This window comes from Streptomyces sp. NBC_00207 (assembly GCF_045160965.1).
GTDB lineage: Bacteria > Actinomycetota > Actinomycetes > Streptomycetales > Streptomycetaceae > Streptomyces.
Genome location: NZ_CP130715.1, coordinates 1,342,727 through 1,458,069 on the forward strand (window position 1 = coordinate 1,342,727; position 115,343 = coordinate 1,458,069).

The 115,343-nt window shown below is 74.3% G+C and carries 92 protein-coding genes (2 of these 92 running past the window's edge); 61 read left to right on the forward strand and 31 right to left on the reverse strand.

The features are described from left to right. The 3 genes from OG472_RS06780 to OG472_RS06790 form a co-directional block, all read right to left on the reverse strand. Positions 1-107: the beginning of a DM13 domain-containing protein gene (locus tag OG472_RS06780; RefSeq protein ID WP_401603649.1), read on the reverse strand. 439 nt of this gene lie to the left of the window's left edge; 107 of the gene's 546 nt are visible here — the first part of the coding sequence; its start codon is at positions 105-107; the stop codon falls past the left edge of the window. Positions 108-223: 116 nt separating this feature from the next. Next, complete coding sequence (locus OG472_RS06785; protein ID WP_401603652.1) at positions 224-817, reverse strand: GNAT family N-acetyltransferase; 594 nt, start codon at positions 815-817, stop codon at positions 224-226. Between the two features lie 109 nt (positions 818-926). After that, positions 927-1,760 carry a class I SAM-dependent methyltransferase gene (locus tag OG472_RS06790; RefSeq protein ID WP_405828477.1) on the reverse strand — a complete coding sequence of 278 codons (834 nt, stop codon included), beginning with the start codon at positions 1,758-1,760 and terminating at the stop codon, positions 927-929. Between the two features lie 137 nt (positions 1,761-1,897). Here OG472_RS06790 and OG472_RS06795 point away from each other — a divergent pair, with 137 nt between their 5' ends. From OG472_RS06795 to OG472_RS06810, 4 genes are all read left to right on the forward strand, one after another. After that, positions 1,898-2,638, forward strand: a complete 741-nt coding sequence (locus tag OG472_RS06795) for an ArsR/SmtB family transcription factor (RefSeq protein WP_401603654.1) — start codon at positions 1,898-1,900, stop codon at positions 2,636-2,638. 85 nt (positions 2,639-2,723) lie between these two features. Then, complete coding sequence (locus OG472_RS06800; RefSeq protein ID WP_401603656.1) at positions 2,724-3,698, forward strand: DMT family transporter; 975 nt, start codon at positions 2,724-2,726, stop codon at positions 3,696-3,698. Beyond that, on the forward strand, positions 3,695-4,624 hold the full coding sequence (locus OG472_RS06805) for a 2-dehydropantoate 2-reductase (RefSeq protein ID WP_405828480.1): 930 nt from the start codon (positions 3,695-3,697) through the stop codon (positions 4,622-4,624). The genes OG472_RS06800 and OG472_RS06805 overlap by 4 nt, the downstream gene beginning before the upstream one ends. Positions 4,625-4,737: 113 nt before the next feature. After that, positions 4,738-5,964, forward strand: a complete 1,227-nt coding sequence (locus tag OG472_RS06810; RefSeq protein WP_405941130.1) for a cytochrome P450 — start codon at positions 4,738-4,740, stop codon at positions 5,962-5,964. A gap of 37 nt (positions 5,965-6,001) precedes the next feature. Here OG472_RS06810 and OG472_RS06815 read toward each other — a convergent pair whose 3' ends face one another. Further along, a complete protein-coding gene (locus OG472_RS06815) occupies positions 6,002-6,925 on the reverse strand; it encodes a SigB/SigF/SigG family RNA polymerase sigma factor (protein ID WP_401603663.1) in 924 nt (307 codons plus the stop codon). A 173-nt stretch (positions 6,926-7,098) separates the two neighbouring features. Here OG472_RS06815 and OG472_RS06820 point away from each other — a divergent pair, with 173 nt between their 5' ends. Continuing rightward, on the forward strand, positions 7,099-7,452 hold the full coding sequence (locus tag OG472_RS06820) for a helix-turn-helix transcriptional regulator (RefSeq protein ID WP_401603665.1): 354 nt from the start codon (positions 7,099-7,101) through the stop codon (positions 7,450-7,452). Positions 7,453-7,508: 56 nt separating this feature from the next. Next, positions 7,509-7,775, forward strand: a complete 267-nt coding sequence (locus tag OG472_RS06825; RefSeq protein ID WP_383564186.1) for a DUF6296 family protein — start codon at positions 7,509-7,511, stop codon at positions 7,773-7,775. A 26-nt stretch (positions 7,776-7,801) separates the two neighbouring features. Here the strand turns inward: OG472_RS06825 and OG472_RS06830 are convergent, their stop codons facing one another. The 3 genes from OG472_RS06830 to OG472_RS06840 form a co-directional block, all read right to left on the reverse strand. Continuing rightward, positions 7,802-10,225, reverse strand: a complete 2,424-nt coding sequence (locus OG472_RS06830) for a SpoIIE family protein phosphatase (RefSeq protein WP_405941131.1) — start codon at positions 10,223-10,225, stop codon at positions 7,802-7,804. Beyond that, positions 10,222-14,241 (reverse strand): HAMP domain-containing protein, encoded by a 4,020-nt coding sequence (locus OG472_RS06835; protein ID WP_405828483.1) that lies wholly within the window; start codon positions 14,239-14,241, stop codon positions 10,222-10,224. The genes OG472_RS06830 and OG472_RS06835 overlap by 4 nt, the downstream gene beginning before the upstream one ends. 243 nt (positions 14,242-14,484) lie before the next feature. After that, positions 14,485-14,829: an STAS domain-containing protein gene (locus OG472_RS06840; RefSeq protein ID WP_401603671.1), complete on the reverse strand. Its 345-nt coding sequence runs from the start codon at positions 14,827-14,829 to the stop codon at positions 14,485-14,487. Between the two features lie 212 nt (positions 14,830-15,041). Here OG472_RS06840 and OG472_RS06845 point away from each other — a divergent pair, with 212 nt between their 5' ends. The 8 genes from OG472_RS06845 to OG472_RS06880 all read left to right on the forward strand — a co-directional run bounded on the left by OG472_RS06845 (position 15,042) and on the right by OG472_RS06880 (position 20,160). After that, the gene (locus tag OG472_RS06845) at positions 15,042-15,968 is read left to right on the forward strand and encodes a SigB/SigF/SigG family RNA polymerase sigma factor (protein WP_401603674.1); all 927 of its coding nucleotides are present in this window, start codon (positions 15,042-15,044) and stop codon (positions 15,966-15,968) included. 9 nt (positions 15,969-15,977) lie between these two features. Next, complete coding sequence (locus OG472_RS06850) at positions 15,978-16,337, forward strand: STAS domain-containing protein (RefSeq protein WP_401603676.1); 360 nt, start codon at positions 15,978-15,980, stop codon at positions 16,335-16,337. After that, a complete protein-coding gene (locus tag OG472_RS06855) occupies positions 16,334-17,290 on the forward strand; it encodes an anti-sigma factor RsbA family regulatory protein (RefSeq protein WP_405828485.1) in 957 nt (318 codons plus the stop codon). The genes OG472_RS06850 and OG472_RS06855 overlap by 4 nt, the downstream gene beginning before the upstream one ends. Positions 17,291-17,399: 109 nt before the next feature. Further along, complete coding sequence (locus OG472_RS06860) at positions 17,400-17,831, forward strand: ATP-binding protein (protein ID WP_405828487.1); 432 nt, start codon at positions 17,400-17,402, stop codon at positions 17,829-17,831. 80 nt (positions 17,832-17,911) lie between these two features. After that, on the forward strand, positions 17,912-18,034 hold the full coding sequence (locus tag OG472_RS06865) for a hypothetical protein (RefSeq protein WP_383564173.1): 123 nt from the start codon (positions 17,912-17,914) through the stop codon (positions 18,032-18,034). Positions 18,035-18,118: 84 nt separating this feature from the next. Beyond that, on the forward strand, positions 18,119-18,781 hold the full coding sequence (locus tag OG472_RS06870; protein WP_405828489.1) for a DUF4230 domain-containing protein: 663 nt from the start codon (positions 18,119-18,121) through the stop codon (positions 18,779-18,781). 116 nt (positions 18,782-18,897) lie between these two features. Further along, complete coding sequence (locus OG472_RS06875; RefSeq protein WP_401603686.1) at positions 18,898-19,347, forward strand: SRPBCC family protein; 450 nt, start codon at positions 18,898-18,900, stop codon at positions 19,345-19,347. 204 nt (positions 19,348-19,551) lie between these two features. Next, positions 19,552-20,160, forward strand: coding sequence for a response regulator transcription factor (locus OG472_RS06880; RefSeq protein WP_405828491.1), 609 nt, complete (start codon positions 19,552-19,554; stop codon positions 20,158-20,160). A gap of 55 nt (positions 20,161-20,215) precedes the next feature. Here OG472_RS06880 and OG472_RS06885 read toward each other — a convergent pair whose 3' ends face one another. The 9 genes from OG472_RS06885 to OG472_RS06925 all read right to left on the reverse strand — a co-directional run bounded on the left by OG472_RS06885 (position 20,216) and on the right by OG472_RS06925 (position 29,073). After that, positions 20,216-21,982: an ATP-binding cassette domain-containing protein gene (locus tag OG472_RS06885; protein WP_405828493.1), complete on the reverse strand. Its 1,767-nt coding sequence runs from the start codon at positions 21,980-21,982 to the stop codon at positions 20,216-20,218. Then, complete coding sequence (locus OG472_RS06890; RefSeq protein ID WP_405828495.1) at positions 21,979-23,781, reverse strand: ABC transporter ATP-binding protein; 1,803 nt, start codon at positions 23,779-23,781, stop codon at positions 21,979-21,981. The genes OG472_RS06885 and OG472_RS06890 overlap by 4 nt, the downstream gene beginning before the upstream one ends. A 68-nt stretch (positions 23,782-23,849) precedes the next feature. Continuing rightward, entirely contained in the window at positions 23,850-23,993 is a 144-nt protein-coding gene (locus tag OG472_RS06895; RefSeq protein ID WP_376609725.1) for a SapB/AmfS family lanthipeptide, read from the reverse strand. 1 nt (position 23,994) lies between these two features. After that, positions 23,995-26,625: a class III lanthionine synthetase LanKC gene (lanKC, locus tag OG472_RS06900; RefSeq protein WP_405834789.1), complete on the reverse strand. Its 2,631-nt coding sequence runs from the start codon at positions 26,623-26,625 to the stop codon at positions 23,995-23,997. A 211-nt stretch (positions 26,626-26,836) separates the two neighbouring features. Then, the gene (locus OG472_RS06905) at positions 26,837-27,322 is read right to left on the reverse strand and encodes a VanZ family protein (protein WP_401603698.1); all 486 of its coding nucleotides are present in this window, start codon (positions 27,320-27,322) and stop codon (positions 26,837-26,839) included. 91 nt (positions 27,323-27,413) lie between these two features. Further along, entirely contained in the window at positions 27,414-27,944 is a 531-nt protein-coding gene (locus OG472_RS06910; RefSeq protein WP_401603701.1) for an ATP-binding protein, read from the reverse strand. 117 nt (positions 27,945-28,061) lie between these two features. Then, positions 28,062-28,217, reverse strand: coding sequence for a DUF6131 family protein (locus OG472_RS06915; RefSeq protein ID WP_362855089.1), 156 nt, complete (start codon positions 28,215-28,217; stop codon positions 28,062-28,064). 153 nt (positions 28,218-28,370) lie between these two features. Beyond that, a complete protein-coding gene (locus OG472_RS06920; RefSeq protein WP_401603704.1) occupies positions 28,371-28,742 on the reverse strand; it encodes a PRC-barrel domain-containing protein in 372 nt (123 codons plus the stop codon). Positions 28,743-28,896: 154 nt separating this feature from the next. Further along, entirely contained in the window at positions 28,897-29,073 is a 177-nt protein-coding gene (locus OG472_RS06925; protein WP_383564156.1) for a CsbD family protein, read from the reverse strand. Between the two features lie 235 nt (positions 29,074-29,308). Here OG472_RS06925 and OG472_RS06930 point away from each other — a divergent pair, with 235 nt between their 5' ends. The 3 genes from OG472_RS06930 to OG472_RS06940 all read left to right on the forward strand — a co-directional run bounded on the left by OG472_RS06930 (position 29,309) and on the right by OG472_RS06940 (position 32,811). Then, positions 29,309-31,744, forward strand: coding sequence for a SpoIIE family protein phosphatase (locus OG472_RS06930; RefSeq protein WP_405828499.1), 2,436 nt, complete (start codon positions 29,309-29,311; stop codon positions 31,742-31,744). Positions 31,745-31,922: 178 nt separating this feature from the next. Continuing rightward, complete coding sequence (locus tag OG472_RS06935; RefSeq protein ID WP_401603708.1) at positions 31,923-32,285, forward strand: STAS domain-containing protein; 363 nt, start codon at positions 31,923-31,925, stop codon at positions 32,283-32,285. A gap of 13 nt (positions 32,286-32,298) precedes the next feature. Beyond that, positions 32,299-32,811, forward strand: coding sequence for an ATP-binding protein (locus OG472_RS06940; RefSeq protein ID WP_405828501.1), 513 nt, complete (start codon positions 32,299-32,301; stop codon positions 32,809-32,811). Here the strand turns inward: OG472_RS06940 and OG472_RS06945 are convergent. Beyond that, positions 32,738-34,105, reverse strand: coding sequence for a mycothione reductase (locus OG472_RS06945; protein ID WP_405828503.1), 1,368 nt, complete (start codon positions 34,103-34,105; stop codon positions 32,738-32,740). The two genes, OG472_RS06940 and OG472_RS06945, sit on opposite strands and share 74 nt — an antisense overlap. A gap of 103 nt (positions 34,106-34,208) precedes the next feature. After that, positions 34,209-35,141: a hypothetical protein gene (locus tag OG472_RS06950; RefSeq protein ID WP_401603713.1), complete on the reverse strand. Its 933-nt coding sequence runs from the start codon at positions 35,139-35,141 to the stop codon at positions 34,209-34,211. Positions 35,142-35,323: 182 nt separating this feature from the next. Between OG472_RS06950 and OG472_RS06955 the strand changes: the two genes are divergently transcribed. From OG472_RS06955 to OG472_RS06995, 9 genes are all read left to right on the forward strand, one after another. Continuing rightward, positions 35,324-37,084 carry a hypothetical protein gene (locus OG472_RS06955; protein WP_405828505.1) on the forward strand — a complete coding sequence of 587 codons (1,761 nt, stop codon included), beginning with the start codon at positions 35,324-35,326 and terminating at the stop codon, positions 37,082-37,084. A 91-nt stretch (positions 37,085-37,175) separates the two neighbouring features. Then, positions 37,176-38,261, forward strand: a complete 1,086-nt coding sequence (locus tag OG472_RS06960) for a hypothetical protein (RefSeq protein WP_405828506.1) — start codon at positions 37,176-37,178, stop codon at positions 38,259-38,261. Then, entirely contained in the window at positions 38,258-39,547 is a 1,290-nt protein-coding gene (locus OG472_RS06965; RefSeq protein ID WP_405941132.1) for a hypothetical protein, read from the forward strand. Before OG472_RS06960 ends, OG472_RS06965 begins: the two co-directional genes overlap by 4 nt. Next, positions 39,544-43,284 carry a hypothetical protein gene (locus OG472_RS06970; protein WP_405941133.1) on the forward strand — a complete coding sequence of 1,247 codons (3,741 nt, stop codon included), beginning with the start codon at positions 39,544-39,546 and terminating at the stop codon, positions 43,282-43,284. The genes OG472_RS06965 and OG472_RS06970 overlap by 4 nt, the downstream gene beginning before the upstream one ends. Before the next feature lie 547 nt (positions 43,285-43,831). Then, positions 43,832-44,245: a hypothetical protein gene (locus tag OG472_RS06975; RefSeq protein WP_405941134.1), complete on the forward strand. Its 414-nt coding sequence runs from the start codon at positions 43,832-43,834 to the stop codon at positions 44,243-44,245. A gap of 756 nt (positions 44,246-45,001) precedes the next feature. After that, positions 45,002-46,138: a PLP-dependent cysteine synthase family protein gene (locus OG472_RS06980; RefSeq protein WP_405941135.1), complete on the forward strand. Its 1,137-nt coding sequence runs from the start codon at positions 45,002-45,004 to the stop codon at positions 46,136-46,138. Then, positions 46,135-47,436, forward strand: coding sequence for an MDR family MFS transporter (locus tag OG472_RS06985; protein ID WP_405941136.1), 1,302 nt, complete (start codon positions 46,135-46,137; stop codon positions 47,434-47,436). The genes OG472_RS06980 and OG472_RS06985 overlap by 4 nt, the downstream gene beginning before the upstream one ends. A 436-nt stretch (positions 47,437-47,872) precedes the next feature. After that, positions 47,873-48,313: a DUF6153 family protein gene (locus OG472_RS06990; protein WP_405941137.1), complete on the forward strand. Its 441-nt coding sequence runs from the start codon at positions 47,873-47,875 to the stop codon at positions 48,311-48,313. Positions 48,314-48,424: 111 nt separating this feature from the next. Continuing rightward, complete coding sequence (locus OG472_RS06995; RefSeq protein WP_405941138.1) at positions 48,425-49,051, forward strand: DUF305 domain-containing protein; 627 nt, start codon at positions 48,425-48,427, stop codon at positions 49,049-49,051. Positions 49,052-49,404: 353 nt separating this feature from the next. Here the strand turns inward: OG472_RS06995 and OG472_RS07000 are convergent, their stop codons facing one another. Further along, positions 49,405-50,013, reverse strand: a complete 609-nt coding sequence (locus tag OG472_RS07000) for a TetR family transcriptional regulator (RefSeq protein WP_401603730.1) — start codon at positions 50,011-50,013, stop codon at positions 49,405-49,407. Positions 50,014-50,129: 116 nt separating this feature from the next. Between OG472_RS07000 and OG472_RS07005 the strand changes: the two genes are divergently transcribed. Both OG472_RS07005 and OG472_RS07010 read left to right on the forward strand, forming a co-directional pair. Beyond that, complete coding sequence (locus OG472_RS07005) at positions 50,130-50,987, forward strand: class I SAM-dependent methyltransferase (RefSeq protein WP_405941139.1); 858 nt, start codon at positions 50,130-50,132, stop codon at positions 50,985-50,987. Positions 50,988-51,235: 248 nt separating this feature from the next. Further along, complete coding sequence (locus OG472_RS07010; protein WP_405941140.1) at positions 51,236-51,892, forward strand: immunity 53 family protein; 657 nt, start codon at positions 51,236-51,238, stop codon at positions 51,890-51,892. Here OG472_RS07010 and OG472_RS07015 read toward each other — a convergent pair. Further along, positions 51,876-55,226 (reverse strand): BTAD domain-containing putative transcriptional regulator, encoded by a 3,351-nt coding sequence (locus OG472_RS07015; protein WP_405941141.1) that lies wholly within the window; start codon positions 55,224-55,226, stop codon positions 51,876-51,878. The two genes, OG472_RS07010 and OG472_RS07015, sit on opposite strands and share 17 nt — an antisense overlap. Positions 55,227-55,416: 190 nt before the next feature. Further along, positions 55,417-56,394 (reverse strand): LuxR C-terminal-related transcriptional regulator, encoded by a 978-nt coding sequence (locus tag OG472_RS07020; protein ID WP_405941142.1) that lies wholly within the window; start codon positions 56,392-56,394, stop codon positions 55,417-55,419. Between the two features lie 263 nt (positions 56,395-56,657). On the opposite strand from OG472_RS07020, the gene OG472_RS07025 reads away from it, so the two are divergent. From OG472_RS07025 to OG472_RS07110, 18 genes are all read left to right on the forward strand, one after another. Beyond that, positions 56,658-56,849 (forward strand): hypothetical protein, encoded by a 192-nt coding sequence (locus OG472_RS07025; RefSeq protein ID WP_405941143.1) that lies wholly within the window; start codon positions 56,658-56,660, stop codon positions 56,847-56,849. A 9-nt stretch (positions 56,850-56,858) separates the two neighbouring features. Next, the gene (locus OG472_RS07030) at positions 56,859-57,173 is read left to right on the forward strand and encodes a hypothetical protein (RefSeq protein WP_401603746.1); all 315 of its coding nucleotides are present in this window, start codon (positions 56,859-56,861) and stop codon (positions 57,171-57,173) included. A gap of 11 nt (positions 57,174-57,184) precedes the next feature. Beyond that, positions 57,185-57,397: an MbtH family protein gene (locus tag OG472_RS07035; RefSeq protein ID WP_401603748.1), complete on the forward strand. Its 213-nt coding sequence runs from the start codon at positions 57,185-57,187 to the stop codon at positions 57,395-57,397. A 4-nt stretch (positions 57,398-57,401) separates the two neighbouring features. Further along, on the forward strand, positions 57,402-58,250 hold the full coding sequence (gene ddaH / locus OG472_RS07040; RefSeq protein WP_401603751.1) for a dimethylargininase: 849 nt from the start codon (positions 57,402-57,404) through the stop codon (positions 58,248-58,250). Continuing rightward, entirely contained in the window at positions 58,247-59,365 is a 1,119-nt protein-coding gene (locus tag OG472_RS07045; protein ID WP_405941144.1) for a TauD/TfdA family dioxygenase, read from the forward strand. Before ddaH ends, OG472_RS07045 begins: the two co-directional genes overlap by 4 nt. After that, positions 59,358-61,133 carry a non-ribosomal peptide synthetase gene (locus OG472_RS07050; RefSeq protein WP_405941145.1) on the forward strand — a complete coding sequence of 592 codons (1,776 nt, stop codon included), beginning with the start codon at positions 59,358-59,360 and terminating at the stop codon, positions 61,131-61,133. The genes OG472_RS07045 and OG472_RS07050 overlap by 8 nt, the downstream gene beginning before the upstream one ends. Next, the gene (locus OG472_RS07055; RefSeq protein WP_405941146.1) at positions 61,130-61,948 is read left to right on the forward strand and encodes a thioesterase II family protein; all 819 of its coding nucleotides are present in this window, start codon (positions 61,130-61,132) and stop codon (positions 61,946-61,948) included. Before OG472_RS07050 ends, OG472_RS07055 begins: the two co-directional genes overlap by 4 nt. Then, complete coding sequence (hppD, locus tag OG472_RS07060; RefSeq protein WP_405941147.1) at positions 61,945-63,027, forward strand: 4-hydroxyphenylpyruvate dioxygenase; 1,083 nt, start codon at positions 61,945-61,947, stop codon at positions 63,025-63,027. The genes OG472_RS07055 and hppD overlap by 4 nt, the downstream gene beginning before the upstream one ends. Continuing rightward, positions 63,024-64,130, forward strand: coding sequence for an alpha-hydroxy acid oxidase (locus OG472_RS07065; RefSeq protein WP_405941148.1), 1,107 nt, complete (start codon positions 63,024-63,026; stop codon positions 64,128-64,130). Before hppD ends, OG472_RS07065 begins: the two co-directional genes overlap by 4 nt. Next, a complete protein-coding gene (locus OG472_RS07070) occupies positions 64,127-65,437 on the forward strand; it encodes a PLP-dependent aminotransferase family protein (RefSeq protein ID WP_405828539.1) in 1,311 nt (436 codons plus the stop codon). The genes OG472_RS07065 and OG472_RS07070 overlap by 4 nt, the downstream gene beginning before the upstream one ends. A 61-nt stretch (positions 65,438-65,498) precedes the next feature. Continuing rightward, positions 65,499-67,025: an AMP-binding protein gene (locus tag OG472_RS07075; RefSeq protein WP_405941149.1), complete on the forward strand. Its 1,527-nt coding sequence runs from the start codon at positions 65,499-65,501 to the stop codon at positions 67,023-67,025. A gap of 51 nt (positions 67,026-67,076) precedes the next feature. Then, the gene (locus OG472_RS07080; protein ID WP_405941150.1) at positions 67,077-68,804 is read left to right on the forward strand and encodes a condensation domain-containing protein; all 1,728 of its coding nucleotides are present in this window, start codon (positions 67,077-67,079) and stop codon (positions 68,802-68,804) included. A 67-nt stretch (positions 68,805-68,871) separates the two neighbouring features. Next, positions 68,872-76,740 carry an amino acid adenylation domain-containing protein gene (locus tag OG472_RS07085; RefSeq protein WP_405941151.1) on the forward strand — a complete coding sequence of 2,623 codons (7,869 nt, stop codon included), beginning with the start codon at positions 68,872-68,874 and terminating at the stop codon, positions 76,738-76,740. 46 nt (positions 76,741-76,786) lie between these two features. Continuing rightward, on the forward strand, positions 76,787-83,953 hold the full coding sequence (locus OG472_RS07090; RefSeq protein ID WP_405941152.1) for an amino acid adenylation domain-containing protein: 7,167 nt from the start codon (positions 76,787-76,789) through the stop codon (positions 83,951-83,953). After that, on the forward strand, positions 83,950-85,230 hold the full coding sequence (locus OG472_RS07095) for an MFS transporter (protein WP_405941153.1): 1,281 nt from the start codon (positions 83,950-83,952) through the stop codon (positions 85,228-85,230). The genes OG472_RS07090 and OG472_RS07095 overlap by 4 nt, the downstream gene beginning before the upstream one ends. Positions 85,231-85,417: 187 nt before the next feature. Beyond that, positions 85,418-86,422 carry a dihydroxyacetone kinase subunit DhaK gene (gene dhaK / locus OG472_RS07100; protein ID WP_405828550.1) on the forward strand — a complete coding sequence of 335 codons (1,005 nt, stop codon included), beginning with the start codon at positions 85,418-85,420 and terminating at the stop codon, positions 86,420-86,422. 51 nt (positions 86,423-86,473) lie between these two features. Then, positions 86,474-87,088 carry a dihydroxyacetone kinase subunit DhaL gene (gene dhaL / locus OG472_RS07105; RefSeq protein ID WP_401603778.1) on the forward strand — a complete coding sequence of 205 codons (615 nt, stop codon included), beginning with the start codon at positions 86,474-86,476 and terminating at the stop codon, positions 87,086-87,088. Next, the gene (locus OG472_RS07110) at positions 87,085-87,504 is read left to right on the forward strand and encodes a PTS-dependent dihydroxyacetone kinase phosphotransferase subunit DhaM (RefSeq protein WP_401603781.1); all 420 of its coding nucleotides are present in this window, start codon (positions 87,085-87,087) and stop codon (positions 87,502-87,504) included. Before dhaL ends, OG472_RS07110 begins: the two co-directional genes overlap by 4 nt. Positions 87,505-87,574: 70 nt before the next feature. Here the strand turns inward: OG472_RS07110 and OG472_RS07115 are convergent, their stop codons facing one another. Then, complete coding sequence (locus tag OG472_RS07115) at positions 87,575-87,967, reverse strand: RNA-binding S4 domain-containing protein (protein WP_401603782.1); 393 nt, start codon at positions 87,965-87,967, stop codon at positions 87,575-87,577. A gap of 134 nt (positions 87,968-88,101) precedes the next feature. Between OG472_RS07115 and OG472_RS07120 the strand changes: the two genes are divergently transcribed. The 3 genes from OG472_RS07120 to OG472_RS07130 all read left to right on the forward strand — a co-directional run bounded on the left by OG472_RS07120 (position 88,102) and on the right by OG472_RS07130 (position 91,731). Further along, a complete protein-coding gene (locus OG472_RS07120) occupies positions 88,102-88,497 on the forward strand; it encodes a helix-turn-helix transcriptional regulator (protein WP_326593088.1) in 396 nt (131 codons plus the stop codon). Between the two features lie 200 nt (positions 88,498-88,697). Next, complete coding sequence (modA, locus tag OG472_RS07125; protein ID WP_405941154.1) at positions 88,698-89,498, forward strand: molybdate ABC transporter substrate-binding protein; 801 nt, start codon at positions 88,698-88,700, stop codon at positions 89,496-89,498. Positions 89,499-89,763: 265 nt separating this feature from the next. After that, positions 89,764-91,731, forward strand: a complete 1,968-nt coding sequence (locus tag OG472_RS07130) for an ABC transporter permease (protein ID WP_405941155.1) — start codon at positions 89,764-89,766, stop codon at positions 91,729-91,731. Positions 91,732-91,851: 120 nt separating this feature from the next. Here OG472_RS07130 and OG472_RS07135 read toward each other — a convergent pair whose 3' ends face one another. Then, positions 91,852-92,805, reverse strand: a complete 954-nt coding sequence (locus OG472_RS07135) for a LysR family transcriptional regulator (RefSeq protein WP_405941156.1) — start codon at positions 92,803-92,805, stop codon at positions 91,852-91,854. Positions 92,806-92,909: 104 nt separating this feature from the next. Between OG472_RS07135 and OG472_RS07140 the strand changes: the two genes are divergently transcribed. Next, entirely contained in the window at positions 92,910-93,800 is an 891-nt protein-coding gene (locus OG472_RS07140; RefSeq protein WP_405941157.1) for an NAD(P)H-binding protein, read from the forward strand. 103 nt (positions 93,801-93,903) lie between these two features. Here OG472_RS07140 and OG472_RS07145 read toward each other — a convergent pair whose 3' ends face one another. Next, the gene (locus OG472_RS07145; protein ID WP_401603795.1) at positions 93,904-95,973 is read right to left on the reverse strand and encodes a SpoIIE family protein phosphatase; all 2,070 of its coding nucleotides are present in this window, start codon (positions 95,971-95,973) and stop codon (positions 93,904-93,906) included. Positions 95,974-96,188: 215 nt separating this feature from the next. Between OG472_RS07145 and OG472_RS07150 the strand changes: the two genes are divergently transcribed. After that, the gene (locus OG472_RS07150; RefSeq protein ID WP_401603797.1) at positions 96,189-97,109 is read left to right on the forward strand and encodes a S41 family peptidase; all 921 of its coding nucleotides are present in this window, start codon (positions 96,189-96,191) and stop codon (positions 97,107-97,109) included. 12 nt (positions 97,110-97,121) lie between these two features. On the opposite strand, the gene OG472_RS07155 is transcribed toward OG472_RS07150, so the two are convergent. Both OG472_RS07155 and OG472_RS07160 read right to left on the reverse strand, forming a co-directional pair. Next, complete coding sequence (locus OG472_RS07155) at positions 97,122-97,787, reverse strand: response regulator (protein ID WP_405828560.1); 666 nt, start codon at positions 97,785-97,787, stop codon at positions 97,122-97,124. Positions 97,788-97,821: 34 nt separating this feature from the next. Continuing rightward, positions 97,822-98,997 (reverse strand): sensor histidine kinase, encoded by a 1,176-nt coding sequence (locus OG472_RS07160; RefSeq protein ID WP_405941158.1) that lies wholly within the window; start codon positions 98,995-98,997, stop codon positions 97,822-97,824. Between the two features lie 126 nt (positions 98,998-99,123). On the opposite strand from OG472_RS07160, the gene OG472_RS07165 reads away from it, so the two are divergent. Continuing rightward, complete coding sequence (locus tag OG472_RS07165) at positions 99,124-99,363, forward strand: hypothetical protein (RefSeq protein WP_401603804.1); 240 nt, start codon at positions 99,124-99,126, stop codon at positions 99,361-99,363. A gap of 171 nt (positions 99,364-99,534) precedes the next feature. Here OG472_RS07165 and OG472_RS07170 read toward each other — a convergent pair whose 3' ends face one another. Then, on the reverse strand, positions 99,535-101,058 hold the full coding sequence (locus tag OG472_RS07170; protein ID WP_405941159.1) for a DUF6777 domain-containing protein: 1,524 nt from the start codon (positions 101,056-101,058) through the stop codon (positions 99,535-99,537). Positions 101,059-101,322: 264 nt separating this feature from the next. Here OG472_RS07170 and OG472_RS07175 point away from each other — a divergent pair, with 264 nt between their 5' ends. Further along, the gene (locus OG472_RS07175; RefSeq protein WP_405828567.1) at positions 101,323-102,618 is read left to right on the forward strand and encodes a streptophobe family protein; all 1,296 of its coding nucleotides are present in this window, start codon (positions 101,323-101,325) and stop codon (positions 102,616-102,618) included. 42 nt (positions 102,619-102,660) lie between these two features. On the opposite strand, the gene OG472_RS07180 is transcribed toward OG472_RS07175, so the two are convergent. Next, positions 102,661-103,359, reverse strand: coding sequence for a hypothetical protein (locus tag OG472_RS07180; RefSeq protein WP_401603812.1), 699 nt, complete (start codon positions 103,357-103,359; stop codon positions 102,661-102,663). A 6-nt stretch (positions 103,360-103,365) separates the two neighbouring features. Then, complete coding sequence (locus OG472_RS07185; protein ID WP_405941160.1) at positions 103,366-105,774, reverse strand: FHA domain-containing protein; 2,409 nt, start codon at positions 105,772-105,774, stop codon at positions 103,366-103,368. A gap of 179 nt (positions 105,775-105,953) precedes the next feature. Here OG472_RS07185 and OG472_RS07190 point away from each other — a divergent pair, with 179 nt between their 5' ends. The 5 genes from OG472_RS07190 (at position 105,954) to OG472_RS07210 (ending at position 111,212) form a co-directional block, all read left to right on the forward strand. Beyond that, positions 105,954-106,991, forward strand: a complete 1,038-nt coding sequence (locus tag OG472_RS07190) for a cation diffusion facilitator family transporter (RefSeq protein ID WP_405941161.1) — start codon at positions 105,954-105,956, stop codon at positions 106,989-106,991. A 71-nt stretch (positions 106,992-107,062) separates the two neighbouring features. Next, the gene (locus OG472_RS07195; RefSeq protein ID WP_383564055.1) at positions 107,063-107,560 is read left to right on the forward strand and encodes an NUDIX domain-containing protein; all 498 of its coding nucleotides are present in this window, start codon (positions 107,063-107,065) and stop codon (positions 107,558-107,560) included. 48 nt (positions 107,561-107,608) lie between these two features. Continuing rightward, on the forward strand, positions 107,609-108,862 hold the full coding sequence (locus tag OG472_RS07200) for a Tm-1-like ATP-binding domain-containing protein (RefSeq protein ID WP_401603818.1): 1,254 nt from the start codon (positions 107,609-107,611) through the stop codon (positions 108,860-108,862). 140 nt (positions 108,863-109,002) lie between these two features. Continuing rightward, on the forward strand, positions 109,003-110,613 hold the full coding sequence (locus tag OG472_RS07205) for a serine/threonine-protein kinase (protein WP_405941162.1): 1,611 nt from the start codon (positions 109,003-109,005) through the stop codon (positions 110,611-110,613). After that, a complete protein-coding gene (locus OG472_RS07210; protein WP_405941163.1) occupies positions 110,610-111,212 on the forward strand; it encodes a hypothetical protein in 603 nt (200 codons plus the stop codon). Before OG472_RS07205 ends, OG472_RS07210 begins: the two co-directional genes overlap by 4 nt. Here the strand turns inward: OG472_RS07210 and OG472_RS07215 are convergent. Then, a complete protein-coding gene (locus tag OG472_RS07215; RefSeq protein WP_361758589.1) occupies positions 111,190-111,516 on the reverse strand; it encodes a DUF6191 domain-containing protein in 327 nt (108 codons plus the stop codon). The genes OG472_RS07210 and OG472_RS07215 overlap by 23 nt on opposite strands. Before the next feature lie 179 nt (positions 111,517-111,695). Continuing rightward, positions 111,696-112,985 carry a bifunctional GNAT family N-acetyltransferase/ATP-binding protein gene (locus OG472_RS07220; protein ID WP_351286772.1) on the reverse strand — a complete coding sequence of 430 codons (1,290 nt, stop codon included), beginning with the start codon at positions 112,983-112,985 and terminating at the stop codon, positions 111,696-111,698. Positions 112,986-113,145: 160 nt separating this feature from the next. Between OG472_RS07220 and OG472_RS07225 the strand changes: the two genes are divergently transcribed. The 3 genes from OG472_RS07225 to OG472_RS07235 all read left to right on the forward strand — a co-directional run. Continuing rightward, positions 113,146-114,600 carry a hypothetical protein gene (locus tag OG472_RS07225; RefSeq protein ID WP_405943147.1) on the forward strand — a complete coding sequence of 485 codons (1,455 nt, stop codon included), beginning with the start codon at positions 113,146-113,148 and terminating at the stop codon, positions 114,598-114,600. A gap of 122 nt (positions 114,601-114,722) precedes the next feature. Further along, entirely contained in the window at positions 114,723-115,307 is a 585-nt protein-coding gene (locus OG472_RS07230) for a hypothetical protein (protein WP_401603826.1), read from the forward strand. 23 nt (positions 115,308-115,330) lie between these two features. Further along, positions 115,331-115,343: the 5' portion of a DUF5995 family protein gene (locus tag OG472_RS07235; protein WP_405941164.1), read on the forward strand. Its footprint extends 818 nt past the window's final position; only the first 13 of its 831 coding nucleotides appear in the window; the start codon lies at positions 115,331-115,333; its stop codon lies beyond the right edge, outside the window.

Below are 115,343 nucleotides of genomic sequence, written 5' to 3' on the forward strand. Positions count from 1 at the left end.
AGCTTCCAGGGCTCGAACCAGTACAGGCCGACGGCCAGCCCGGCCGCCGCCACCACCGCGCCGCCGATCAACAGGGGCCTGCGCCGCCGCCCACGCTCAAGTACCACGCCCGGTCCTCCGTCATGCCGCTGTGCAGCGCCGCCCGTTGTGGTGACGGCGCGCCGGGGGACGCTCCCGCCCGGTCCGGTCATCAAACCATGCCCCGCCGGGCGGGCGGCGGGCGTCAGAGGTCCCAGGACCTCGGGCGTGCCTGCGCCTCCCACTCCGCACGGAGCAGGGAGAGGACGGCGACGTCGAGGCGGCGCCCCCGGTGCAGACAGGCCGAGCGCCGCACTCCCTCCTGCACGAACCCCGCCTTGGCGAGGACGCTGAGCGCGGCCGTGTTGCCGGTGTGGGTGACGGCCTGGACGCGCTGCATGGGCAGTTCACCGAAGGCGAGATCGGTCAGTGCCTGCAGGGCGTCGGAGCCGTGGCTCCGGCCCCGGTGCCGCGGATCCATCATCAGGTGGACCTCCGCGGTGCCGTCGACCATGTCCTGGTCGACGAGGGCGATGTGGCCGATCGGCGTGCCGTCCGGGAGCAGCACGAGGAAGTCGTCCCGGTCGTGGTCGTCCCGGTCCCGCTCCAGGCGCTCACGGAGCGAGGTGAGGGAACGCGGCCAGAAGCCGATCTCGTAGGCGGCCACGGGGTCGGACCGCCACGCGTGCATCAGCTCGGCGTCCTCGGCGTCGAGCGGCGCGAGGGCGACCGTCCTGCCGCGCCAGCACGGCACTCGTTCGGTCGCCGCGGGCGCTTCGTCCGGCTCGTTCTCGGTCACGGGCGGATGCTACGGGCGGCCGGACGGGGACGACGAACGATTTACGCCGCCCCCGCCCCGTCTCACCGTCCGGCGCCCCAGGGCACGCACACGCTGCCCCGGGCAGCGCCTAGGGGCGGGTGGCCGTCACCAGGTAGTAGTCCAGGATCTGCTGCTCCCAGGCGGCCAGGAAGTTCCGCGGCCAGGTGCCCGGCTTCCAGAGGCGGGCGAGCCAGCGGTCCCAGCCGGGCCAGACCTGCGGGCCGATCGAGGCGACCCGGACGTCGGTGAAACCGGCCTCGTCGAGGGCGTCGGCGAGCCGGGAGACGGGCCGGGCGATGTCCAGGCCGCTGGCGAACGAGTCGAGGAGGCCCGCGAGCCGCTCCGCGTGCGAGGGCGCGCCGTCGACCGTGAAGAAGCTGGCGACCGCCACCCGCCCGCCGGGGCGCAGGACCCGCGCCGCCTCCCGGGCGAACGCGGACAGGTCCGGGAAGTGCTGCGCCGCCTCGACGCTGAACAGGCAGTCGTACTCCGCGGCGCCGAGCGGCAGGCTCTCCGCCGCCCCGAGGACGAAGCGCAGCCGGTGCGGCTGCGCTTCGAGGTGCGCGGAGTTCGCCTCGCGGGCCCGCTGGAGCTGCTGGGGATGGATGTCCACCCCGGTCATCGCCGAGGGCCCGTACTCCTCGAGGGCGAGGGCGCACCCGAGGCCGAGGCCGCAGCCGATCTCCACGGCCCGGCGGCCCTCGGGGGCGGCCGCGTCGAGTACGTGCCGGTAGAGGTCCTGCTCGCTCCGGATCCGGTCGCCGTGCGAGAGCGGCCCTTCGAGGTCGACGGCCTGCCAGAAGCCGAAGTTGATGAAGCCGCCGGCGAACACCGGCACGGCGCTGAGATCGGCCGGCCCGTACGTCTCCCACACCGCGGGGCGCACGACCGGAGCGGGCTGCTCCGCAGACTCACCCGACAACTCCCCACCACCCTCCTCGTGTCGGGGCTTCCTGCCCCGAGGTCATCAGTGTGGCCCGGGAACCTCTGTCACGACAGAGGACCCGAGCACGGGTGGATCGTTCGCTGTTTGCCGAAATCATGGGGCATTCTGGATGCATGAACACCTCGCATGCCGGGACGCCGGCGCCGGCGGACCAGCCGGCGCCCGCCGCCCGCCTCGCCGCCTTCGCCGCGGCCCTGGCCGACGAAACCCGGGCCGCCATCTGCATGACGCTGCTGGAGGGGCGCGCCTGGACCGCGGGCGAGCTGGCCCGGATCACCGCGGTGGCGCCGTCCACCGTGAGCGGCCACCTGTCCCGGCTGCTCGACGCGGGCATCTGCGTGACCGAACGACAGGGCCGCCACAGCTACGTGCGCATCGCGGACGCCGCGACCGCCCGCCTCGTCGACGAGCTCGCCTCGTACGCCATTCCCGACCGGGACGCCGCGCACGCGGTCCCCGTGGTCGCCGCGCCGGACCCGCTGGCGCGCGCCCGGACCTGCTACGACCACTTCGCCGGACGGTTGGGCATGGCGGTGACCGACGCGATGGAGCGGCGCGGACTGCTGCGCACGGAGGGCGTCTTCGAGCTGACGGACGACGGCCGGGACTGGTGCGCCGGGGCCGGCATCGACCTCGCCCACGAGGGGCGCAGGCCGCTGGCGAGTTCCTGCCTGGACTGGACCGAGCGGCGCCGCCACCTGGGCGGCGTCACCGGGTCGCGGCTGTGCGCGCACGCATTGCGCGAGGAATGGGTGGTGCGGCCGCCGGGCGGCGGGCGGGCCCTGGACGTGACCCGGGCCGGGGAACAGGCCCTCGGCGACCTGCTGGGCATCACGCCGCAGGCATGGATCTGAGCCCCGACGACCGCCGCGCACCCCCACCGAGATCCGCATCAATATTTCGGTCGACAGCGAAATGTTGCGGTCGTAGGGTGGATGCATGACGTTCCGCACGGGTCGCATCCCTCCCCACGTGCTCACGATCGGCGCCGTCTCCTTCACGGTGTTCGCCTGGGCCTCCGCCTTCGTCTCCATCCGCAGTGCGGGCGCCGCCTACTCCCCCGGGGCCCTCGCCCTCGGCAGGCTGCTCGCCGCCTCGCTCGTGCTCGGCATCCTGCTCCTGGTCCGCCGCCAGGGGCTGCCGCCCCGCGAGGCCTGGCGCGGGATCCTGCTGTCCGGTCTGGTGTGGTTCGGCGGCTACACCGTCGCGCTGAACTGGGGTGAGCGTCTGGTCGACGCGGGGACGGCGTCCCTGCTCGTGAACACCGGGCCCATCCTCATGGCCCTCCTCGCGGCCCGCCTCCTCGGTGAGGCCCTGCCGCCCCGGCTGCTGGCGGGCATGGGCGTCTCCTTCGCCGGAGCGGTGGTCGTGGGTCTGTCCATGTCGTCCGGCGAGGGCGGCTCCACCTCGGTGCTCGGCGTCGTGCTCTGCCTGCTCGCGGCGGTGGCCTACGCGACCGGAGTCGTCGCGCAGAAGCCCGCGCTCTCCTACGGAACACCCCTGCAGATCACCGCGTTCAGCTGCCTGACGGGAACCGTGGCCTGCCTGCCCTTCGCGGGGCAGCTGGCCGCGGAACTGCCGAACGCACCGGTGTCGGCGACCCTGAACATGCTCTACCTGGGCGTGGTGCCCACCGCCCTGGCCTTCACCACCTGGACCTACGCCCTGGCGCGCATGCCCGCCGGCAAGCTCGGCGCGACGACCTACGCCGTCCCGGCCATCGTCGTCCTGCTGAGCTGGGCCCTCCTGGGCGAGGTACCCGCATGGCTGACCCTGCTCGGCGGCCTGCTCTGCCTCGCCGGGGTCGCGGTGTCCCGGTACGGACCCCGCACCCCGCGAACTCCCGGCCAGGACGGCCGGCTTCCCGCCGGCAGCCCGGACCTGACCGGATCCCGCGAAAGGAACTCCGCATGAGGATCCTCACGGTCGGCGCGGGCGCCGTCGGCGGCTTCTTCGGCGCCCGGCTCGCCGCGGCGGGCCAGGACGTCTCCTTCCTGGTCCGGCCGGCCCGCGCGAAGGCCCTCGCGGCGCGCGGTCTGCGCGTCGAAGGCCAGGGGGAGAAGCTCCGCCTGACGCCGAAGCTGGTGACGGCCGGCGCCCCGGGCGGCCCGTACGACGTGGTCCTGCTCTCCGTAAAGGCGACCGCCCTCCACGCCGCCCTGGCGGACGTCGCGCCCGCCGTCGGCCCGGACACCGCCGTCGTCCCCCTCCTCAACGGGGTCGCCCACCTCGACGCGCTCGTCGCGCGCCTCGGGGCCGCAGCCGTGCTCGGCGGGGTCGCGAAGGTGGTCACCACGCTGAGCGGGGAGGGCGACATCCTCCGCATGGCTCCGCCCGCGGTCGTCCTGACCGGTGAGCTCGACGCCCGCCCCTCGGCCCGCGTGGACACGATCCGGACCGTCCTGGCCGAGGCCGGCATCGACTCACCGGAGACCGCGGACATCGTCGCGGCCATGTGGCACAAGTGGGTCTTCATCTCCACCCTGGTGGCCCTGACCTGCCTGATGCGCGGCACGGTCGGGGAGGTCAACGCCGTCCCCGGCGGGTCGGCCCTGGGACGGTCCCTGCTCGCCGAAGCCGCGGCGGTGGCCGGGGCCGCCGGCCACCCGGTGCCGGAGGCCGAACTCGCCTTCACCACCGCGACCGTCACGGCCGCCGGGTCCCCCCTGACCCCGTCCCTCTACCGCGACCTCGTGGCCGGAGCTCCCACGGAGGCCGACCACGTCCTGACCGACCTCACCGGACGCGCCCGCGCGTTGGGGGTGGCCACTCCGCTGCTGGACCTCGCCACCCTCCAGCTGCGCGTGCACGAGCACCGCCTCGCCGCGGGACGCGCCTGAGGGGGGAAGGGCGCCCTACCGGCCGGGGCGGGGTTCGGGCAGGATGACCCGGCGCACCGGAGGCCGCCCGCCGCGGTGGCCTCCCCGGCCCCGACCGTGATCCGGAGGTCCCCGTGACGTCGTACGACGACCAGGCGCGGCGCGACGAGCTGTACCGCGACCCGTACCCGCTCTACGACCGCGCGCGCCGGGCCGAAGGGCTCACGTACGTGCCCGAGTTCGACGCGTGGCTGGTGGCGCGCGACCGGGACGTACGGGAGGTGCTGCTGCGCACGGAGGACTTCTCCTCGGCCAACTCCCTGCTGCCGGACGTCACGCTGTCGGAGGCGGCGCTCGCCGTCCTGCCCCGCGGGTTCGGCCCCCGGCCGACGGTCGTGTCCTCGGACGGGGCGGCCCACCGGCGGCACCGCGCCCCGCTGAACCGGGGGCTGTCCACCGGCCGGGTGGCGGCGCTGGTGCCGTACGCGCGCTCCTGTGCGCAGGAGCTGGTGGACGGCTTCGCGGCGGACGGGTCGGCGGAGCTGGTGGAGGCGTACGCGCGGCGGCTGCCCGGGATGGTGGTCGGGCGGCTGATCGGCCTGGACCCGGCCGACGTACCCGCAGCCGTGCACGGCGGCTACCGGGCCGAGGAGCTGCTGTTCCGGCCGCTGCCGCCGGAGGAGCAGGTGGCTGCCGCCGAGGACGTGGTGGCGCTCCAGCACCTGCTGGACGGGTACGTCCGCGACCGGCGCGCGCGGCCCCGGGACGACATGTGCTCGGCCATGGTGGCCGCCCTCGCCCCCGGTGACGCCGAGCTCACCCTCGAACAGCGCCACGAACTGGTGACGAGCCTGCAGAACCTGCTGATCGCCGGATTCCTCACCACCAGCGCCCTCATCGGCACCACTCTGCTGCACCTGCTCCGTGACCGGCGGCAGTGGCGGATGCTCCGCGACGATCCGTCGCTCGTCCCGGCGGCGGTGGAGGAGGCCGCCCGCCACGACACCGCCATCCAGGCCTTCCGGCGGACCACCACGGGGCCGGTGACCCTCGCCGGGACGAAGCTGCCGGCGAGGGCCACCGTGCTGGTGGCGTTCGGTGCGGCCAACCGCGACGAGGAACGCTACGAGCGGGCCGACGAGTTCGACATCACCCGGCCCGGGAACCGGCACCACCTGGCCTTCGGGCACGGGCCGCACGGCTGCCCCGGTTCCCGGCTGGCGCGCGAGCAACTGCGCCTCACGCTCGAACTGTTCACGCGCCGCCTGCCGGAGCTGCGGCTCGACGAGGACCGTCCGAGTCCGCGGATGCGGCCCACGCTGATCCACCGCTCGCCGCAGGACCTGTACGTCACCTGGTGACAGGGCGCCATGGCGTCGCCGGGGCGCGCTGCCGGACTCAGTCGTGCAGCAGCTCCGCGCGCAGGGTGCCCAGCGTGCGGGAGAGCAGCCGGGAGACCTGCATCTGGGAGAGGCCGAGCTCCGCGCCGATCTCCGCCTGTGTCAGCTCCTCGCCGAAGCGCAGCTGCAGGATGCGGGTGGAGCGTTCGTCCAGGTCGGCGAGCAGGGGCGCCAGGGCGTGCCGGTCCTCGACCGCCTCCAGGGCGGGGTCGGTGTCGCCCAGGGTCTCGGCGAGGCTGCGCGCGGCCGGTCCCGCCGCGGGCGCCTGCGCGCTGCCGGTGGTCTGCTGGGGTGCGTCGAGGGACTGGGTGGAGTAGCCGTTGGCCGCGACCAGGCCCTGGCGGACCTCGTCCTCGGTCAGGCCCAGGTGTGCGGCGAGCTCCGCCGGGGTGGGTGCGTGCTCCGACGAGGACGTCAGCGCCTCCGTGGCCTTCGCCAGCTCCACGCGCAGCTCCTGCAGCCGGCGCGGCACCCGCACGGACCACGTGGTGTCACGGAAGTGGCGCTTGATCTCGCCGGTGATGTACGGCATGGCGAGCGTGGCGAACTGCGTGTTGCGGTCGGGGTCGTAGCGGTCGATGGCCTTGATCAGGCCGATGATGCCGACCTGCACGACGTCCTCGTTCTCGGGGCCGCCGGGGCGGTCCCGGAAGGGGCGGGCGGCGAAGTGCACCAGTGAGATGTTCATCTCGATCAGCGTGTTGCGCACGTACTGGTGGGCACGGGTCCCCTCTTCGAGGCTCCGCAGCCGTTCGAAGAACACCCGGGTCAGCTGCCGGGCGTCGCCGGTCGGCACTTCCCGCGGGCTGGGCACGTACGGCAGCCCGCTGAGGCCGGGGACGGGTCCGGCCCCGCCGGTGGGGGCAGGGGTCGTCGGGGGCGTGGCCGGGGTCGTGGCCCCGGCTGTGGCCGTGGGGGTCATCGTCGTCGCTCCTTGGGCACGGGTGCTTGCGGCGCGTTGCGCGACTGCTCGGGTCATGCGGAATTTCGGTTCCGCTCACCTGCACCCTGCCGGGGCCACGGACACACGTCAAGTTATACCGGAAAATCATTTCTGGATTTGATTTTCGCGAGTCACCATTCCAAGATGTCCGCGTGGAGAACGAGCACACCGGGTCCCGGCGGAACCACTGGACCTTCCTGACGAACCACGCCCGGGTTCTGATCGCCATCGCGCGCGACCCGGGGGTCCGGCTGCGCGACCTCGCGGCGATCTGCGACCTCACCGAGCGCACCGTGCAGACGATCGTCACGGACCTGGAGGCGGACGGGTACCTCACCCGGACGCGGGACGGCCGGCGCAATCGCTACGCCATCGCCCCGGGCGCGCGCTTCCGCCACCCGGCGGAGGCCGGCCGGGAGATCGCCGGCCTGCTGTCCTACCTCGCCGCCCCGCTGACCGCGCCGACGGCGCCTCCCGGCCAGGACAGAGCAGCGGGTGGGGCCTAGCGTGGCTGGTGGGGGGCAGTCGCCCCGGGTGCACGCCCACTGCAGGAGGGTCCGCCATGAGCACAGGCCACGAAACCGAAACCCCGCACGAGGACCGGCAGGCGGAAGCCTACGAGGTGGTCTTCGCGACCACTGACCAGCCCGGGGAGGACGTGGTCCGGATGACCCGCACCGACGCGGCGGGTCCCGGCGGCCACCCCGTCTACGAGGACGCCACCGGCATCCTCCGGGCGGAGATCAGCAGCGGGGGCGAGGTCCGCGTGCTGGCGACCGGAGGCGGTCAGGAGCCGGCCCGCGTGCTGCGGGCCCGGGCGGTGGCCTGACACCCGCACCGTGACGGACGGGGGCCTCAGCCGACCTGGATGCCGATCACGCACGTGTCGTCGTCGGTGTCGGACCGGCTCTCGGCGAGCAGGCGATCCAGCCGCCCGTCCAGGTCCCCGGCTCCGGCGGCCGCCGCGGTCACGAGGTGGCCGAGCGAGTCCTGGACCGAGGAGTCCCGCCGTTCCACCAGCCCGTCCGTGAACATCAGCAGGGTGTCGTCCGGTTCGAGCCGCACCTCCCGCTCGACGTACGTGACGTCGGGCAGCGCGCCCAGGAGCAGGCCCTCGATGAGCGGGAAGGCCTCGGCCTCACCCGCGCGGACGAGTACGGGCGGCAGGTGTCCCGCGCGCGCCCAGCGCATCACCCTGGTGCTCGGGTCGAAGAGGCCGCAGACGGCGGTGGCCGTCACGTGCTTGGCCAGGTGGTGGGTGACCGTGTTGAGCCAGGACAGCAGCTGGGCGGGGCCCGCGCCCGTGACGGCGAGGCCGCGCAGGGCGTTGCGCAGCACGACCATGCCGGTGGCGGCCTCGATGCCGTGACCGGCGACGTCACCCACGGACAGCATGATCAGCCCGGAGGGCAGGACCACGGTGTCGTACCAGTCGCCGCCGACGAGTGACTCGGTCTCCGCCGGCCGGTAGCGGACGGCGACCCGCAGGCCCGGGGCCTCGATGGCGGGCGGCGTGGGGGGCATGATGGCGTGCTGGAGCTGGAGGGCCAACCGGTTGCGTTCGGCGGACTCGGCCTCGGTGTGGGCGAGCTGGTCCCTGGTCGCGGCCAGTGCGACCTCGGTCCAGTGCTGCGCGGAGATGTCCTGGTAGGCGCCGCGCACGGCGTGCAGCCGCTGGTCCGCGTCGAGTACGGGCTCGGCGACGACCCGGATGTGGCGGGTGATCCCGTCGGACCTCTGAAGGCGGAAGTCGACGGAGGCGGGCCGGCGGTGGCGGAGCACCGCCCGCAGGAAGCGGTCCAGGGCTGCCGAGTCGTCCGGATGGGCGTGGCCGGGCAGTTCCCGCAGCCGTACCGGGGGCGCGCCGGCCGGGAGTCCGTGCAGGGCGTAGAGCTGCGCGTTCCAGGTGGTCTCGCCGGTGGCGAGGTTCTCCTCGAAACCGCCGATGCGGCCCAGGCGCTGGGCGTGCTGGAGGAGGTTGGCCAGCCGGGCCCTCTCGTCCTCGATCCGCCAGATCAGCAGGACGGCGGAGCCGTGACGGCTGACGCTGATGTCCGCGACCGTGGTCAGCGGGATCTGGTCGACGAGCGCGGTCAGGCTCATCCGTTCGGCCCTGAACGGCTCGCCCGTCGCGTGCACGCGCTCGATGATGTCGAACAGCCCGCTGTCGCCGGCGGCCATCGGATAGGCCTCCAGCAGCAGCGCACCGTTGACATCGCCGCGCGGGCGGCCCACCGGGTCGACGAACCGGCTGCCGGCGTGCCGGATCCGGAAGTCGCCGAGCCGGCCCTCGGCGTCGAGGACCGGCGTGAGCACCACGGCGGGGTCCTGCAGTCCCTCGGCGAGGTCGATGAGCTCAGCGACGTCCGGGAGCACTCCCTCGGTGGTCGTGGCGTCGCGCGGGGGCGAGGCGTCCATGGTGCGGGCGCACAGCTCGGCGAGGGCCTCGACCTGGCGCTCGATCGGTGGCGGCTGCGGCGCCAGGGCCTGCGGCCAGCAGATTTCGAGGACGCCGTGGATCCGTCCGCCCGTCCCGGTCGGTACGGCCATCCGGCCCCCGTCGGGCCATTCGAGGTGCCCGATCGAGGGCAGCCCTTCGCGTTTGAGGCGGGGGAGGGTGACCAGCCGGCGCTCGCGCAGTGCGAGGCGGGCGACCGTGGAGACGCCCGGGGGTACGTGGCGCCAGCGGGCGGCCTCCCTGGGCGGGAAGCCGGCGTGGCCGGCGAGGGCCAGCGAACCGTCGGGCACGGCGGTCCACACGGCGACGGCGACCGCTCCGAGGGGGCCCAGGGCGTTCGTCAGGAGGGACTCGGCCACCGCCTGGGTGTCAGCGTCGGCGGCCAGCATGCCGCTCTCGGCGGTGCGCAGCCGCACGGAGACCGTGGAGTGCCGCCCGGCCGGGCCGTCGGCCGTGCCGGCGGCCTCGACGAACGCGGCGGCGATCTCGCTGACGTGGTCGCGGGAGGCCTGGTTGACGATGTCGGCGGCGAGTTCGAGCGGGGACGTCCCGCTCTCGCGGCACAGCACGTCGAGCTGGCGTGCGGCCGCGGCCGGCGTGCACTGCAACTGCCCGATCAGGATGCCCTTGGCCAGTTCGACCAGGGCCCGGCCGTCCGCGGCCGCCTGTGCCTCGAGAACCTCGCGGCGCAGCCGTTCGACGGTGGCGACGAGGCGTCCCATCGTGGTCGGCGCCTGGTGCGGGACGGCGCTCGCGGCCCGGTCGCCGACCGGCGCCGGCTGCGGGCGCGCGTCCTCGTACCGCTGTGTGTCCCCGGTCATCGCGTGAGCCAGTACCGGACGCGGCCGATGAGGTCGTCGGCGTCCACCGGTTTGGTCACGTAGTCGCTGGCGCCCGCGGCGAGGCTCTTCTCCCGGTCCCCGGGCATCGCCTTGGCGGTGACCGCGATGATGGGCAGGCCCGCGTACGCCGGCATCCGGCGGATCTCGGCGGTGGCGGCGTAGCCGTCCAGTTCGGGCATCATCACGTCCATCAGGATGAGGTCGACACCCGCGTGGTGGGTGAGGGCGTCGATGCCCTTGCGGCCGTCCTCGGCGTGGAGCACCCGCATGCCGTGCAGTTCCAGGACCCCGCTGAGGGCGAACAGGTTGCGGGCGTCGTCGTCGACGACGAGGACCGTGCGTCCGGCCAGGTCGCCGTCGAGCACGTGGGCGGACTGCCGGCGCTGCGCGTCGCCCTGTACGAGGGGGAGCACGTCCCCCGGCTGCTCGGCGGACAGGTGGAGCGCGATGCGTTCGCGCAACTCGTCCAGACTGGACAGCAGTTCCACGTGGCGTGCCGCGGGCCGCTCCCGCACGGCCTCCTCCAGCCCGGTCCTGACCCGGGGGTTGTTGTGGGCGAGGACCGGGAGCGAGGAGAGGGCCGGGTCTCCGTCGAGCGCGTCGAGGAAGCGCAGCGCCTCGCCGTCGGGCAGGTCCAGTTCCAGGACGACGCAGTGGAAGGAGTCGGTCGCCAGGGCGGCGGCGGCCTCGCGCGAGCTGGTGGCGTTGACCACGTGGAAGCCGCCGTGCTCACCCGGCGCCTGCGGGCCGGGGGTGAAGTCCCGGCCGGCGCTCTCGGCGACGAGGGAGAGCAGGCCGCCCGGCCGTTCCTCGATCACGAGCAGGCGTCGGGCCCGCCGCTGCACCGGGAGCACGGGCGCGCCGGGACGGCCGGGACCGGCCTGCCCGGACGCCTGCGCGGACGACGGCTCGGCGGGGGCGTCGGGCCCGGGTGCGTCCTCGTAGTCGGCGCGGCTGACCGGCAGGTACAGGGTGAAGGTGCTGCCCTGGCCGGGTGTGCTTTCCGCGGTGACGGCCCCGCCGAGGAGCTGGGCGATCTCCCGGCTGATGGAGAGCCCGAGGCCGGTTCCCCCGTACTTGCGGCTGGTGGTGCCGTCGGCCTGCTGGAAGGCCCCGAAGACGGACTCCAGCTGCTGCGCGGGGATGCCGATGCCCGTGTCCCGTACCCGGAAGGCCAGCATGGGCCCGCGCCGGGGAAGCCCGGCGGGGACCTCGGAGGCCGTCGCCGGTTCGATCCGGAGCTCGACGCCGCCGCGCTCGGTGAACTTGACGGCGTTGGACAGCAGGTTGCGCAGGATCTGGCGCAGCCGCGAGTCGTCCGTGAGCAGGTCGTCGGGGGCGCCCGGGGCGGTGGTGACGGTGAAGTCGAGGCTCTTCTGCGTGGTCATCGGCCGGAAGGTGGCGTCGACGTACTCGAGCAGCTGGGGCAGGTCGACCCGCTCGGGGTTGATGTCCATCTTGCCGGCCTCGACCTTGGACAGGTCGAGGATGTCGTTGATCAGCTGGAGCAGGTCCGAGCCGGCCGAGTGGATGATGCCCGCGTACTCGACCTGCTTGGGGGTGAGGTTGCGGGCGGGGTTCTGGGCGAGCAACTGGGCGAGGATGAGCAGGCTGTTGAGCGGGGTGCGCAGCTCGTGGCTCATGTTGGCAAGGAAGTCGGACTTGTAGGTGGAGGCCAGCGACAACTGCTGTGCGCGGGTCTCCAGTTCCTGCCGGGCCTGCTCGATCTCCAGGTTCTTGGCCTCGATGTCGCTGTTCTGGCTGGCGAGGAGGGCGGCCTTCTCCTCCAGCTCGGCGTTGGAGCGCTGGAGTTCCTCCTGCTGGACCTGGAGTTCCTCCGAGCGGGCCTGGAGTTCGCCGGCCAGCCGCTGGGACTCGCCGAGGAGCTCGTCGGTCCGGGCGTTGGCGACGATCGTGTTGACGTTGGCGCCGATGGTCTCCATCAACTGGGCCAGGAAGTCGCGGTGGACGGGCGTGAAGGCGCTGAAGGAGGCGAGTTCGATCACTCCGAGGACCTGGTCGTCCACCACGATCGGCAGGATGATCAGGCTGCCCGGAGTGGTGTGGCCGAGCCCGGAGGCGATGACGTAGCCGCCGGGGACCTGGTCGGTGGCGATGATCCGGCGGCTGCGGGCCGCCTGGCCGACGAGGGACTCGCCGAGGGCGAACGCGACGCCCTCCGCGGCGGCCGCGGAACGGCCGTAGGAGCCGACGAGGGTGAGCACGGTGCCGCCGGGGCGGTCCTCGGCGAGGTAGAAGGCGCCGTACTGGGCGGCGACGAGCGGCGTCAGTTCGTCCATGACGAGTTCGGCGACGGCGGCGAGGCCCCGGTGGCCCTGCATCAGGCCGGAGATGCGGGCCAGGTTGGACTTGAGCCAGTCCTGCTCCTGGTTGGCCCGGGTGCTCTCGCGCAGCGAGCCGACCATGGAGTTGATGTTGTCCTTGAGTTCGGCGACCTCGCCCGAGGCGTCGACCGTGATCGAGCGCGTCAGGTCGCCCTCGGCGACCGCGCTGGCGACCTCGGCGATGGCCCGGACCTGGCGGGTCAGGTTGCCGGCCAGCTCGTTGACGTTCTCCGTGAGGCGCTTCCAGGTCCCGGACACCCCCTCGACCTCGGCCTGGCCGCCGAGCCGGCCCTCGCTGCCGACCTCGCGGGCGACCCGGGTGACCTCGGCGGCGAAGGCGGAGAGCTGGTCGACCATCGTGTTGATGGTCGTCTTCAGCTCCAGGATCTCCCCGCGGGCGTCCACGTCGATCTTCTTGGACAGATCGCCGTTGGCGACGGCCGTCGTGACGAGGGCGATGTTGCGGACCTGGCCCGTGAGGTTGTTGGCCATGGAGTTGACGTTGTCGGTGAGGTCCTTCCAGGTGCCCGCCACGTGGGGAACGTGCGCCTGGCCGCCGAGACGGCCCTCGGTGCCCACCTCGCGGGCCACCCGCGTCACCTCGTCGGCGAACGCGGACAGCGTGTCGACCATCGTGTTGATGACCCCGGCCAGCGCGGCGACCTCGCCCTTCGCCTCCACCACGATCTTCTGCGAGAGGTCGCCGCGGGCGACGGCGGTGGCCACCTGGGCGATGGAGCGCACCTGACCGGTCAGGTTGGAGGCCATGACGTTGACGTTGTCGGTCAGGTCCTTCCAGGTGCCGGAGACCCCCCGGACCGTGGCCTGGCCGCCCAGGTTGCCCTCGGTCCCGACGTCGCGGGCCACCCGCGTCACCTCGTCGGCGAACGCGGACAGCTGGTCGACCATCGTGTTGATGGTCTCCTTCAGCTCCAGGATCTCCCCGCGGGCGTCCACCCGGATCTTCTGCGTCAGATCGCCCTGGGCGACGGCGGTGGTGACCTCGGCGATCGAGCGGACCTGGGCGGTCAGGTTGTCGGCCATGACGTTGACCGATTCCGTCAGGTCCTTCCAGGTGCCGGAGACGCCCATGACGTCCGCCTGGCCGCCGAGCCGGCCCTCGGTGCCCACCTCGCGGGCCACCCGCGTGACCTCCCCGGCGAACCCGGAGAGCTGGTCGACCATCGTGTTGATGGTCTCCTTCAGTTCCAGGATCTCCCCGCGCGCCGTGACGTTGATCTTCTGCGAGAGGTCGCCCCTGGCCACGGCGGTCGCGACCTGGGCGATGGAGCGCACCTGCGCCGTGAGGTTTCCGGCCATGAAGTTGACCGAATCCGTGAGGTCCAGCCAGGCGCCCCCGACTCCCGGTACGTCGGCCTGGCCGCCCAGCGTCCCCTCGGTGCCCACCTCGCGGGCCACCCGTGTCACCTCGGAGGTGAACAGCGACAGCTGGTCGGCCATCCCGTTGAAGACGGTGGCGATCTCCCCGAGCAGCCCGTCCGCCGTATCGGGCAGCCGGGTGCGGAAGTCCCCGTCGCGCACGGCGGTCAGCCCGGCCAGCAACCGGCGCAGCTCCGACTCGCCGATCCCGCCCTCACCCGGAAGCGGTGGCACCCCGCTCAGTGAATCCGTGCCCGCCCGCTCGGCCATCCGCCAACCTCACTCTCGATCACTACCGCACCGGCACCCGGGACAGCACAAGGCCCCTGGCATCGGGGCGCGGCGCAGCGCCCGGCTCCGCCGGGATCCGTACGCGCCCGGGCACCGGGTCGGGGTGAAGGCTAACGCCACCGGAGGGACGGCGAGCCACAGTCGATCACACCGGAAGCAGCGGATCCGGCTCCGGGGCGCGCCGTGGGCGGGCTGTCCGTGCGCCGGCCTGCCGGCGCGGGTTCACGTCCCGAGGGCGTCCTCGACACTCGCGTGCAGGGAGAGCACGGTATCGGCGCCGGTCACGGCGAACAGCCGTCGCAGCTGCTCACCGGGGGCGGCGATGCGCAGGGCGGTGAGGTGGTGCAGCCGCAGGAGCAGGTTCAGGAAGGAGGAGTCCCCGAAGGTGATGGAGCCGGCGTCCAGAACCACCAGCGGGTAGCGGTCGGCGGCGGAGAGGAGAGCCTCCTCCAGGGGGGTCAGCGTGTCCTGGTCGAGCTCCCCATGGGCCGTCACCACCCAGCCGGCTCCTGCCTCGTAGCCGTCCCCGACCACGCCATGCTGGTACGCGTCCCCTGTTCCGGTCATGTCCGCCTCCCCGGATCGCCACCTGTACGTCCTGCTCAAGGGAGTATGCCTGCTCGGTCCGCCGGCGTGGCCGCCCCCCGTCCGCAGCGGCCCCCCTTCGGCCGCACGGCGCGACCCGCAGAAGAAAGCAATGCATCGAAGTGTGTAGAACCGCAAAGCCGGGGCAGAAGGGCTCCCGGCAGCCGTCAGTCAATCGGGAGGGAGCGGCCACCATGTCTCGCTCGTCCACCGCCACAGGCCCCATTCGTGCAACAGACGCGCAAGTCCCCACTTGTGACCGGAGCACCGCGGGAGCGCCAACGCAGGACGAGGACCTGTTCCATGTGGAGAACGCCCGCGAGATGGCGCCCGCCGACGCACGCGAACTGTCGAGGCTCTTCTTCGGGAGGCTGCGCACCCTGGAGGAGGGGACGCGTGAGTACCAGTACACGCGCAACACCCTGATCGAGATGAATCTCTCCCTCGTGCAGTTCGCCGCACGCCGGTTCCGCTCCCGCGCGACCGGCGGCGGTATCGACATGGACGACATCATCCAGGTGGGGACCATCGGCCTCATCAAGGCCATCGACCGCTACGACCTGGAGCGCGAGGTCGAGTTCTCCACCCTCGCCCTCCCCTACATCACCGGTGAGATAAAGCGCTACTTCCGCGACACCACCTGGGCCGTGCACGTCCCGCGGCGGCTGCAGGAACTGCGCATGGAGCTCGCCAAGGCGCAGGAGAACCTGACCGACGTCCTGGGCAGGGCGCCGACGGTCAGGGAGGTCGCCCAGCACCTGAAGCTGTCCGAGGACGAGGTGATCGACGGGCTGGTGGCCGCGAACGGCTACACCAGCGGTTCCCTCGACACCGCCGGCGCGGAGAGCGACGCGGCGTCCACGACCAGCGCGGCCACCCGGCCGCTGGCGGAACGCCTCGGCGAGGTCGACCCCGCCATGGAGCTCTTCGAGGAGTTCCACACCCTCGCGCCGCTGCTGGAGCAACTGGACGAACGCGACCGGCGCATCCTGCAGATGCGCTTCGGCGAGGAGAAGACCCAGGCCGAGATCGGCGCCGAACTGGGCGTCTCGCAGATGCAGGTCTCCCGCATCCTGTCCCGGACCCTGGCCCGCCTGCGCGCCGGCATGCTCACGGGGTAGGCCCGGGCCATGACCTCCCTGCGGAAGGGAACGGGTGCGGGCGCGGGAACGGGCGCGACCACGCCGCTGACCGTCCTGCCCCTGCGGGACCTTCCCGGCGCGCGCCTGTGCGGCAGCTGCGACCTCGAGACCCGGCAGGCCCTGTCGGCGGCGCTCGGCGTCGTGACCGGGATGCCCGGTGCCGTCGTCCACCTCGATCTCTCCGCAGTGGCCTTTCTCGACCCAGCCGCGGTCGCCGCCCTGGTGCAGGCTTCGGCCGCCCTCAACGGGGAGGGGCGGCGCCTGCTGCTCCACGACCCGCCATACTCGCTGCGCAAGGTAGTGGAGATGTTCCCGGACGAATGCGCCGCGCTGGAGGTCGCAGCATGATCACTGTTCCTGCGCCCGCCGAGTCCGGGGCCTTCGTCCACCCCGCCCTCTTCTACGGGGACCTCGGCGAGTACCTCACCGGGGTGGGCGGATTCGTACGGGCCGCCCTGTCGGCCGGCGAACCGGTCCTCGTCGCCGTGCCGGGCCCGCACCTGGACGCCCTGCGCGAGAGCCTCGGCACGGGCGGGACCGGGATCACCTGGACGGACATGACGGAGCTGGGCCGCAATCCCGGCCGCATCCTGGCCTCCCTGCAGGACTTCGCCGACCGGCACGCGGGCCGGGCGGCCCGGATCGTCGGCGAGCCGATCTGGCCCGGCCGCTCCCCCGCCGAGGTACTGGAGGCCACCCGCCACGAGGCCCTCATCAACACGGCCTTCGCCGGCCGGCCGGCCACCATCCTGTGCCCGTACGACGTACGGGGGCTGGCGCCCGCGGTGGTGACCGAGGCCCGGCGCACGCACCCCACGCTGATCGAGGGGGGCCGGGACGTGCCGAGCCCGGCCTACAGCGACGCCGCAGGGGTCTGCGCGGACTGCGATCTCCCCCTGCCCGAGCACGACGGCGAGGTGTCCCGGCTCGCGTACTCCCACGGCGGGCTGGCCGAGGTGCGCGAGCACGCCGAGAACTGGGCGCGCGCCACGGCCCTGTCCCCGGCGCGCCGCGGCGACCTCGTCCTGGCCATCAGCGAGGCGGCGGCCAACTCCCTCTCCCACGGAGGAGGGAAGGGCACCCTCCTGCTGTGGGCCACCGCCGGGCCCGGAGCGGGAGTCGTCGCCGAGATCCAGGACGGCGGCCGCCTCGCCGACCCCCTGGCCGGGCGCCGCCGCCCTTCCCTGGCTTCGGCCGAGGGAGGCCGCGGACTGTGGATGATCCACCAGCTCTGCGATCTCGTCGAGGTCCGCGCCACGGAGAGGGGCCTCACGCTGCGCCTCCACATGGCAACGCCCTGAGAGCGGCGGTCGCCTAGACTGTCCGGGCAGGTGCCGAGAGCAAAGAGCAGCGTCGACGTGGGGGTGAAAGACCACAGTGGAGACCATCGGTCCGGAAACGGGCGATCCCGTGAGCGCCGCCGTTCCCTCCGGGGGGCAGCGCCGTCGGCTCGCCCTGACGGGCGTCCGCGGCTCCGTGGCCAAGGGCCGCGACTTCACGCGCCAGGCCCTGCGGGACTGGGGCTGGGACGGGACCGAGACCGCCGAGGACACCCTGCTCCTCGTGTCCGAGCTGCTGACCAACGCGTCCCTGCACGCGGGCGGTTGTCACGAGCTCGTGCTCACGGCTGGAGAGGCCCTGCGCATCGAGGTGTACGACGGCACGACGACCCTGCCCTACCCCCACCCGGCCCCGCAGCGCGGCCTCCCCGGGGGCCATGGCCTGCACATCGTGGAGCGCCTGTCCGATCGCTGGGGCGCGCACGCGCACGGACACGGGAAGGCCGTCTGGGCCGAGGTCGAGGCCGCCCGGCTGGTGTCCGGCAGGCCCACGGGGCGCTGACCGCCGGTCGCACCCGGCCGGACCGACCGCCCGCCCTGTGCCCGGGGCGTCGATCCGGCTGCCGCGGGCAGACGCGCGGCATGACCTCATCGCGGCTCACCGCCCTGTCCCTGGCCCCGGCACCCGGGCCCGCCTGGGTGCATCTGCTCGTCATCGCCTTCGCTCTGATCGTCCTCGTCCACACGCTCGCCCGGCACCGCTAGCGAGAGCGGGTGGCCGCCCGGGCGGCGCCGGCGCCGGGTACGCGGATCCGTGCTGGAGCCGCGTCCACGGGGTATCCGCGGAGCATGGAAACCTCTTCGGCTCGGCCGGGCGGCTCGCGGCGCCCGTGGTGGGGGCGGATCGCCGTCGGCCTGGCGGTGGTCGCGGTGCTGATCGTGCTCGTGGGACGCTTCAGCCTGGTTCCGGGATTCGGCAGCCTCTTCGGCGAGGACACCCGCGACCGCTCCGGTCCCGCACTCCTCAAGTCGATGCAGGACATGCACCGTTACGAAGCGGCCGTCGGCAACTTCCAGGTGGTCGTGGACCTGGAGAAGGACGCGGCGCTGCTGCCGGACGCGATCCGTGGGACCCGCACCCTGTACGTGGGCGCCGGCACCGTCAGCGGCTACGTCGACCTGGGGGCACTGAGCGAGCGGAACGTCACCGTGAACGGCGACCGCACCAAGGCCTCGATCCGGCTGCCGCACGCCGTGCTCGGCACGGCGGCCCTCGACCCGGAGCGTTCGTACGCGGTGTCGAAACAGCGGGGCCTGCTGGACCGGATCGGCGATCTGTTCTCCGACAACCCGGCCGGTGAACAGGCCGTGCAGAGGCTCGCCGCGCAGCACATCAGCGAAGCGGCTCGTGACAGCGGCCTCGTCGAGCGGGCCGAGCAGAACACCACGTCGATGCTGGAGGGGTTGCTGCGCTCCCTGGGCTTTCGCGAGGTGACGGTCGCGTACGGCTGAATCGCGGGCCGGCCGCAGCGTGTTCCGCTGCGGGCCGGGTAGCCGCGCCCCAAGACGTCCAGACGGACGACCCGCACCACGGGGTGCGGGCTGCCGACGGAACGGAAGGGGTGCACATGTCGCACGTCGAGGAGTACGTCGAGGTCAACGTCCCCGTACGCACGGCCTACAACCAGTGGACGCAGTTCGAGGACTTCCCCGCCTTCATGGAGGGGGTCGAACGCGTCGACCAGTGCACGGACACGCTCACCCACTGGGTGACGAACGTGAACGGTGTGCAGCGCGAGTTCGACGCGCAGATCACCGAGCAGCTCCCGGACCGGCGCGTCGCGTGGATGACGGTGGACGGGGAGGCCCGCCAGGCCGGGCTGGTCGTCTTCCAGCCGATCGACGCGACGACCACCAAGGTCGTCCTGCACATGAACTGGGTGCCCGACGGTCTGGCGGAGACGGCCGCCGACAAGCTCGGCTTCGTCAAACGTCAGGTGACGGGAGATCTGAAGCGGTTCAAGCTGTTCATCGAGTCGCGCGGGGTCGCGACGGGCGCATGGCGCGGCGAGGTCTGATCCCGGTCGGCGGGGCGGGCAGGAGCGCCGGCGTGGCGATACGGGCCCGCTGTTCAAGGGGGTTACCCGCCTAAGGCGGGCGGAATCCCCGGGTATCTCGGCCAAGTTGTCCGTACGCCCCTGCACGCCCCCCGCAGTGACGTTCCATCACCCCTGTACGGGGGCACCCGTGGTGCCGTGGTTCGTCTACCGAGGAGAGCACAGATGACGAAGGTCCTCGTCCTGCACAGCGTCAGCCTGGTCAGGTCGGCACTGGCCGCCCTGCTGAGATCGGAAGGGCGCTTCGAGGTCACGTCGGCGGGCTGGCGGACCGCGGTGCGCCAGGCCGATTCCTTACGACCAGACGTGACGGTCGTCGACCTCGACTGTCCGGGGACGACGGCCGTCCTGGCCGACGAGGGACGCGCGGACCACCAGGTCCTCGCGTCCCCGTCCCCGGTCCTGGTCCTGGCGTCGACCGTCGCGCCCGGTTCGCTGCACCGGGCCTTCCGGGCCGAGGCCCTCGGCTACGTCGACAAGGACGGCTCGCCGGGACGGCTCGTACGGGCGGTCCGCAAGGTCGCCGCGGGGGAACGGTTCATCGACGCCTCGCTGGCCTCCGCCTTCATGGAGGCCGACGCCGTGCCGCTGAGCCCGCGGGAACTCAGCGTGCTGGCGCGGGCCGCGGAGGGCGATTCGATCGCGGAGATCGCCCGCGCGCTGCATCTGGCGAGCGGGACGGTACGCAACTACATGGCCGCGGCCACCCGCAAGACCGGCGCGCGCAATCTCATCGACGCGATCCGGATCTCCCGGCGGGCCGGCTGGGTGTGATCGACGGCCGGCGCGGACGGGCCCGGCCGGGAGCCGCCCGGCGGCGGCAGGCGCGTCACCCGTCCGTCCCGTTCCACCTCCCCACCAGATCGCGGTACAGGGGCGATCTGTCCGGGAGTTCCGCGTGCGTGCCGCACACGGCGCGGGTTCCGTCGAGCACGAGGACCCGGTCGGCGCGGGCCGCGGACGAGACCCGGTGGGCCACGACGACGAGGGTGCCGGGGCGGTCCGCGAGGGCCCGTTCCACGCGCTCCTCCGTACGCGGGTCCAGGTGGCAGGTGGCCTCGTCGAGCAGCAGCAGCGGGGCCGGCGAGAGGTAGGCCGCGGCGAGCGCGAGGTGCTGGCACTCCCCCCGGGACAGCTGCCGGGGGGACACCTCGGCGTCCAGGCCGCCCAGCCGCTCCACCAGGCCTTCCAGCCCCAGGGCGCTGACGGCGCGCCGCAGCCGGGCGTCCCCGGGTCCGGGGTCGTCCGGGTGCGGGGTCAGGTGGGTCAGGTTCTCCCGCACGGTGCCGGTGAACACATAGGCCTGCTGCGGCAGCAGGGTCCGCCGCGGGTCCGGTCCCGTGGCGGCCGGATCCCGGCGGGCGGGCGCGCCGGCGACGAGGACCGTGCCCGCGTCGGGCGACAGCATCCCGGCGAGCAGTGCGGTCAGCGTCGACTTGCCGATGCCGCTCGGCCCGACCACGGCGAGGTGCTCCCCCGGCCGCACCACCAGGTCGAGGGCGTCGAGTACGGGAGCCGCGCCGGGGCCGTAGGCGAAGGTGGCGCCCCGGAGCTCGGCCGCGGCGGCGGTCCGGCGGCCGGCGGGGACGGGTTCCTGCGGCTGAGCCGCGCGGCGGCCGTGCAGGTCCCCCGGCGGCGGTTCGCAGAACCGTTCGAGGACCACCACCAGGCGGGTGCCGGCGGAACCCAGGGCCGTCATCAGCGAGTTGAGGGCGGGCAGCAGCGCCTGCACCACGTACGTGAGGCCGCCGGCCAGCGTCCCGGCGGTGATCCCGTACCCGAGCAGCCAGGGCGTCGCGGCGAGCAGGGCGATCACCGGCAGCCGGCCCGCCGTGGCCAGGGCCAGGGTGCGCACGGCCGCCCAGCGCGCGAGCGTCCGCGCCAGCCGCTCCTGGGCGGCGATCAGCGGCTCCACCCGGGCTCGCGCCGCTTCCTGCCCGCCGCAGGCGACGATGTCCCGCAGGCCCTCCCCCAGCGCCCCCACCCGGTCCGCCAGCGCCTCGTCGGTGTCCAGGGACCGGCGTTGCGCGGCCGCCATGGGGCGGAGCGTGGCCAGGAAGGCGGCCACGCCCAGCAGCAGCGGGGGCAGCACGACGAGCAGCAGCACCGGAGCCAGGGCCGCCATGCCCGCGAGGACGCCCACCGCGGTGAACACGAACGAACGCACCGTCAGGACCAGTCCTGCGAAGGAGTCCCGGGCCATTTCCGTCTGCTGGGTGAGCCGGGACACCGCGCCCGTGTCGGGAGCGCGCGCCGGGTCGGCGACCGCCCGGTCCAGTGCCTGCCGCACCGCCCGGCGAACCAGACCGTCCCGCAGCGGCTCCACGAGGTCCGCGAGCCCGGCGAACACACCGCGCAGCGCGAACCCGCCGAGCAGGGCTCCGGCTCCGGCCGCGGCCAGCCAGGCCAGACCGGTTCCGGTGCGGCCGGCGAGGAAGCCGTCGTCGAGGGCGCGGGCCACGCCGTAGCCGCCGAGGAACGTGTGCGCGGACTCGACGAGCGACCATGCCGCGAGCCGTCCCACAGCACCCTTGCGGCCGTGCAGGAACCGCCTGCCCTCGGGCGCCACCCGGCTCCAGGCCCCGCCCTCGGTCACCGCGCCGCCTCCGCCGCCGTTGTCGTTTCCGTCGCCGTTTCCCCTTCTGCGCCGGCCGTCCCGTCGGCGCCGAACACCGCCCGGTAGGCGGGTTCGTGCTGCCACAGCTCGCCGTGGCTGCCCACCGCCCGCACCCGTCCGTCCTCCAGCCATACGACGAGGTCGGCGCGGGCGGCGGACGAGAGGCGGTGCGCGACCACGATCCGGGTGCCGGGCCGGATCCGGTGGGCGAGGGCCCGCTCGACCTCGCGGGCCGTGACGGTGTCGAGGCTGGAGGTGGCGTCGTCCAGCACGAGGAGCCGGCCCGCGTGGCAGAACGCCCTGGCCAGTCCGAGGCGTTGGACCTCACCTCCGGACATCGGGGCGTCGGCGAGGCGCGTGCGGTACCCGTGGGGCAGGCGCCGTACGAACGGGTCGGCGCCCGCGGCGCGGGCCGCGACGCGGACCTCTTCCGGGCCGGGGGGCGGACCGGAGCCGAACCCGATCGCGTCGCCGACCGTGTCCCCGAACAGCACGGGCCGGTCGAAGGCGTGCCCGACCTCGCGGCGCAGCGCTTGCGCGGTCACCTCCCGCAGGGGAACTCCGTCCAGGAGCACCTCGCCCGCGTCGGGGTCGGTCAGCCGGCCGGCCACGGCCGCGAACAGCGTCTTGCCGGCGCCCGACCTGCCCACCACCGCCACCGTGGAGCCTCCGGGGATCACCAGGCTGACGTCGTGCAGGACCGTCGCGCCTGCGCGCACGACCCCGACCCCGCGCAGTTCCAGGGTGCCGGGGCCGTCTTCCGGCAGTTCCGCCCGGCCGTGGTCGAGTACGGGCAGCTCCAGGAGGGTGGCGGTGCGCCGGGCGGCGGCACGGCCGCGGACCACGGCCGCCAGCCCGCCGGTCACGGCGCCGACTCCGGCCGCGAGGCCGGCGTAGCGCAGGGCGGCGAGGAGTTCGCCGACCCCGATGGCCCCGGCCGACAGGCGGATGCCGCCGACGGCGATGACCGCGTACAGGAGCAGGGGCATGAGGGCGGCGGACCGGGCCGTCGTGCCGCCGAAGACCTGCCACATGCGCCGGCCCATGGCGGCGAGCTCGGGCAACTGCGCGAGGATCCGCGCACGTTCGCGGTCCGCGGTACCGGCTGCGGCGATCGTGCGCGCCCCCGCCAGTGCCTCGACCAGGCGGCCGGCGGTCGCGAGCTGGACCTGCTGGTAGCGGGCGATGCTGGTACGGGTGTCGCGGGTGAAGGCCCGCAGCAGGAGCACCAGCAGCGGAACGCCCGTGAGGAAGGCGAGCGCCGTCCACACGTCGATGACGAAGAGTGCGGCCACCGCTCCGACCGGGGGCAGCAGCGCGGCGACGGCGTGCGCGACGGCGGCCGGTACCTTCCCGGCCTCGGTGGCGTGTGCGGTCAGCCGCGCTGCGGTTTCGCCGGGCGCGTGGCGGGCCGCGTGGTGCGGGGCCGTCCGCAGCAGCCCGGCGAGCCCGAGCCTGCGCAGCCGGGCGGTGGAACGGCCGTCCACCTCGCCGGTCAGCCGCGCGGCGGCGGAGTCCAGCGCCACTTCGGCCGCGATGACCGCGGCGCACCACAGCGTCCAGACGGGGCCCGACGGGTCTCGGCGGAGCAGCAGGTCGAGGGTGTGGCCGAGGACGGCGGGTTCGGCGAGGGCTGCCACGGCGGCCGCCACCGCGCATCCGAGAACGGCGGCGGTGCGCCCGCCACTGTGCCGGGCCGCTGCCACGAGCGCCCGGTCGGCGCTGCGGCCCACGGCCGGCTCCTGCGCCGCGTCGAGCGCCTCGTCAGGGGGGCTCATCGGCGAATGCCTCCAGGAATGGGGTGCGGGCCCGGGCGGCGAACCGCCCGGGCCCGAGGTGACCTGGGTCAGTGACAGGTCGTGAGGCTCAGGCTGCTGTCGCCGCAGAGCAGCAGGCTGGCCCGGCTGCCGCCACCGCCGCCACCGGTCAGCGCGGCCTCGGTGGTCTCTTCCTTAGGGGTCTCCATCGACTGCAGGTCAAGAAGCGTCATGTCAGGTCCTCTTCTTCTCTGAGGTGGTGCGATGGGTCACGGCCCCGGACGGGACCGGCTTGGGGGCCGCCGCGCGTGCGCGCAGCGGCGGGAGGAAGGGCAGGTGCGCGCGCCCGCCGGGCGCGGCGCTGCCGAGGGCGAGGAGGGCGCCGGCCGTGCCCGTGGCGAGGTCCATGGACAGCCGCATCATCTGCTCGCCGGGGAAGGCCAGATGCCCCTGGTACGGCACGGCGTGCCGGGCCAGTGCGTCGATCTGGCGGGCGATGGCGCCGGCCCCGGTGCCCGGGCCCGGTGTGGTGGTCCGGGCCAGGTGGAGGATCATCCCGGCGGCGCCGCGCAGCAGCCCGGGCTGGGCGTAGAAGGTCGCCTGCGCCGCCCGTACGATCTCGCGCCGGGCCTGTTCGAAGCGCTCGTCCGGGCCGTGCTCCAGCCAGTCGTCGAGCACCATGCCGATGCCGACGCTGCCCTCGCCGAGGTACGGCATCGTGCGCCATCCCTCGTTCACCTGGAGGGTGCCGAAGGCGCTGGTGACGCAGCGGTCGAGGTCTCGGTGGAGCGCTTCGGCGGCCTGGATCAGCAGTTCCTTGTCGCCGGTGCGCTCATAGAGCCGTACGAGGAGCAGGGCGGCGCCGGAGTTTCCGTACAGCAGTCCCGCGCGCCGGGGCCGCCGCTCCGGCCGGACGATCAGTTCGGCGCAGCGCAGGGCCGCGGTGTGCAGTCCGCTCTCGCCGCTCGCCGTGCCGAGTGCGTCCAGGGCCAGGCCGATGCCGGCCAGTCCGCTGTGCAGGTCGGGGCCCGCGCTCTCCCACGGCTGGTGCAGCAGCAGGTCGACGAGGGCGAGGGCGCGGTCGTGGTGTCCGAGCCTGTGCAGGGTCCAGGCCGTGCCGGCCAGGCCGTCGTAGAAGCCGAGCGGAGTGCCGGAGACGGGTTCCCGGGTCCGGTCGAGCAGCCATTCCTCGGCCTCGGGCCAGGGTCCGGCGCCGGTCTCGGCGAGGGCGTGGAGCACTCCCGCGACCCCGTAGCCGAAGCCGACGCCTCCCCCGGCGGCCGCGAACTGGGCGATGTCGCCCGGGAGGAGGCGGTCCTCGCGCTCCGGGGTGGCGCTCGCGCGCAGCGCCGCCGTCATCGACGTACGGGCGGCCGGCCATGCGCGTGGCTCGACGGGAAGGTACGGTCCCGGCGGTGCGGGCAGGCGTCCGCCCGGTGCATCCTGCGGGACGCCGGACACGATCTCCTCGACTGCCTCGTCGAGGAACCGCCGCGGTACGGGGAACTGCTCGGCGGCGACGGCGGCCAGATGTGCGGCCTTGGCCCGGTCCAGGACGAGCAGGCTGGTCAACGGGAGGAAGAGGGCGAGCCGCAGGCAGGCGAGGGCGTAACGGTCGACGGAGAACCCGCGCCGCCCGGCCGGGGCGACGAAGGCGGGGTTGGCCACGGTCTGCCGCAGTCCCTCGTCGACGTGCGCGGCGGCTTCGAAGTCCAGGAGTGCGACGGTGGGTTCGCCGCTCTCGTCCTCCGCCACCATGATGTTGAAGAGGTGCAGGTCGTTGAAGACCACGCCGCGGGCGTGCACGGCGTCGACGGCCTCCGTGACCCGCCGGTGGATGGTGAGGGCCCACTCGGTGTACGAGGCGAGCTCCGCCGGGTCGGGATCCGCCTCGATCAGGGGGTGACGGCGGGCGAAGTAGGTGTTGAGCGGTTTTCCGGGGAGGTGTTCCAGCACCAGGAAGTGGTGGTCGCCGACCGTGAAGGTGCCGCGGACCGCCGGGACGCACTCCAGGCCCGCCAGGCGTTCCAGTGCGGCCTGTTCGCGGTGCAGCCGGGTCACGGCGTCGGCGCCGTCGGCGGCGAGGCCGGCGTACGGCCGGGCCTCCTTGAGGACCACGCTCTCGCCGGTGCGGCTGTCCTTGCCGAGGTAGACGCCGCCGCCGTTGGAGAAGTGCAGGGCCTTCTCGACCGTGAAGGGGATGCCGGTCAGGGTGACCGCGGAACGCGCTTCGAGGTGCGGCTTCAGGAAACCGGGCAGTTCGAGCCACTCGGGCGGCTGGAAGGCCGGCCCGCGCGGGTCCGGTACGAGCCGTCCGTCGGGGGCCTCGATCGCCGGGACCAGTTCGCCCTGTTCGGTGTAGCAGTGCCGCAGGGTGAAGCTGCCGTAGCGCAGGTGGACGGGTCCGGCGCCCCAGCGCAGATCGCTGAGGATGTACGGGCCGGCCGCCCCTGCGAGCGCGGCGTCGAGGTCCTCCGCGATCCGGCGGCACTGCTGCTCGTCGGACGGGTACACGGTGATGAACTTCCCGCTCGCCGCGCGGTCGGCGTACTTGGCGTTGCGCAGGTGCAGCAGGTAGCGGCTCGGGATGAACTTGAAGGCGATGCGGCGGGCAGTGCAGTACTCGTACACGGTCGTCAGCGACGACTCGGCGTTGTCGAGGGTGGCCGATACGTGGATCTTCCAGCCCTGCGAGGGCAGTTCGGCGTCGGTGGGACGCAGCGCGAGCCAGTCGCCGCTCCGGTGTGAGCGCCACCCCGCCGGGACGGGGGCGTCAGCCGCCGGATAGTTCTGACCGGCCCGCCGGTACGGCGCGTCGTAGAACCAGCGGTCGGTGTCGCAGAAGGCGGCGTAGCCCTTGTTCACACCTGCTCCCTCGGTCGGCGGCAGACCGAAGGTGTCACGCCCGGCGGATGCGGCGACAGTCACCGCTGTCACCGATGGGGTGTGCAGTACTCACGAGTCACGAGGCACGGGGCACACGTCCTGGGGCACGGGTCACGGGTCACGGGGCTTGTGTGGCGACGGGGCTTCGGGGCGCGGGGCTGTCACGGGACTTCGGGGCGCGGGGCTTCGGTCACGGGGCTTCGGGAGCCTTGGCGCGTGCGGCCGGCCGACGGGGGCGGGTCCAGCGGTGCCACCAGTGCCCGCGGCGCGGGTGCACGGCCCGCCCCAGCCGCCGGCCGATCAGCAGGTAACCGAGGAGCGCTCCGGCCGTGTTGAGGATGACGTCGTCGATGTCGAAGACGCGTCCCGTGACGAGGGCGCCCTGGGTGAGCTCCACCAGCGTCATCAGGCAGACCGTCACGGCGGCGACCCGCAACAGCCCCCGGGCCGGGGGCAGCAGGACGGGCAGGAGCACGCCGAAGGGCACGCCCAGGAGCAGGTTCCCGCCCAGCTGGCGCACCGCCTCGATGGTCGAAGTCCCGTCCAGGTAGGCGCTGATCGAACGGCCCGGGCGGACGTTGCTGTGCACGAGGGCCGCCGAGGCCGCGGAGGGTTCCAGCGTCAGCCGGGCCAGGACCACACTGAACAGGACGGTGCCGGCGAATGCGGCCACCATGGCCAGCGCCCGGACGGCCGGGTGTGCCGGACCGCGTCTCCTCCCGGCGCCCGGGACGGCCGCTTCCTCCGACTGCCCACCGCGTCGCGCGTCACTCCGTGTCATGCAAGCGCGTCTGCCCGGCGAACGGCCCGGTACACGGCGCCTGCTGACGGTCCGCCACGGCGGACCCGCGTTGCGTGGTCAGCCGGGCGGACTCGATCTCCGCCCAGACGACCTTGCCGGTGCCATGGGCGTAGGAGCCCCACCGGTCGGAGAGCCGTTGCACGATGTGCAGGCCGTGGCCGCCGGGGACGCCCGGCCGGCGCGCGGCCCGCGGGCGTGGCGGCGTCCTCGCGCCGTCGAGCACGTCGATGCGCAGGGACTCACCGGCGGTCAGTACGAGCTCGTGGCAGCCACTCGCGTGCAGGGCCGCGTTGGCGACCAGCTCGGACACGACGAGCAGGGCGTCCTCGGCGCTCTCGCGGCGGTCCCACCCCCAGTCCCGCAGGGTCCGGCGGGTGAAGTCGCGTCCCTTGGCGACCGCGCCCCGGACGCTGCGGAGGGCGAGACGGCGGCACTGGCCCGTGACGGGCACTCCCTCGCGCCGCGGATCGCCGGTGGCTGCTCCCGTCGTGTTCACTGTCGCCTCACCCTGACCGTAGACACTGCTCAGTTGCCGTGGGGGACGGAGACGAGCGGCTCCGTCCGCGGACCGCCCCGGCCGGACGCTTCCCGCGCCCGGCCCGGGGCCGGGCGGCTACCAGTAATGGCGCCGGCCGCCGACCGCATGCCCGACCGAGCCCAGGATCCACAGCACCGCCCCCACCACGAGCAGGATGACCCCGATGGTCCACAGGATGGAAATTCCGGTCAGGAATCCCACGACCAGGAGAATAAGTCCGACGAGAATCATGATGCCCCTCGTTCTCACATTGGGAATTCGGCGGAACGATCGGACCGCCGTGGCGTCTCTGACCGCGTCTACCCTCGAACCTCGTGTAGGAACGGATGCCGGGCATGAAAATGGGCCCGAACTCGTCGAGTTCGGGCCCATCGTGGTGCCGGGTCAGACGGGGCGGCGGCCGAGGGGGCCACCGGCGGAGTAGTAGTACGTGCCGAGTGCCTCGCGGTAGTCGACGTCACCGAGGTGCTTGTCCCGGTGGAATTCCGGGGCGTTCTTTATCTGCTCCTTGGTGCCGTTGACATAGACCTTCTTCTCGGCCCCATCGATCCGGATCACGGTGCTCGCCGGGAGCAGGACCTCCTTGCCGAAGATCCAGACACCGGTGTCGACCACGAGGTAGGCGTCGCCGACCTCGTAGGAGTGCTTGTCGACCTTGCCGATGTCCCCGTCGATCGCCTCGACCTTGTACCCGGTCAGATCGGCGCCGGCCAGGTGGCCCGCGGTCGGCCTGTAACTCCACACATGCTCGGTCACGCGAAAACAACTCCTCCGGCGGGCAGGGGACGGCCAGGATTTCCCTGCCGTTCCTCCCTCTTCGATGTCGTACGCGGCGGCAGTGCTGCCCCGCGCCGGCTCGATTGCCCCGCTTTCGGCGCTTCATTCATCGGTCGGGAGGCGAGGTCAGGACCTACCTGCCCGTACCCTTCTTCATCTTCTCCGAGGCCTTCGCCGTCATTTCCTCGGCCTTGCCGCTCATCCGCTCGGCACTGCCCTCCGCCTGCATGCCCTTGTCGTCCATGGCGCTGCCGGCGCTTTCCTTGATCTTGCCCTTGATCTGCTTGGCCTTGCCCTTTGCCTTGCTCATGACGGGGTTTTCCTTCCTGGAGGGGGTGCTGCCCACCTTGCTTCGGTGGCAGCCACTCCGCAATTCGGGCCGGAATCCTTTCTTTCCTGCCGAGCCGGCACTCCCGGCGCCTGCCCCCTCGAACGCACCTCAAGCAGGGGCGGCCGCGAGCGCGGCGTCACTCCCCCGCCGGGGCTGCCGCGAGGGGCCGTCCCACCTGGGCGCACGCCGGGTGCGGCCGTGGCATGCTCAAGGAATGGAGGGCGATGCCGCGCCTGAGGGCGAGGGCGCCGGACCCGAGGTGCTGGCGCTCGCCAAGGTGGTGGCCAGGCTGCGATCGGAGGTCGCGGACCTGGAAGGCGCCGCCGCGACCACGGCCGTCGTCGAGCGGGCCAAGGGCGTGGTGATGGCCCAGGCGGGTGTATCAGCCGACACGGCTCACGAAATCCTGGCCGGCCGTGCCACCGAGGGGGGCCGCACCCTCCTGGAGGAGTGCTGGATCACCCTGGGGCCGATCCGCTCGCGCCCACCGCCCGGAACCGCACCCTCCGAGCGGCCCGCCGCCCCCACGGCCGACGCGGGGACGAAACCGGCCGCCCCGCCGTCCGGCTCCGGGCACCGCCTCGCCGGCCGCGCCGGTGAGGCCGTGCTGCGCCCGCCCCTGGCCCGGCTCGCCGACGGCCTGACGGTGGCGAACGGCGGTGACGCCATCGCGGAGCTGCTGAGGACCGTGCTCGGCCCCGAAGCGGCCGTGGACGCGGTGATGATCTACACCCTGACGCCCGCCGGAAGCCTGGAGCTGACCGGCCGCGCCGGCATCGACGACATGCTGGCGGAGCGGTGGCGCCGGATCCCCCCGCTCGCCGGCGTGGCCGCCCACGAGGCGGTGGCCGGGCACCGGGCCCTGTGGCTGGAGAACCCGGCCCAGGACGCCCGCCACTACCTGCTGATCACGGACGCGACGGACCGGTGGCGCTCCCGCGCCTGGATCCCCGTACCCACCGACGGCTCCCCGGACACGGCCATCGGCTTCCTGCGGACGCGGCCGGGCCCCTTCCCGGCCGACGTCCGGGCGCTGCTGCGGCGGGCGGCCCGGCTGTGCGCCGGTCCGCTGGGCACGCCGGAGCGGCCCCGCGACGCCGAGGCCGAGCCGGCGGACGTCGACGTGGCCTCCGCCCAGCGTGTGCTGGACGCGCTGGCCGGACCGGCGATCCTGCTCACCCCGCTGCGCTCGGAGGCGGGCGAGGTGGAGGACTACCGCATCGACGCGGCGGCGCCGGAGTCGGTGGACGTCGCCGGGAGGCGCGGCAAGGAGCTCGTCGGCCGCCGGGTCCTGGAGACGTATCCGACGGTGGTGGACACCGCACTGTGGGACGGGTACCTGGAGACGCTCGCGACGGGAACGGCGTACGAGGGCGAGCCCTTCACCTACGAGGAGGTGGTCGCCGGCGTCCCGCAGCAGTCCGTCTACTCGGTCCGGGCCTCCAGGCTGGGAGACCGGCTGGTCGTGTCGTGGATCCGTCACGACACGAGCGAGCGCGAGGCACGGCGGCTGGCCGACATGCAGCGGCTGGGCAACCTCGGCTGGGCCGGATGGAACCTGGCGACGGACACCGTCACCTGGTCCGATCAGGTCTACGCCATTTTCGACCGCGACCCCCGCCACGGGCCGATGACGCTGGAGGAACTGCCGCGGCGCGTCCTCCCCGACGACCTGCCGAAGCTGGGCAGCGCCGTCCGGCGGCTGCTGAGCAGGGGGGAGGCCGTCGACCAGCCGTTCCGGATCACGACCGCCGACGGCGTCCGTCACCTGCGGCTCGTCGCCGAGGCCCGGACGGACGCGGACGGCACACCGGTGGAGGTGCACGGCTTCTTCCAGGACCTCAGCGCGCAGCGCGGCGTCGAGCTCGCACTGCGCGAGAGCGAGCGGGCCGTCCTCGTCCAGCGCGGCATGCTCCAGGCCGAGCGGGCGCTCGCCGCGAGCCTCCAGGACACCCTGCTGCCGATCCCCGACCAGTCCCTGGAGCTGGCCGGCCTGTGCATCGACGTCGCCTACGTTCCCGCCGACCGTGGGGTCAACGTCGGCGGTGACTGGTACAGCGCCATCGAACTCCCTGACGGCAGTGCCCTGTTCGTCGTAGGGGACGTGGCCGGCCACGGTCTGGCCGCCGTCGGCACCATGGCCCAGCTGCGCTTCACCACGAAGGGCATGACCGTCACCGGCTCGCCCCTGCCCGACGTGCTGCGCCGGCTCAACACCCTCCTGCTCCATACCGCTTCGGACCCGTCCGCCACCGCCACCGCCACCATGGTCATGGGCCGCTACCAGCCCTGGGACCGGCGCCTGACCTGGGTACGGGCGGGCCACCTGCCGCCCTTGCTGGTCCGCGGCGACCGGGCGGGCTTCCTCGACCAGCCGCCGGGCAAACTCCTCGGCGCCAGCTTCGACTCCTCGTACGAGCAGGCGGTCATCGAGCTGATGCCCGGCGACCGCCTGCTCTTCTACACCGACGGACTCGTGGAGGAACCCGGCGAGGACATCGGCGTCGGACTCGACCGGCTCGCCGCGTCCGCCCTGCGGCTCATCCGGGAGGGCCGCGGCGAAACCCTCGCCCGGACGCTCGCCGCGCTGTGCCCGGGCAACCGCGACGACATCTGCGTGCTCGACATCCACGTCCCGGACGACCCGTGAACCGGCGCACCGGGCTCGGCCGCGCCACGAAGCCGGCCACCGCTGCCCGCGCCCCGGCCGCAGGCTTGGACGGCAAGCGAACGGGTAGGCGCGGTACATCCCGAAAATTCCGGATGGGAGGAGCCATGGCAGCCTCAGCGGTTCATCCGACCGGGCACGGAGAGGGAGTGTGTGCCTGATGGCCACGGCGAACGGAGAACGTTTCACCGTCGAGGCGCGGTCCCACCAGGGGGCCACGATCCTGGCCATGGCGGGGGAACTCGACCACGACACCGCCGAGCCCCTGCGGCAGGCCCTGGACACCACGTGGCCGGACGGCAAGCGGCTGCTCGTCGACCTGACCCACCTGGACTTCTGCGACTCGACGGGCTTGAACGTGCTGTTGCGCGGCCGGCTCGCGATCCAGGAATCCGGTGGCACCCTCGAGCTGGTCGGCCTGCACCCACCGGTCGCCCGCATGTTCCACATCACGGGCGCGGACCGGCTCTTCCGGCTCCACACGGATCTGGAAGCGGCGCTCGCGACGTCCCAGCGCCCGTAGGGGAGGAGCACCCGTGGACGAGGGCCGGTCACCGGAGCTGACCCGGCTCCTCGTGCTGCACGGGGCCGCCGGCGCGGTCACCCGCTGCCGCGACTTCGCACGTCAGGCCCTCACGGAGTGGCGCTGGCCGCCGGCCGTCGTGGAAGCGGGCACCCCCGGCGCGGAGGCCACCGACGACGCCCTGCTCCTGGTCTCCGAAATCGTGGCCAACGCGTGCCTGCACGCGGGCGGACCCACCTCCCTGGTCCTGCGCTGTACGAGCGACCGGCTGCGGATCGAGGTGACGGACGGGAGCCCCGCGGCGCCACGGGCGACGCACCGGTCCGAGCCTTCCCGGCCCGGAGGCCACGGGCTCCTCATCGTGGAACGGCTGGGCCGGAACTGGGGCTGGTATCCACTCGACGGCAACGGCAAGTGCGTGTGGGTGGAGATCGGCTCCCCGCCGGGCGGGCTCACAGACCGAGGTCGAGGAGAGCCTTCTCGACGAGCTCGGTGGGCGCCGGGTGAATCCAGTACGGGGACCTGACGAGGGTGGACGCATCGATACCCAGGGTCATCGCCAGGACCAGGGGCTGGATGAGGGCGGGGGCCTGCGGGCCCATGAGGTGGGCGCCGAGCAGGCGGCCGGTGCCGCGTTCGGCGAGCACCTTGCAGAAGCCGGTGGTGTCCTCCATCGCCCAGCCGTAGGCGACGTCCGCGTACCGCGCCTCGCCCACCAGAAGGTCCAGCCCCCGTTCGCGGCAGTCCTGCTCGGTGGCACCGACCGAGGCGATCTGCGGTCGGGTGAAGACCGCCGCGGGCACCAGCTCGTGGTCGGCCGCGATCAGGTCGTCCGGGTGGCGGAGGTTGTGGCCGACGACCTGCGCCTCGCGGTTGGCGACGTGCTTGAGCGGCACCGGAGTGCACACGTCCCCGAGCGCGAAGACGCCTTCCGCGGTGGTGCGCTGGTACGCGTCGACGACGATGCGGCCGTCGTCGTGGGTGGCGACCCCGGCGGCGCCGAGGTTCAGCCGGTCGCCGTTGGGGACGCGGCCGACCGCGACCAGCAGCATGTCGGCCTCGACCGTCGAACCGTCGTCGAGGGTCAGCCGCAGCGCACCCGGACGGCCACCGACGCCGGTGACCTCCCGGCCGAGCCTGAGGTCGTAGCGGGAACGGGCCAGTTCGGTGAAGCGTGCCGCGACCGTCTCGTCCTGGGGGCCGAGCAGGCGTTCCTCCTTCTCGACGATGACCACGGAACTGCCCGCCGCGGCGAACACCTCCGCCAGCTCCGCCGCGACGTAGCCCCCGCCGAGGACGGCCAGGCGGCGGGGCGGGGCGTCGATCCGCATGATCGTGTCGGAGGTCTCGTACGGAAGCCCGGAGCCGGCGATGGGCGGGGGCACGAGCGGGCGGCCGCCGGCCGCGATGACGATCTGCCGGGCGCCGATGCCGACGGCGCCCTCCGCGAGGCCGATCCGCAGCTCCCGGGGGCCGGTGAACCGCGCCGTGCCCTCGTACACGGTGACGGAGTCCGCCTCCCGCCGGCCCCGGCGGCCCTCTTCGCGCTCGGCGTCCAGACGCCCGAACACCCGGTCGCGCATCTCCCGCCAGCGCACGCCGGACAGCTCCGCGTCCACGTCGTACGTGCCGGCTTCGCCGACGGTCCGGGCCACGTGCGCGGTGTGGGCGTACATCTTGCTCGGGATGCAGCCCGCGTTCAGACAGGTGCCGCCGAACCACCTCTCCTCGACGATGGCCACGTCCAGGCCGGCGAACGATGCGTCGATGACGGCGTTGCCGGAGCCCGCACCGATGACGACGAGATCGTGCTGACGCATCGCGCCAGGCTACGAGCCGTGCTGCGGACCGGCGCGTGGGGCGCGCCACCCGCCCGGCGCGTGTCGCCCGTCCGCCAGCCGGCCCGCCAGCAGGCAGGCCGGGTCACCAGGTCCAGCGGAAGCCCGCGGCGGCGTTCTCCAGGGACGGCAGGAAGCGGTGCACGGCGGAAGCGTCCTCGAAGCCGACCTGCTCCTCGAACAGCACCCGGCCGCCGCTGTGGTCGTCCCATACGGCCCACCAGAGCTTGCTCGGCGGCCGGCCGGGATCGAACTCCACGACGATGTCCACGTTCTGCGCACGGGCGTGCGCGACCCGCCGGTACTCCACCGCGGGGGCCTGGCCCGGGTCGAACCGGACGTCGTACTCCAGCGAGGCGACCTGCCCCTGCCTCAGCGGGCGCGGCAGCGTGATCTCCAGCACCGGGGTGCTCCAGTCGCGCTCGTGCCGGGCGGTGACCCGCCCGCCCCGCCGGACCGTCACCTCCCGGGCACCCGGGCACAGGCGGTGCGGGAAGCTGTCCACACCGTCCTCGCAAGCGATGATCGCCTGGGTGGTGCGGTGCCGGACCGGATAGCCGCCGATGCCTATGAAGCGCCGTTCGAAGACCGACACCGTACGGTGCCGCTGTCTCAGCGGCAGCCGCTGCTCCTCGCGCAGGGTGTTGGCCGGCGATGCGATACGGCCCGCGGGGTCGTGGAAGCGCTCGGCGCGGAGCATGTCGCCGTCCACCCGGCTCATCCGGAAGGCGCCGATGAACCAGTCCAGCGTCTGCGGACTCAGCACCTCTCCGGCCAGGGCGCGCTGCACCCGGTCCTTCAGGGCCCGAGGCAACGCCGTATCGGTGTCCGGCCGTTCCCCGGTCTCCCACAGGTGCAGGGCGATCACCTCGGCGACGGCCGCCTGGCTCACCCCGGCCGACGCCCCGCTCCGGCGGGCCAGCCGGGCCCAGCGGTCGCGGTACTCCACACGCTGGAGGAGCAGTTGCTGCAATAACTCGGCCGTGGCCCGGGCGTTGGCGGGACGGTCGCCACTCATCGTCGTTCACCTCTGGTCGCAGTGCGACGTAAATGCGACAGGCGGTTGCTGAGATGGAACCGGGCCGGAACCTCGCAACCCCCCGGTCCCGCCGCTTCGAAGCGTACCGGGGCCCGCGGCACCCGGCGAGGTGTTCGTCAGGATCGGGACAGCCGTCCGGAAGCCTGCCCACGGGGGTGATCATGTCCGACGATCTGACGGCCGACGAGGCGTTGGTACGGGAAGCGTGCACCCACGGCCGTCCGGCGGATCTGCACGACGGGCCGTCGGGGAGGCGGCCGGTGCGTGCCGGTGTACTGCTGGGGCTGCTCCTGGGGGTGCCCGCCGTGCCCACCGCGCCCGCCGTGCCAGGCGGAGGCCGGCCGGCGCTCGTCCTGCGCGGAGCGCGCGTCACGGGCTCCTTCGACCTGACCGCCGTGACGGTGGAACGGCCGTTCGCGATCGAGGACTGCTGGTTCGAGGCTCCGGTGGTGCTGACGGATGCCCGGCTGCGCGGTGTGCGGCTGTCGGACTGCCGGGTGCCGTCCCTGGAAGGAACCCGAACGGCGGTGGACGGCCTGCTCGATCTGGGGCGGATCCGGTCCGGGTCGGGAATCCGGCTGGAAGGTGCGCGCCTCTCCGGCGGGTTGCGGCTGGCCGGCGCCGAACTCGGCCCCGACGGTGCCGGTGTCGCGTTGGCCGCGTCGGGGCTGGAGCTGTCCGGCCCGCTGGAGGCGGCCGGGATGCGGGCGGTGGGCGCGGTGGTGCTCGGCGGGGCACGCCTCGGCGGGCCGGTCGACCTGGCCGGTGCCGCCGTCGAGCGGGCGGGCGCGGATGCGCTGGTGCTCGACCGGGCGGTCCTCGGTGAGCGTCTGCTGGCCCAACGGCTTTCGGTGGAAGGCCGGTTCCGGCTGTACAACGCGTCGGTGGCGGGCAGCGTCCAGCTGTCGGGGGCCCGGCTCGACAATCCCGGGGGGATCGCTCTCGGCGCGGCCGGGGTCTCGGTGCGCGGCGGGTTCTGGTGCGGGGACTCCTTCGCCGCCTGCGGAGAGGTCCGTCTCGTGGGCGCCGAACTGCGGGCCAACCTCTCGCTCCGCGGGGCGAGCCTCGACCACCCCGGTGGCAGCGCGCTGGACCTCGGCAGTGCCACGGTGCGTGACGTGGACGCCCGGGCGCTGGTGGTGCACCGGGGCGGTGTGTCGTTGCGCGGGGCGGTGGTCGGCCATCGACTGGACCTGACCGGAGCCCGCTTCACGTCGGCCGGGTCCGCAGGCGCCGGCTCCGCCCTCGCCCGGCTGGACCTCCACATGCTCCGGGCGGGCGAGGTGGTGCTGCAGCCCGCGGCACCGGTCCGCTGCACCATCGCCCTGGACCACGCCCGGATCGGGCACCTTCACGACGGCCCGGACGCCTGGCCCGCGGAGCTGGTACTGGACGGCCTCACCTACGAAGCCCTGAGCCCGGTCCTCCCGGCGCGCGCACGTCTTGCCTGGCTGGCCCTCGACCACTGCGGGGTCCGCCCGCAGCCGTACGAACAACTCGCCGGCAGCTACACCAAGGTGGGACTGCCGGTCGAAGCACGCGCGGTCCAGTACGAGAAGGAACGCCGGTCGAACCGCTCCCGCTCGGGCCCCGCCCGGGCGTGGGGCGCGGTGCAGGACATCCTGGTGGGCTACGGCTACCGGCCCTGGCGTGCGCTGTGCTGGCTGGTGCTGGTGGTCGCCGGGGCCGGCTCGGTCTTCTCCGCCCGCCCGCCCACGCCGCTGGAGCCGGGGCGGAACCTGGGCTTCAACGGGTTCGCGTACGCGCTCGACCTCGTGCTGCCCCTGGTCGACCTGGGCCAGGACCGGGCCTTCGTACCCGTCGGCACGACGCAGTGGCTGGCCTTCGCGCTGGTCGGTACCGGCTGGATCCTGGCCTCCGTGATCGCGGCGGCGGTCGCCCGGGCCGTCGCCCGGAGGTGACCCGGTACCGGTGCGACGCAACCGCGACACACGCGGGTTGTGGTGGTCCCCCAGGCGGCCCGTGGCCGACGAATCCCGTGGAGAGGACGAGATGCTGCCCACGTCAACCTCCGCCGGCGAAATGAGCCGGTGGTACGAACGCCCGCCCGACGCACCGCTGGTGCGCGGGGACCTCGTCGACGACCGACCGGTCGTCGGGATGGTCTTCACCCACCAGGCACCCCGCCACCGGATCCTCCTGGCGGGCGAGGAAACCCTGTCCGCGCCCCCGGACCGCGCGGTGCCGGCCGGCCCCGAGGCCGATCGCGCCGGGATCCTCCGCTCGGGCCCCGGTCCGGCGGACCGACTGGACGCCGGGCTGATACGGGCCGCCGCGGAGCTGGCCCCCGGCCTGACCGAGGCGGTCGAGCTGGCCATCTCGGTGCTGGGTGTCGAGGGCCGGTTCATCCGCTCCCTCCTGGACACGGTCGACGCCTCCCGGCACCATGCCTGGCTGGTCGGGGGCACCGTCCGGGACCTCGTGGGCGACGGAGCGGACGCACGTCCCAACGACCTCGACTTCGCCGGGACGATGCCGCCCGGCGAGCTGTACGACGCGGCGACGGCCGGGCTGCGGGCCGCCGGCCTGGGCGACTACTACCCCATGGTCAGCGAGGACAGCATGGTCTGCTCGGTCGCTCCCGCGCCCGGCAGGCCCCGGATCATCGAGTACAAGCCCCTGGAGGTCAAGGGCTTCCCGCTCCGGGTGTACGGCGGCGACCTCGTCGACGACGTGACGTGCCGCGATCTCACCGTGAACAGCCTGTACTACGACCACCGGCGCGGACTCGTCCTCGATCCGAGCGGTGCGGGCCTCGCCGACCTGCTGGCCGCGCCCCGCAGGCTGCGGACCCCGTTCGACGGCGACCATCCGGTACGACAGGCGGAAGTCCTCGTCCGGTTCCTGAAATTCGCGTTCCGGATGCCCGACGCCGACCGGTCCGCGTTCGCGGCCTGGGCCCGCGCACTGCCCACCGACCTGGCGGACCGGGTGCCTTCCCGCAACTGGCCGGCCCTGACGGGACTCTGGCGCCGCTGTGTGGCCGAGGACCTCGCCGCGCGCGCCGTCGACCTGGCGGCGGGCTACGGCCCTGGGGCGGGCCACGTCGCCCGGACCCTCCACGAGCGGAGCCGATGATGACGCACAGGCCGCTGAGCAACTGGGTGACCGCCGTCCGCCGGGACGGCGCCGGCTTCGGCCGGGTCCCCGGCACGACGATCAACGGAGGCGACGAGCGCGCCGACGCGCGCCACCTTCCGGAGTTCGCCGCCGGCTGGCGCCACGAGGCCCTCCGGCTGCCGGGCGGGGAGACGGTCCTGGGGCTCGTCCGCTCCGACCGGTCCGAGGCGGTCGTCGAGCTCACGGGCACCGCCCGACCGATACCGGTGACCGCCGAGGGCGCCCTCGTACTCGCCTCGGTCGAGGACCACTGGCCGCCCCGCGCCTTCGATCCGACGGCGGCCGCCGTCCTGGCCGCGCAGGACGAGGACCTCCGCCATCTGCTGCTCGCCCGGCTGGTGGCGGAGGGCGCAGAAGGCGCCGGACCCGTTTCCGAGGTCTTCCACATCCTTCCGTGGCACCGCGTGGACGCCCTCGCCCGGGCGGTGACCTCACTGGTCGAGGGGGCGGTGACGGCTCCGGACATCCGGCTGGGGTACGTCTTCGCCCCCGCGGGCTCACGGTTCACCGCCGCGCTCGAACAGCTGGACCACGGCCTGCGGTCCGCGGAGCGTTCCACCGCCCGGACGGGCGCGGGCAGCCTCTGCGCCCGCCTGCTCCTGCTCGACCCCGACCGCCTGCCCGCCTCCACCAGGGAGGGGCTGCGGGAACTGCTGGCGGTCCTGCACCGGATCGACCCGTTCCTGCGGGCCAGCGCGCAGCGCGCAGCGGCCCGCCTGGCCGCCGCCGACCACGGGTGGACCCCGGCCGAGCTCGACTCCCGTTTCGCCGCCGCCGCCGGATCCACCCAGGAGGTCCGCCGCGCCCGTGCCGAACTCAGCCGGGAGCCGTTCGGCCTGAGGATCGCCGTCACCTCCACGGGCAGCGTGGAGATCGGCGTGGAGGCCGCCCTGCCGGCGGAGGAGATCGAGCGGGCGACCACCGCGTACGGGGCTCTCCTTCTGCCCGTGCGGGTGGAGGGCCTGCGGTCCGGAGGACGGCTGCTGGTGGCCCTCGACCACCGCCGCGGCCGGCTCTCCGGCAGCGTCACGGCGCCCCTCGCACCGGGTGCGACGACCGTACGGATCGACCAGGACGGACCGCCGCTCGGGTCCGACGACCTGCCACTGGCCGACCCGGCCGAGGTGCGGGACTCGGCCCGGGCGGCCGACACCCGCAGCGGCCGCAGGATCTGGTCCGACCTGGCGGCGGGCCTGCCGGCCGGACACCCCGTCCGAGCGGCGATCGAGGAGGGGATCGGGTGAGCGCGCCCGGCAGGACGGCCGACGCCGACGCCGCCACCGACGGCAGTGCCCTGGCCGACGGCCGTGCCCTGGCCGACATCGTGGCGGCACTCGCCGATCCGCCGACCGCGGGCCCGGAGGCGCTGGCGCAGCGCCGCGCGGACCTCGTCGGCCCCTCCCGCCCGGCCGCACGGTGGGTGGCGGAACTGGTCGCCGCGGGCGACCGGGCCTCCCTCGTGCGGCTGTACGGGGAGACGACCGCCCTGCACGAGGAGTTCGAGGAGCTGCTCGGCGCCACCACACCGCCGGCCGTCGCCGCCCGGCTCCGGTCGGCCTCCGGTCTGGACGACGCCTTCGACGACGACCAGCCCGGCGCCCTGCACGCCTTGCGCGTGCTGGCCGGACTCGGGCTCGCCCTGGTGAGCGAGGAGCCGCCGGACGGACCGCTGGCCACGGCCGTGGTCTGGTTCGAGGAGGCCTGTTCCTCTCCTGCCACCGCCCCGGTCCGGTGGTCGCCGGCGGATCTCGCGGCCGGGGATGCCCGGCTGCTGCGGGCGCTGGAGCGACTGCACGGGCTCGCGGCCGGGGCCTCCTCTTCCGGGGCCGCGTACACCACCGCCGTGACGCTGACCTGGCTGGCGCGCGGCAGGATCGGCGCACTCACCCGGGAGACGGTCGCCGTGGGCGTGCTGTTCGACCGGGGGGCGACCGGCGAGAGCGGTCGGCTCAAGGCGACCTTCGTGCCCGGCCTGCCCTCCGCCCTGGTGCCGCACCCGGAACGGTCGGCGCTGTTCAACGCCGACCGTGACTTCGGCGCATCCCTGGACCTGGCCTGGAAGCTGGCGGGCGGTGACCGGATCGACGGGACCGTCCTGTGGTGCGTCGAGGACACCACCGAACCGGTGCTCCACATCCAGGACGCCTCGCTGGGCGCTGCCTTCGCCGTGGTGCTCGACGAGGTGCGCCGGGTGCAGCGGCCCCTGTGGAGCCTCCGCCGAGCGCTCGTCTGGGCCACGCGCTGGCTGGTCTGGCTGTTCCTGCTGCTGTGGCGGCTGCGCCCGGCCAACGCGGTGACCGGGCGCCTTGACGAACAGGGCGTCCTGCAGTCGGTCGCGGGCTACGAACGGAAACTGCGGGCGGCCGGAGCACGCCGACGGGTGATCGTCCCCTCGTACGACCGGGAGGCCGCCGGGCTCGCCAACAGCCGCCTGGAGGCGGAGTACGCGCGGGCGGACATCGTCCCCGTGCTCACCTGGCGCAGGGCGGCGCGCAAGGCCCGCCAGTACAGCCTGCTGGTCGGCCTGCGGCTGCTGGCCGCCGTGATCACCGTCGGTCTGCTGCTCGCCCTGTGGGCCAAGACCGCCGCCGACGCGGACGCCCGACGGGCCCGGACCGCCCGGCAGGTCGAGCGACTGCTCAAGGAGTCCGCGGACCGGCGGTCGGAGGATCCCGCACTCGCGCTGCGGCTGGCCCTGGCGGCCGACCGGATCACCTCGACGCCCAGGACCAGGAGCACCCTCGCCGAAGGCCTGCTGACCACCCGCTACCGCGGTGAGCTGCCGCGGGCCGCGAAGGTGCCCAGCGCGCTCGCCTACACGGCCGGGGGCCGCGTGCTCGCCGCGCTCGACGGCGAGCAGGTCACCCTCTGGGACGTCGCCGGGCGCCGGGCGGCGGGGCACTTCCCCGCCCGCGCGGCGACCGAGGCCGCCTTCGCGGCCTCGGCGGACGGCTCGGTCCTGGCCGTCGGAGCGGCCGAGGGAGCCGGCGTCGAACTGTGGGACGTACGCCGCCCCGACGCGCCGGTGCGGATCGCGACGGCCCCGGTGACGAAGGAGCCCCGGGCCGTGCGCCTCAGCGGCGACGGGCGGCGCATGGCCGTCCTGAGCGGGAAGGAGTTCGAGGAGGCCGGCGAGGTGACGGTGTGGGACGTCTCGGTCGGGGCCCATCCGGCTCGGCTGTCCGCCGTCCCGGTCACCAGCGCGCACGTGGTGGCGCTGAACACCGGTGGCGACCTGCTCGCCGTGGCGGCCGGCCGCGCCGTCGACTTCCTGAACCTCTCGGCGCCGGGCCGGCCGGCGAACGCCGGACGCATCGATCTCACCGACCAGATCAACCAGACCACCGACATCGCCTTCGCCCCGGGTGACGATCCCAGGTTCTACACCGCCACGACGAGGCCGGGTGCCGCCGGAATCGGTGCGGGCAACCGGTTCGTCGTGGCCTGGGACATCTACGACCCGCGGTCTCCGCGGGAGCTGAACGAAACGGAGGGGCAGGGCCGGATCCAGGTCGGCGCCACGGGTCTCCTGACCACGATCGGCGACGACGGGGCCGTCATCGTCGGGGGCCAGCGGCTCCAGCCCGACGGCGGCCGGGCGAACTCCCAGCCCCCGAGGGCGGACGAGGCACCGGCCGTCTCGGTCTCCGCGGTCAGCCCGGACGGCCGTACGGTGGCCACCGCGGGCGCCGGGGCCGTGATCCGGCTCTGGGACACCGCCGACCTGAACGGCTTCGAGAGGGTCGGATCGGTGATCGGCTCCTTGACCGACGCCTTCGACTCCCGGCACGGCGTCCTGGCCACCGTGCAGGGCTCCGGGCCGGGCACCTCGACCAAGACCATCGTTCTGCTGAACGCGGCCAAGGGTTCCGGGTACGAGGTGCTGGCGCGCTTCCCCACCACCGCCGCGGACATCAACCGCATGGTCTTCGGCCCGGACGGCCGGACCCTGCTGTTCGGGCGCCACGACGGCGTGATCGGGCGGCTGGACGTCTCGCAGCCCCGGAGCCCGAAAGCCCTGCCCGACCTCCCCGCCCGCACCGGCACGGTCGACTACCTCGCGATGAGCCCCGACGGGAAGGTGCTCGTCTCGGCGGGGGACGGCCGACTCGCGGTCTGGGACACCTCGGGCACCGAACCCGTCCCGACGGTGACGCTCGACGGCTCCGAGTCGGGGCAGCCCGACGCGCCGGCGAGCCCCGACGCGGGCCGGAGCGAGACGGTCCTCCCCTCGATGTCCGGCCCCCTGGACGACGATCACGGCGAGGTGCCCGGCGATGACGGCGAAGTGCCCTACGGTGACGGCGCGGTGCCCGACGACGACCCCGTGCCCTTTTCCGGCCCGGAGGCGACGGCGGCACCTCACGTCACGGACCCCGACGACGGGAAGCGGGCAGTCGCCTTCGCGCCGGCCGGCCGGACGCTGGCCGTCAACGACACGTCCGGGAAGATCTCACTCTGGGACCTCTCCGACCCCCGTCATCCCCTGAGGACGGCCCGGATCGAGGGCGGTGACCCCCAAGACCCGCTCAGGGCCGTGCAGTTCAGTCCGGACGGCGGCACGGTGGCGGCCGGCCACAAGCGGTGGACGGTCACCGATCCGCACCACCCGAAGGCCGCCCCCGACCTGCCGCTTCCGGCGGGTCTGCGCAGGATCGACCTGCTCGCCTACGGTCCCCACGGAGCCGTGGCGACCAGCCTGGAGCGCTACGACGCCACGGTCTGGTACCTCTCCGACGGCATGGCACCGGTCAAGGCCGGGCGGGTCGTCCACGCGGCGCAACCGCACTCGCTCCACCTGCCCGAAGGGCGCGTACTCTCCGCCACGTTCGAGAGCTTCCTGATCCTGGACATCACGAACATCACCGATGTCACCGCCGACCCGGCCGCCGCGGCGTGCCGTGCCGTCGGCCGGTGGCTGAGCCGGGAGGAATGGGCCGAACACGTACCGGACGCGGACTACACCGTCGGCTGCACCTGACGCAGCACCTCACTTGCGACGGCCTTCACGGCCTCGGGAGCCAACCGGGCCAACAGGTGCAGGCGGTGCGCTGCCGCTGGTCGGCGAACGACCGGGCCACGCTCTCTGCGCGGTCCGGCTCGTTCGCCCGGGCGAATGCGGTCGCCAGGTACCAGGCCAGCTCGCATGGCCATGCGCTCGGCTCGGCCGAACTCGCCCAGGTAGACAAACTCGGGTGCGATCTCAGAATGCGCGCTCGCCCGCCCGTAGGGCCCGTCGACCGCGAGCGAGCGCCTCGGCGCTTCCGGCTTTGCCCGCTCGGGCCAGGCACCCCATCACGGTGGTCTGCACCGGGGTACTGCTGATGTACGCGCGGACCTTCGAGGCGATGGCCCGGGTGACGGCGTCCGACGCCCCGGCCGAGGCGGTGCTCAATCAACCCGCAGGTGCCCTCAGCTCAGGCCCTCATGGTTTCCTACAGCCCTTGTACGCGTGCGCAGTTGGATCACACGCTCTTCCGCGAAGGGGCGTCCGGGGGCGGGTGGACGCTGGCTATGCTCACGGGGTGATGACAGCTCGGTCGCGTTCCGGCGGCCAGTCGACCACCTCGCTGGTGCGCCGACTGGTCACTGCCGGGCTGGCCTTGCTGCTGCTCAGCCTGGTCGGCGTGTGCTGCTCTTTGACGGAGCACAGCAGCGAAACGGCGGGCGCGCAGGCCGCCTCCGCCTCCTCGGCGAACACGGAAGGCCAGACCGAGGCATCCGCCGCGGGCTGCCCCGAGGGCGAGAGCCACTCGGCAGTCGAGGGTGCGCGCCGCTCGGGCGCACCGTCATGGACGGCGGACGAGCCCGATCTCGCCGCGGCACTGCACGAACGTCGGACTTCTCCGAGTGTCAGGTGTGCGCGGCCCACCGAGCAGGTGAAGCAACCCGCTGCCGCTGCATCCGACCACGTCAGATCACAGGTCGTCCTTCAGGTGTAGGTGTCGGAGCTTTCCGACGACACCCACGCGCACGCTGCGGAATTCACAGATTTGCCCACAAAACGGCGTTATGTTCATTGCGCCTCGGCTTCTGGCCTCGCATTCCTGCCACCTGTGCGCGCACCCGCCCGTGTCGTTTCCCAGCCTCACGGCTGAGGAAGTGACTGCCGCTCGGAGGACCTGTGCTCCGCCCGCCCCCGCCGCGCTCGACCCGCCTGGTTCCGTCTTGGCCGGAAGTTCTCCTCGCCTGTGCGCTGATTGGGCTGCTTCTCGCCGCCGTGCACTGTTCGTCGTACCTGTCCAACGACGGCCACCGACACCTCTCCCTGTCCGCACCGGCTGCGCCGGACGGATTCGCGGAGCCCTCCGATGAGCAGGAGTACCCGGACCGCCCGCAGCACGACCACGGCTCTGCGTGCGCCTCGCCCTGCCTGACCACGTGGGCCTCTGCGAACGAGGTCCCGCGTCCGGCCGATGGGCCGGCAGCCCTTGCTTCGTCGGAGCTCAGGGTGCTGCCTGTGGAGCAGGTGGCCCCGGCCGCCTTCGGCTCCGGTAGATCATCCATAGCGCGCACCGGCCGTTCCACGCTCGCCGACGTTTGCCGGTGGCGGATTTAGGCCGCTCGTCCCGCAGCCGCACGCGGCTGCCGCATGCCGCTCTCCGGGCCGGGCCCTGCCTTGCCGGTGCCCCGGCCGGTCACGGCGTGCCACACGAACGAGTAGCCGACGCCATCACCGAACGAACGAAGGCACAGCCATGCATTCTTCGACCACCGACACGTCGTCCACCGGCCGCTTGGCCCTGTCCGAACTGGTGGGCAACACCCCGCTCCTGCGCATCTCCGAACCGCTCGCACCGGCGGGCCGGGGCTTCTGGGCGAAGCTGGAAGGCTTCAACCCCGGCGGCATCAAGGACCGCCCCGGCCTGCACATGGTCGAACGGGCCCGCGCCCGCGGCGACCTGAAGCCGGGCGCGCGGATCATCGAGTCCACCAGCGGAACCCTGGGCCTCGGTCTCGCCCTGGCGGGCATGGTCTACGGCCACCCGGTCTCCCTGGTCACCGACCCGGGCCTGGAGCCGTCCATGACCCGGCTGCTGACGGCGTACGGCGCCCAGGTCGACATGGTCTCCGAGCCGCACCCCACGGGCGGCTGGCAGCAGGCCCGCCGCGACCGGGTGCAGCAGCTCTTGGCCCAACACACGGACTCCTGGTGCCCTGACCAGTACAACAACCCGGACAACACCGCCGCATACACCCCACTCGCCCTTGAACTGGCCACCGAGCTCCGGCACATCGACGTGCTGGTGTGCAGCGTCGGCACCGGCGGCCACTCCGCGGGGATCTCGCGCGTACTGCGGCAGCTCTACCCCGAACTGACGCTGGTGGGGGTGGACACCATCGGCTCGACGATCTTCGGGCAGCAGGCCCGGCCCAGGTTGATGCGCGGCCTGGGGTCGAGCATCTACCCCCGCAACGTCGCCTACGAACACTTCAGCGAGGTGCACTGGGTGTCCCCGGCCGAAGCCGTGTGGACCTGCCGTCAGCTGGCCGGCTCCCACTACGCCACCGGCGGGTGGAGCGTCGGAGCAGTCGCACTGGTCGCGGGCTGGCTGGCCCGCTCGCTCCCGAAGGACGCGCGCATCGCGGCGGTCTTCCCCGACGGCCCCCAGCGGTACCTCGGCACCGTCTACGACGACGGCTACTGCGCCGCCCACGGCCTGCTCAACCGCCCGCCGGCGCCGGAACCGGACCTCATCGGCCGACTGGACGAGAAGGAGGTCACCCGCTGGACCCGGTGCACTGCCGTCGTCGACCCACTCACCCTCGGCACAGACCGTGAGAACGAGGCAGCCGTGAAGCGCGCGTTGGACCCGCAGGAGCAGGCCCGGTGAAGGACACGATCGCTCAATTCCGCTCGTACAACGGCAGCATCCGACTGTTGATGGTCAACCAGTTCACCATCAACCTCGGCTTCTACATGCTGATGCCCTACCTGGCCACCTACCTGGCCGGACCGCTCGGCCTGGCCGGATGGCTGGTCGGACTCATCCTCGGCGTACGCAACTTCAGCCAGCAGGGCATGTTCCTCATCGGCGGGACACTGGCCGACCGCCTCGGCTACAAGCCCATGATCATCGCGGGGCTCATGCTGCGCACCGCGGGCTTCGCGACCCTCGGGCTGGTGGAGTCCGTCCCCGCCCTGCTGGCCGCGTCCGCCGCGACCGGCCTGGCCGGCGCCCTCTTCAACCCCGCCTCCCGCGCCTACCTGGCCGCCGACGCGGGCGAGCGCCGCGTGGAGGCCTTCGCCCTGTTCAACGTCTTCTACCAAGCGGGCATCCTGCTCGGCCCGCTGGTCGGCATGATCCTGACCGGCATCGATTTCAGCGTCGCCTGCCTGGTGGCAGCAGGGATCTTCGCGCTCCTCGGCGTCATCCAGATCAGGGCCCTGCCGGCCCGGCGCCCCGATCACGCGGAAACCTCCGACGGGGGCCGCGAGGGTGTCCTGCGGCAGTGGCGCGGGATCTTCGCCAACCGTCCGTTCCTGCTGTTCTCGCTCGCCATGGTCGGCTCGTACGTCATGTCCTTCCAGGTCTATCTGTCCCTGCCGCTGGAGGTCAGGCGCCTGGGTGGCGAAGGACGGTTCGGGACGGCCGCGGTGGCTGTCCTGTTCGCGGTCTCCGGGCTGAGCACGATCGCCTTCCAGACCAAGGTGACCGCTTGGTGCAAGGCCCGGATGGAGCCGGGCCGGGCGCTCACCCGGGGGCTGCTGGTGATGGGGACGGCGTTCGTCCCGCTGCTCCTCGCCTCGGCCGTGCCGGTACCGGACGGCGGGGCGGGCCTGTGGGTCCTGGCAGGGTTGCCACCGGCGCTCTCGGCACTGCTGCTGGCGCTCGGCACGATGATCGCCTACCCGTTCGAGATGGACACCATCGTCCGCCTCGCGGGCAACCGTCTCGTGGCCACCCACTACGGCCTGTACAACACCATCTGCGGAATCGGCATCACGGTCGGCAACCTGCTCACCGGCATGGCGCTGGACGCCGCACGCAGAGCCGGGTTGCCGGCACTCCCGTGGGCGGCGTTGGGACTGCTCGGCCTGGCCTGCGCGGCGGCGCTACACGCGCTGCACCGTACGGGTCGACTGTCACCTGCCCAGGCCGAAGGAGGACGTCAAGCCGTGGCCGCCTGACCGGCGCCGGGACGTACGGACAGGGGGCGGCGGCCACAGCCGCCCCCTGTCGCCTCGCGCATGCCGGCGCAAGCCACGCCGCACAGGCACACGGATTGCGGTGCGGTCGGCGGAGCACCGCCGGCCGCACGGTCTTGCCCCGTCTCCAGCGCGCGGACCACGGCAAAGACCGTGAGCGCGGGGCCCGCAGTGACGGCCGCCACTCTCCGCACGTCCAGACCACCGCCTCGGCGGGCCGCGACCGACAGCAACCCGCCTGTGGCGATGCCGACAGGGACGGCAGGGTCATCGAGGCCGGTGCGACGAGTGCGCCGCCGACGCTTTGCACCGCATGTCCGGCGACCTCGACCCACGCCGTGGCCGCGGCCGCCACCGCGACGGGGTGGACAGCGACCTCGCCTCGCCGCCCGCGGATGATGCCGCTTACGATGCGGACATGGACGTGCAGGTGAAGCGAGCGAGGAAGCCTCTCGGGCTGCGCTCGTCCCTGCTCCTCGTCCTCGCCGTACTCGCGGGGCTGGTGGCCATGCACGGCCTGGGGCCGGGCGCTTCCTTCCCGGTGGGCGCCCACGCGGGGGCCGGTTCCCACCACGCGTCGGCCGCCGGCCACGAAAAGACCACCTCCGATGCTCCGTGCCCCGACGGCTGCGTTCACGTAGGTGATCCGGTCGGCGGCGGACGCGGCGGGCATGCCGAGCACGCCGATGCGACGTGCGCGGCCACCGGCACGGCCGGTGCACCCGTCCTGCCCGCCCCCGCGGTCCTGCCCGGCAGCACCGGCTCCGAGGCGGTCGTCGCGCACGGGATCGTCCCCGACGCCACTGCCTGCGGACGGGCACCACCGTCACTGAGCGAGCTGCAACTCCTGCGTATATAGGGCGGCCCCGGCAGGCCCGGCCCTCAGGCGGCCGGTGACCTTGCCCCTCAGCCCCGCCCTTCCTCAGCACGCCCGCATCCGCGCGTGCCCCACAGCAGGAGTTGCACCACCATGACCACCAAGCGTTCCCTGATCCGCCGCGCCACCGTCGTGGCCGCGGCCGCCACCGCCGCCCTCGTTCTCGCCGCCTGCGGCGGGAACGGCGACGACACCGGTTCGGCCGGCAGCGACCAGAACACGGCTTCCCCGGCCGCCTCCGCCCCGGCGCGGCAGGGCGACCACAACGCGGCCGACTTCGCGTTCGCCCAGGGGATGATCCCCCACCACCGCCAGGCCATCGAGATGGCGGATCTCGCCGCGACCCGCGCCGAGGCCGCCGACGTGAAGAAGCTCGCCGGCGAGATCAAGAAGGCTCAGGACCCGGAGATCAAGACCCTCTCCGGCTGGCTCACCTCCTGGGGCGAGCAGGTCCCGGCCACGGGCGAGGACCACGGCGGACACAGCATGTCCGGCATGATGGCCGCCGAGGAGATGAAGCAGCTCGGGGCCTCCTCCGGCAAGGCATTCGACACCGCCTTCCTCCGGCTGATGGTCAAGCACCACGAAGGCGCCGTCGCCATGGCCAAGACCGAGCAGTCCGACGGGAGTTACCAGCCCGCCAAGGACATGGCCGGAGCGATCATCACCTCCCAGAGCGCTGAGATCGCCCGGATGAACACCCTCCTCGGCAAGAGCTGACCGGCATCAGCCCGCCCGGTGCGGGCAGCCGGCCACGGCTGCCCGCACCCCCGCCGACCTCGCCCCGGCCGCGCCAGGCACCGAAGCCCCGCCGACCGTCCGTACGGCGATCCGCGCAGCCCGCTCGCGCCGCAAAGCCCTCCCGGCCAGGCACCTCGGATACGTCGGCTACTTCGCGCATCCTGCTCGTCGCCTCCTCCACGGCTCCGGAAACGGGCAGTGACCCCGGCACCGGTTCGGGCGGGAGCGGGACCCTCCAGGAGGAACCGACCGTCACGGGCAGCACGCAGCCCGCGCCGCAGACCCAGGACGAGAAGGCCCACAACGACGGCCACGGACGCCGACCCAGCGGATCACACCACCGGCGGCTGCCCGGCGCCACCGAGCAGAACGGCCAGCAGCCGCCCTGTGATCGCCTCCGGTTCGTCTCCGCTTCCGGGAACGCGTGTCATCAGCAGGTGGTGAATCGTGCCGACGAGCGCGAGCGCGATGGTGGCAGCGTCAGCGTCGGCGGGCAGTCGGCCGCCGCGCTGCTCCGCCTGCAGGTAGGCGGTGAAGGCGTGCTGAATCGCATCGAAGGCGGGCGCGCCGGCCTCAAGGCCCTCCCGGGTGTGCAGCGCGGCCGCCGGGCGGGTCATCGCCAGCCCCACCACCGCCGGCGGCAGGGCCTCCAGCAGGGCGAGAACGATGCCCTGAAGATTGGCCGCCACCGTGGCCTGCCCCACCTTGGCGTCCAGCGCCTCGGCCCGGCGGGCGCTGCGCGCGAACCGGTCCAGGACCAGCTCGGCGACGAACTCGTCGAGTCCGGCGAAGTGCGTGTGCAGGACGCCCTTGGCGCAGTCCGCCTCCGCCGTGATCGCGCGGCTGGTCAGGGCCGCGGCGCCGTCGCGGGCCACCACCCGCTCCGCCGCCGCGAACAGCCGCTCGCGCAGGTCGGGAATCGCCACTCCACGAGGTGACACAACGGCCCCTTTCTCCAAGCCCATTGAAAGTATGGGCGATCGCCCATACTGTTTGGGCACTTGCCCATACTAGGGCCGGAGGGCTGTTCCGTGCTCCGGCGGGAGGGAGTTCACCCATGGGTCAATTCATCAACACCGCGCAGGCCGAGGCGTGGAACGGCTACGAGGGTGAGCAGTGGGCCCGCAGCCAGGAACGCTGGGACGCCGTCAACGACGGCTTCAACCAGCCCCTCCTGGACGCCGCGGCCATCTCGGCAACCGATCACGTACTGGACATCGGCTGCGGAGCCGGCCGCACGACGCGCCTGGCCGCCCAACGGGCGGGTGAGAGCCGGGCCCTGGGGCTGGACCTGTCGGGTCCGATGCTCGAGCGGGCCGGGGCGAGCGCGGAACGCGAGGGGGTGCACAACGTGTCCTTCATCCAAGGCGACGCACAGGCCCATCCGTTCGAGCCCGGGGCCTTCGACGCGGCCATCAGCCGCTACGGCGTCACGTTCTTCGCAGACCCGGTCGCCGCCTTCGCCAACATCCGGCGCGCACTGCGCCCGGGTGGACGGCTGGCGTTCATCTGCGCGGCGGAGGCCGAGGCCAACGAATGGCTCCAAGCGCTGGCCTCACTGAACGGCATCCTGCCGCTCGGAGGCTTCGGCGCACCCGGTGGGCCGGGCATGTTCTCGCTCACCGACCCCGACCACACCCTCGCCCTCCTGACCTCCGCCGGTTTCAAGAACGCCCGCGTGGAGCGCGTGGAAGCCACCGGGAACTGGGGGAAGGACGCCGAGGACGCCGCGGCCTTCCTGCTCGACTCCGGCCCCGGCCGCCACCTGCTCAGCCAGGTCGCACCCGATGCCCAGGAGCAGGCCCGACGGGCACTGATCGACGGGCTGCGCCCCTACGAGAACGCCGGGGCCGTGTGGCTGCGCAGCAGCTCGTGGCTGGTCACCGCGGCAGGTGGGGAGATACAGGGCGACTGAGGCCGTCAGGCGGACACCATCGCGGCTCCGGCGATCAAGGGGTTGAGCAGGCCGGTCGCGGCCAGCGGAAGGTCGGCGCGGCCGCCGAGGCCGACGTTGTCGGCGAAGTCCTCCCGAGGGGCAGGGGCCCCACTTTGGCGGCGGCGCCGGAGTCATGCCCCTGCCCTCGCCCCATCTCCGCAACCGATCACTCAGACCACTACGGCGTCGGACGAACATGCAGCCCCGGGCATCAGAGGCGCTCCGTCATGAGCGATTCGGAGCATCTTCTTGCCTGGCTGCAGGACTGGTACGCGCACCAGTGCGACGGCGGCTGGGAGCACGAGTGGGGTCTGAAGATCGCCACGCTCGACAACCCCGGCTGGACCGTCGAAATCGATCTGGAGGAGACGGACTTGGAAGGACGCGAGTACCCCCGCCAGGACGTCAATCGCAGCACGCACGACTGGGTCTGGGCCTGGACCGCCGAGAAGACCTTCCACGCCGCGTGCGGCCCCGGAAACCTCACCGAGGCCTTGCGCTCTTCCGCACCTGGGCCACTACGGCCACTCCCTGAGCCAGTGCAGAGTCAAGAGCTGCAACTGCACCAGGCAAGGCGGCCGCCGGCGTATATGAAACGTAGATGGACGGCTGCGAGTCTCCTCGGCAGAACCGCCCGCAAGCCAGCCAGGGGCCGCACACGGCACCTGGACCAAGAGACAGGATCCACCGTGCCGCACATCCGCACGTCCGTCACGCGCCGTCTGGCCTTCCTCGTCCCCGCCGCGCTCCTCGCGCTGCTCGCCGTCGGTGCCACCGCCGGCGCCCCCGTCCTCACCGCGGACCGCGGCACGAGCATCTCGGCCGACGACGTCAGCGGGCCCCGCCCGCGCCATGACCACAACGAGTTCAACAGCCGGGCCTGACCGCCACGCCCGTATCCAGCAGGGTGCGGGCCTCCTCGGCCTCCGGGAGGCCCGCCCGCTCGAACACCTCCAGCGCCTCGCCCGCGTGCCTCAGCCCCTCCTCTCGCCGGCCCGCCGCCAGGCAGACCCCGGCGTGGATCAGCAGGGCGTAGCCGCGGTCCCGGCCCCGGCCCGGCACCGTGCGCAGATGGGCCACGGCCCGGGCGGAGGCCTCCAGCGCCTCACGGGTCCGGCGGAGGTCGCTCAGCGTCCGGGCGCAGCGGTAGTCGGCCTGCGCCCGCTGGCCCGGGATCCGGACCGCGTCGCACAGGTCGAGGCACTCCTCGTACGCGGCCAGTGCCTCCTCCAGCCGGCCGAGCTCGTGCAGGGCCTGCCCGCGCACGCACAGCGCGTGCGCGACCCCGTGGTGGTCGGCCATCTCCCGCAGCGCCTCCAGGGCCTCCTCGCACGCGGGAAGCGCCTCGGCCGCCCGGCCGCCGCGGACGCGGGCCAGGGCGGCGTTGAGGGTGATCGTCAGAGCGCCCGAGCGGTGGCCCTGCTCCCGTGCCAGGACGAGCGCCTCGTCGAAGCACTCGGCCGCCTCGCCGAAGCGGTGCTCGAACTGGGCGATCACCCCGAGGTCGTTGTACGCCTGCTGCAGGATCGCCCGGTCGCCCGCCCGGCGGCAGGCCCGCACGGCCAGCTCGGAGGCGGCGCGGGCCCGGCCCAGATCGGTGGCCTGGAGCGCCGCGTTCCCGATGAGGAAGTGGGCGCGCCCGGCCGCGCGGTCGTTGCCGCGCAGCGTCGCGGCCCGGGCCAGTTCGGCAGCGGTCGTGGTGATCCGCGCGTAAGGGATGTCCTGCCCGAAGGAGCTGAGCGCGACCAGCAGGTCGGCGGCCATCGTCAGCTGCTCCGGGTCCGCGGCGTCCGGCCGCCGCACCACGAGCTGGACGGCGTGCAGCGCGCAGTCGAACTCCGCGACGACCCAGTCGCGGGCCTCGGTCAGGTCCGCGAGCCGTCCCTCCCCCGGTTCGACGGCCGCCGCGACGATCGAGCGGTGCACCGGGTCCCCGGGGATCATCCACTGGAAGGCCTCGGCCGCCATGCCCAGCAGGTGGTGCAGGAGGCGGTGCTGCACCGGCGGGCCGGGCTCACCGGCCGGGGCCGGCAGGTTGAGCGCGAAGTCCCGGCCCAGCTCGTGGTGGCGGTAGCGGCCGGGCTCCGGTGATTCGAGCAGGGCGGCGTCCACCAGGGCTTCGAGCAGCTCCTCGGCCGCCGGCTCGGCCAGGTCCAGGGCGGCGGCCGCCGCGGCGAGCCCGATGCCGGGCCGGGAGACGGGGGCGAGCCGGCGGAACACGCTCGCCTGGGGCCCGGTCAGCTGACGGTGGCCCAGCTCGAAGACGGCGGCGACGGCCAGGTCGTCGGCCCGCAGTTCGGTCAGCCGGCGCCGCTCGTCGGCGAGGCGGGCCACCAGGTGCGCGACGGTCCATCCGGGCCGGGCGGCGAGGCGGGCGGCGACGATGCGGACCGCCAGCGGCAGCCGGGCGCAGGCCTCGACCAGCGCGGCCGCGGCCTCCTCCTCCCGGTCCACCCGGTCGGCGCCGACGATCTGGCGCAGCAGCCCGAGCGCCTCCGCCGGGGTGAACTCCGCGAGCTGGACGTGGCGTCCCGACAGCAGCCCGCCCAGGCGGGCGCGGCTGGTGACGACCACGGCGCAGCCCGCAGCGCCCGGGAGCAGCGGTTTGACCTGGGCGGTGTCCCGGGCGTCGTCGAGCAGCAGGAGCAGCCGGCGGCCGTCCAGGACGGTACGGAAGAGCCGGGCGCGGTCCTCCGTCGAGGGCGGCACCTCGCGGCGGGGCACGCCGAGGGCGCCGAGCAGGCTGGCCAGGACGGTGCCGGGGTCGGCGGGGTCGCTGCCGGTGCCGCGGAGGTCGGCGTAGAGCTGGCCGTCGGGGTAGGCGTCCTTGACGAGGTGCGCGACCCTCAGGGCCAGGGCGCTCTTGCCGATGCCGCCCATCCCGCTCACGGCGGCGACGGCCAGGGCGGTGCGGGCCGGGTCGCTCAGGACGCCGGTGAGGGCGGCCAGTTCGGCGGCACGGCCGCTGAAGTCGGCGATGTCGGCCGGGAGCTGGGCGGGCCGGACGTACGCGGCCGCGGCCTGCCCCTGCGCGAGGTCGGGCGCTGCGCCGGCCCCGGACACCGCGGCCCGGGCCCCGTCCCGCATCCCGGCATGGCCGGCTCCCGGGTCCCCGGCCCGCGGAGCCCCGAAGTCCTCGGGAACCCCGGTGGCGGCCGTGGCCCCCGGCTCGTGCGCACCCGCCACAGTGGTCCCCGGCAGCCCGGCCGGACCAATGCCGTACGCCCCCGCCGGCCCGGCGGCGGGCGGCCCCGCGAACCCGGGCGGTGCCCCGGCAACCCCGGCGGACGCCGCCGGGAACCCCTCGGGTCCCGCGGGCGCGCCGCCGGAAGCCGGTGCGCCGCCCGGGGCGACACCGTGCGCTCCCGCGGGCGCCGTCGGCGCGGCGCCGGAGGGCGCGGCCGGGAGCCGTGCGGGCGGCTTGCCCCCGCGGCCGGGGGCCGGGGATGCGGGGGCCGGGAGGAGGGCCGGGTCGCCCGACAGGATGCGGGCGTGCAGGGAGCGGAGGTCCGGGCCCGGGTCCAGGCCGAGTTCGTCGGCCAGCACCTCGCGGGCCCGGCCGAAGACGGCGAGGGCGTCGCCCTGCCGCCCCGCGGCGTACAGCGCGCGCATCAGGAGCCCGTACGGGCGCTCCCGCAGCGGCTCCTCGAGGATGAGGGCGGTGAGCTCGGGGACGGCCCGCTCGTGCCGCCCGAGCAGCAGGTCCACCCCGAGGCGCTCCTCCAGCAGGTGCAGCCGCAGCTCCGCCAGGCGCGAGCGCTGGCTCTCCGCGAACGGCCCCGGCACCCCGGCCAGCGGCTCGCCCCGCCACAGGGACCCGGCCTCGGCCAGGGCTTCGGCGCAGACCTCCAGCTCCCCGGCCGCGTGGGCGCGCGCGGCCTTCGCGGCCAGCTCCTCGGCCCGTACGGCGTCGACCGAGCCGGGCGGCACCGCGAGCCGGTAGCCGTCGTTCGCGGACTCCAGGATCCGGGCCCCGGTCTTCCCGGACTCCCCGCCCTCCAGCAGCTTCCGCAGCCGCCAGACGTAGGTCCGCAGGATCATCACCGCGGAGCCCGGGGCGGACTCCCCCCAGACCGCGGCGGTCAGTTCGTGCAGCGGCACGACATGGCCCGCGCGGAGCACCAGGGCGGCGAGGGTGGCCTGCTGCTGCGGCGGTCCACCGGTCGGCACCGGTCCCCCGTGGGACACGCCCACGGATCCGAGCACGAAGAATTTCACGAGGTCCCCCTGTGCGTTCCCCCTGTGCGCGCGCACAGCTCCACACGGCGGTTGGTCCCCAGTTGTCCTGGCCCGCCGTTGTACGGAGCGTCATCCTAAGCGGTTCACATGACCATGCCGTCGGAATGGGTCGCGGCGGCGGGCCGGCCGGGCCGGGCCTGCGCGGCGGAGCGGAGGGACCGCGTCCGGGTCACACCCATCCGAGGCGGGCCGCGCGCAGCCCCGCCTCGAACCGGCTTCGGGCGCCCAGCCGTTCGATCAGCGAGGCCATGATCCGCCGGGCGGTGCGGGCCGAGATGTGCAGCTGTCCGGCGGCGGATTCGTCGGTGTGGCCCTCGGCCAGCAGGCCCAGCAGGGAGCGCTCCTGCTCAGTGGGTACATACACGGCCTCCGACGGATCCGCGCCCAGCGGTATGGCCGCGCCCCACTCCCGCTCGAAGAGCGCGACCAGTGGGGCGATCATGCCGGGCGCGGAGAGGAACAGCGCGCCCTGACGGCTGTCCGCCGGGTCGATGGGAACGAGGGCGTGGGTCCGGTCGACCAGCACCATCCGGGTCGGCAGCGCGGCGACCGTACGGAAGACCCCGCCGCCCGCGAGCAACGCCCGGCTGTAACGCAGGGTGCCCGGATCCTCCCGTACGAGGTCCAGCCCGATGGTGCGGATGGCGACGCCGCGGCCGAGCACGAGGGCGTCGTTGCGTTCGGCGGCCTCCAGCGCGGCCGCGGACTGGGGGCCGCCCGGCATGAAGGTCAGCACCTCGGTCCTGGCCTCCAGCGCCAGGCGCTCCAACCGCCGCTGCACGGCGTCGAGTCCGGCCAGCCGCTCGACGCCCTCGGCCGGGCGGCCGCCGGAGCCGGCGCCCGCGAGGATCCGGACCAGGGCCTGCTGGTGGCCCGCGGCCTGGCGGTGCCGGCGCACCAGTTCCTCGTGCTGCTGGTCCAGGAGCCGCTGCATCCCGAGGACCGGGTCGACGACGGTGAAGCGGCCGGGCGTCTCGAAGGACGCCTGGACCAGGCGCAGCGCGAACAGCCGGTCGAGGCAGTCGCGGACCCGGTCGGGCTCCACCCCGAGCCGGGCGGCAAGTTCGACCAGTCCCAGTTCGGGCCGGGCCAGCACCTCCTCGTACACCGTCTGGTCGAGCTCCTCCAGGTCGAGCGTCACGGACATCGGTTCCCCTCTTGGCATGCGGTCGTCCCCGTCGATCTGTGAGCAGCCTGCCTGCCGGAGATCTACGTGACATAGACGCGCCCTCTACGCGCGTCAACGTGGCCTCCGGCCGGCCGTCGGCAGGGGCCCGGCCGGGGGCGGCTGTCCCAAAGCGTCCTGGCCGCTTCCGCCACCCCTGAACCCGTTCCCCCAGGTCAACACCTTGGCCAGGATGGAGGCGTGCCGCTCGGCACCCCTTCCCCACTCCCGATGAGGGCACCTCCATGACTTCTCGCGTCCACACCACCGTCCGTCCGGTCCGCACCGCTGCCGTGGCCGTCGCCTGCGCCGTGCTCGCGCTCACCGCCGGCGGGCCGTCCGGTGCGGACACGGCCGGGGCCGCCACCGTCCGGGCGGCCTCGGTGCCCCTCCCGGCCGCCCCGGGCGCGGTCACCAACGGCCTCATCTGGGACTGACCCGGCCGCGTGGAGCTGACCCTCGTCTCTCTCGTCCCGCCCGGGCCCGGCCCCGGTCCCGCGGACGACGGCCGCCTGCTGCGCCTGCTCTGGGGCGCGGCCCGCCCGGGGGAACGACTGGAGCACATCAGCGTGCGGAGCGGTCCGCACGGCGTGGACCTCGGACTCTTCACCGTGGCCACGCCCGGCACGACCGCCGCGGAGGCCGCCCTGGCCATCTGCCGCCGCGTGCTCGCACCTCCCTCCCCCTTCCACGGCTGGCACCTCGCCACCACATCCACCAGCCTCGCGCAACCCGGCGCGATCCCCACCACCACGACGTGACAGGAGCACCCGTGACCAACCCCTTCGAGGACGACGAAGCCACCTACTTCGTCCTCGTCAACCAGGAGAACCAGCACTCCCTGTGGCCCGCCTCGATCGAGGCGCCCGCCGGCTGGACGGCCACCCACGGCCCGGCCTCTCGCCAGGACTGCCTGGAGCACATCGAGAAGACCTGGACCGATCTGCGTCCGGCCACCCTGGTCGCCGCCCTCGGGGAGCGCTGAGCCGATGACCGTCCAGCGCACCGCCCGTCCCCGGCACTACCTGATGTGCCGCCCGTCCCACTTCACCGTCGACTACCGCATCAACCCCTGGATGGATCCGGCCAAGCCGACCGACACCGACCTGGCCGTCCTGCAGTGGGAGCGGCTGTACGCCCTCTACCAGGAGCTCGGGCACACGGTCGACCTGATCGACCCGGTTCCGGGGCTGCCCGACATGGTCTACTCGGCCAACGGTGCCACCGTGCTCGGCGACCGCGTCCTGATGGCCCGTTTCCGCCACCCCGAGCGCGCCGCCGAAGCCCCCGCCTACCAGGCCTGGTTCGAGGCCAACGGCTACGCCGAGGTGGTCGCCCCGGAGCACGTCAACGAGGGCGAGGGCGACTACCTGGTCGCCGGGTCCCGGATCCTGGCGGGCACCGGCTTCCGCACCGACCCGGCCTCGCACGCCGAGGCCGAACGGGTGCTCGGCGCCCCGGTGGTGGGCCTGACCCTGGTCGACCCGCGCTTCTACCACCTGGACACCGCCCTCGCCGTGCTCGACGACGACGAGATCATGTACTTCCCCGGCGCCTTCTCGGCCGAATCGCAGACGGTGCTGCGCGAGCTGTACCCCGACGCTCTGCTGGCCACGGAGGAGGACGCCGAGGTCTTCGGGCTGAACGCGCTCTCCGACGGGCGGAACGTCCTGCTCGCCGAGGCCGCCCGCGGGCTCGCGGACCGGCTGGCCGAGCGCGGTTTCACGCCGATCGGCGTCGACCTGTCCGAACTGTTCAAGGGCGGCGGCAGCGTCAAGTGCTGCACCCTGGAGCTCCGTCACGCCGCGCAGGCGCCGGCCGCGGGTGGTGCCGCATGAGCCCGCACCCGACCACCCCCGCAGCGGCCACCGCTGCCGAAGCCACCGCCACCGAAGCCACCGCCACCGAAGCCACCGCCGCCGAGGCCGCCTTCGCGGGCCTCCTCGACTGGCTCGTCGAGCCCGGCGCCCCGGCCACCGTCCGCGCCCCCGGGCTGGCCGACGCGGCCGCCGCGCGGGACTGGCTCGCCGAGCACCACGCCGAACTGCGCGCCGGACTGGACCGGTTCGGCGCCGTGTACGTGAGCGGGCTGCCGGTCCGCAGCGTCGACGACTTCGCCGTCGTCCGCGACGAGCTGGTCCGCCGGGCCACCCCGTACCGCGAGAAGGCCACCCCCCGCAGCGACTTCGGCTCCGGCGTCTTCTCCTCCACCGACCTGCCCGCCGCGCAGGCGATCCGCCCGCACAACGAGAACAGCTACACGCTGACCTTCCCCGGCCTGCTGCTCTTCGGCTGCCTGACCGCCCCCGAGGAGGGCGGCGCGACCCCCGTCACCGACTGCCGCGAGGTGCTGCGCTCGCTCCCCGCCGCTCTGGTCGAGCGGATGCGCGCCTGCGGCTGGGTCCTGACCCGCACCTACTCGGAGACCCTCTCGGTCGCCTGGCAGTCCGCCTTCGGGGCCACCGCCCGCGAGGAGGTCGAGGCGTACTGCGCCGAGAACGCCATCGCCTGCGCCTGGGACGAAGAGGGCACGCTGCGCACCAGCCAGGTGCGGCCGGGCATCGTCCGCCACCCGCAGACCGGCGACGAAGTCTGGTTCAACCACATGGCGTTCTGGAACCGCTTCTCGCTGGACGAGGAGCTGCGCGAGGTCCTGCTGGACGAACTCGGCCCCGAGGGCCTGCCCTTCGACACGGGTCTCGGTGACGGCGTCCCGCTGACGGAGGCGGACCTGGCGGCCGTCAACGCCGCCTACGAGCGGGCCACCGTGCGCCGCGCCTGGCAGCCGGGAGACCTGCTGATCGTCGACAACGTCCTGACCGCGCACGGCCGCGACCCCTTCCGCGGCGACCGGCGGATCGTCGTCGCCATGGGCGACCCGGTCGCGGTGGCGGACTGCGCCCCGACCGTCGCCCCCCGTGCCGGAACCGTGGCGGCGGTGTCCCGTGGCTGAGCCGACGAACCTGGTGGAGCGGTTCCTGGAGACCGCCCGGACCTTCCCCGGCCGGGCCGCGGTGCACGCCGCGGACGGTGCCCTGACCTTCGAGGAGCTGGCCGGGCGCACGGCCCGGCTGGCGGCGGCGCTGCGCGCGCTCGGCGTCCGCCCGGGCGACCGGGTCGGCGTGAGCCTGCCCCGCGGCACGGGCTGGGCCGTGGCCCCACTGGCGGTGTGGCGGGCCGGTGCGGCCTACGTCCCGCTGGACCCGGCGTACCCCGGGGAGCGGCTCGCGCACATCGCGGCCGACGCCGGGCTGCGTGCGGTGGTCGCGCGGGCGGGGGCCGCGGCCGAGTGGGCCGAGGGCCTGCCGGTCCTGGACCCGGACACGGCGCACCCGGACACGGCGGCGCCTGCCGCGCAGGCCGACGCGGAGCCGTCCGGCCGTGCCGGGCACCCGGCCACCGCGGCCTACGTCATCCACACCTCGGGCACCAGCGGACTGCCGAAGGGTGTGGAGGTCACTCACGCCGGCGTCGCCGCCCTCGTCGCGGGCCTGGAAGAGCGGGGCGTCTACCCGTCCGGCCACCGCGTGGTCGCCTGGAACGCCAGCCTGTCCTTCGACGCGTCCGTGCAGCAGTGGGTCCGCGTGTGCCGCGGCGACACCCTGGTCGTCCTGGACGACGAGGACCGCACGGACCCGGCCCGGCTGGACGCGCTGCTCGACGCGTACGGCGTGACCGACCTCGACTGCACCCCCTCGCACTGGCGGCTGACCGGTCCGCGGCTGCGGCCCGGGCGTCCGCTGCGGCTGCTGCTGGGCGGCGAGCCGGTGCCGGAAGCGATGTGGCGGGCGCTGGCCGAGGACCCGGCCGTGGAGGCCTGGAACCTGTACGGCCCGACCGAGTGCACCGTCGACGCCACCGCGACCCGGATCACCGGGGCCGCCCCACGCCTGGGCGAGCCGCTGGCCGGGGTCCGCGCCCAGATCCTCGACGAGGGGCTGCGGCCGGCCACCACGGGCGAGCTGTACCTGGCCGGTCCGGGCGTGGCCGTCGGCTACGTCGGCCGGCCCGGGCTGACCGCCTCGCGGTTCGTCGCGGACCCCTTCGCCACCGACGGCAGCCGGATGTACCGCACGGGCGACCTGGTGCGCTGGCGGGCCGACTCCGGTCTGGAGTTCCTGCGCCGCACCGACCGGCAGCTCAAGGTCCGCGGCTTCCGGGTGGAGCCGGGCGAGCTGGAGGACCGGCTGCGCGGCCACGCGGCGGTGGAGGCGGCCGTCGCCGTGGCCCGGACCGGGCCGGACGGCGACACCCTCCTCGCGGCGTACTGCGTCCTGGCTCCCGGGGCCCGGGTGACCGACGCGGAGCTGAGCCGGCACTGCGGGGCCGCGCTGCCCGCGTACTTCGTCCCGTCCGTCTTCGTCACCGTCGACGCGCTCCCGCTGACCCCGAACGGCAAGGTGGACACCGAGGCGCTGCCGCCGCTGCCGACGGCCCCCGCAGCCGGGCCGGAGTCCTCCGGGCGCGCCCCCGAGGGCCCGCTGGAGGAGCTGATCGCGACCGTCTGGGCCGAGGTCCTCGGCCGGGACGGCGTCGGCGCGGAGGCCAACTTCTTCGCGCTCGGCGGCCATTCGCTGCTGGCGCTGCGCGTGGTGTCCCGGCTGAAGAAGAACGCCGGGATCGCGCTGCGGACCAAGGACGTCTACCGCTTCCCCGTCCTCGCGGACCTGGCCCGGCACGCGCAGTCGGTGCACGCCCTGGCCGCCGGGGAGGCCTCGTGAGCGTCCTCGACACCACCGCGGTGCGCCTGAAGGAGACCGGGGAGGGCGCGCCCACTCTGGTCTGCCTCGCCTTCTGCGGCGGGGGCACCGCCACCTTCCACGACTGGATCCCGGCCCTGCCCGACGGCGCCGGCCTGGTGGCCGTCTGCTATCCGGGGCGCGAGGGGCGGTTCGCCGAGGAGTTCGCCCGGACCTGGGACGAGCTCGCGACGGACGCCGCCGCCGGGGTCGCCGCGGTGGCCGGGCAGGGACCGTACGTCCTGTTCGGGCACAGCATGGGCGGCTGGATGGCCTTCGACGTCACCGTACGGCTCGCCGCGGCGGGCGCGCCCGCGCCGCGCGCCCTGGTCGTCTCCGCCTGCAACGCCCCGGACCGCGGGGTCACCGACCGGGACCGGTTCCTGGACCGGGGACAGCGCGACGACGAGCTGGTCGGCTGGATGAGCACCCACGGCCTGCTGCCCGAGCACGTCCTCGAAGAGCCCGAGCTGACCGAGATGGCCGTGGAGCTGATGCGGGCCGACCTGGCCGCCCGGGACACCTTCACCCACACCCCCGGCGCCCGGACCGGCGTCCCGCTCCAGGTCTTCTCCGGGGACGCGGACCCGGTCATCGGCGAGGACGTGGGGCCGCGCTGGGCGGCGCTGACCGACGGACCGTTCCGCCACGACGTCCTGCCCGGCGGCCACTTCTACACCCCCGAGGTGTGGCGGGGCCTGCCCGCCCGGATCACCTCCCTGACGGCCGGGGCCGCCGCGGCCCCCGCACCCGTCCTCTCCGTGTCCGCCGCCCTTCGAGGGACGGCGGCCCCATGACGAACGGCAGCTCCATGACCTTCTCCCCCGCCTTCGGCATCAGCCACGTCGAGTCCTACGTCGCCGACCTCGCGTCGGCGGCGGCCGAGATGACCGGCCGCTTCGGTTTCCGTGCGGTCGCCCGCGCCACGTCCGCCGACGCGGAGTCCCTGCTCCTGCGCCAGGGCCGGATCTCCCTCGTCCTCACCCAGGCCCGCTCACCGCACCACCCGGGCGCCGCCTACGTCCTGGCCCACGGCGACGGCATCGCCGACATCGCGCTGAGCGTGCCCGACGTGGCCGCCGTCTTCGACGAGGCGGTCTCCCGCGGCGCGGTCCCCCTGGCCGTGCCGCGCCGGCACCCCGACGGCCGCACCCGGGCCGTGATCGCCGGGTTCGGCGACGTCGTGCACACCCTCGTCGAGCCGGATCCGGCCGGGCCGCCCCCGGGCTTCACCCCGCTGCCGGACGCCGCCGCACCGGACGCGGACGGCGAACTCCTGGAGGAGCTGGACCACTTCGCGGTCTGCCTGACCGCCGGACAACTCGACCGGACCGTGGAGTTCTACACCCGCGTCCTCGGCTTCCGCATGATCTTCCAGGAGCTCATCCGGGTCGGCGCGCAGGCCATGAACTCCAAGGTGGTGCAGAGCGCCTCCGGCGAGGTCACCCTGACCCTGATCGAGCCCGACACCTCCCGCGAGCCGGGGCAGATCGACCGGTTCCTCGCCGAGCACGGCGGCGCGGGCGTCCAGCACATCGCCTTCGCCTCCCGGAACGTCGTCCGGGCGGTCGGGGCGCTGCGCGAGCGCGGCGTGGAGTTCCTGAGCGTCCCCGACACCTACTACACGATGCTCGCGGACCGGCTCGACCTGGCCCGGCACTCCACGCAGGAGCTCCAGCGCATCAGCGTCCTGGTCGACGAGGACCACGACGGGCAGCTCTTCCAGATCTTCACCCGCTCCACCCACCCGCGCCGCACCCTCTTCCACGAGGTGATCGAGCGGTTCGGCGCCCGCACCTTCGGCAACGGCAACATCAAGGCCCTGTACGAGGCCGTCGAGGCCGAGCGGCTGGGCGCCGGAGAGGTCCTGCGGTGAGCGCCGGTCACGACACCGCGCCGGTCCCGGTCCGGCTGGAGGACTTCGCCGGACCGGCCCGCCGGGCCCTGCCCCCGGAGATCTGGGACTTCATCGCGGGAGGCAGCGGCGAGGAGCTGACCCTGGCCGCCAACCGGGCCGCCCTGGACCGGATCCGCCTCGTCCCCCGCGTCCTGTCGGGTCCCGCGGCCCTCGACACCTCGGCCGAGCTCCCGGGCGGCCGGGCGGCCCTGCCCGTGGCGGTCGCGCCGATGGCCTACCAGCGACTGCTCCACCCCGAGGGCGAGCTGGCCACGGCCCGCGCCGCGGCGGCCGCCGGGGTGCCGTTCACCCTGAGCACGCTGAGCAGCGTGCCGGTGGAGGAGGTCACGGCGCTGGGCGGGGTCACCTGGTTCCAGCTGTACTGCCAGCGGGACCCGGGGCTCACCGCCGAGCTGGTGCGGCGCGCCGAGGACGCGGGCTGCGCCGCGGTGGTGGTCACGGTCGACGTCCCCTCGATGGGCCGGCGCCTGCGCGACCTGCGCAACGGCTTCGCCCTGCCGGCGGGCGTGGCGGCCGCCCACCTCGACCCGGCCACGACCCGCCGGGCCGCCGAGCGCCGGGCCGGGACGTGTGCGGTGGCGGAGCACACCGCCGAGTCCTTCGCCCGCGCCCTGGGCTGGGACGACCTGGCCCGGCTGCGGGAGCAGACGGGACTGCCTCTGATCGTCAAGGGGATCCTCGATCCGGGTGACGCCGCGACCGCGAGCGCGGCCGGTGCGGACGCCGTCGTCGTCTCCAACCACGGCGGCCGCCAGCTCGACGGCGCCGTCGCCAGCGCGGACATGCTGCCCGCCGTCCGGGCGGCGGTCCCGCCGTCCTGCCGGCTGCTGCTGGACAGCGGGATCCGCGGCGGGACCGACGTCCTGAAGGCCCTGGCGCTCGGCGCGGACGGGGTGCTGCTGGGCCGGCCCGTCCTGTGGGGCCTGGCCGCGGACGGCGCGGAGGGCGTCTCCCGGGTGCTGGGGCTGCTGGCGGCCGAACTGCGCTCCGCCCTGGAGCTGTCGGGCTGCGGCACCCCCGCCGACGCACCCTGGCTGACGACGCTGGGGGCGGGCCGGTGACCCGCACGGCCGTGGCCCTGGACCGGGCCGATCTGCACGCGTCCCTCGCGGACCCCGCGCTGCTGTCCATGACCTTCCTCAACGAGATCGCGGGACGGTTCCCCGAGGCGGTCTCCTTCGCCCCCGGGCGGCCGACGGAGGACTTCTTCGACCCGTCCGACCTGCACCGCTATCTCGACACGTACATCCACCACCTCACCGCGGACAAGGGCTACGACGCGGCCGGGGTGCGGCGGGAGCTGTTCCAGTACGGCCGCACCAAGGGCGTCGTGCACGAGCTGATCGCCCGTCACCTCGAACGGGACGAGGGCATCGTCTGCGACCCGGAGGCCGTCCTGGTCACGGTGGGCGCGCAGGAGGCGCTGTGGCTCGTGCTGCGCGCCCTGAAGGCCGGCCCGCAGGACGTGGTGCTGGCCCTGGACCCGACGTACGTCGGGCTGACGGGCGCCGCCCGGCTGCTGGACCTCCCGGTGCGGTCGGTGCCCGAGGGCCCCCGCGGGGCGCGTCCGGAGCAGGTGCGCGAGCGGATCCGCGAGGTCCGCGCGGCCGGGGAGCGGCCCCGGGCGCTGTACCTGGTGCCGGACTTCTCCAACCCGAGCGGCCACTCCCTGGATACGGGGACGCGCCGGGAGCTGCTGGAGGTCGCTGAGCAGGAGGACGTGCTGCTGCTGGAGGACAACCCGTACGGGTACTTCCGGGTGGCGGACGGCTCCCGGCCGCCGACGCTGAAGGCCCTCGACACCGGGCAGCGGGTCGTCTACCTGGGCTCGCTGTCCAAGACCTGCTTCCCCGGCGCCCGGGTGGGCTTCGCCGTCGCGGACCAGCGGGTCACGGGGGCGGGCGGCCCGGCGCTGCTGGCCGACGAGCTGGCCCGGGCCAAGAGCATGCTGACCGTCAACACCCCGCCGGTGACGCAGGCGCTGGTCGGCGGCATGCTGCTGGAGCACGGCGGCAGCCTGCTGGAGGCCAACCGCCGCCAGATCGACGTCTACCGGCGCAACCTGCGCTGTCTGCTCCAGGGGCTGAACCGGCGGTTCGCCGGGATGCCCGGGGTCCGGTGGATCGCCCCCGCGGGCGGCTTCTTCGTCGTGCTCGACGTGCCGTTCCCGGTGACCGACGCCCTGGTCGAGGAGGCCGCCGTCCGGCACGGGGTGCTCTTCACGCCCATGCGCCACTTCAGCGGCCAGGAGCGGGCCGGGCGCCAACTGCGGCTGTCGTGCAGCTCCTTGGACCCCGAACGGATCGAGGACGGGCTCGACCGGCTGGCGGCGCTGATCGACGAGCACGGCCCGGCACCGCATGGCTGAGCCCGCCACCCCGCCCGCACCCCTCCCCCCTTGCCCCGCACCATCCCGAGAAGGAACGTCCATGCACACCGACGACGCGCCCGGACCGCGGCATTCACTCGTCCGGCTCCTGATCCATGCCGTCCGGCGCAACCCCGCGGCGGTGGCCGTCGTCGACGGCGGCGTAGCCCGCACGTACGGCGAACTCGACCGGCTGTCCGCCGAGATCGCGGGCGGGCTCGCCGCCCGCGGCCTGGGACCGGACGACGTGGTCGCCGTCCACGGCGAACGGTCCTGGGAGCGCTGCGCCGCAGTGCTCGGCGCCTGGCGGGCCGGCCTGGGCGTGGTCTGCGTCGACCCGGGCATGCCCGCTCCGCGGGCCGCGCGGATCGCCCGGCTCTGCGCCCTGCTGGTCCGTCCCGACCACACCGCGCCGACCGGTCTCGGCCCCGCCGAGGTCGCCTTCGGCGAGCTGCGCGGGGCCCCGCTGGAGGAGCTGCGCGAGGGGACCGTCGGGTACGTGATCCCCACTTCCGGATCGACCGGTGAGCCCAAGTCGGTGGCCGTCCCCCCGTCGGTGCTGGCCGCGCTCGGCGACTGGCACGTGCGGCACTGGGCCCACGACCGCCCGCCGCACACCCTCCAGGCGGCCTCGATCGGTTTCGACGTGGGCTACGAGGAGATCGTCACCACCTGGCTGGCCGGGGCCGCGCTGGTCGTGGTCTCCGACGAGGAACGCCAGGACCCCTTCGCGCTGATCGACCTGATCCGCGAACAGCGCGTCGCCCGGCTGTTCCTGCCGGTGGTGGGGCTGCACGCGCTGGCCACGGCCGCCGTGTTCGAACCGGACGCGATGCCCGACCTGCGGGAGATCGCGGTCGCGGGCGAGCGCCTCGTCGTCAACTCCGAGGTGCGGGAGTTCTGCGCGGCCGCCGGGGTCGCCCTGGTCAACGAGTACGGGCCCAGCGAGACCCACGTGGTCACGCAGTACCGGCTGGACCCGCGGGAGGCCGCGTCCTGGCCCGAGCACCCGCCGATCGGCGGCGCCGTCGCCGGGGCGGAGCTGCTGCGCGAGGCGGACGGCGTGCTGCGGCCGTTCGCGGCGGGCGAGGAGGCGGAGCTGGTCGTCGGCGGGGGCAGTGTCGGCCTCGGCTACCTGGGCGACCCGGAGCTGACCGCGGCCCGCTTCCGGACCCTGCCCCACCGCGACGGGACCCCGCGCCGTACGTACGCCACGGGGGACGTCGTCCGGTTCGACGGGGCGGACTTCCACTTCGTGGCCCGGGCCGACGACCAGCTCAAGGTGAGCGGGTACCGGGTCGAGCCCGGCGAGGTCGAGGCGGTCCTGGGCGCGGTTCCGGGGGTCCGCCGGGCCGTGGTGGTGGCGGTGGAGGTCGCGGGCTCGCGCCGGCTCGCAGCCGTGTGGACCCGGACGGGGGCGGACGGCCCCGGGCCCGTGGAGCTGGCCGCGGCGTGCGCGGCGCACCTGCCCGCGTACATGGTGCCCCGGCACTTCCGGCCCGTGGAGGACCTGCCGGTGACCGCCAACGGAAAGGTCGACCGGGCCGCCCTGCGGGCGCTGTTCGCCCCGGCCCGCACCGCCGTCTGACCAGCACGCGCAGGCCCGTGGAGGCCCGCGGCGAACGAGAACGAGGAAGACATGAGGGGAATCGACGTGACCGAGGCGGAGCAGATCCTGTGCGGTGTCCTGGCGGACCTGTTCGGAATCCCGGAGGTCGGCCCGCAGGACGGCTTCGTCCGGCTCGGCGGTGACAGCATCATCGCCGTGCAGGTGGTCGGCGCGGCCCGCCGGGCCGGGCTGCGCATCACCGTCCGGGACGTGCTGGCCCTGCCGGACGTGGCGGCCCTGGCCGCCGCTGCCCGGCCGCTGGCCCGGTCCGCCCGGTCGGGTGCCGACGACGGGGTCGGGCCGGTCCGGCCGACGCCGGTGATGCACTGGCTCGACGAGCGCGGCGGGCCCGCCGACCGCTACTACCAGTACCTGGTGGTACGGACCCCGGCCGGACTGACCGGGCAGAGCGCGGCCGAGGTGCTCCAGGCGGTCCTGGACCGGCACGACATGCTGCGCGTGGTCCGGGACGGCTCCGGCTGGCGGACCCGCCCGGCCGGGTCGGTGCGCGCCGCGGAGTGCCTGCGCCGGGTGGCGACGGAGGGCCGCGAGGCCACCGCCGAGGAGGTCGGGCGGGAGGTGCACGCGGCCCGCGACCGGCTCTCGGTGGGCGGCGGGGTGATCGTGCAGGCCGTCTGGTTCGACGCCGGGGCCGGGCTGCCCGGGGCGCTGGCCCTGGTCGTCAACCACGTGGTCGTGGACGGGATCTCCTGGCGGGTGCTGACCGGCGACCTCGCCCGGGCCTGGGAGGCGGTCGCCGCCGGCCGGGCCCCCGCCGGCGCCCTCGACCCGGTGGCCACCTCGTTCCGCCGCTGGTCGGAGCTGCTCACCTCGGAGGCGGCCGGGGAGCGGACGGCGGCCGAAGCCCCGTACTGGAGCGGTGTGGTGCGGCCCGGTGCGGGCATCGCGGGCCGCCGCCCGCTGGACCCGGCCCGCGACCACGAGGACCTCGCCGGGCACCTCGCCCTGAGCCTGCCCGCGGCGACGGCCGGGCCGCTGCTGACGTCGGTGGCCGACCGGCTGGGCGCCGACGCCAACGAGGTGCTGCTGACCGGGCTCTCCCTGGCCCTGGCCCGGTGGGAACCCTGCGGCCCGGAGGTCCTGGTGGAGCTGGAGGGCCACGGCCGGGAGGACATCGGCGCCGAGGCCGACCTCTCCCGCACGGTCGGATGGTTCACCACCCTCTTCCCCACCCGCTTCGCCCTGGACGGCCTGGACGCGGCGGACGCCGAGGACGGCGGCCCCACCGCCGGTGAGGCACTGCGGCGGGTCCGGGAGCAGCTGCGGGCGATTCCGCGCAAGGGCATCGGGTACGGCCTGCTGCGCCACCTCGACCCGGTCGTCGGCAAGGAGCTCGCCGCGGCGGAGCCCGCGGGCCTCGGTTTCAACTACCTGGGCCGGCTGGGTGGTCCGGGCGGCGGCGACTGGCAGCTGCTGCCCGCCCACGGGGCCCGGCTCGACGCCCCCGGCCCGGGCATGCCGATGGCGCACGCCGTCGAGGTGAACGCCTTCGTCCTGGAGTCGGCGGACGGGCCCGTCCTGCACGCCGACTGGGCCTGGGCCGACGGCGTCCACGACGAGGCGGAGGTCCGGGCGCTGGCCGAGGGCTGGTTCCGGATGCTCGGCGCCCTCGTCGTCCACGCCGACCGCACCGGCCCCGCGGTCCCGTCCACCGCCTTGCCCGCCTCCGGCCTGACGCTCGACGCGATCGGCCAGGACGAACTGGACGACCTCGCGGCCTCCCTCGGCCTCCACTGACCCCGACCGGACCGCACCCCCGCCCCGCCGCCGCTCTCCGACGGTCTCCAAGAAAGCGACATCACCCATGAACACCAGCCGGCCGGCCATCGAGGACGTCCTGCCCCTCTCCCCGCTGCAGGAGGGCATGCTCTTCCACTCCGGGTACGACGAGGACTCCAAGCACCTCTACATCGCCCAGTTCACCGTCGACCTGGACGGGACGCTCGACGCGGGACGGCTGCGCCGGGCCGCCGGGGAGCTGCTGCGCCGCCACGCCAACCTGCGGGTGGTCCTCACCCACCGCAAGAACGGCGACCCCGTCCAGGTGGTCCGCCGGGACATGGAGCCGGCCTGGCAGGAGCACGACCTCGGCGCTCTGCCCGCCGGGGCCGCCGCGGAACAGGCCGCGGAGCTGACGGAGGAGGACTGGGCGCAGGGCGTCGACAGCCGCCGCCCGCCGCTGCTGCGGTTCACTCTGCTGCGGCTGGCGGACGACCGGCACCGACTTCTGGTGACGGCTCATCACATCCTGCTGGACGGCTGGTCGTTCGGGCTGCTCTTCCGCGAGCTGTTCACCCTGTACGCGGGTGGCGAGCCGGAGCCGGTGCGGCCCTACCGGGAGTACCTGGCGCACCTCTCGCGCTGCGATCGGCCCGCCGCCGAGGAGGCCTGGCGCACCGCCCTGGCCGGTCTCGACGCGCCCGGCCGGATCGCGGACGGCGCCGGCCGGGTCTCCCCCGGCGCCACCCCCGAGGACGTGGTGGTGCGACTGGACGAGGAGCGGACGGCGGCGCTGACCGCGCGGGCCCGGGAGTGCGGGCTGCTGCTGACCAGCGTGGTCCAGGGCGCCTGGGCGGTGCTCATGGCCCGCGCCACCGGGCAGGACGACGTGGTCTTCGGCCTCACCGTCAGCGGCCGCCCCGCCGAACTGCCGGGTTCGGAGCGGATGATCGGCATGCTGATCAACACCGTGCCCGTGCGGGCCCGGATCGACGCGGCCGCCCCGCTGCGCCGGGTCTGTGCGGAGCTCCAGCGCGAGCGGGCAGAGCTGGTGGACCACGATCACCTGGGGCTGACGGAGATCCAGAAGCTGGCCGGTTCCCCGTCCGCCCTCTTCGACACGAACCTGGTCTTCGAGAACTTCCCGATGAGCGACTACGCGCTCGACCTGCCCGGCTTCGGCCTCGAGGCGCGGATCCGGTTCCGGGACACCACGCACTTCCCGCTGACCCTGGTGGTCGAGCCGGGCGCCGCGCTCGGGCTGCGGCTGAGCCACCACCCCGGGCTCGTCGCCGCCGAGCGGGTGCGGGAGCTGGGCGAGCGGCTGGTGCGGCTGCTGGAGCGGTGGACGGCCGACCCGGACGCGCCGGTGGAGGTCCTGGACGCGCTGACCGCGGCCGAGCGCCACCGGGTCCTGGCCGAGTGGAACGACACCGCCGCCGCCCTCCCGGAGTCGACGCTGACCGCGCTGCTCGCGGAGCAGGCGGCCCGGACCCCGGACGCCACCGCCGTCGTCTTCGAGGGGGAGTCCCTCACCTACCGGGCGCTGGACGAGCGGGCGGGCCGCCTCGCGGACGTGCTCGCGGCCCGCGGCATCGGACCGGAGAGCCTGGTCGCGGTCGCCGTACCGCGCTCCCTCGACCTGATGGTCGCCCTGTGCGGGGTGCTGAAGGCGGGGGCCGCCTACCTGCCCGTCGACCCCGGCCAGCCCGGGGAGCGCAACCTCGGGATCATGGCCGACGCCGCCCCGGCTCTGGTGCTGAGCACCGGCTGGGAGGCGCCGGGGACGCCGACGCTGCGGCTGGACGCCCCGCTCCCCGCGGCGGATCCCGCACCGCGGCCGGTGGTCCTTCCCGACCACCCGGCGTACGCGATCTTCACCTCCGGTTCCACCGACCGCCCCAAGGGCGCGCTGGTCCCGCACCGGGCCATCGTCAACCGGCTGGAGTGGATGCAGCGGGAGTACGGCCTGGGGGCCGGGGACCGGGTGCTGCAGAAGACGCCGAGCGGTTTCGACGTCTCGGTGTGGGAGTTCTTCTGGCCGCTGCTGACCGGGGCGACCCTCGTGGTCGCGAAGCCCGGCGGCCACCAGGACCCCGCCTACCTGGCCGGCCTGATCGCGCGGGAGTCCGTCACCACCGCGCACTTCGTGCCGTCCATGCTCGAGGTGTTCCTGCGCGAGCCCGCCGCGGCGGACGCCCGCTCACTGCGCCGGGTGATCGCCAGTGGCGAGGCGCTGCCCCCGCACACCCAGGACGCCTTCTTCCGGGTCCTGCCCGGCGCGGAGCTGCACAACCTGTACGGCCCGACCGAGGCCGCGGTCGACGTCACGCTCTGGCCCTGCCGGGCCGGGGACGCCGCCGTCCCGATCGGCCGGCCCGCCGCCAACACCCGTACGTACGTCCTGGACGGCCGCCTCGCCCCGGTGGCGCCCGGTACCGCGGGCGAGCTGTACCTGGCCGGCGTGCAGCTGGCCCGCGGCTACCTCGGCCGGCCCGCTCTGACCGCCGACCGGTTCGTGGCCTGCCCCTTCGAGCCGGGGGCCCGCATGTACCGCACGGGCGACCTGGTGCGCTGGCGGGCCGACGGCGTCCTGGAGTACCTGGGCCGCACCGACGACCAGGTCAAGATCCGCGGCTTCCGCATCGAGCCGGGCGAGGTCCAGAGCGCCGCCGCAGGCTGTGCGGGCGTCTCCCACGCGGCGGTCGTCGTCCGCGAGGACCGCCCGGGCGATCCCCGGCTCGTGGCGTACGTGGTGCCCCGCCCGGGCGCCGCGCCGACCCCCGCCGGGGTGCGCGGCGAGCTGGCCGCCGCGCTGCCCGAGCACATGGTCCCGGCCGTGGTCGTGCTGGACGAGCTGCCGGTGACGCCGAACGGCAAGCTCGACCGGCGGGCCCTGCCCGCCCCCGCCCTGCGCACCGGCGGCCGCGGCGGCCGCACCGAGCGGGAGCGGATCCTGACGGGCCTGTTCGCATCGGTGCTGGGCCTGCCCGAGGTGGGCGCCGACGACGACTTCTTCGAGCTGGGCGGCCATTCCCTGCTGGCGATGCGGCTGGTGGCGCAGGTGCGCGGGGCGTTCGGCGCGGAGCTGGGCATCCGTGAGGTGTTCACCGCCCGCACTCCGGCCGCGCTCGCCGCGCTGATCGACGGCGCGGACCGGGCCCGTCCCGCGCTGCGGCCGCAGGCGCGCCCGGCGCAGCTGCCGCTCTCCCCGGCGCAGCGCCGGCTGTGGTTCCTGGACCGGCTCGACGGGCCGAACCCGGCCTACCACAGCGCGGTCGCGCTCCGGCTCGGCGGTCCGCTGGACGTGGAGGCGCTGCGCGGGGCGCTGGCCGACCTGGCCGAGCGGCACGAGATCCTGCGCACCGTCCACCCGGACGCCGGCGGCGAGCCCCGTCAGGTCGTCCTGCCCCCGGCCCCGCCGGCCCTGGAGCTCCTCGACGCGGCCGGCGCGGACATCGACGAGATCGCCGCACGCCCCTTCGACCTGGCCACCGACACGCCCCTGCGGGCCGCGTTGCTGACGGCCGGGCCCGAGAGGCACACGCTGGTGCTGGCCCTGCACCACATCGCCACCGACGGCGAGTCCTGGGGGCCGCTGCTGGGCGACCTCTCGTACGCCTACGCGGCCCGCACGGGCGGCGGCGCCGGGCCGCGCCCGCCGCTGGCCGTGCAGTACGCCGACTACACGCTCTGGCAGCGCGCCCTGCTGGACGGCGCGGCCGAGGAGCAGCTGTCGTACTGGCGCACCGCGCTGGCCGGGCTGCCGGAGGAGCCGGTGCTGCCCACCGACCGGCCCCGGCCCGAGGTGGCCGATCCGGCGGGCGCGGCCGTCGCCTTCGGCCTGGACGCGGCCCTGACCGCGCAGCTGGAGGCGCTGGCCCGGGCCAACGGCTGCACCGTCTTCATGGTGCTCCAGGCCGCGCTGGCGGTGGTGCTGTCCCGGCTCGGCGCGGGGACCGACGTACCCCTCGGCACGGTCGTCGCGGGCCGCTCCGACGAAGCCCTGGACGATCTGGTGGGCTTTTTCGTCAACACCCTGGTCCTGCGCACCGACCTGTCCGGGGACCCGACCTTCGCGGAACTGCTGGAGCGGGTGCGGGAGAGCGATCTGGCGGCCTTCGCCCATCAGGACGTGCCCTTCGAGCAGGTCGTCGAGGCGGTCAACCCGCGGCGCTCGCTCTCCCACCACCCGCTGTTCCAGGTGGCGCTGACGATGCGCCGGGCGGCCGCCGCCGGCCTCGAGCTGCCCGGGCTGACGGCGGTGGCCGAGGAGGTGGACGTACCGCGGGCCGAGTTCGAGCTGGCGCTGCAGTTCACGGAGGCGGCCGGGGCGGGCGAGGGGCTGAGCGCGGTGGCCAAGTACCGTACGGAGCTCTTCGACGAGGCCACCGTGCGCGCCCTCGTGGAGCGGCTGCGCGGGGTCCTGGCGGCGGCGGTACGGGCGCCGCGCGGCCGGGTCTCGGCCCTGGAGGTGCTGCTGCCGCGGGAGCGGCAGCGGCTGCTGGCCGACTGGCAGCCGCCGGCCCCGCCTGGGGCGGGTACGGCGGTGCACCTGGAATTCGCCCGGCGGGCCGCGCTGCACCCGGCCACCGTGGCCCTGGTGTCCGGCCCCGACGCCATCACCTACGGGGAGCTGGACCGGCGCGCCGACCGGCTGGCGGGGCGGCTGGCCGGCCTCGGCGTCACCGCCGAGACCCCGGTGGGGGTGCTGATGGGGCGCTCCCCCGAGGTGGTCGTGGCGATGCTGGCCGTCCTCAAGGCGGGCGGCGCGTACCTGCCGCTGCACACCGGCCAGCCCGCCGCGCGCACCCGGCGGATCCTGGACGCCGCGGGCTGCTCCGTGCTGCTGGTCGACGAGGCGCACGCCGGGCTCGCCCCGGAGGGCGTGCGGACGGTCCCGGCCGGCACGGCGGAGGCCCCCGGCGCTCTCGCGGACGGCGGGAGGTTCACCCCCGCGCCGTGCCCGCCCGGGCAGCTCGCCTACCTGATGCACACCTCGGGCTCGACCGGCGAGCCCAAGGGCGTCGCCGTCACCCACCGGGACGTCCTGGACCTCGTGGCCGACCGCGGCTGGCACACCCGGGGCGCCGAGCGCGTCCTGTTCCACGCGCCGCACGCCTTCGACATCGCCGACTACGAGCTGTGGGTGGCGCTGCTGTCGGGCTGGCAGGTCGTCGTCGCCCCCGAGGGCGAGCCGACGGTCGCCGGGCTGGGCGCCCTGATCCGCGGGGCGGGCATCACCGCCGTGCACCTGACGGCCGGTCTGTTCCGCGTGGTCGCCGAGGAGGACCCCGGCCTGCTGGCTGGCGTCCGCGAGGTGCTGACCGGCGGCGACGTCGTCAGCCCCGCCGCGGTCCGCGCCGTGCTGGCCGCCTGCCCGGACACCGTGGTCCGCCACCTGTACGGGCCCACCGAGGCGACCCTGTGCGCGACCGCCCACCTGATCACCGGCGCCGCGGACGCCGACGGCCCGGTGCCGATCGGCCGCCCCCTGGACGGCACCCGTGCGTACGTGCTGGACGAGCGGATGCGGCTGGTGCCGCCGGGCACCCCGGGCGAGCTGTACCTCGCCGGTGCCGGAGTGGCGCGCGGCTACCACCGACGGCCCGCGGCCACCGCGGAGCGGTTCGTCGCCGACCCGTTCGGCGCGCCCGGGACGCGCATGTACCGCACCGGCGACCTCGCCCGGTGGCGGGCCGACGGGCTGCTGGAGTTCCTCGGCCGGGCCGACGAGCAGGTGAAGGTCCGCGGCTTCCGCGTGGAGCCCGGCGAGGTCGAGGCCGCGCTGGCCGCGTGCCCGGGCGTCCGCCAGGCCGTGGTCGCCGTACGGTCCGCCGCGGACGGCGAGAAGCGGCTGGCCGGGTACGTGGTCGGGGAGGTCTCCGGGCCCTCGGTGCGGCGCCGGCTGGAGCGGCTGCTGCCGGATTACATGCTGCCCGCGTACGTCCTGGTCCTGGACGCGCTGCCGCTGACCCCCAACGGCAAGGTGGACTACCGGGCCCTGCCCGAGCCCGCGCTGCCCGTTTCCGGCGGACGTGCCCCCCGTACGCCCCGGGAGGAGATCCTGGCGGGGCTCTTCGCCGAGGTGCTCGGCCTCGACGCGGTCGCCGCCGATGCGGGCTTCTTCGACCTGGGCGGCCACTCGCTGCTGGCGACCCGGCTGGTCAGCCGGATCCGTACGGCCCTCGGGGTCGAGCTGTCGCTGCGCGACGTCTTCCGCGCGCAGACCGTGGCCGCCCTCGCGGAGCTGGCCGGGAGGGCCGACCGGGCACGGCCGCCGCTGCGCCGTGCGGAGCCCGGGCAGGGCGCGCCGCTGTCCTCGGCGCAGCACCGGCTGTGGTTCGCGCACCAGGCGGAGGGCCCGTCCGGCCACCACAACGTGCCCTTCGCCTACCGGCTGCGGGGTCCGCTGGACGCTCCGGCGCTGCGTGCGGCGCTCGGGGACGTGGTGGCCCGGCACGAGGTGCTGCGGACCGTCTTCGACGAGTGCGGGGGCGAGCCGGTGATCCGGCTGCTGGAGGGTGCGGCGGCCGAGGTGCCGCTGGAGGTCCTCGCCGTCGCGGAGGCCGGTGCCGTCGCGGACGCGGTACGGGAGGTGACGGGCCACTGCTTCGACATCTCGGCCGAACTGCCGCTGCGGGCGCGGCTGCTGGAGCTGGGGCGGGAAGAGTGGGTGCTGGTGCTGGTGGTGCACCACATCGCCACCGACGGCTGGTCGTGGGGGCCGCTCCTGGCCGACCTGGCCACCGCCTACGCCGCCCGCCTGGCGGGCGCGGTGCCCGCTTTCGAGCCGCTGCCCGTGCAGTACCGGGACCACACCGTCTGGCAGCGGTCCGTGCTCGGCGCGGACGGCGTCCCGGACGCGCTGATCACCCGTCAGCTCGGCTTCTGGGCCAAGGAGCTGGCCGGCGCCCCGGCCGAGCTGGCCCTGCCCTACGACCGGCCCCGCCCGGAGGTGGCGAGCTTCGCGGGCGGCTCCGTCCCCGTCGAGCTGGACGCGGAGCTGCACGGACGGCTGCTGGAACTGGCCCGGCAGCACGGCTGCACCCTCTTCATGGTCCTCCAGGCCGGCCTGTCGGTGCTCCTGTCCCGCCTCGGGGCCGGCACGGACATCCCGATCGGGACCGTCGTCGCGGGCCGCACGGACGAGGCGCTGGACGACCTCGTCGGCTTCTTCGTCAACACCCTGGTCCTGCGCACCGACCTCTCCGGAGACCCGGCCTTCACGGACCTCCTCGCCCGGGTCCGGGAGAGCGACCTCGCCGCCTACGCCCACCAGGACGTGCCCTTCGAGCGGGTCGTGCTGGGGGTGAACCCGGAGCGGTCCCTGGCCCGGCACCCGCTCTTCCAGGTGCTGCTCCAGGTGCAGAACGAGCCGCCCGCCCTGCCCCGCCTCACGGGCCTCACGGCGGAGCCGCACCCCGTCGAGTGGGCGGTGTCCAAGTTCGACCTCGGCGTGGACCTCGGGGAGCAGCGCGCCACCGACGGCACCCCGCTGGGCCTCACCGGGGAACTCACCTACGCCACCGAGCTGTTCGACCGTTCGAGCGCCGAGCGGCTGGCGGCGGACCTGGCCCGGGTGCTGCGCGGTCTCGCGGCCGCCCCGGAGCGGACGGTCGGATCGGTCGACGGTCCGACCCCGCGCACGGCCTCGGCCGCCCCCGCCGCGCCGGAGCCGGCCGCGGACCCGGGCGGCAGCACCGAGGACCGCGTCCGCGCCCTGTACGCCGAGGTCCTCGACCGGGACGAGGTCGGCCCGGACGACAACTTCTTCGCCCTGGGCGGCCACTCCCTGCTGGTCACCCGGCTGATCAGCCGGATCCGGGCCGAACTCGGCCGGGAGCTGAAGATCCGCCAGCTCTTCCAGCACCCGACCCCGGCCCGCACCGCCGCCCTGCTCACCGACGCGCCGAAGGCCCGTCCCACGCTCCGCCGCTCCGCCGGTGCCTGAGCCGTCCCCCGCCCCGCGCCCCACCCCGCACGCCCCCGGAGGTCCTGTGTTTCCCGTTTCGTTCGCCCAGCGGCGGCTGTGGTTCCTCAACCAGCTCGGCGAGACCGGCGCCGCGTACAACTGCCCGCTCACCACCCGGCTGCGCGGTCCGCTGGATCCGCAGGCGCTGGCCGCGGCCCTCGGCGACCTGACCGGGCGGCACGAGGTGCTGCGGACGGTCTTCCCCGAGGTGGACGGCGAGCCCGTGCAGCAGATCACCGACCGGGCGCCGGAGCTGCCCGTCGTCCGCCTCGGCGAGGCGGAGCTCGCCGGCGCGCTGGCCGCCGAGGCCGGGCACGTCTTCGACCTCACCGCCGAACTCCCGGTGCGGGCCCGCCTCTTCGCCCTGGGCGACGAGGAGTGGGTGCTGGCGCTGGTGATCCACCACATCGCCACCGACGGCTGGTCCTGGGGGCCGCTCCTGACCGACCTGGCCGCCGCCTATTCCGCCCGGTGCGAGGGCGGGGCGCCCGCCTTCGAGCCACTGCCGGTGCAGTACCGGGACTACACGCTGTGGCAGCGCGAGCTGCTGGGCACGGAGGACGACCCGGAGAGCCTGCTCTCCGAGCAACTGGCCTTCTGGAGGCGGGAACTGGCCGGATCCCCGGCCGAACTGGCCCTGCCCGCCGACCGGCCGCGCCCCGCGGTGGCGAGCTTCGCGGGCGGCTCCGTCCCCGTCGAGCTGGACGCGGAGCTGCACGGACGGCTGCTGGAACTGGCCCGGCAGCACGGCTGCACCCTCTTCATGGTCCTCCAGGCCGGCCTGTCGGTGCTCCTGTCCCGCCTCGGCGCCGGCACCGACATCCCGATCGGGACCGTCGTCGCGGGCCGCACTGACGAGGCCCTGGACGACCTCGTCGGCTTCTTCGTCAACACCCTCGTCCTGCGCACCGACCTCTCCGGAGACCCGGCCTTCACCGAGCTCCTCGCCCGGGTCCGGGAGAGCGACCTCGCCGCCTTCGAGCACCAGGACGTGCCCTTCGAGCAGGTCGTCGAGGCGGTCAACCCCGAGCGGTCCCTCGCCCGCCACCCCCTCTTCCAGGTGATGACGACCCTGGACAGCGGCGAGGGCCCCGCCTTCGCCCTGCCTGGCCTGGAGAGCGCGGAGCAGCCCGCCGCCTGGGACGTCGCCAAGTTCGACCTCACCGTCGACTTCCAGGAGGCGTGGGACCCGGCCGGCGCCCCGGCCGGGATCGGCGGAGCCCTGGAGTACGCGACCGACCTGTTCGACCGGGCCACCGCCGAGGACCTTGCGGCCGCCCTCGCCCGGGTGCTGGAGCACCTCGCCGCCGACCCCGCCGCCCCGGTCGGGCAGGCCGACCCGCTCTCCGCCGAGCAGCGCGCCCTGGTCCTGTCCGGCTGGAACGACACGGCCGCGCCGGTGCCCGCGGGGACCCTGCCCGAGCTGTTCGAGGAGCGGGCCGCCCGCACCCCCGGCGCGACCGCCCTGGTCTTCCGGGACACCGCGCTGACCTTCGCCGAACTCGACGCCCGCGCCGACGCGCTGGCGCACCGGCTCGCCGGGCACGGGGTCGGCCCGGAGCACCTGGTGGCCCTGGCCCTGCCCCGGTCCGCCGACTCCGTCGTGGCGCTGCTCGCGGTGCTCAAGGCGGGCGCCGCCTTCGTCCCCGTCGACACGGACTACCCGGCCGAGCGGATCGCCCGGCTGCTGGCCACCACGACCACCGTCGTCACCGACGCCGCGACCGCCCCGGGGCTCCCGGACACCGGCGCCGTCCGCGTCCTCGTCGACGCGCCGGGCCCGGTCCCGGCGGGCGCCGCCGGTCCCGTCCCGGGCCGCCGGATCCTGTCCGGCAGCGCCGCGTACGTGATCCACACCTCGGGGTCGACCGGCGAGCCCAAGGGCGTCGTCATCGACCACGCGGGGCTGCGCAACCTGTACGCCTTCCACCGGGCCGGGGTCATCGCCCGCGCGGAGGAGCTGCACGGCGGGCGCCGGATGCGCATGGCGCTGACGGCCGCGCTGTCCTTCGACACGTCGTGGGAGGGGCTGCTGTGGATGGTGGCCGGGCACGAGCTCCACCTCGTCGACGACGACACCCGCCGCGACGCGGCCGCCCTGGTCCGGCACATCGCCCGAGCCGGCATCGACGCCCTCGACGTCACCCCGACCTACGCCGAACAGCTCGTCGAGGAGGGCCTGCTGGACGATCCCGCGCACCGGCCCAAGGTGCTGCTGCTCGGCGGCGAGGCGGCGGGCGCGGCCCTGTGGACCCGGGTCCGGGCCGCCGGGGGGATGCTCTGCCACAACCTGTACGGGCCCACCGAGTGCAGCGTCGACACGCTGTGGTGGGACGCCGCCCTCAGCGAGGAGCCGCTGGTGGGCCGCCCGCTCGCCAACACCCGGGCGTACGTGCTGGACGCCGGGCTGCGGCCGGTCGCCCCGGGCGTCCCGGGCGAGCTGTACCTGGCCGGACCGAGCCTGGCCCGCGGCTACCTGAACCGGCCCTCGCTCACCGCGGGCCGCTTCGTGGCCTGCCCGTTCGAGGACGGGGCCCGCATGTACCGCACGGGCGACCTGGTCCGCTGGGACCGCGAGGGCCGCATCGAGTACCTCGGCCGCGCCGACGACCAGGTCAAGATCCGCGGCTTCCGCATCGAACCCGGCGAGATCGAGGCCTGCCTGCGGGCCTGCCCGGAGGTGGCGCAGGCCGCGGTGCTCGCCCGGGACGGCGGGCCCGCCGGGAAGCGCCTCGTGGCGTACGTGGTGGCGGCCGCGGGCCGCACCGCCGAGCCGGGCGCGCTGCGCGGGCGGCTCGCCGCGCAGCTGCCGGACCACATGGTGCCCTCGGCCTTCGTGGTCCTGGAGGCCTTCCCGATGAACCGGAACGGCAAGCTGGACCGGGCGGCGCTGCCCGCGCCGGACTTCGGCGCGCTGCTCTCCTCCCGCGCCCCGCGCGGGCCGCGCGAGGAGCTCCTCGCGGAGCTGTTCGCGCAGGTGCTGGGGCTGCCGTCGGTGGGCGCCGAGGACAACTTCTTCGAGCTGGGCGGCCATTCGCTGCTCGCGACCCGGCTGCTCTCGCGGATCCGCGCCGTCCTGGGCGGCGACCTGGGCATCCGCCAGCTGTTCCAGCACCCGACGGTGGCCGGGCTGGCCGCCTGCCTGGCGCAGGGCTCCGCTGCCGGGGCGGCCCCCCGTCCGGCCCTGATCGCGGCGGCGGAGCGGCCCGATGCCCCGCCGCTGTCGGCCGCCCAGCGCCGGCTGTGGTTCCTGAGCCGGGCGGGCCAGTCCGCCGGCTACCACTGCCCGTTCGCGCTGCGGCTGCGCGGCCCGCTGGACACCGCGGCGCTGGCCGCGGCCCTGGGCGACGTCACCGACCGGCACGAGGCCCTGCGCACGGTGTTCCCGGAGGCCGCGGGCGAGCCGTACCAGCGGGTGCTGCCCGCCGGGGGCGGCGTGCCCCTGGACCTGGTGGAGTGCGGTCCGGAGGGGACCTCCGGGGCCCTCGACGCGCTGCTGGCCCGCCCGTTCGACCTGGCCGCGCGGCCCCCCGTACGGGCGGCGCTGCTCGCGGCCGGCCCGCAGGAGTGGGTGCTGGCCCTGGTGGTGCACCACATCGCGCTCGACGGGTGGTCCTGGGGGCCGCTGTTCCGGGACCTGTCCGAGGCGTACGCCGCCCGGTGCGCGGGCGCCGCGCCCGCCTTCGAACCGCTGCCGGTGCAGTACGCCGACTACACGCTGTGGCAGCGGGAGCTGCTCGGCGCGCAGGACGACCCCGCGAGCCCACTCTCCCGCCAACTCTCCTTCTGGACCGGCGCACTGGCCGGTGCCCCGGCCGAGCTGGCGCTGCCCTACGACCGGCCGCGCCCGGCGGTGGCGGACTTCGCGGGCGGCTCCGTCCCCGTCGGCCTGGACGCCGAACTGCACGCACGGCTGCTGGAACTGGCCCGCGAGCACGGCTGCACCCTCTTCATGGTGGTGCAGGCGGCGCTGGCCGTGACCCTGTCCCGGCTCGGCGCGGGGACCGACGTACCGATCGGGACGCCCGTCGCGGGCCGTACGGACGAGGCCCTGGACGACCTCGTCGGCTTCTTCGTCAACACCCTCGTCCTGCGCACCGACGTCTCGGGCGATCCGACCTTCGCCGAACTCCTGGGCCGGATCCGGGAGACCGACCTCGCGGCGTACGAACACCAGGACGTGCCCTTCGAGCGGGTCGTGGAGGCGGTCAACCCCGAGCGGTCCCTCGCCCGCCACCCCCTCTTCCAGGTGCTGCTCCAAGTGCAGGACGGCGAGGACGGGACGCTCGTGCTGCCCGGCCTCGAGGTCCGCCCCGAGCCGTTCCGCTTCGACGTCGCCCAGTTCGACCTGACCCTGGACGTCCAGGAGCACCGGGACGCCGAGGGCCGCCCCGCCGGTATCTCGGGCTTCCTGGAGTACGCGGCCGAGCTGTTCGACCACGCCACCACCGAGGACCTCGCCGCGGCCCTGGTACGGATGGTCCGGCTGCTCGCGGCGGCGCCGGAGCTGCCGGTCGGCGCCGCCGACCCGCTGACCCCCGAGGCCCGCCGGCGGGTGCTGACGGAGTGGAACGACACCGCGCTGCCGGTGCCGGACGCCACCGTGCCCGAGCTGTTCGCGGCGCAGGCCGCCCGCACCCCGGACGCGACCGCGCTGGTGCACGGCGCCGAGCGGATCGGCTTCGCCGCCCTCGACGCCTGGTCCGACCGGCTCGCCCGGCGTCTCGTCCGGGACGGGGCGGGTCCGGAGCGGGTGGTGGCCATCGCCCTGCCGCGCTCCCCGGCGGCGGTGGCCGCGATCCTGGCCGTCCTCAAGGCCGGTGCGGCGTTCGTCCTGGTGGACACCGGATACCCGGCCGAGCGGATCGCGCACATGCTGGCCGACTCCGCCCCGGCACTGCTGGTCACGGACTCCGCGACCGCCCCGCTGGTGCCGGTACAGGTCCCGCTCGTCCTCACCGACGAGGCGGCCGACGAGGACACAGCCGCCGCCTCCGCGCCCGGTGCCGCGCCGCTGCCGCGCCCCCGCCCGGGCGACGCCGCGTACGTCGTGTACACCTCGGGGTCCACGGGCCGGCCCAAGGGCGTCGTCGTCGACCACGCGGCGCTGCGCAACCTGTACGCCTTCCACCGCGCCCACACCATGGCCGAGACGGAACGGACCGCGGCCGGACAGCAGTTGCGGGTGGCCCTGCTGGCCTCCCTGTCCTTCGACGCCTCCTGGGACGCCCTGATGTGGATGGTGGCCGGGCACGAACTCCACCTGATCGACGACGCCGTGCGCCGCGACTCCGCCGCCTTCGTCCGGCACGTCGCCGACGCCGCCCTCGACGTCGTCGACACCACCCCGACGCACGCCGAGCAGCTGATCGAGGAGGGCCTGCTCGACGCCCCGCCGCGGCTGCTGCTGATCGGCGGGGAGGCCGCGGGCGAGGGGCTGTGGAGCCGGCTGCGCGCCACGGAGGGGATGCGCGCCTACAACCTGTACGGCCCCACCGAGTGCACGGTCGACGCCCTGTGGTGGGACACCGCGCGCAGCGGGCGCCCGCTCATCGGCACTCCCGTCGCCAACACCCGCGCCTACGTGCTCGACGCGGCGCTGCGCCCCGTGGCACCGGGGGTGCCCGGCGAGCTGTACCTGGCGGGTGCCGGGCTGGCTCGGGGCTACCTGCGGCGCCCGGGGACGACGGCGGAGCGGTTCGTGGCCTGCCCGTTCGAGGACGGCGCCCGCATGTACCGCACCGGCGACCTGGTCCGCCGGGACCGCGAGGGCCGCATCGACTACCTCGGCCGCGCCGACGACCAGGTCAAGATCCGCGGCTTCCGCATCGAACCCGGCGAGATCGAGGCCGCGCTCGCGGCGGCGCCCGGGGTGGACCGGGCCGCGGTGACCGTACGGGAGGACGGCCCCGGCGGTGCGAAGCGGCTGGTCGGGTACGTGGTCCCGGCCCCCGGCGGCGACGGCGGCACGGGCTCCGCGGTGGACGCGGCGGACTTGCGCGCCCATCTGGCGGGGACGCTCCCGGCGCACATGGTGCCGTCGGCGTTCGTCGTGCTCGACGCCTTCCCGCGGACCCCGAACGACAAGCTCGACCGGGCCGCGCTGCCCGCGCCGGAGCCCGGCGCGGCCGGGGACGGCCGTGTGCGCCGGGCGCCGCGCAGCCGGCGGGAGGAGGTCCTGGCGGGCCTGTTCGCCGAGGTGCTGGGGCTGCCCGCGGACGCCGTCGGCTCCCACGACGGCTTCTTCGACCTGGGCGGCCACTCCCTGCTGGCGGCCCGGCTGATGGCCCGGGTGCGCGAGGCGCTGGGCGAGGAGCTCGGGGTCCAGGACCTGTTCGCCGCGCCCACGGTCGCCGCTCTCGCCGCCCGCTCCGGCGGCGCGGTCCCCCACGGGGACGCCGACCCGCTGGCGCCGCTGGTCACGCTGCGCACGGGGGCGCCCGGCGCGCCCGCCCTGTTCTGCATCCACCCGGGCGCGGGCACCGGCTGGGTGTACCGGGGGCTGCTGGAGCACCTGGACCCGCAGCGGTCCGTACACGCCCTGCAGTCGCGGGCGCTGAGCGAGCCGGGGGCACGGCCCGGGAGCGTCGCGGAGATGGCCGCGGAGTACGCGGCGCGGATCCGCACGGTGCAGCCGCACGGCCCGTACCACCTGCTGGGCTGGTCCTTCGGGGCGGTGGTCGCGCACGAGGTGGCCGTGACGCTCCAGCAGGACGGCGAGGAAGTGGCCGGGCTCACCCTGCTGGACGGGTATCCGGCGGCCCCCGGCGAGACGGCGGCCCCGGCCGCGGACCCGCTGCGGGACCTGCTGGAATCGCTCGGCTATCCGCCGCGGGAGGAGTGCGGCGCGGCCGGAGGGGGTCCGCTGACCCTCGCCGAGCTGGTGTCGGCGGCCGCCGCCGAGGAGGGCCCGCTGTCGGTCTTCGACGGGGAGACCGTCGCCGCCCTGGGCGAGGCCTACGTCCACCACGACCGGCTGGCCGCCGCCCACCGTCCCCGGGTGTTCCGGGGCGGGGTGACGCTGGCCGCCGCCGCCCACGAACCGGACGCGCCCGGGCCGCGGGTGTGGGAGCCGTACGCCACCGGCCCGGTCGCCCACCACGAAGTGCCCTGCGGACACGGCGAGATGATGGCGCCCAAGCCCGCCGCCGAAATCGCCGCGCTGCTGGGCGAGGGCACGGTGGGCCGGTGAGCGCCGGTCGCGGCGCGCTGCGCCGCCGGGACTTCCGGCTGCTGTGGGCGGGCGAGTCCGTGAGCCAGTTCGGAAGCGCGGCCACCCGGGTGCTGCTGCCGCTGATCGCGGTGGAAACGCTGGACGCGGGGCCTCTGACCATGGGGGTGCTGAACGCCGCGGCCTGGGTGCCGTGGCTGCTGTTCGGGCTGCCCGTGGGGGCGTGGACCGACCGGATGCGCCGCCGGCCGGTGATGATCGTGTGCAACGCGGCGTCGGCGCTGCTGATGCTGTCGCTGACCGCGACGGTCTGGCTAAATGTCCTGACGACCACTCAGCTGATGCTGGTGGCCGTCCTGGCGGGCACCGCCGACGTGTTCTTCCGGGCCGCCTACAGCGCGTACCTGCCGACCGTGCTGCCGCACGAGGAGCTCGCCGACGGCAACGCCCGCCTCCAGACCAGCGAATCGGTCGCGGAGGTCATCGCACCGGGGGTGGGCGGCGCGCTGGCCCAGGCCGGGAGCGCGGCGGCCGGTTTCCTCGCCGACGGGCTGAGCTTCCTGGTCTCGGCGGCGCTGCTGCTGCGGATCCGGACCCCGGAGGGCCCGCCGCGCGGTGAGGAACGAGCCGCTGCCAAGCGGTCGTTGGTCAAGGAGATCCGCGCGGGCGTGGCCTTCCTCGTCCGGGATCCGTTCCTGCGGACGATCCTGCTGTGCGACGCCGCGATGAACCTGTTCCTGGCCGGGGCGCAGTCCCTGTCGATCCTGTTCCTGAGCCGGACGGTGGGCGCGCCGGGCGCGCTGATCGGTGTCCTGATCGCCCTGGCCGGGCTGGGCGGGGTCCTCGGCGCGGTGGTCTCGCCGCGACTGGTCCGCCGGTTCGGGACGGCCCGGGCGGTCCTGCTGTGCGCCTTCTGCGGGGGCCCGTTCGGTCTGCTGATCCCGCTCACCACGGACGGGGCCGGGCTGCTGGCCTTCCTGGTCGGGGAGTTCTGCCTGATGACCGGGGTGGTCGCCGGAAACGTCATCATCGTGAGCTTCCGGCAGGCGTACTGCCCGCCGGACATGCTGGGCCGGGTCGGCTCCACCATCCGCTTCGTGATGTACGGGACGATCCCCGTCGGCAGCCTCCTCGGCGGCGCCCTCGGCACCCTCCTCGGCGAACGCGACGCCCTGTGGCTCCTCTACGGCGGCAACGCGCTGTGCGCGCTGCTCCTCCTGACGGGCCCGCTCCGCGCCGGGAAGGACCTCCCGACGGTCCCGGAGCCGGCCAGGGAGGAGGACGGAGTCGCCCCGTGAGCGACCCGGTCACCGGGCCCGGCCCCGGCGGCCAGGTGCCGGTGACCTGGCCCGGTGCCACGCCCGAGACCCCGTCTGCCGGTCGTTGCGGGGTGGGCTCCCCTACCGTCGAGGTGAGTGGCGCGCAGTCGGCGTGCTGCAAGAACACCGCTCGAGAGTCACCCGTCAACGTCACCGGGAGATACGCATGAAGATGCTGATCAACAGTCCGCAGACCGTGGTCGCCGACGCCCTGCGGGGGATGGCCGCCGCCCATCCCGAGCTGGACGTCGACGTGGAGCGGCGGGTCGTCGTACGGCGGGACGCGCGGGACGGCGGACGGGTCGGGGTGGTGTCCGGGGGCGGGTCCGGGCACGAGCCGCTGCACGCCGGGTTCGTGGGGTACGGGATGCTGTCGGCCGCGTGCCCCGGCGAGGTGTTCACCTCGCCGGTGCCCGACCAGATGATGCGGGCCGCCGCGGCCGTGGACTCCGGTCAGGGGGTGCTGTTCGTCGTCAAGAACTACACCGGGGACGTGCTCAACTTCCAGATGGCCGCCGAGCTGGCCGAGGAGGACGGCCTGCGGATCGAGCGCGTCCTGGTCGACGACGACGTCGCCGTGACCGACAGCCTCTACACGGCCGGGCGGCGCGGCACCGGGGCCACCCTGTTCGTCGAGAAGATCGCCGGGGCGGCCGCCGAGGAGGGGGCGCCGCTGGAACAGGTCGCGGCGATCGCCCGCCGGGTCAACGCCTCCTCGCGGAGCTTCGGGGTGGCGCTGAGCGCCTGCACCACGCCCGCGAAGGGCAGCCCGACCTTTGATCTGCCCGACGGGCAGCTGGAGTTGGGCATCGGGATCCACGGCGAGCCGGGCCGGGAGCGGCGGGCGATGATGCCGGCCGGGGAGATCGCGGACATCGCGGTGGGAGCCGTACTGGAGGAGCTGGCTCAGGTGGGTCCGGCGGACGGGCCGGTGCTGGCGCTGGTCAACGGGATGGGGGCGACGCCGCTGCTGGAGCTGTACGGGTTCCACGCGGAGGTGGCCCGGGTGCTGGCCGCGCGGGGGGTGCGGGTGGCCCGGGCGCTCGTGGGGAACTACGTCACGTCGCTGGACATGGCGGGGTGTTCGGTGACGCTGTGCCGGGCCGACGAGGAACTGCTGCGGCTGTGGGACGCGCCCGTCCAGACCGCCGCGCTGCGGTGGGGCCGCTGACCGTATGGTGGCGGTGGGACTGGCCAGACCGATGCGAGGCGAGGAGATCCGGTGCGCGATGCAGACTTCTTCCGGCGCTGGATGGCGGCCGCCGCGGCCGCGGTCGAGCGGGAGGCGGACCGGCTGACGGAGCTCGACTCCCCCATCGGGGACGCCGACCACGGGAGCAATCTGCTCCGCGGTTTCACGGCGGTGCTCCCGGCTCTGGAGGCGGAGTCCCCCGAGGCACCGGGTGCGGTCCTGCAGCTGGCCGGAAGGACGCTCATCTCCACGGTCGGCGGGGCGTCGGGGCCCCTGTACGGGACGCTGCTGCGGCGCACCGGCAAGGCGCTCGGGGAGGCGGCCGAGGTCTCCGACACGGAGCTGCGCGAGGCCCTGTACGCGGGGGTGGCCGCGGTGGCGCAGCTGGGCGGGGCGGCGCCGGGTGACAAGACGATGCTGGACGCGCTGGTGCCGGCGGTGACCGCGCTGAGCACGTCGTACCGGGCGGCCGCGGACGCGGCGGAGAACGGGGCGCTGGCGACGGTCCCGCTGCAGGCGCGCAAGGGCCGGGCCAGCTACCTGGGCGAGCGGAGCATCGGGCACCAGGATCCGGGGGCGACCTCGTCGGCGTTGCTGTTCAGGGCGCTGGCGGACGTGGCGGAGCCGGTGGGGGGCCCGCGGTGACGGGCCCGGAGGCGAGCCCCGCGTTGGTGGGCATCGTGCTGGTGTCGCACAGTGCGCCGGTCGCGGAGTCGGTGGCCGAGCTGGCGCGCGGCCTGGCCGCGGGCGGCCCCCTGGCCCCGGTGGCCGCGGCGGGCGGCACCGCCGCCGGCGGGCTCGGCACGAGCGCGGAGCTGATCGTCGCGGCCGCGCGTGAGGTGGACCGGGGCGCCGGGGTCGCGCTGCTGGTGGACCTGGGCAGCTCGGTGCTGACGGTGAAGGCCCTCCTCCTGGAGGACGAACTCCCGCCGGACTCCCGCCTGGTGGACGCGCCGTTCGTGGAGGGCGCGGTGGCGGCCGTGGTGGCCGCCTCCAGCGGTCTGCCCCTGTCGGCGGTGGCCTCGGCCGCCACCGAGGCCTACGCCTACCGCAAGACCTGACCCCCTGCCCCGGGGCCGAGGCGGCCGGGGCCCGGGGCCGCACGGGCCCGGGCCGTCGGACCGCCGGAGACTACGGGCGGCCGCGGAGGGTTTCGATCTCGCGGCGTTCGCGCTTCGTCGGGCGGCCCGCGCCGCGGTCGCGGATGCCGACCACGGCGGCCTCCACGGGGGTCGGCGGCGGCGGGCTCTTGTCGATCAGGCACTCCGCGGCGGCGGGGGCGCCCACCCGCTTGGACACGGGCCGCTTCACCACCACGATCCGCTCGCGCCCCGCGTGGAAGAGCCGTACCTCGTCACCCGCGCGCACGGCCTGCGCCGGCTTCGCACGCTCCCCGTTGACCTTCACATGGCCCGCCCGGCAGGCGGTCGCCGCGATCGAGCGGGTCTTCGTCAGACGCACGGACCAGATCCACGCATCGACCCGCACCGTGCCCGATTCCGTTCCCGTTACCTCATCTGCCATGCCCCGACTCTAGCGAGGCGGGCAGGGCAGAGCGGAACGACTTTTGGCAGATACACCAAGAGGCATGGCATCTGCCATAGAGATCAGCCCAACAGAATTGCAAACGCGCCATCCGTGCGCCTACCTTGTCGCACATGCAGTCCTACACCATCGGACAGGCGGCGCGCCTGCTGGGCGTCAGCCCGGACACCGCGCGCCGCTGGGCCGACGCAGGCCGGGTCGTGACCCATCGCGACGAAGGCGGCCGACGCCTGATCAACGGCCGTGACCTGGCGGCCTTCTCCGTCGAGGTGGGTCAGGGCGCACACACCGAGGACGGAGAGCCGTACACCTCGGCACGCAACGCCTTCCCCGGCATCGTCACCGCCGTCAAGCTCGGCGACGTGGCCGCCCAGGTCGAGATCCAGGCAGGTCCCCACCGCCTGGTCTCGCTGCTCACCCGCGAGGCCGTCGAGGAGCTCGGACTGGAGGTCGGCATGCAGGCCACCGCCCGCGTGAAGTCCACCAGCGTGCACATCGACCGCACCTGACCCGGACGAACGACGGAACCCGGAAGCCCCGCCCACCGGCCCACCGGCCCCGCGCGTACCCGCCGTCCGCCGGGGTCCCCGGCACCACCCGCTCGGCACCGCCGAACGTCCCCACCCGCTCCGCCCGTCCCCGGCGCGGGTCACCACCGCGCGGAACCGGCACCCTGCCGGCCGCCGACCCGACCGAGGAGCCTCTGCTCATGTTCCCGACCCTGACCCGCCGCCGTGCCGCGGCCGCCGCGCTGGCCGCCGCCCTGCTCGTGCCCCTGGCCGCCTGCGGCAAGGGGGACGACAAGCCCACCGCCGGTTCCACGCCCGGCTCCGCCCAGCCCAAGGCCGCGAACCTCACCGTCCTCGCCGCCTCCTCCCTCACCGACGTCTTCAAGACCGCGGGCGCCGAGTACGAGAAGACCCACCCCGGCACGAAGATCACCTTCTCCTTCGCCGGTTCGCAGGAGCTCGCCGCGCAGGTCAAGCAGGGCGCCCCGGCCGACGCGCTGGTGACCGCCGACACCAAGACCATGGACGGGCTGAAGGCCGAGACCGGCGACGCCACGGTCATCGCCAAGAACCGCCTGGTCATCGCGGCCGGCAAGGGCAATCCGTTCAAGATCGACGAGCTGAAGGACCTGGCCGACTCCAAGCTCAAGGTCGTGCTCGCCGCGCCCGAGGTCCCGGTCGGCCGCTACAGCAAGCAGATCCTCGACGCCCAGAAGATCGAGGTGAAGCCGGTCTCCCAGGAGCCCAACGTCCGCGCCGTGCTGAGCAAGGTCGAGCTGGGCGAGGCCGACGCCGGCCTCGTCTACAAGACCGACTCCGCCAAGTCCGGCGACAAGGTCGTCACGGTGGACATCCCGGACGAGCAGAACGCCGTGGCCTCCTACCCGGCCGCCACGCTGAAGCAGTCCAAGAACGCCGAGGCCGCGGCCGCGTTCGTGGCCTGGCTGAGCACTCCCGAGGCCCGGAAGATCCTCCAGGACGCGGGCTTCCAGAAGGTCTGAGCGCCGCCGGCGCCGGCATGACGAGGGGCTGCCTGGTCCGGGGGGACAGGCAGCCCCTCCCGGCGTTCCCGCGCAAGTACACCCGTACGAAAGCCGGTACGAAAGCCGGTTCGCGGCCGGTACGGAAACCGGTTCGCCAGGCCCGGACGACGGCAGGCGCACGCGCCCGTACGGCGACCACGGCCAAGGCCGCCTCGTCCACCCGGACCGGCCGGCCGCGGCATACCCTTCCCCCGCCGTCACTCTCCCCCAGCCAGGAACGCCCATGAGCAGACTCCGTACCCGCACCCGGCCCCCGCTGGCCCTGGCCATCCCCGCACTGCTCGCCGTCGCGTTCCTGCTGATGCCGCTCGTCGGCATCCTCGTCCGCACCCAGTGGAGCGAGCTCGGCACCCATCTCGGCAGCCCCGGCGTCGTCGAGGCACTGAAGCTCTCGCTCCTCGTGTCCCTGTGGGCCCTCGGCCTCTCCCTGCTCCTCGGCGTACCCCTCGCCTGGCTGCTGGCCCGCGTCCCGTTCAAGGGCAAGGCGCTGGTCCGCTCGCTCGTGCTGCTCCCGATGGTGCTGCCGCCGACCGTCGGCGGTGTGGCACTTCTCCTCGGCTTCGGCCGGCGCGGGCTGCTCGGGCCCTGGCTGGAGGACTCCTTCGGGATCACCCTGCCGTTCCACACGTCGGGTGCGGTCGTGGCGGCCACCTTCGTCGCCATGCCGTTCCTGGTCATCAGCCTGGAGGGCGCCCTCGGCGGCCTCAAGCAGAGCTACGAGGAGACCGCCGCCTCGCTCGGCGCCTCACCGGTCCGCGTGTTCTTCACGGTGACCCTGCCCATGGTGGCCCCCGGCCTGATCGCCGGAGCCGCGCTCACCTGGGCCCGCGCGCTGGGCGAGTTCGGCGCGACCATCACCTTCGCCGGGAACCTGCCCGGCACCACCCAGACCCTGCCGCTGCAGGTGTACCTGCTGCTGCAGGACCGGCCCGAGGCCGCCACCTCCGTCTCGCTGCTGCTCCTGGCGATCGCCATGGGCGTGCTGATCGCGCTGCGCGGCCGCTGGACGGGCACGCCGGTCGCCGCCCGCGAGGCCGCGGCCGCGGCGCCGCCGGTCCCGGACGAGGCGCCCGCCGCCGCACCCGACACCGTCCGCGACACCGGCTCCGGCTCCGAGAGCGCCGCACCGCCCGAGTCCGCGCCGCACGAGGCCGGCCACTGGCCGCTGCACGCCACCGTCACCGGCTTCAACCAGCTCACCCTCGCCGCCGAACCGGGCACCACCATCGCCGTCGTCGGCGAGAACGGCGCCGGCAAGACCACCCTGCTGCGGGCCCTGCTCGGCCTGACGCCCCGGGCCCACGCCGAACTCCGGCTCGGCGACGCCGACGTCACCGCGCTGCCCCCGCACAAGCGGCAGGTGGCCTGGGTCCCGCAGGACGGCGCGCTGTTCCCGCACCTGAGCGCCCTGGCGAACACCGCGTACGGGTTGCGCGCCCGCGGGGTGGCACGCGCCGACGCCCGCCGCGAGGCGCAGGCCTGGCTGGACCGGCTCGGCGTCGGACACCTCGCCCACCGCAAGCCGGCCCAGCTGTCGGGCGGCCAGGCCCAGCGGGTGGCCCTGGCCCGCGCGCTGGCCGCCCGCCCGCGGCTGCTGCTGCTCGACGAGCCGCTGGCGGCCCTCGACCAGACCACGCGGGCCCGCGTCCGGCACACCCTGCGCACGCACCTCGCCGGATTCGGCGGGGTCTGCCTGATCGTCACGCACGATCCCGTCGAGGCGGTGTCGCTGGCCGACCGGGTCCTCGTACTGGCCGACGGCCGCACCCTCCAGGACGCGCCGCCCGCCGAGGTGAGCCGGCACCCGCGCTCCCCGTGGGTGGCCCGCATGCTCGGGCGCAACGCCTGGCCGGGCATCGCGTCGGCGGACGGGCTGGCCCTCGCCGAGGGCGGACGGCTCGTCGTCGCGGAAGCACTGCCCGAGGGGGCGCAGGCGCTGGCGATCATCGCCCCGGAGGCGGTGTCGGTGCACCGGGAGCGCCCGGGCGGCAGCCCCCGCAACGTCTGGCCGGGCACCGTACGGGAGATCACCGCGGTCGGCAGCCGGCTGCGCGTGCTGATCGCCCCGGGCGGCGCGCCCGACCTGGTCGCGGAGATCACCCCGGAGGCGGCGTCCGAGCTGGGCATCGTCGACGGCGCGGAGGTGTGGACCAGCGTGAAGGCCACCGAGGTCACCCTCGTCCGCCTCTGACGGCCCTGCGGCTGCGGGACGGCGGGAATCGTTTGGGCCTGTCAGCGGGCTGACATGTCTTCAGCGGAGCCTGCGCCGTCGGCAGGCATCATCCGCATGTCACACGTTCCCGTGGTCGGGTCATGCGTGCGGGCTGCCGGGCGGGCAGAGGGTTCGACGGACGGCGCTGCGGAGCCAGTGGTGGGCTCGGTCGGCTGCATGGCGGGGGTGCCAGGCCATGCCGACGGTCACGGGCGGCATCGTCAGGGGGATGTCCAGGAGGTGCAGTCCGAGGGCGACGGCGTCGCCGGTGAGGGGCGAGGGCGCGGCGCCGGGGAGTGCGGCCGGTACGAGGCAGACGATGTCGCTTCGAGCGGCGAGGGTCATGGCGGCCAGGTGGCCGGGGAGGACGACGCTGACCCGCCGATGAAGGTTCAGCTCGGCCAGGGCCGTGTCGAGGGGGCCGGTGAACCGGCCGCGGCGGCTGACCGCGACGTGTCGGGCGGCGGCGAGCCGGGCCGGGGTCAGGGGGCCTCCGGTCAGCGGATGGCCGGGCCGGACGGCGGCCACCATGCGGAGGCTGACCAGTTCCTCGACGTTGGTTTCGGGGTCCACGTGGTCGATGGACCCGACCTCCAGGTCGATCCGGCCGTCGCGCAGGGCGGGACCTGCCTCCAACTCCTCGGCCCGGAGCCGGAACGAGACCCCCGGCGCCTCCTGCTCGGCCAGGCGCAGCAGTCCGGGGGCCAGTGCCGCGCCGACCAGGTCGGCGGTCTGGAGGGTGAAGGTGCTGCGCAGGGTGGCGGGGTCGACGCCGGTATCGGGGCCGAGCAGGGCTCCGAGGCGCTGCACCACGGCTGCGGCTTCCTCGCGCAGGGCCTGGGCGCGCGGGGTGGGGACCATGGTCTGCCCGGCCCGGACCAGCAGCGGATCCTGCAGGGTGCGGCGCAGGCGGGCGAGCGTGCGGCTCATGGCGGCGGGCGAGGTGTGCAGGCGGGCGGCGGCCCGGGTGACGCTGTTCTCGGCCAGCAGGGCGTCCAAGGCGATGGCGAGATTGGCGTCGAGGGCCGAATCCGGGCTGTTCACCAGCATCATTCCATTTCCGTCAATGATTGCGTGCCGAAGTTCCCATTGTGACAACACTGCGGCCCTCCGCAGGATGAGGCTCGTACCGATCCGGCGCGACCTGCGAGGTCTTCATGATTGTCATTACCGCTCCCACCGGGAACATCGGCCGTCCCCTGCTCTCCCGGCTCCTGGAGTCCGCCCCCGTGGGCGAGGAACTGCGCGTGATCGTCCGCGACCCCGGCCGGCTGCCGGACGCGGCGCGCGGACGCGTCGAGGTGGTCACCGGCTCACATGGAGACACCGGGGTTCTCGACCGGGCCTTCGAGGGTGCGGACGCCGTCTTCTGGCTCGTCCCCCCGGACGCCTCCCGGACCCCGCAGGATGCCTTCAGCGGCTTCACCCGCCCCGCCGCGAAGGCGTTCGCCGCCCACGGCGTCGGCCATGTCGTCGGAGTCTCCGCGCTCGGCCGCGGCACCCCGCTCGCCGACCGGGCCGGCCTCGTCACCGCCTCCCTCGCCATGGACGACCTCATCGCCGGCAGCGGTGTCGCCTACCGGGCCCTGGCCAACCCGTCCTTCTTCGAGAACCTCCTGGAGGAAGCCGACTCGATCCGCGACAGGGGCGTCTTCACCGACTCCGTCGACGCCGACCGCAAGGCCCCCCTCGTCGCCACCGCCGACATCGCGGCCGTCGCCGCCGGCCTGCTGCTGGACCGCTCGTGGACGGGCACCGGCAGCGTCCCGGTCCTCGGCCCGCGGGACGTGTCCCCCAACGACCTGGCCCGCATCATGACCGAACAGCTCGGCCGACCCGTCCGCTACGAACGCCGGCCGCTCGACGAGCTGCACACCGGCCTCGTCGGCCACGGCCTCAACGAGGCGTTCGTCCAAGGCCTCGTCGACATGAAGCGAGCCAAGGACCAGGGCTTGGACGCCGGCGTCGCCCGCACCCCGGACACCGCCTCCCCCACCGGCTTCGAGCAGTGGTGCACCCAGACCCTCAAGCCCGCCGTCCTCTCCTGAAGCCCGCCACCGGAGGCACCCTGATGCCCGCTACGGCCTCGAACCCGTCGCCACGATCGCCACCTGACACACCGCCACCCCGCCCGGCCGGTCCGGCGCCTTCTCAGTCCCCCGGCTCCGGTCCGGCGAGGGCGAACTCGCACCACACGCACTTCCCGCCGCCCCGGGGCTCCACGCCCCACTCGTCCGCGAGCCGGTCCACCAGCATCAGCCCGCGCCCCGACACGGCCCAGTCCCCCGCCTCCCGCCGTCTCGGCAGGGCGCTGCTGGCGTCCTCCACCTCGATGCGGATCCGGCCCTGCGCCGTGAGCCGCATGCTGACGTCGCCGCCGCCGTCGGTGTGGACCAGGGCGTTGGTCATCAGCTCGTCCGCCGCCAGTTCGATCTCGTCGGCCCTGTCCCGCGCTCCCCACGCGGCCACCGCCGCCCGGATCAGGTGCCTGGCCAGGCCCGGGGCCTCCGCGTCCCCCGGTTCCAGCCGCTGGCGCAGCGGACCGCCGCCGCGTGCGCCGGGCGTGCCGCGGCGGCGCAGGACGAGCAGGGCCATGTCGTCGCCCCCGCCGGAGTCCCCGACGAGGTCGCACAGCACGTCGGCGAGCTCCTCCACGTCCACCGGGCCGCTGTGGACCGCGGCCATGAGCTCCCGCATGCCGGTGTCGTGGTCCGCGCCGGGGCGTTCGATCAGACCGTCCGTGCACAGCACCAGGGTGTCCCCCGGGTGCAGCTCGAGGCTGGTGACGGGGTAGCCGGTGCCGGTGCCGGACTGTTCCCGGGGCGGCAGTCCGAGCGGCAGTCCGCCCGCCACCTGGATCCGGTGGCAGCTGCCGTCGCCGCGGCGCACGACCGGGTCGAGGTGGCCGGCGCGGACCATGCGGAGCATCCCGGTGGTGAGGTCCACCTCGGCGTACGTGCACGTGGCGAACCGTTCCGTCTCCAGTTCGCGCAGGAAGGTCGAGGCCCGCGCCATCGCCGCCGCCGGGGTGTGCCCCTCGACGACGTACGCGCGCATCACGATCCGCAGCTGTCCCATGACGGCGGCCGCGTCCGTGTCGTGCCCCTCGACGTCGCCGATCATCACCCCGACCCGGCCGTCGCCGAGCGGGATCACGTCGTACCAGTCGCCGCCGATGTCCCGCCCCATCCGGGCGGACCGGTAGCGTACGGCGATCCGCGCCCCCGGCACCTCCGGGATCCGGCGGGGCAGCATGGCCCTCTGGAGCCCTTCGGCCAGGTCGTGCTCCTGTTCGAAGAGCATGGCGCGCTGGAGGCCCTGCGCGACGCCGCTGCCGAGCGCCATCAGAAGGTTCCGCTCCTCGGCGGTGAACTCCCCGTCCCGCGTGTAGAGCAGCCCGAGCGCTCCGATGGGCCGCCCCTGGGCGATCAGCGGCAGGTAGACACCGCTGCGGACGGACAGCGGCTCGATGTACGGCCACAGCAGCGGGTAGCGGCTCTGGAACTCCTCGCGCGAGACGAGGAAGACCGGCTGCATGGTCCGTACGGCCTCGCTCATCGGGAACCGCGCGTCGATCCGCGTGTACTCGATCTCCGGTACGTACGAGCCGAGCTGCCCCTCCGCGACCAGGTGGATGCGGCCGCCGTCGACGATGCCCAGCATCACGCTGACCGCGCCGAGGTGCCCGAGGGCCTGGGGGTCCTTGAGGACGTCGGTCACGTCGTTGACGGTGCGGGCGTGGGCGAGGATGGCGGTGGTCCGCTCGACGACGCCCGTCATCCGGCGCCGTCCCTCGGCCTGCTCCCCGGCCGCCCCGGGCTCGCCCGGGTCGTGGGCGGCGTCGCGCAGGATCCCGATGACGCGGTACGGGCGGCCGTCCGGGTTCCGCACGATGTGGCCCTGGATGTGGGTCCAGGCCGGCGTTCCGTCACGGAGGCGGGTGCGCACGTAGGCCCCGTAGTGGCTCCGGCCGTCCTTGATCGCCTGCGCGACCCGCGCGTCGAGGCGGGCCGCCTCGGCGGGGGCCAGGCGCTGCCGCAGCCCCTCGGAGGTCCCGTCGTACTCGTCCGGGCGCAGGTCGAGGACCTCGAGGGCGGTGGGATCCAGGTGCATCCGCCCACTGTCGAGGTCCCAGTCGAATGTGCCCATGCGGTTGAGCGCGAGGCTCGTATCGGGCCGCGCGGGCCAGTCGACCTCGGGGTTCTTTCCCCTGCGGGCCATGCAGCCAGGGTCTCACTCTCCCCCGCCCGTGTCCCCGTGGGGCGGCTGGCCCCCGGAAGCGTGGCCCCGGCCACCGGCTCCGGCCTGCCGGAGGGCGCCGGCGCGGATACCGCCCCGGCCGGACCCGCACCCGCCCGGACGAAGCGGCGCCGGTCTGCCGGGCCTGGGGAAAACCATCTGGTCCAGGCCCTGTTGGCCGTCTAGCATGATCCGCTATGCCTACCAACGAACAGATCATCGAGCAGGCCCTCGACCGGATCACCGCAGGTTACGTCTTCCCCGAAAAGGCCGTCGTCATCGAGGCGGCGATCCGCAGCCGTCTCGCGGCAGGTGCGTACGGGGGCCTGGACGGGCCCGCCCTCTGCGAGACGGTGACGGCGCACCTCCAGGAGGTGTGCCCGGACAGACACCTGCGCCTGCTCTGGACCGAGGAGCCGCAGTCGCTGGAGCCGGTCGACGCGGACGGCGGGCAGGCCGCGTTCCTCAAGCTGCTGAGGGAGCACAACCAGGGCGTCCGCCGCGTCGAGCACCTCGAAGGCAACATCGGTCTCATCGAGCTCGGGCGCATCGCCACCGCCGTCGAGGGCGCGAGCGTGATCGGCGCGGCCATGCAGCTGGTGGCGGGCAGCTCCGCACTCGTGCTGGACCTGCGCGGCTGCCTCGGCGGGTCGCCGGAGGGGGCCGCGATGTGGTGCAGCTACTTCTTCGGCGACGACCAGGTGCACCTGAACGACATCTACGACCGGACCACCGACACGACCCGGCAGTACTGGACGGTCGCCCACCTGCCCGCGCCGCGCTACACGGACCGCCCGGTCTACGTGCTGACGAGCGAGATCACGTTCTCCGGGGGCGAGGACGTGGCGTACACGCTGCAGGCGCAGGGCCGGGCCGTCGTCGTCGGTGCGACGACACGGGGCGGCGCCCATCCCACGGCCCGCCACGCGGTCGCCGAGCACGTGCTCGTGACCGTGCCGGCGGCCCGGAGCATCAACACGGTCACCGGCACCAACTGGGAGGGAGTGGGGGTCGTTCCGGACCTTCAGGTCCCGGCGGACCAGGCGCTCGACACCGCGCTCAAGGCCGCACTGCGGCAGGTGGAGGCGGGGGCGAAGCCGGGCGGCGCGGGCCGCTGACGCCGGCTCCGCTCACCCGGGCCGGTCCGGGGTGCCCGCGTCATGGACCAACAGGGCGATCTGGACACGGTTGTTGAGGTCCAGCCGGGTCAGGATCCGTGACACGTGCGTCTTCACCGTGGGCAGCGCCAGGTGGAGTTCCCGCCCGATCTCCGCGTTGGACAGGCCCCGCCCGACCGCCAGGGCCACCTCCCGCTCGCGTTCGGCCAGCAGGTCCAGCCGGGCGCGGGCGGCGGCCGCCCGGTGGTCCTGGCCGGAGCCGCCCGCCACCCGGTCGATCAGGCGGCGCGTGACGGCCGGGGACAGCACCGGGTCCCCGGCGGCCACCGTCCGGATGGCCGTCACGATCTCCTGCGGCGGCGTGTCCTTGAGGAGGAACCCTGCCGCGCCGGCGCGCAGGGCCCGCAGGACGTGCGCGTCGGTGTGGAACGTGGTCAGGACGAGGACTTCCGGAGCCCCCGGCCGTGCCCGGAGCGCCTCGGTCGCGGCCAGCCCGTCGACACCGGGCATCCGGATGTCCATCAGCACCAGGTCGGGTCCGTGCACGGCGACCAGCCCGGGCACCTCCGCCCCGTCGACGGCCTCGGCGACCAGCTCGATGTCGGGGGCTCCGCCGAGCATCAGGCGCAGCCCGGCCCGGACGATCGCGTCGTCGTCGACCAGCAGTACCCGGATCACCCGCGGCTCCTCCCCCGTCTGCCTCGTCCTTCGGTCAGCTCTGCCAGGGTAGCCAGGCCTGTACCCGGAAGCCGCCGTCGGCGGGTACGGCCGTCAGCTCCCCGCCCGCCAGCCGGGCGCGTTCCCCCAGGCCGATCAGCCCCTGCCCGCCGCCCTCACCCGCCGTCTTGACGGCCGCCGCGGCCGGGGCCGGATCCGGCCCGGGCGGCCGGGCGTTGCGGACCTCCACCGTCAGCCCGTCCCCCGGGCCCCCGGTCACCCGCACGTCGACGGCCGCCCCGGGCGCGTGCTTGCGTACGTTGGTCAGCGCCTCCTGGACGATCCGGTACGCCGTACGCCCCACCAGGGGCGGGGCGGCCTCCCCGGGCGGCCCGGCCAGGTCGATCCGTCCGCCCGCGGCCCGCGCCTCCGCCACCAGCCGGGCCAGGTCCGCCAGTTCCGGCTGCGGCCGCTCCCCCTCCGCGGACGCCGACCCGGATCCCGCCCGCAGTACGCCGATCACCTCGCGCAGATCGTGCAGGGCCAGGCGGGCGCTCTCCCGCATCACCCCGGCGGCCCGTTCGATCTCGGCCCGCGGCGCACCGGAGTTGAACTCCAGGGCGCCCGCGTGCACGCTCAGCAGCGTCAGCCGGTGGCCGAGCACGTCGTGCATCTCGCGGGCGATCTCCTCCCGGGCCTCCATCCTCGCCCGCTCCGCGCGTGACTCCGCGTCCGCCTCGGCCAGTTCGGCACGCTCGCGCAGGGAGGCGATCAGCTGCTGACGGGACCGCCGGAACAGCCCCCAGCCGATGGCCCCGGCGATCAGGGCGAAGTACGTCAGCGCCGAACCCGCCCGCTCCTCGGCCATGTCCGGGATCTGCCACAGGAAGACCGGCAGCGGGGCGAAGGCCAGCGCCGCCACCCACGCCGTGGCCTTCCACGGCCGGCTCGCGGCCACCGTGAACACCGCCACCATCGTCGGGCCGGCGAGATAGTGCGCCTGGCTGCCGGCCAGGAGCAGGACCACGGCGAGCGGGACCGGCCGGCGCCGCCGCAGCAGGACCGCCGCGCACCCCAGCCCGCCGACCGCCTGGTCGGCGGCCCGCCACCCCGGACCGAGGTCCTCCGCGACCGGGATGGACTGCGAGCTGACCGCCGCGAAGCAGGCGGCGAAGAAGAAGAGCCCCAGGTCGACGGCCCAGTCCCGGCGGGTTCGGTGGGTGCGGCGCATATCCCCGGAATCTACGCGGGCGGGCCCGTGACGGGACCCGCCCGCCCCGGATCGGATACTTAAGTACGAGCCCTGAGCGCCCTGAGACCGATCCTGTGGCCCGCGCCCGGCTCCTAACGTCGGAGCATGACCTCCTCCACCCCGAAATCCCCGCCGGCCGCCGTCACGGGGCTGCTCTCCTTCGTCCTCGTCGTCGGCGGCGCGAGCGGTCTCCTGCACGAATGGCTCGGCTGGATCCACTTCCTGGGCTTCGTGCGTTTCCTCGCCCCCGACGGCTACGAGGTCTACAGCTACGTCGTCATGGTCGTCCTCGGCCTCGCGGTGGGCGCGGCGGGCGACGCACTGACCCGGCGCGGCCGCGCCTGATCCGGCGCGGCCGCTACGCCATCCGTGTCTTCGCCGGCCTGACCTGGGCGTACGTGGTACGCCCAGGTCAGGGCGGCCAGGGGAAAGGTCGTCGGACCTCGCAGTGCACCGCCTCCCCCCGTGGGGGAAGCGGTGCACCCAGGGCTGCCGCTGGAAGCCGGTACCGGCCCGCTAGGACTCGTTGACCTCCGGCTCCTCGTCGTCGGCCGGCGGCGGGACCGGGTTTCCGGGCTCCACCGGGTCTGCCGGATCATGCTCCTCGGTGAGCCTGTCCGCCGGCTTCTCTGTTTCTGTCTCGGGCTTCGTCTCGGGCTTCGTCTCGTCCGCCGCCGTCGTGCGCGTCTCCGGCTTCGGCTCCTTCTCGGTGGGCTTCACCCCCTGCAGCTCCTTCTCGGTGGGCTTCACCCCCTGCAGCTCCTTCTCGGTGGGCTTCACCCCCTGCAGCTCCTTCTCGGTGGGCTTCACCCCCTGCAGCTCCTTCTCGGTGGGCTTCACCCCCTGCAGCTCCTTCTCCGTGGGCTTCACCCCTTCCAGCTCCTTCTCGGTGGGCTTCACCCCTTCCAGCTCCTTCTCCGTGGGCTTCACCCCTTCCAGCTCCTTCTCCGTGGGCTTCACCCCCTCCGGCTCCTTCTCGGTGGGCTTCACCCCCTCCGGCTCCTTCTCCGTGGGCTTCACCCCCTCCGGCTCCTTCTCCGTGGGCTTCACCCCCTCCGGCTCCTTCTCGGTGGGCTTCACCCCCTCCGGCTCCTTCTCCGTGGGCTTCACCCCCTCCGGCTCCTTCTCCGTGGGCTTCGGCGACGTCTTCGTCCCGGTGGGCGTGGGCTTCGGGTGGGTGCCCGTCGGCCTCGGGTGCGTGCCCGTCGGCTTCGGCGGGACGAACGTCGGCGTGGGGACCACCGGCGGCGGCACCGGCCGGTCGGGCCTGCCGTGGTGGCTGCCCTTGTCGCGCTCGTACCAGCTCCGGCTGTGCTGGTCATAGATCACGATCTTGTGCACCACGGTCGGTGCCGGTGCGATGACCACCACCTTCTGCGGCTGGTACGAGGGCCACGTCTGCCCGAAGCGCTTCGGGGCGGCCTTGAGCGCCACCGGCGGGCCGAGCGGGTTTCCGCACGCGCAGCGCACCCGCGGCACTCCCCGGTCGTCCACCAGGACGGCCGTCCCGGCCTCCAGTACGGCCTGGTAGCTGGTGAGCTTGCCGTTCTGGTAGCCGTGGTTCGTCACCCGGGTGTCCATCCGCAGCTGCACCGAGGTGAGCGAGCGGAGGTACGAGGGGACGGACTGCGGCTGGATGCCGAGGGCCGAGGCGAAGGCGGCGTTCTTGGCGGGATCCGCGGACAGCGCCTTGATCTGCTTCTCCACGTCGCAGCTGGCGTTGTCCCTCGTGCCCCCGTACACGCCCGGCGCGGAGCCGCTGATGCTCTTGGTGCCCGTCGCGGTGCCCTCGGTGGCACTGGCCGGGGCGTTGGGGGTCTTGGGGCCCGTGGGAGACGCGGGGGGCTGCTCCGTCGGGCTCTCCGGCGGCGTCGCCGCGTCGGTCACGGTCGACTCGGTGAACGGGTCGGGACCGGAGGCGGCGGCCGGCTGGAGGAAAACCTCCCCACCGGCGTTGTCGGTACCGCTGGGCCGGGTGAGGACGACGGCCAGGGCCACGACGGCCACCACCGCGACGAGCGCCGTGGCGAGCCGCGGCACGGATCGCCACCACGGCCCCTTGTCGGGACCACCGGGCCCGCCGGGGGATCCCGAGGCGGGCGGAGCGGGCGGAGGAGGGGGCGGCGGCCCTTGCTGCCCGCCCGAGAGCGGGCCGGAAGGCGGCCCGCTGGGGCGCTCTGAGGAGGGCGGCCGGCCGGAGGGTTGCGTGGTCACGGGCTCTTCTTCCCAGTAGGAGGGAGTTCCCTGCGGACCATTGTGTGCGCCGTCCGGGTGGTGCCCGCAAGCCGAGGATGCCACGGTGGCATGGTGAGCCGGATACCGAGATCACCATCGTCCGGGGGCTCCGCGAGGGCATGGCGCGACGCCCTGGTCGCCGTCGTCGCGGGTTTCGCCGCGATGGCCGCGGTCGCCGCCGCAGGGCTCGCGTGCGCGGGCGCCGGCGATCTGCCCGGCGGTTCGTTCCCCCATGTGGTCGCCGCGGTCGTCGTGATGGCGGCCGGCGGTTCGCTGGAGGTGTCGGGCGAGGCCGGTGTCCTGGCCGGGGCGGAGGCGAGCCTGTCGGCGCTCCCGCTCTCGGTGAGCCTGGCCGGCGCCCTCACCGCGGGCTCGTGCTTCCTGCACCCCCTGCACAACCGTGCGGTGGCCCGGCCCCGCGAACTCGTCGGCCGCGCCCTCCCCTTGGTCGTTCTGTGGCTCCTCGCACTGACCGGGGCCGCGCTCCTCGCCCGGCAGTCCTTCGGCATCTCCACCGGCGACTCCCCGGTCGGGGTGATCGGTGAACTCCTGGACTCCGCACCCACGGTGGGGTTCCGGGCCGACCTGCCCGCCACGCTCCTCTTCGGACTGCTGTGGATCCTGGGCCTGTTGCTGATCGCCCTGCTGGTCTCGCGCCGCGCGCCGCTCCCGGCCGGGCTGGTCCGCTACCACGCGGCGCTGCGCCCGGCCGCCTTCGCCACGATGCTGCTGCTCCTGGCCTACGTCGCCCTCGGTGTCGTGGTCGGCCTGGTGGTGGCCGCCACCCAGGGCCATGCCGCCCGGACCTTCGCCGTGATCCTGCTCGCGCTGCCGAACCTCGCCTGGCTCGCGTTCACCCTGGGCTTCGGCGGCGCCTGGGAGGGCCGGGTCGAGGGCCCGTTCGGGCTGCCGATGCCTCAGCTCCTGGACGAGGTCCTGCGCGGCTCCGAGCTGTCCACGGTGGACGTGGCCTCGCTCGCGGAGCGCGACTCCCGGGCGTGGTGGCTGGTGGCCGTGGCCGCCGTCCTGCTGCTCGGCACCGGCGTGCTGGCGGCCGTACGGTCCCCCGTCCACGTCCGGCCCTGGCAGCACGCGCTCCACCTGGGCGTGGCCCTGGCCCTGGCGACCCTGATGGTCTGCCTGCTCGCGCGCGTGCAGGCACAGTTCGGCCTCTCCCTGCTGGGCATCGGCGAGGTGGACGGGCTCGGCGGCCAGGTCGTGCTGAATCCCGTTCTGTGGCGCACGGTCGGGCTCGCCCTGCTCTGGGGTGCGGTGGCGGGCTTCCTGGGCGCCCTTCTGGCCCGCCCCCTGCACCGCCGCGGCCGCGTCGAGGAACCCGCCGCGGCCGCGCCTCCGGCGCCCTGACGTCCGCCGCCCCGCCCGCGCCCCCTCAACCGGACAGCCCGGTCAGCCGGGATCGCGCTCAGTCGTGTCGGCTTCCGGATCGTGCGTGTCCACGATCCGGGTGGTGTCCGCGTCGGGTTCGGGCCGATCCGCCACCGCCCCGTCGGCCGGTGGCGGATTCCGAGGTACACCGGACCCGGCGCTCACCCGCGTCGGTGTCGGCGGCACGGATGGGGGCGGCGGTTGCGGCTGTTCGGGTGAAGCCCCCGGTGCCGCCACGACCGCGAAGGTCGTCAGGCGGCTCTCGTCGCCGTACAGCCACTTGCCCGCCGTCACGTCGTAGACCCACACCGACTCCCCGTCCACGACCACCCCCGCCCGCAGCCCCCGTACGGTCCGCCGGAAGGAATCGGCGTCCGTCCTCCCCGAGGCGAGCTCGTCCACGGCCCGCCGGTAACGCTCCAGGGCCTCGGCTGCGCGGGTGAGCAGCGGCCGGGCGTCCTCCGTACGGGCGAGCGGCCGGTCGGCCGTCGGCGGGGGTTGCGGCACCGACACCAGGAGCCGGCCGTCCACCCAGGCGGACCAGCCGTTGGCGCACAGCACCTCGCCCCAGTCGCCGCGCCGGGACAGCAGCTGTACCGGGAGGAAGCCGTCGAGCGGCACGGTGGGGCGGGACACGTCGGGGCTCTCCCAGGCGGGAAGACCCTCCTGGGGGACGACGTGGGTGGGCCGGAAGTCCTGGACCGGACCGGGGCTGGCCATGGGCGGCTACTTCCTCATGACCGCGGGCTCGGTGCGGCGCAGCATCCTGGCCACCAGCACGGTGAACAGCACGGACAGGGCGAGCAGCATCCCGATTTCGAGGATCCACAGGCTCGTCTTGTGATCGAACAGCGGGTCCTGGGTGATCTTGAGGGGCACGATCGCGCCGAGGTCGGTGGTGGTGCCCATCGCGCCCATGGCCCACCGGGCCGGCACGAACCAGGCCAGCTGTTCGAGGACGGGGACGCCGGAGAGTTTCAGCAGGGCGCCGCAGAAGGCGGACTGGACGATGGTGAGGAGGACCAGCAGCGGCATGGTGGCCTCCTCCTTGGTCACCAGCGCGGAAATCATCAGGCCGAGCAGCATCGAGGTGAACGACAGCAGGGCGACGGCAAGGATGATCTCGATCAGCGGCGGCAGGAAGATCCCCTTGCCGCCTGGGGCGTTGGTGTCGACCCCGGCGAGGCCGACCACGGTGAGGACCACGGCCTGGGCGACGGTGAGCACGCCGAGGACCACCACCTTGGACATCAGGTAGGCCGACCGGGACAGGCCGACGGCGCGCTCGCGCTGGTAGATGACGCGTTCCTTGACGAGTTCGCGCACCGCGTTGGCGGCGCCGGTCAGGACTCCGCCCAGGACCAGGATGAACAGCGCGTTCAGGCCCGTCTCGGCCGTGAGGGCGGTGCCGGCCAGCGCACGGGCCAGACCGCCCATGACGAACGGCAGCCCGATCATGATGGCCAGGAAGGTGCGGTCGGCGCCGAGCACGGCGGTGTACCGGCGGATCAGGGTGGAGAGCTGGGAGCCCCAGCTCTGGGCCTTGGGCGGCGGCTGCGGCACGGCGCCGGAAGTCCGTGCCGCCTCCCCGGCGGGCGGCGGCGGGGTCCTTCCGGTGGCGACGTCGACGTAGCGGCTCTGCAGCGGTGACGCCCGGTACTGCCCGGCCCAGTCGCGGTCCTGCTGGTTCTCGAACGCCTCGTAGGCCTCGGGCCACTGCTCGAAGCCGAAGAATCCGAGAGCCTCCTCCGGAGGGCCGAAGTAGGCGGTGCGTCCGCCGGGCGCCAGGATCAGGAGGCGGTCGCAGACGTCGAGGTTGAGCACGCTGTGGGTGACGACGATGACCGTGCGGCCGTCGTCCGCGAGGCCGCGCAGCATGTGCATCACCGAGCGGTCCATGCCGGGGTCGAGGCCGGAGGTGGGCTCGTCCAGGAAGAGCAGGGACGGTTTGGTGAGCAGCTCCAGTGCGACGGAGACGCGTTTGCGCTGGCCGCCGGAGAGGCTGTGGATGGGCTGGTCGGCACGCTGCTGGAGGCCGAGTTCGCCGATCACCTCCTCCACCCGGGCCTGGCGTTCGGCTTTGGCGGTGTCCTGCGGGAAGCGCAGTTCGGCGGCGTAGCCGAGGGCGCGCCGCACGGTGAGCTGGGAGTGCAGGATGTCGTCCTGGGGGACGAGCCCGATGCGGCGGCGCAGTTCGGCGTAGTCGCGGTAGAGGTCGCGTCCGTCGTAGAGGACGGTGCCCTGGTCGGCGGGGCGCAACCCGGTGAGCGCACCGAGGAGGGTGGACTTGCCGGCGCCGCTGGGGCCCACGACGGCGAGCAGGCACTTGGCGCCCACCGGGAAGGAGACCCGGTCGAGGAGGATCTTGCGGCCCTTGTCGACGGCGACGGTGAGGTCCTGGACGTCGAGCGAGACCTCGCCCGTGTCCACGAACTCCTGGAGCTGGTCGCCGACGAGGCAGAAGGCCGAGTGTCCGATGCCGACGATGTCGCCCTGGGCGAGGGGGGCGGCCCGGCGGTCGAGGCGGGCGCCGTTGAGGTAGGTGCCGTTGTGGCTGCCGAGGTCGGCGATCTCGTAGGTGCCGTCGGCGAGGGCACGGAGTTCGGCGTGCCGGCGGGAGACGGTGAGGTCGTCGATGACGAGGTCGTTCCCGGGGTCGCGGCCGATGGTCACGGCGGTGCGGGCGAGGAGCGGACGTACGGTCGTCGGCTGCTGGAAGGTACGGGACAGCGACGTGACCCGGGACGGCCGGACACCGGCGGCGGGGTCCGGCGCGGCGGAGGAGGGCGGTGGCGGAGGGGGAGCCGGAGGCGGCGGCGGACCGACGAGGACGGCGACCGGGCCGTCCTCCTCGTCGCCGAAGCGCAGCCGGCAGCCGGCGCCGACGCTCCGTTCGTGGACGCGCCGGCCGTCGGCCCAGGTCCCGTTGGTGCTGTGCTCGTCCTCCACCGTCCAGTGATCGCCGTCCGGGCGCAGGACCGCATGGTGCCAGGAGACGCGGGCGTCCTCCAGGCAGATCTCGCAGAGCGGGTCCCGGCCCACGTGGTAGGTCCGGCCCGGGCTCATCGCGAACGAGCCCGTGTCGGTCACCAGGACGAGCTCGGGTGCGGTCGGCACACCGGGGCGCTGGACCATGAGCAGATTTTCCCATGAACCCGCCCGCCCGGCAGCGGTCCGGCATCGCCGCAGGTCAGAGGCCTCTTATGGGTAATGACAACGGTCCCCGTTGCAGCCTTTGCCCATCTCGCCGGGGTGCGCTTCACTTCACGCGACGGATCCGAACACACGGGTGCCGCGATGAGACGGGGGACGCCATGAGTGGGCACGACCACGCGCACGACGGCCACGACCACGGGCACGGAAACGCACACGGACACGGACACGGACACGAGGGACACAGCCACGGCGTGTCCGCCGACGCCGACCGCCGCTGGCTGGCGATCGCGCTCGCCCTGATCGGCGGGTTCATGGCCGTCGAGGTCGTGATCGGCGTCATGGCCAACTCACTGGCCCTGATCTCGGACGCGGCCCACATGCTCACGGACGCCGTCTCGATCGTCCTGGCGCTGATCGCCATGCGGCTGGCCGCCCGGCCCGCCCGCGGAGGCTTCACGTACGGCCTCAAGCGGGCGGAGATACTCTCCGCCCAGGCCAACGGCCTGACGCTGATCCTCCTGGGGCTGTGGCTGGCCTACGAGGCCGTGCGGCGGTTGATGGACCCGCCGCCGGTGGAAGGCGGTCTGGTGGTGGTGACGGCGCTCGCCGGCATCGTCGTCAACGTGGCCGCGGCCTGGTGCATCTCCCGGGCGAACCGTTCCGCGCTCGTCGTCGAAGGCGCCTACCAGCACATCCTGAACGACCTCTTCGCCTTCATCGGGACCGCCGTCGCCGGCGTGATCGTACTGACCACCGGCTTCCGGCAGGCGGACGCGATCGCCACGCTGGTCGTGGTGGTGCTGATGCTCAAGGCGGGCTACGGGCTGATCCGCGAGTCCGGCCGGATACTCCTGGAGGCCGCGCCCGCCCATGTGGACCCGGACGCGGTCGGCGACCGCCTCGTCGGGCACCCGCCCGTCACCGAGGTGCACGACCTGCACATCTGGACCATCACCTCGGGGCAGGCGGCGCTCTCCGCGCACGTGCTGGTGGAGCCGGAGGGCGACTGCCACGCCGTACGCCGGGACCTGGAGGCGCTGCTGGCCAAGGAGTACGGGATCACGCACACCACCCTCCAGGTGGACCACGCGCAGGATTCCCTCCTCACGGTCGGCCGCGCGGGCGAGGGCCCGGCAGGCGCCCACTGCGCGGACGCGCACGGGCCGGTCCACCGGCAGGGCCCGCACGCCCACTGACCGCGGAGCACCGACCACGGAGCACGGCCGCGGAGCACTGACCCGCGCCCGTACGGGGCATGGATGAACCCATGACGCACAAGCGCAGTGCCGGACTGCTCCTGTTCCGGCGGACCGGCGGCCCGCCGGAACGGGACCCGTCCGGGGTCGAGGTCCTGCTCGGGCACATGGGCGGCCCGCTCTGGGCCGGGCGGGAGGCCGGGGGCTGGGCCATCCCGAAGGGCGAGTACGGGCCGGAGGAGACACCGCGGGACGCGGCCCGCCGGGAGTTCACCGAGGAGATCGGGCTGCCCCCGCCGGAGGGCGAGTACCTGCCGCTGGGCGAGGTGCGGCTGACCAGCGGGAAGCTGGTGACCATCTGGGCGGTGGAGGCGGACCTCGACCCGGAGCTGATGGTGCCGGGGACCTTCACCATGGAGTGGCCCCCGCACTCCGGGAACGTACAGGAGTTCCCGGAGCTGGACCGGGTGGCATGGTTTGCTCCGCCCCTGGCTGAAAAAATGCTGATTCAGTCTCAAGTTCCTTTCCTGGAGCGGCTGTTGGGGCTGCTGGGGGGCCTTGAGAGCTGACTTGTACTCGCGCTTGCCAACATCCCCACCTGCATGGACATTGCACACATGACGAACGTCGTGCTGGTGGGAACCCTGGACACCAAGGGTGTGGAGTACGGCTGGCTGCGCGAGAGGCTGCTGCGCGCCGGCGTCGAAGTGGTACTGGTCGATACAGGAATCATGGGCGAACCCCGGGTGCCCGCCGATGTGCCGCGTGACGCGGTCGCCCGGGCGGCGGGAACCGAACTGCCGGAACTGCGCGCGGCCGCCGACCGGGGCGCGGCCGTGACCACGATGGCCCGCGGCGCGGAGGCGACCCTCTTACGCCTGCACGCCGAGGGCCGGCTGCACGGGGTGCTCGCGATCGGCGGCAGCGGCGGCACCTCCATCGCCACCCGGGCGATGCGCGCCCTGCCGCTGGGCGTACCGAAACTGATGGTCTCGTCCATGGCGTCCGGGGACGTCAGCCCGTACGTGGGCTCCTCGGACATCACCATGATGTACAGCGTGGTGGACATCGCCGGGATCAACAGCGTCTCCGGACCGGTCCTGGCGAACGCCGTCGAGGCGATCGCCGGGATGGCCGGGGCCTACGCCCGCGCCTCCCTGGAGCGCCGCCCGCCCCGGCTGGGCGCGGGCCCACGCCCGCTGATCGCGGCGAGCATGGCGGGCGTGACCACGGCCGGTGTGGACGCGGCCCGCGAGCGACTGACGGACCTGGGCTACGAGGTTCTGGTCTTCCACGTCAGCGGCACCGGTGGCCGCACCCTGGAGACCCTGGCGGGCCAGGGGATCTTCGCGGGCGTCCTCGACCTCACCCTCAGCGAGCTGGCCGACGACCTGTGCGGGGGCATCCTCACCGCGGGCCCGGACCGGCTCAGTGCGGCCGGGCGGGCCGGGATCCCGCAGGTGGTGAGCCTGGGGGCGCTGGACATGGTGAAGTTCGGGCCGCTGGAGAGCCTGCCCCGGCGGGTCCTGGACCGGGGGGTCCACGTCCACAACCCCTCCATCACGGTGATCCGTACGAACGAGGCGGAGTGCACGGAACTCGGCCGCCGGGTCGCCGCCAAACTCCGCGCCGCGACCGGCCCCACGGCCGTCTGCGTCCCGCTCCGCGGACTCTCCACGCTCGGATCGCCGGGCGGCCCGTACCATGACCCCGGCGCGGACCGGGCTCTGTTCTCGGCGCTGCGCGACGGCTTGCGGGGCAGCGCCGCCCGGCTCTACGACTACGACACGCACATCAACGACCCGGCCTTCGGACGGGCGGCCGCCGACCGGTTGCACGACATGATCGGCGCGATGGCCGCCGCGGCCTGAGGGCCGCAGCCTGAGACACCCCGCACGGACGGGAACCGGCCGTGCCGGAAACCGTGTCCCAGGGGGTGGCCGGTCACCGACCGGGCACCGGGACTCGGTGCGGCACGGCACGGCGGACAGCCGGACAGGGGGCGGGAACGATGAAGGACACGCGTACGGCATGGTCGGTCCCCGGTTACACGGAAGTCCGGGAACTCGGAGCGGGCGGCAGCGGCCGCGTGGTGCTCGCCGTCCACGACGCCACGGGCACGGCGGTCGCCGTGAAGTACCTCAGCGACCGGCTGCGCCAGGACCCCGCCTTCGTCGGGGAGTTCCGGGCCGAGGCCCGCCTCCTGGGCGGTCTCGGGACCCCGTACGTGGTGAGGCTGTACGAGTACGTGGAGTCGCCCGCCGGTGCGGCCATCGTGATGGAGCTGGTCGACGGCATCTCCCTGCGCGCGCTGCTCAAGCAGTCGGGACAGGCGGACGCCGAGGCCGCGCTGGTGGTCCTCAAGGGATCGCTGCTCGGGCTCGCGGCGGCGCACCGGGCCGGCGTCGTCCACCGGGACTACAAGCCGGAGAACGTGCTGGTCGCAGCGGACGGCTCGTCGAAGCTGGTGGACTTCGGGATCGCGGCGAACCGCGGCGCCACGCCGGGAGTGGCCGGAACCCCCGCCTACATGGCCCCCGAGCAGTGGCAGGGCCGGCCGGCCTCGCCCGCGGCCGACGTGTACGCGGCGACGGCGACCTTCTTCGAGTGCCTGACCGGGCGCAAGCCCTACGACGGGGAGAACTTCGCTGAGCTCGCGGTCCAGCACATAGAGGCTCCCGTACCGGAGACCGAGGCCCCGGAGCCCGTACGGCCGCTGATCCGGCGCGGCCTCGCCAAGCAGCCCGAACAGCGGCCGGAGAACGCCGAGGCGTTCGTCGCGGAGCTGGAGGGCGTGGCACTGGCCGCGTACGGGCCCGAGTGGGAGGAACGCGGACAGCGCAAGCTGGCCGCGCTGGCCGCGCTGCTGCCGCTACTGTTCCCCTCGGCGGGCGCCTCGGCGGCGGGCACCACCGCCGTGGCCACGACCGCCCTGAGCAGCGGCTCGGGCTGGGCGCCCGGTCGCAGCGGCTGGCTCGCGGCGGGAATCGCGCTGGTCCTGGGCGCGGTGGTGGTGCTGACCACGGACGCGATCGGCGCGGCCCCGAGCGGGGCCTCGGCGTTGAGCGCCTTCGCCACGACGAGCGCGGCGCCGCCCGGACCGGCCTCCCCGGCCCCCGCACCGACGGCCTCCGCTTCCGCTTCGCCGACTCCGAGCTCCTCGGCGTCCCCGAGCCCTTCGCCGTCCGCCTCCGCGTCTACATCCGCGTCGCCGTCGGCGTCGCCCTCGTACTCGCCGAGCCCCACACCGAAGCCCACGGTGAGCTGGTCGCCCACGCCCACGCCGACCCCGATCCTGGTGGTCACGAAGGTCGACGTGTCGCTCAAGACCGGCGTGTACCGGGGCGATGCGACCGTCTCGGTCGCCGCCCAGGGCACCGGGCCCGTCACGGTGGTGCTGGAGTGGTTCCTCGGCGGTGCGCAGGGCTCCTACTCCGTCCCCGACGGCACGGAGTCGTTCACGGTCCAGGCCGGCTCGCCGGTCACCGTGGTCAAGTCCCACACCTTCACCCGCGACCGCGGCTGCTACGGAGGCGTCCGGGTGACCACCAAGCCGACCGCCGGGAACAAGTCCGCGTCGGCCTCGCAGTACCTTCTGCGCTGCCAGGACGTGCCCCGATGACCGATCCCCGCACCCCCGAGGGCGACGACTACAGCGCCACCGTCCTCGGGAGCCACTGGTTCTCCGGTCCCCCGCCGGCCACGGAGGTGGCCCCCGACCGGGTCGAGGGGTCCGTGCTCCGGTTCGGGCCCGGGGTGACCGCGGCCATGCCCGCGCCGTTCCCCCTGGTGGTGGCCGCCGTTGCCGCCCCCCGGCGCCGCCGGGTCGCCGGTCTGCGGCGGTACGCCCTCGCCGCGATCGTGCTGGCGGCCGTCCTCGCGTACCTCGGGTGGCAGCGGTTCGGACCCGCGATCGAGGTCCGGGACGTGGCCGTGACCACCGACCCGCAGGGCCCGCCCTGTGACGCGACGGCCGACGTGGTGGCCGTCGTCGGGACCAACGGGCGCCCGGGGACCCTCACCTACCGCTGGGTCCGCAGCGACGGCACGCGGTCGGAGGAGCTGACCGAACGGGTGCCGCGCGGGCAGCGGGAGGCCCGGCTGCACCTGCTGTGGACCTTCCAGGGCACCGGGAACTACCCTGCGCGGGCCGAGCTGCAGTTGCTGTCCCCGGGGCAGCGCACGGCCGCGGTGGACTTCACGTACCGCTGCTCCCCGTAGCGGGCAGCCGGATGACGGCGAGCCCGCCGTCGAGGTCCACGCGGGAGCGCGGCGGTGCGCCGTCCTCCTCGTCGTCGCGCAGGACGAGGGCGCTCTGCCGTTCCTTGAGCTCGTTCTGCTTGCCCGGCGAGAAACTGGCGTGCAGCTGCTCGAAACCGGTGGCGGAGATCTGCCCCTGGCGGCCGTTCCAGCGCCAGGGCAGCAGGCCCGCGCGGCCCGCGCGTTCCAGTGCCAGGTCGAGGAAGGCCATGGCGGTGAGCAGCAGAGCCAGCCCCGGAAGGGTCATGAAGACGACGAAGCCCATGGCCCGACGGTAGCCGACCCGGCGGTTCGGCCGTTCGGCCAAGGGGGCCGTGGCCGTCCCGCGCGGATGCCGAGTCCGCGCGGGAGGCCCGCGGCCGCTTCGGGGAGTGGCCGCGGGCCGTTCCGCGTTCCCTCCCCCGCCGCAACCGGGGGACGGAAGTCCGTGGGGCGCGGCGGAGGTCAGAACCGGGCGTGCGCCGTGATGTCCGCCTCGAACTCGCCCGTCATCGCCGGGGTCACCGTCGGCCGGCACTGCCGGACCGCCGCCAGGTAGTCCTCGGTGGTCGCGCCCAGCTGCGCGGCGGCCGCGCCCCGCGCGCCCACCGCCTCCAGGTCGCGCTCGAAGGACACCTGCGCGGCGATCCGGGCCGCGTGCTCGATGTCGGCCGGCGTGAACAGTTCGGTCGCCGCGACCAGGGCCGCCACGTCGACGTCCGCGCGCCCCGCCGTGTAGCGGGACCAGATCGCGGCGCGCGCCCCGGCGTCCGGGGTGCCGATCGGGATCAGGTAGTCGAAGCGCCCGGGCCGCAGGAAGGCCGGGTCGAGGGAGCGGATGGAGTTCGTGGCGCACACCAGCAGCCGCTCGTCGCCCTCCCGGAAGCCCGGTATCAGCTTGAGCAGCTCGTTCGTCACGCCGTGGATCCCGCCGGGCTGCGCGGGCTCGGTGCGCACCGGCGCGATCTCCTCCACCTCGTCGATGAAGACGAGTACGCGCTCCAGTTCGGCGATCCGGGCGAAGGCGTCGCGCAGCGCGGCGGCCAGGTTGCCCTCGTCGGCGAGGCGGGAGGGCAGCAGTTCCACGAAGGGCCAGCCGAGCCGGGAGGCGATGGCCCGGGCGAAGGTGGTCTTGCCGGTGCCGGGCGGGCCGAAGAGGGTGATCGCGCGCGGCGGCCGCACCCCGTGCGAGGCGGCCCGCTCGGGCTCGGCGAGCGGCAGCACCACGCGCCGCTCGATGAGGTCCTTCTCCTTCTCCATGCCGGCGACCTTCGCCCACAGGTCGTTGGGGAGGAAGCGGCCGCCGAGGTCGTCGAGGAGTCCGGCGGCCGGCCCGTGCAGCGGCTCGGTCTTCTCGAAGTAGGCGACGGCGGGCTGCCGGGTGTAGCCGGCGTTGAGCAGGCCCTCGCCGAGCAGGTCCTCCTCGGGCAGGACGTAGGCGATGCGGCCGACGCGGGCGGCGATGAGGCGCCGCTCCAGCTCGACGAGCAGCGCACTGGCCAGGCCGCGGCCGCGCCAGCCGGCGGCGATCGCGATCCGCATGACCCAGGCCCGCTCCCCGGTGACGCAGGCGAGTGCCGCGCCGATCGGGACGCCCTGGTGGACGGCCACCACGCAGGGCTGTCGGTCGGTCAGCGCGCTGATGCACTCGGCGAGCGAGAAGACGGATTCCTGGCCGAGTTCGGCCGTGGTGTCGATCAGGTGGACCACCGCTGCGAGATCGCTCTCGCGGTAGTCGTGGATGAGCCAGTTCACCGGGTACCGCCCCTCGTTCGTGCTCCTGCGGTGAGGCTAGGGGCGGCGGCGCCGGGCGATCACGCTCCGCCGTGCACAACAGGCGGTCCGGAAACCGTCCGTGTCGTCCATAGACTGGTGCCTTCCGCCCGAACACCAGACCGAGGACCCCGCCACCTTCATGCTTTGCCACATATCCGCGGCCCGACGCGGGCGTCTCGTATGGCTCGTCCCCTTCCTGTGGACCCTGGCGCTCGGTCTGTGGGGGCTCTCCCGGCAGGACAGCGTGTGGCGGGACGAGGCGGCGACCTGGCAGGTGGCCGGGCGGCCGACGGGCGAGATCTGGCGGATGCTGGGGAACGTCGACGCCGTGCACGGGCTCTACTACCTGCTGATGCACGGCCTCTTCGAGTTCTTCGGCGCGAGTACGACGACCCTGCGGCTGCCGTCGGTGCTGGCGGTGGCCGCCGCCGCCGCGTGCGTGGCGGCGATCGGGAGCCGGCTGGCGGGCTTCTGGGCGGGGCTCGGCGCCGGACTGGCCCTCGGTCTGCTGCCGGCCGTCCAGTTCTACCTGCAGGAGGGGCGGCCGTACGCGCTGGTCGCGGCCGGGGCCGCGCTGTCGACGCTGCTGCTGGTCTCGCTCCTGGAGAGCGGGCCCGGGCGGCGGGCGTGGCCGCGCTGGACGGCGTACGGGGTCACGGTGCTGGCGTGCGCCCTGCTGAACTGGCTGTCGCTGCTGGTCCTGCCGGCCCACGCGGCGACCCTGTGGTGGGTGCGGGCCCGGCGCGGTGTCCTGCTGCGCTGGGCGGCGTACGCCTCGGGAGCGGTGACGGGGGCGCTGCCGCTGATCCTGTTCAGCCGGGGCCAGTCCGACCAGGTGTCCTGGATACCGCCGCTGACCTGGCACATGCTGATCGGCCCGGGGATCCTCCTCGCCATCGGCGGACTCGGCGCGTGGGCGGACCGGCCCGACCGCAAGAGCCTCTCGGCGGCGGCGGTGGGTCTGCCGCTGCTGGCGGTGCCGCAGCTCGGGCTGATCGGGCTGTCGCTGGTCCAGCCGCTGTTCCTGGACCGGTACGTGCTGTTCTCCATGGCGGGTCTGGCCCTGCTGATCGGCGCCGCCCTGGCCGCGGCCGTACGGGTGTGCTCGCCCCGGTTCCCGACGGCGGCGGGCCTGCTCGTGCCGGGTGTGGTCGGGGTGGCGGTGGTGGCCCTGCTGCCGGTGGAGCTGGGCAAGCGGGCCCCGGCCAGCCGGGTCGACGACGTCCTGGCGGTGGCCGGTGAGGTGGACCGGCTGAAGCGGGACGGGGACGCGGTGCTGTTCGTCCCGGCCGCGCGGCGGGACACCGCACTGGTCTCCCCCGGCGCCTTCACGGGCCTGACCGACCTGGCGCTGGCCCGGACCCCGGTCGCCTCGGCCACCCTCAAGGGCGAGGAGGCGGAACCGGCACGGATCCGGGCGGCGCTGCTCGGGCAGCGGCGGGTGCTGCTGGTGACGGACTCGGCGAAGGTCGCGAAGCCCCCGTCGGCGGAGCGCGACAAGACGAAGGCCGCGGTCCTGCGCGAGCACTTCACGGTGGTGGAAGACCGGCAGGTGCGGGGCCGCCGGGTGACGGTCTACGAGCGCCGGGGCTAGGCCGCGCCGGAGCCGGCGGCGAAGCCGGGACCCGGAGGCGGCTGGTTTCTTCTTGAGGTCGACATGAGTGGCCGAGCCGCCCGGGACCGCCACTCACAGGGCGTGATGATACGCTACGCAACGTGACAATGGAGCCCGAGGGCATCCCTCGACACCGCACGACCGCGCCCAATCACGTCTACTACTTCGACATCGGGACCGGCATCTGGCATGGGAAAGCCACCTTCCGCGTCACCTCTTGGCCTCGTCTCATGCGCAGCCGCATCGGGTTGACGAACAAGCTGCTCGTGACCGCCATGCACGCCGTCGAGCTGCTCACCGGTGCGCCACGGCAGGAGTCGACGATCGTGGCGAAGCCGAACGAGGGCGAGTTCGGTGTGGCCGACAATGTGGTCAGGATCTCCAAGTTCGGTGTGACCCTGTACCTCTTGAAAGAGCAGTACGTACTGGACGGCAACGGAACCGGAGTCGTTGTGAACGGGAACGAGAGGCTCGGCCCTGTGCCGGGCCTGCTCACGCGGACCTTCACCTACTCTGCGGAAATTCGCGACGAAGGGATGGCCGCGACCTACAGCATGCCGTTGCTCGGAGCCCTTTGGACCGCGGACTATCAGGTCGCAGCCGACCGCCAGAGCCTCTTCGCGGAACTGGTGTGCGAGTGGGGCAGGGCGACCGAGGAAACGCGCCGAGTCAGCGCGCCGGCTTAGCGGGCGGCAGGAACACACTCCCGATGACCGCCGAGT

Excerpts from the sequence above, each read along its gene's own strand:
- OG472_RS06835 (WP_405828483.1), bottom strand. The coding sequence starts at position 14,241 with ATGGCCGAGCGGGCGGGCACGGATTCACTGAGCGGGGTGCCACCGCTT.
- OG472_RS06955 (WP_405828505.1), top strand. The coding sequence starts at position 35,324 with ATGTCCGACGATCTGACGGCCGACGAGGCGTTGGTACGGGAAGCGTGC.
- hppD (WP_405941147.1), top strand. The coding sequence starts at position 61,945 with ATGACGAACGGCAGCTCCATGACCTTCTCCCCCGCCTTCGGCATCAGC.
- OG472_RS06865 (WP_383564173.1), top strand. The coding sequence starts at position 17,912 with ATGACCTCATCGCGGCTCACCGCCCTGTCCCTGGCCCCGGCACCCGGG.
- OG472_RS06815 (WP_401603663.1), bottom strand. The coding sequence starts at position 6,925 with ATGACCCCCACGGCCACAGCCGGGGCCACGACCCCGGCCACGCCCCCG.
- OG472_RS06870 (WP_405828489.1), top strand. The coding sequence starts at position 18,119 with ATGGAAACCTCTTCGGCTCGGCCGGGCGGCTCGCGGCGCCCGTGGTGG.
- OG472_RS07185 (WP_405941160.1), bottom strand. The coding sequence starts at position 105,774 with ATGGTCCAGCGCCCCGGTGTGCCGACCGCACCCGAGCTCGTCCTGGTG.
- OG472_RS06990 (WP_405941137.1), top strand. The coding sequence starts at position 47,873 with ATGGACGTGCAGGTGAAGCGAGCGAGGAAGCCTCTCGGGCTGCGCTCG.
- OG472_RS06805 (WP_405828480.1), top strand. The coding sequence starts at position 3,695 with ATGAGGATCCTCACGGTCGGCGCGGGCGCCGTCGGCGGCTTCTTCGGC.
- OG472_RS07025 (WP_405941143.1), top strand. The coding sequence starts at position 56,658 with ATGACTTCTCGCGTCCACACCACCGTCCGTCCGGTCCGCACCGCTGCC.
- OG472_RS06880 (WP_405828491.1), top strand. The coding sequence starts at position 19,552 with ATGACGAAGGTCCTCGTCCTGCACAGCGTCAGCCTGGTCAGGTCGGCA.
- modA (WP_405941154.1), top strand. The coding sequence starts at position 88,698 with ATGTTCCCGACCCTGACCCGCCGCCGTGCCGCGGCCGCCGCGCTGGCC.
- dhaK (WP_405828550.1), top strand. The coding sequence starts at position 85,418 with ATGAAGATGCTGATCAACAGTCCGCAGACCGTGGTCGCCGACGCCCTG.
- OG472_RS06980 (WP_405941135.1), top strand. The coding sequence starts at position 45,002 with ATGCATTCTTCGACCACCGACACGTCGTCCACCGGCCGCTTGGCCCTG.
- OG472_RS07085 (WP_405941151.1), top strand. The coding sequence starts at position 68,872 with ATGAACACCAGCCGGCCGGCCATCGAGGACGTCCTGCCCCTCTCCCCG.
- OG472_RS06960 (WP_405828506.1), top strand. The coding sequence starts at position 37,176 with ATGCTGCCCACGTCAACCTCCGCCGGCGAAATGAGCCGGTGGTACGAA.
- OG472_RS06850 (WP_401603676.1), top strand. The coding sequence starts at position 15,978 with ATGACCTCCCTGCGGAAGGGAACGGGTGCGGGCGCGGGAACGGGCGCG.
- OG472_RS07200 (WP_401603818.1), top strand. The coding sequence starts at position 107,609 with ATGACGAACGTCGTGCTGGTGGGAACCCTGGACACCAAGGGTGTGGAG.
- OG472_RS07020 (WP_405941142.1), bottom strand. The coding sequence starts at position 56,394 with ATGTCCGTGACGCTCGACCTGGAGGAGCTCGACCAGACGGTGTACGAG.
- OG472_RS07145 (WP_401603795.1), bottom strand. The coding sequence starts at position 95,973 with ATGGCCCGCAGGGGAAAGAACCCCGAGGTCGACTGGCCCGCGCGGCCC.
- OG472_RS06890 (WP_405828495.1), bottom strand. The coding sequence starts at position 23,781 with ATGAGCCCCCCTGACGAGGCGCTCGACGCGGCGCAGGAGCCGGCCGTG.
- OG472_RS06875 (WP_401603686.1), top strand. The coding sequence starts at position 18,898 with ATGTCGCACGTCGAGGAGTACGTCGAGGTCAACGTCCCCGTACGCACG.
- OG472_RS06945 (WP_405828503.1), bottom strand. The coding sequence starts at position 34,105 with ATGCGTCAGCACGATCTCGTCGTCATCGGTGCGGGCTCCGGCAACGCC.
- OG472_RS07180 (WP_401603812.1), bottom strand. The coding sequence starts at position 103,359 with ATGGCCAGCCCCGGTCCGGTCCAGGACTTCCGGCCCACCCACGTCGTC.
- OG472_RS07080 (WP_405941150.1), top strand. The coding sequence starts at position 67,077 with ATGAGGGGAATCGACGTGACCGAGGCGGAGCAGATCCTGTGCGGTGTC.
- ddaH (WP_401603751.1), top strand. The coding sequence starts at position 57,402 with ATGACCGTCCAGCGCACCGCCCGTCCCCGGCACTACCTGATGTGCCGC.
- OG472_RS06795 (WP_401603654.1), top strand. The coding sequence starts at position 1,898 with ATGAACACCTCGCATGCCGGGACGCCGGCGCCGGCGGACCAGCCGGCG.
- OG472_RS07075 (WP_405941149.1), top strand. The coding sequence starts at position 65,499 with ATGCACACCGACGACGCGCCCGGACCGCGGCATTCACTCGTCCGGCTC.
- OG472_RS06825 (WP_383564186.1), top strand. The coding sequence starts at position 7,509 with ATGAGCACAGGCCACGAAACCGAAACCCCGCACGAGGACCGGCAGGCG.
- OG472_RS06830 (WP_405941131.1), bottom strand. The coding sequence starts at position 10,225 with ATGACCGGGGACACACAGCGGTACGAGGACGCGCGCCCGCAGCCGGCG.
- OG472_RS07225 (WP_405943147.1), top strand. The coding sequence starts at position 113,146 with ATGCTTTGCCACATATCCGCGGCCCGACGCGGGCGTCTCGTATGGCTC.
- OG472_RS07165 (WP_401603804.1), top strand. The coding sequence starts at position 99,124 with ATGACCTCCTCCACCCCGAAATCCCCGCCGGCCGCCGTCACGGGGCTG.
- OG472_RS06995 (WP_405941138.1), top strand. The coding sequence starts at position 48,425 with ATGACCACCAAGCGTTCCCTGATCCGCCGCGCCACCGTCGTGGCCGCG.
- OG472_RS07190 (WP_405941161.1), top strand. The coding sequence starts at position 105,954 with ATGAGTGGGCACGACCACGCGCACGACGGCCACGACCACGGGCACGGA.
- OG472_RS07140 (WP_405941157.1), top strand. The coding sequence starts at position 92,910 with ATGATTGTCATTACCGCTCCCACCGGGAACATCGGCCGTCCCCTGCTC.
- OG472_RS06840 (WP_401603671.1), bottom strand. The coding sequence starts at position 14,829 with ATGACCGGAACAGGGGACGCGTACCAGCATGGCGTGGTCGGGGACGGC.
- OG472_RS07005 (WP_405941139.1), top strand. The coding sequence starts at position 50,130 with ATGGGTCAATTCATCAACACCGCGCAGGCCGAGGCGTGGAACGGCTAC.
- OG472_RS06935 (WP_401603708.1), top strand. The coding sequence starts at position 31,923 with ATGGCCACGGCGAACGGAGAACGTTTCACCGTCGAGGCGCGGTCCCAC.
- OG472_RS06895 (WP_376609725.1), bottom strand. The coding sequence starts at position 23,993 with ATGACGCTTCTTGACCTGCAGTCGATGGAGACCCCTAAGGAAGAGACC.
- OG472_RS07160 (WP_405941158.1), bottom strand. The coding sequence starts at position 98,997 with ATGCGCCGCACCCACCGAACCCGCCGGGACTGGGCCGTCGACCTGGGG.
- OG472_RS06950 (WP_401603713.1), bottom strand. The coding sequence starts at position 35,141 with ATGAGTGGCGACCGTCCCGCCAACGCCCGGGCCACGGCCGAGTTATTG.
- OG472_RS06915 (WP_362855089.1), bottom strand. The coding sequence starts at position 28,217 with ATGATTCTCGTCGGACTTATTCTCCTGGTCGTGGGATTCCTGACCGGA.
- OG472_RS07010 (WP_405941140.1), top strand. The coding sequence starts at position 51,236 with ATGAGCGATTCGGAGCATCTTCTTGCCTGGCTGCAGGACTGGTACGCG.
- OG472_RS07195 (WP_383564055.1), top strand. The coding sequence starts at position 107,063 with ATGACGCACAAGCGCAGTGCCGGACTGCTCCTGTTCCGGCGGACCGGC.
- OG472_RS06905 (WP_401603698.1), bottom strand. The coding sequence starts at position 27,322 with ATGGTGGCCGCATTCGCCGGCACCGTCCTGTTCAGTGTGGTCCTGGCC.
- OG472_RS06975 (WP_405941134.1), top strand. The coding sequence starts at position 43,832 with ATGACAGCTCGGTCGCGTTCCGGCGGCCAGTCGACCACCTCGCTGGTG.
- OG472_RS07135 (WP_405941156.1), bottom strand. The coding sequence starts at position 92,805 with ATGATGCTGGTGAACAGCCCGGATTCGGCCCTCGACGCCAATCTCGCC.
- OG472_RS07210 (WP_405941163.1), top strand. The coding sequence starts at position 110,610 with ATGACCGATCCCCGCACCCCCGAGGGCGACGACTACAGCGCCACCGTC.
- OG472_RS07120 (WP_326593088.1), top strand. The coding sequence starts at position 88,102 with ATGCAGTCCTACACCATCGGACAGGCGGCGCGCCTGCTGGGCGTCAGC.
- OG472_RS07215 (WP_361758589.1), bottom strand. The coding sequence starts at position 111,516 with ATGGGCTTCGTCGTCTTCATGACCCTTCCGGGGCTGGCTCTGCTGCTC.
- OG472_RS07115 (WP_401603782.1), bottom strand. The coding sequence starts at position 87,967 with ATGGCAGATGAGGTAACGGGAACGGAATCGGGCACGGTGCGGGTCGAT.
- OG472_RS07205 (WP_405941162.1), top strand. The coding sequence starts at position 109,003 with ATGAAGGACACGCGTACGGCATGGTCGGTCCCCGGTTACACGGAAGTC.
- OG472_RS06845 (WP_401603674.1), top strand. The coding sequence starts at position 15,042 with ATGTCTCGCTCGTCCACCGCCACAGGCCCCATTCGTGCAACAGACGCG.
- OG472_RS07150 (WP_401603797.1), top strand. The coding sequence starts at position 96,189 with ATGCCTACCAACGAACAGATCATCGAGCAGGCCCTCGACCGGATCACC.
- OG472_RS07175 (WP_405828567.1), top strand. The coding sequence starts at position 101,323 with ATGGTGAGCCGGATACCGAGATCACCATCGTCCGGGGGCTCCGCGAGG.
- OG472_RS06965 (WP_405941132.1), top strand. The coding sequence starts at position 38,258 with ATGATGACGCACAGGCCGCTGAGCAACTGGGTGACCGCCGTCCGCCGG.
- OG472_RS06800 (WP_401603656.1), top strand. The coding sequence starts at position 2,724 with ATGACGTTCCGCACGGGTCGCATCCCTCCCCACGTGCTCACGATCGGC.
- OG472_RS07045 (WP_405941144.1), top strand. The coding sequence starts at position 58,247 with ATGAGCCCGCACCCGACCACCCCCGCAGCGGCCACCGCTGCCGAAGCC.
- OG472_RS06930 (WP_405828499.1), top strand. The coding sequence starts at position 29,309 with ATGGAGGGCGATGCCGCGCCTGAGGGCGAGGGCGCCGGACCCGAGGTG.
- OG472_RS06855 (WP_405828485.1), top strand. The coding sequence starts at position 16,334 with ATGATCACTGTTCCTGCGCCCGCCGAGTCCGGGGCCTTCGTCCACCCC.
- OG472_RS06925 (WP_383564156.1), bottom strand. The coding sequence starts at position 29,073 with ATGAGCAAGGCAAAGGGCAAGGCCAAGCAGATCAAGGGCAAGATCAAG.
- OG472_RS07130 (WP_405941155.1), top strand. The coding sequence starts at position 89,764 with ATGAGCAGACTCCGTACCCGCACCCGGCCCCCGCTGGCCCTGGCCATC.